This window comes from Serratia sp. J2, from assembly GCF_046269175.1.
In the GTDB taxonomy this organism is placed as follows: Bacteria; Pseudomonadota; Gammaproteobacteria; order Enterobacterales; family Enterobacteriaceae; genus Chania; species Chania fonticola_C.
Genome location: NZ_JBKABN010000005.1, coordinates 1 through 115343, shown reverse-complemented (window position 1 = coordinate 115343; position 115343 = coordinate 1). Strand labels below are relative to the sequence as shown.

General features: G+C 55.0%; 99 protein-coding genes (1 of these 99 running past the window's edge). 77 read left to right on the top strand and 22 right to left on the bottom strand.

Features of this window, described 5'->3' with window-relative positions; translation table 11 throughout:
* The 3 genes from ilvI to cra form a co-directional block, all read left to right on the top strand.
* Positions 1–597: the 3' end of an acetolactate synthase 3 large subunit gene (gene ilvI, locus ACKWMY_RS07375; protein WP_024527178.1), read on the top strand. It extends 1122 nt beyond the left edge of the window; the window shows 597 of its 1719 coding nt (coding positions 1123–1719); the start codon falls outside the window, past its left edge; it ends in the stop codon at positions 595–597.
* Positions 597–1091 carry an acetolactate synthase small subunit gene (gene ilvN / locus ACKWMY_RS07370; RefSeq protein WP_021179312.1) on the top strand — a complete coding sequence of 165 codons (495 nt, stop codon included), beginning with the start codon at positions 597–599 and terminating at the stop codon, positions 1089–1091. Before ilvI ends, ilvN begins: the two co-directional genes overlap by 1 nt.
* 281 nt (positions 1092–1372) lie before the next feature.
* Positions 1373–2377, top strand: a complete 1005-nt coding sequence (gene cra / locus ACKWMY_RS07365) for a catabolite repressor/activator (RefSeq protein WP_021179314.1) — start codon at positions 1373–1375, stop codon at positions 2375–2377.
* A 208-nt stretch (positions 2378–2585) separates the two neighbouring features.
* Here the strand turns inward: cra and ACKWMY_RS07360 are convergent, their stop codons facing one another.
* Complete coding sequence (locus tag ACKWMY_RS07360) at positions 2586–3053, bottom strand: L-alanine exporter AlaE (protein WP_074028481.1); 468 nt, start codon at positions 3051–3053, stop codon at positions 2586–2588.
* An 895-nt stretch (positions 3054–3948) separates the two neighbouring features.
* Here ACKWMY_RS07360 and mraZ point away from each other — a divergent pair.
* From mraZ to lpxC, 16 genes are all read left to right on the top strand, one after another.
* Positions 3949–4407, top strand: coding sequence for a division/cell wall cluster transcriptional repressor MraZ (gene mraZ, locus ACKWMY_RS07355; RefSeq protein WP_024483534.1), 459 nt, complete (start codon positions 3949–3951; stop codon positions 4405–4407).
* A gap of 2 nt (positions 4408–4409) precedes the next feature.
* On the top strand, positions 4410–5351 hold the full coding sequence (rsmH, locus tag ACKWMY_RS07350; RefSeq protein WP_024527176.1) for a 16S rRNA (cytosine(1402)-N(4))-methyltransferase RsmH: 942 nt from the start codon (positions 4410–4412) through the stop codon (positions 5349–5351).
* Entirely contained in the window at positions 5348–5668 is a 321-nt protein-coding gene (gene ftsL / locus ACKWMY_RS07345; RefSeq protein WP_021179318.1) for a cell division protein FtsL, read from the top strand. The genes rsmH and ftsL overlap by 4 nt, the downstream gene beginning before the upstream one ends.
* 42 nt (positions 5669–5710) lie before the next feature.
* On the top strand, positions 5711–7477 hold the full coding sequence (locus tag ACKWMY_RS07340; protein WP_024527175.1) for a peptidoglycan glycosyltransferase FtsI: 1767 nt from the start codon (positions 5711–5713) through the stop codon (positions 7475–7477).
* Entirely contained in the window at positions 7464–8951 is a 1488-nt protein-coding gene (gene murE / locus ACKWMY_RS07335; protein WP_074028483.1) for a UDP-N-acetylmuramoyl-L-alanyl-D-glutamate--2,6-diaminopimelate ligase, read from the top strand. The genes ACKWMY_RS07340 and murE overlap by 14 nt, the downstream gene beginning before the upstream one ends.
* Positions 8948–10309 (top strand): UDP-N-acetylmuramoyl-tripeptide--D-alanyl-D-alanine ligase, encoded by a 1362-nt coding sequence (gene murF / locus ACKWMY_RS07330; RefSeq protein ID WP_074028484.1) that lies wholly within the window; start codon positions 8948–8950, stop codon positions 10307–10309. Before murE ends, murF begins: the two co-directional genes overlap by 4 nt.
* The gene (gene mraY, locus ACKWMY_RS07325; RefSeq protein ID WP_024527172.1) at positions 10303–11385 is read left to right on the top strand and encodes a phospho-N-acetylmuramoyl-pentapeptide-transferase; all 1083 of its coding nucleotides are present in this window, start codon (positions 10303–10305) and stop codon (positions 11383–11385) included. The genes murF and mraY overlap by 7 nt, the downstream gene beginning before the upstream one ends.
* A gap of 2 nt (positions 11386–11387) precedes the next feature.
* Positions 11388–12707: a UDP-N-acetylmuramoyl-L-alanine--D-glutamate ligase gene (gene murD, locus ACKWMY_RS07320; RefSeq protein WP_074028485.1), complete on the top strand. Its 1320-nt coding sequence runs from the start codon at positions 11388–11390 to the stop codon at positions 12705–12707.
* Entirely contained in the window at positions 12704–13906 is a 1203-nt protein-coding gene (ftsW, locus tag ACKWMY_RS07315) for a cell division protein FtsW (RefSeq protein ID WP_024527170.1), read from the top strand. The genes murD and ftsW overlap by 4 nt, the downstream gene beginning before the upstream one ends.
* A 3-nt stretch (positions 13907–13909) precedes the next feature.
* Positions 13910–14974 (top strand): undecaprenyldiphospho-muramoylpentapeptide beta-N-acetylglucosaminyltransferase, encoded by a 1065-nt coding sequence (murG, locus tag ACKWMY_RS07310; protein WP_074028486.1) that lies wholly within the window; start codon positions 13910–13912, stop codon positions 14972–14974.
* Between the two features lie 54 nt (positions 14975–15028).
* Positions 15029–16504: a UDP-N-acetylmuramate--L-alanine ligase gene (gene murC / locus ACKWMY_RS07305; RefSeq protein ID WP_024527168.1), complete on the top strand. Its 1476-nt coding sequence runs from the start codon at positions 15029–15031 to the stop codon at positions 16502–16504.
* Positions 16497–17417: a D-alanine--D-alanine ligase gene (locus ACKWMY_RS07300; RefSeq protein WP_309046851.1), complete on the top strand. Its 921-nt coding sequence runs from the start codon at positions 16497–16499 to the stop codon at positions 17415–17417. The genes murC and ACKWMY_RS07300 overlap by 8 nt, the downstream gene beginning before the upstream one ends.
* Position 17418: 1 nt before the next feature.
* Positions 17419–18273 (top strand): cell division protein FtsQ, encoded by an 855-nt coding sequence (ftsQ, locus tag ACKWMY_RS07295; protein ID WP_024527167.1) that lies wholly within the window; start codon positions 17419–17421, stop codon positions 18271–18273.
* Entirely contained in the window at positions 18270–19526 is a 1257-nt protein-coding gene (ftsA, locus tag ACKWMY_RS07290) for a cell division protein FtsA (protein ID WP_024527166.1), read from the top strand. The genes ftsQ and ftsA overlap by 4 nt, the downstream gene beginning before the upstream one ends.
* 74 nt (positions 19527–19600) lie before the next feature.
* Positions 19601–20755, top strand: coding sequence for a cell division protein FtsZ (ftsZ, locus tag ACKWMY_RS07285; RefSeq protein WP_024483522.1), 1155 nt, complete (start codon positions 19601–19603; stop codon positions 20753–20755).
* Between the two features lie 103 nt (positions 20756–20858).
* The gene (lpxC, locus tag ACKWMY_RS07280) at positions 20859–21776 is read left to right on the top strand and encodes a UDP-3-O-acyl-N-acetylglucosamine deacetylase (protein ID WP_021179330.1); all 918 of its coding nucleotides are present in this window, start codon (positions 20859–20861) and stop codon (positions 21774–21776) included.
* A gap of 16 nt (positions 21777–21792) precedes the next feature.
* On the opposite strand, the gene ACKWMY_RS07275 is transcribed toward lpxC, so the two are convergent.
* The gene (locus ACKWMY_RS07275) at positions 21793–22320 is read right to left on the bottom strand and encodes a DUF721 domain-containing protein (protein ID WP_024527165.1); all 528 of its coding nucleotides are present in this window, start codon (positions 22318–22320) and stop codon (positions 21793–21795) included.
* A 26-nt stretch (positions 22321–22346) separates the two neighbouring features.
* Between ACKWMY_RS07275 and secM the strand changes: the two genes are divergently transcribed.
* The 3 genes from secM to mutT all read left to right on the top strand — a co-directional run bounded on the left by secM (position 22347) and on the right by mutT (position 26162).
* Positions 22347–22880 (top strand): secA translation cis-regulator SecM, encoded by a 534-nt coding sequence (gene secM, locus ACKWMY_RS07270; protein WP_024483520.1) that lies wholly within the window; start codon positions 22347–22349, stop codon positions 22878–22880.
* An 89-nt stretch (positions 22881–22969) separates the two neighbouring features.
* On the top strand, positions 22970–25681 hold the full coding sequence (secA, locus tag ACKWMY_RS07265; protein WP_024527164.1) for a preprotein translocase subunit SecA: 2712 nt from the start codon (positions 22970–22972) through the stop codon (positions 25679–25681).
* Positions 25682–25760: 79 nt separating this feature from the next.
* Positions 25761–26162 (top strand): 8-oxo-dGTP diphosphatase MutT, encoded by a 402-nt coding sequence (mutT, locus tag ACKWMY_RS07260; RefSeq protein WP_024527163.1) that lies wholly within the window; start codon positions 25761–25763, stop codon positions 26160–26162.
* Positions 26163–26202: 40 nt separating this feature from the next.
* On the opposite strand, the gene yacG is transcribed toward mutT, so the two are convergent.
* The 3 genes from yacG to coaE all read right to left on the bottom strand — a co-directional run bounded on the left by yacG (position 26203) and on the right by coaE (position 27930).
* Entirely contained in the window at positions 26203–26394 is a 192-nt protein-coding gene (gene yacG / locus ACKWMY_RS07255) for a DNA gyrase inhibitor YacG (RefSeq protein ID WP_024527162.1), read from the bottom strand.
* Positions 26395–26557: 163 nt separating this feature from the next.
* On the bottom strand, positions 26558–27310 hold the full coding sequence (gene zapD, locus ACKWMY_RS07250) for a cell division protein ZapD (protein ID WP_409486118.1): 753 nt from the start codon (positions 27308–27310) through the stop codon (positions 26558–26560).
* Complete coding sequence (coaE, locus tag ACKWMY_RS07245; protein ID WP_024527160.1) at positions 27307–27930, bottom strand: dephospho-CoA kinase; 624 nt, start codon at positions 27928–27930, stop codon at positions 27307–27309. Before coaE ends, zapD begins: the two co-directional genes overlap by 4 nt.
* 363 nt (positions 27931–28293) lie before the next feature.
* Here coaE and ACKWMY_RS07240 point away from each other — a divergent pair, with 363 nt between their 5' ends.
* On the top strand, positions 28294–29337 hold the full coding sequence (locus ACKWMY_RS07240; protein ID WP_021179338.1) for a GMP reductase: 1044 nt from the start codon (positions 28294–28296) through the stop codon (positions 29335–29337).
* Positions 29338–29398: 61 nt separating this feature from the next.
* Here the strand turns inward: ACKWMY_RS07240 and hofC are convergent, their stop codons facing one another.
* The 3 genes from hofC to ppdD are packed head-to-tail and all read right to left on the bottom strand — an operon-like array spanning position 29399 to position 32481.
* Positions 29399–30598: a protein transport protein HofC gene (hofC, locus tag ACKWMY_RS07235; RefSeq protein ID WP_409486117.1), complete on the bottom strand. Its 1200-nt coding sequence runs from the start codon at positions 30596–30598 to the stop codon at positions 29399–29401.
* Positions 30595–32031, bottom strand: a complete 1437-nt coding sequence (gene gspE, locus ACKWMY_RS07230; protein ID WP_409486116.1) for a type II secretion system protein GspE — start codon at positions 32029–32031, stop codon at positions 30595–30597. Before gspE ends, hofC begins: the two co-directional genes overlap by 4 nt.
* A 12-nt stretch (positions 32032–32043) precedes the next feature.
* A complete protein-coding gene (ppdD, locus tag ACKWMY_RS07225) occupies positions 32044–32481 on the bottom strand; it encodes a prepilin peptidase-dependent pilin (protein ID WP_409486115.1) in 438 nt (145 codons plus the stop codon).
* A gap of 607 nt (positions 32482–33088) precedes the next feature.
* Between ppdD and ACKWMY_RS07220 the strand changes: the two genes are divergently transcribed.
* The 21 genes from ACKWMY_RS07220 (at position 33089) to ACKWMY_RS07120 (ending at position 55165) form a co-directional block, all read left to right on the top strand.
* Positions 33089–33277 carry a DUF4762 domain-containing protein gene (locus ACKWMY_RS07220; protein ID WP_261445196.1) on the top strand — a complete coding sequence of 63 codons (189 nt, stop codon included), beginning with the start codon at positions 33089–33091 and terminating at the stop codon, positions 33275–33277.
* 265 nt (positions 33278–33542) lie between these two features.
* Positions 33543–34217, top strand: coding sequence for a DsbA family protein (locus ACKWMY_RS07215; protein ID WP_409486114.1), 675 nt, complete (start codon positions 33543–33545; stop codon positions 34215–34217).
* Entirely contained in the window at positions 34217–35164 is a 948-nt protein-coding gene (locus ACKWMY_RS07210) for an ABC transporter (protein ID WP_024527154.1), read from the top strand. The genes ACKWMY_RS07215 and ACKWMY_RS07210 overlap by 1 nt, the downstream gene beginning before the upstream one ends.
* A gap of 24 nt (positions 35165–35188) precedes the next feature.
* Positions 35189–37324, top strand: coding sequence for a peptidase domain-containing ABC transporter (locus ACKWMY_RS07205; RefSeq protein WP_024527153.1), 2136 nt, complete (start codon positions 35189–35191; stop codon positions 37322–37324).
* The gene (locus tag ACKWMY_RS07200; protein WP_309046854.1) at positions 37324–38484 is read left to right on the top strand and encodes an efflux RND transporter periplasmic adaptor subunit; all 1161 of its coding nucleotides are present in this window, start codon (positions 37324–37326) and stop codon (positions 38482–38484) included. Before ACKWMY_RS07205 ends, ACKWMY_RS07200 begins: the two co-directional genes overlap by 1 nt.
* Positions 38477–40432 carry an ABC transporter permease gene (locus ACKWMY_RS07195; RefSeq protein ID WP_074028511.1) on the top strand — a complete coding sequence of 652 codons (1956 nt, stop codon included), beginning with the start codon at positions 38477–38479 and terminating at the stop codon, positions 40430–40432. The genes ACKWMY_RS07200 and ACKWMY_RS07195 overlap by 8 nt, the downstream gene beginning before the upstream one ends.
* On the top strand, positions 40429–41823 hold the full coding sequence (locus ACKWMY_RS07190) for an efflux transporter outer membrane subunit (RefSeq protein ID WP_409486113.1): 1395 nt from the start codon (positions 40429–40431) through the stop codon (positions 41821–41823). The genes ACKWMY_RS07195 and ACKWMY_RS07190 overlap by 4 nt, the downstream gene beginning before the upstream one ends.
* Before the next feature lie 4 nt (positions 41824–41827).
* Complete coding sequence (locus tag ACKWMY_RS07185) at positions 41828–43078, top strand: beta-ketoacyl-[acyl-carrier-protein] synthase family protein (RefSeq protein WP_074028513.1); 1251 nt, start codon at positions 41828–41830, stop codon at positions 43076–43078.
* Complete coding sequence (locus ACKWMY_RS07180) at positions 43075–43884, top strand: MaoC/PaaZ C-terminal domain-containing protein (RefSeq protein WP_074028515.1); 810 nt, start codon at positions 43075–43077, stop codon at positions 43882–43884. Before ACKWMY_RS07185 ends, ACKWMY_RS07180 begins: the two co-directional genes overlap by 4 nt.
* Positions 43885–43900: 16 nt before the next feature.
* Complete coding sequence (locus ACKWMY_RS07175) at positions 43901–44149, top strand: acyl carrier protein (protein WP_409486112.1); 249 nt, start codon at positions 43901–43903, stop codon at positions 44147–44149.
* A 4-nt stretch (positions 44150–44153) separates the two neighbouring features.
* Positions 44154–44888, top strand: a complete 735-nt coding sequence (locus tag ACKWMY_RS07170) for an SDR family oxidoreductase (RefSeq protein WP_199063498.1) — start codon at positions 44154–44156, stop codon at positions 44886–44888.
* A gap of 352 nt (positions 44889–45240) precedes the next feature.
* Entirely contained in the window at positions 45241–45801 is a 561-nt protein-coding gene (locus ACKWMY_RS07165; RefSeq protein WP_024529774.1) for a tyrosine-type DNA invertase, read from the top strand.
* Positions 45802–46267: 466 nt separating this feature from the next.
* A complete protein-coding gene (locus tag ACKWMY_RS07160; RefSeq protein WP_065687068.1) occupies positions 46268–46816 on the top strand; it encodes a tyrosine-type DNA invertase in 549 nt (182 codons plus the stop codon).
* A gap of 500 nt (positions 46817–47316) precedes the next feature.
* Positions 47317–47850, top strand: coding sequence for a fimbrial protein (locus tag ACKWMY_RS07155; protein ID WP_065687067.1), 534 nt, complete (start codon positions 47317–47319; stop codon positions 47848–47850).
* Between the two features lie 93 nt (positions 47851–47943).
* On the top strand, positions 47944–48621 hold the full coding sequence (locus ACKWMY_RS07150; RefSeq protein ID WP_409486111.1) for a molecular chaperone: 678 nt from the start codon (positions 47944–47946) through the stop codon (positions 48619–48621).
* Between the two features lie 84 nt (positions 48622–48705).
* Positions 48706–51273: a fimbria/pilus outer membrane usher protein gene (locus tag ACKWMY_RS07145; protein WP_309046857.1), complete on the top strand. Its 2568-nt coding sequence runs from the start codon at positions 48706–48708 to the stop codon at positions 51271–51273.
* A gap of 6 nt (positions 51274–51279) precedes the next feature.
* Positions 51280–52308 carry a fimbrial protein gene (locus tag ACKWMY_RS07140; RefSeq protein ID WP_309046858.1) on the top strand — a complete coding sequence of 343 codons (1029 nt, stop codon included), beginning with the start codon at positions 51280–51282 and terminating at the stop codon, positions 52306–52308.
* A 71-nt stretch (positions 52309–52379) separates the two neighbouring features.
* Positions 52380–52907, top strand: coding sequence for a fimbrial protein (locus ACKWMY_RS07135; protein WP_409486110.1), 528 nt, complete (start codon positions 52380–52382; stop codon positions 52905–52907).
* A gap of 174 nt (positions 52908–53081) precedes the next feature.
* Positions 53082–53774 carry a response regulator transcription factor gene (locus ACKWMY_RS07130; RefSeq protein ID WP_080660661.1) on the top strand — a complete coding sequence of 231 codons (693 nt, stop codon included), beginning with the start codon at positions 53082–53084 and terminating at the stop codon, positions 53772–53774.
* A 9-nt stretch (positions 53775–53783) separates the two neighbouring features.
* Positions 53784–54485, top strand: a complete 702-nt coding sequence (locus ACKWMY_RS07125) for a response regulator transcription factor (RefSeq protein WP_199063591.1) — start codon at positions 53784–53786, stop codon at positions 54483–54485.
* Positions 54482–55165, top strand: a complete 684-nt coding sequence (locus ACKWMY_RS07120) for a helix-turn-helix transcriptional regulator (protein ID WP_409486109.1) — start codon at positions 54482–54484, stop codon at positions 55163–55165. Before ACKWMY_RS07125 ends, ACKWMY_RS07120 begins: the two co-directional genes overlap by 4 nt.
* A gap of 108 nt (positions 55166–55273) precedes the next feature.
* Here ACKWMY_RS07120 and nadC read toward each other — a convergent pair whose 3' ends face one another.
* Entirely contained in the window at positions 55274–56164 is an 891-nt protein-coding gene (gene nadC, locus ACKWMY_RS07115) for a carboxylating nicotinate-nucleotide diphosphorylase (RefSeq protein WP_409486108.1), read from the bottom strand.
* Positions 56165–56562: 398 nt separating this feature from the next.
* Between nadC and ACKWMY_RS07110 the strand changes: the two genes are divergently transcribed.
* A complete protein-coding gene (locus ACKWMY_RS07110) occupies positions 56563–56931 on the top strand; it encodes a hypothetical protein (protein WP_199063588.1) in 369 nt (122 codons plus the stop codon).
* Between the two features lie 355 nt (positions 56932–57286).
* On the top strand, positions 57287–58141 hold the full coding sequence (ampE, locus tag ACKWMY_RS07105) for a beta-lactamase regulator AmpE (RefSeq protein ID WP_309046860.1): 855 nt from the start codon (positions 57287–57289) through the stop codon (positions 58139–58141).
* Positions 58142–58178: 37 nt separating this feature from the next.
* Here the strand turns inward: ampE and hemL are convergent, their stop codons facing one another.
* On the bottom strand, positions 58179–59468 hold the full coding sequence (hemL, locus tag ACKWMY_RS07100) for a glutamate-1-semialdehyde 2,1-aminomutase (RefSeq protein ID WP_024483481.1): 1290 nt from the start codon (positions 59466–59468) through the stop codon (positions 58179–58181).
* 177 nt (positions 59469–59645) lie between these two features.
* On the opposite strand from hemL, the gene clcA reads away from it, so the two are divergent.
* A complete protein-coding gene (clcA, locus tag ACKWMY_RS07095) occupies positions 59646–61073 on the top strand; it encodes a H(+)/Cl(-) exchange transporter ClcA (RefSeq protein ID WP_409486107.1) in 1428 nt (475 codons plus the stop codon).
* Positions 61074–61162: 89 nt separating this feature from the next.
* Positions 61163–61507: an iron-sulfur cluster insertion protein ErpA gene (erpA, locus tag ACKWMY_RS07090; RefSeq protein ID WP_021179368.1), complete on the top strand. Its 345-nt coding sequence runs from the start codon at positions 61163–61165 to the stop codon at positions 61505–61507.
* Between the two features lie 55 nt (positions 61508–61562).
* Here the strand turns inward: erpA and ACKWMY_RS07085 are convergent, their stop codons facing one another.
* The 4 genes from ACKWMY_RS07085 to mtnN all read right to left on the bottom strand — a co-directional run bounded on the left by ACKWMY_RS07085 (position 61563) and on the right by mtnN (position 64144).
* Positions 61563–61799: a hypothetical protein gene (locus tag ACKWMY_RS07085; protein ID WP_199063584.1), complete on the bottom strand. Its 237-nt coding sequence runs from the start codon at positions 61797–61799 to the stop codon at positions 61563–61565.
* 224 nt (positions 61800–62023) lie between these two features.
* Positions 62024–62638, bottom strand: coding sequence for a TRIC cation channel family protein (locus tag ACKWMY_RS07080; protein WP_024483478.1), 615 nt, complete (start codon positions 62636–62638; stop codon positions 62024–62026).
* Complete coding sequence (btuF, locus tag ACKWMY_RS07075; protein WP_260524228.1) at positions 62635–63441, bottom strand: vitamin B12 ABC transporter substrate-binding protein BtuF; 807 nt, start codon at positions 63439–63441, stop codon at positions 62635–62637. Before btuF ends, ACKWMY_RS07080 begins: the two co-directional genes overlap by 4 nt.
* 1 nt (position 63442) lies before the next feature.
* A complete protein-coding gene (gene mtnN, locus ACKWMY_RS07070) occupies positions 63443–64144 on the bottom strand; it encodes a 5'-methylthioadenosine/S-adenosylhomocysteine nucleosidase (protein WP_065687057.1) in 702 nt (233 codons plus the stop codon).
* A 138-nt stretch (positions 64145–64282) separates the two neighbouring features.
* Here mtnN and dgt point away from each other — a divergent pair, with 138 nt between their 5' ends.
* The 3 genes from dgt to ACKWMY_RS07055 all read left to right on the top strand — a co-directional run bounded on the left by dgt (position 64283) and on the right by ACKWMY_RS07055 (position 68740).
* Positions 64283–65800, top strand: a complete 1518-nt coding sequence (gene dgt / locus ACKWMY_RS07065) for a dGTPase (protein WP_211136165.1) — start codon at positions 64283–64285, stop codon at positions 65798–65800.
* A gap of 198 nt (positions 65801–65998) precedes the next feature.
* Positions 65999–67405 (top strand): serine endoprotease DegP, encoded by a 1407-nt coding sequence (degP, locus tag ACKWMY_RS07060; RefSeq protein WP_211136174.1) that lies wholly within the window; start codon positions 65999–66001, stop codon positions 67403–67405.
* A gap of 180 nt (positions 67406–67585) precedes the next feature.
* Entirely contained in the window at positions 67586–68740 is a 1155-nt protein-coding gene (locus ACKWMY_RS07055) for a CdaR family transcriptional regulator (protein ID WP_074031844.1), read from the top strand.
* Positions 68741–68988: 248 nt separating this feature from the next.
* Here ACKWMY_RS07055 and garD read toward each other — a convergent pair whose 3' ends face one another.
* Positions 68989–70560 (bottom strand): galactarate dehydratase, encoded by a 1572-nt coding sequence (gene garD, locus ACKWMY_RS07050; RefSeq protein ID WP_074031843.1) that lies wholly within the window; start codon positions 70558–70560, stop codon positions 68989–68991.
* Positions 70561–71003: 443 nt separating this feature from the next.
* Here garD and ACKWMY_RS07045 point away from each other — a divergent pair, with 443 nt between their 5' ends.
* From ACKWMY_RS07045 to garR, 4 genes are read left to right on the top strand one after another with little or no spacing between them, the layout of a single operon-like run.
* Positions 71004–72362: an MFS transporter gene (locus tag ACKWMY_RS07045; protein WP_409486106.1), complete on the top strand. Its 1359-nt coding sequence runs from the start codon at positions 71004–71006 to the stop codon at positions 72360–72362.
* A 48-nt stretch (positions 72363–72410) separates the two neighbouring features.
* Positions 72411–73742 carry a glucarate dehydratase gene (gene gudD / locus ACKWMY_RS07040; protein WP_409486105.1) on the top strand — a complete coding sequence of 444 codons (1332 nt, stop codon included), beginning with the start codon at positions 72411–72413 and terminating at the stop codon, positions 73740–73742.
* Between the two features lie 13 nt (positions 73743–73755).
* Positions 73756–74529 (top strand): 2-dehydro-3-deoxyglucarate aldolase, encoded by a 774-nt coding sequence (garL, locus tag ACKWMY_RS07035; protein WP_409486104.1) that lies wholly within the window; start codon positions 73756–73758, stop codon positions 74527–74529.
* Between the two features lie 10 nt (positions 74530–74539).
* Positions 74540–75424 (top strand): 2-hydroxy-3-oxopropionate reductase, encoded by an 885-nt coding sequence (gene garR / locus ACKWMY_RS07030; RefSeq protein ID WP_261161909.1) that lies wholly within the window; start codon positions 74540–74542, stop codon positions 75422–75424.
* Between the two features lie 81 nt (positions 75425–75505).
* Here the strand turns inward: garR and barA are convergent, their stop codons facing one another.
* Positions 75506–78238: a two-component sensor histidine kinase BarA gene (gene barA, locus ACKWMY_RS07025; protein ID WP_409486103.1), complete on the bottom strand. Its 2733-nt coding sequence runs from the start codon at positions 78236–78238 to the stop codon at positions 75506–75508.
* A 67-nt stretch (positions 78239–78305) separates the two neighbouring features.
* Between barA and rlmD the strand changes: the two genes are divergently transcribed.
* From rlmD to ACKWMY_RS06960, 13 genes are all read left to right on the top strand, one after another.
* Complete coding sequence (gene rlmD / locus ACKWMY_RS07020; protein ID WP_199063150.1) at positions 78306–79643, top strand: 23S rRNA (uracil(1939)-C(5))-methyltransferase RlmD; 1338 nt, start codon at positions 78306–78308, stop codon at positions 79641–79643.
* A gap of 9 nt (positions 79644–79652) precedes the next feature.
* Complete coding sequence (gene relA / locus ACKWMY_RS07015) at positions 79653–81887, top strand: GTP diphosphokinase (RefSeq protein ID WP_074031837.1); 2235 nt, start codon at positions 79653–79655, stop codon at positions 81885–81887.
* Positions 81888–81946: 59 nt separating this feature from the next.
* On the top strand, positions 81947–82741 hold the full coding sequence (gene mazG, locus ACKWMY_RS07010) for a nucleoside triphosphate pyrophosphohydrolase (protein ID WP_409486102.1): 795 nt from the start codon (positions 81947–81949) through the stop codon (positions 82739–82741).
* A gap of 366 nt (positions 82742–83107) precedes the next feature.
* Positions 83108–84745, top strand: a complete 1638-nt coding sequence (gene pyrG, locus ACKWMY_RS07005) for a glutamine hydrolyzing CTP synthase (protein WP_024483442.1) — start codon at positions 83108–83110, stop codon at positions 84743–84745.
* Between the two features lie 80 nt (positions 84746–84825).
* A complete protein-coding gene (gene eno / locus ACKWMY_RS07000) occupies positions 84826–86121 on the top strand; it encodes a phosphopyruvate hydratase (protein ID WP_024529808.1) in 1296 nt (431 codons plus the stop codon).
* Between the two features lie 628 nt (positions 86122–86749).
* Complete coding sequence (locus ACKWMY_RS06995) at positions 86750–87283, top strand: fimbrial protein (RefSeq protein WP_024529809.1); 534 nt, start codon at positions 86750–86752, stop codon at positions 87281–87283.
* Positions 87284–87421: 138 nt separating this feature from the next.
* The gene (locus tag ACKWMY_RS06990; RefSeq protein ID WP_024529810.1) at positions 87422–88150 is read left to right on the top strand and encodes a molecular chaperone; all 729 of its coding nucleotides are present in this window, start codon (positions 87422–87424) and stop codon (positions 88148–88150) included.
* A gap of 20 nt (positions 88151–88170) precedes the next feature.
* Entirely contained in the window at positions 88171–90735 is a 2565-nt protein-coding gene (locus ACKWMY_RS06985; protein WP_409486101.1) for a fimbria/pilus outer membrane usher protein, read from the top strand.
* A 29-nt stretch (positions 90736–90764) separates the two neighbouring features.
* Complete coding sequence (locus ACKWMY_RS06980) at positions 90765–92102, top strand: fimbrial protein (RefSeq protein WP_037435196.1); 1338 nt, start codon at positions 90765–90767, stop codon at positions 92100–92102.
* Between the two features lie 4 nt (positions 92103–92106).
* Positions 92107–92850 (top strand): molecular chaperone, encoded by a 744-nt coding sequence (locus tag ACKWMY_RS06975; RefSeq protein ID WP_409486100.1) that lies wholly within the window; start codon positions 92107–92109, stop codon positions 92848–92850.
* Between the two features lie 165 nt (positions 92851–93015).
* Positions 93016–93738, top strand: coding sequence for a hypothetical protein (locus ACKWMY_RS06970; protein ID WP_409486099.1), 723 nt, complete (start codon positions 93016–93018; stop codon positions 93736–93738).
* A gap of 286 nt (positions 93739–94024) precedes the next feature.
* Positions 94025–95215, top strand: a complete 1191-nt coding sequence (locus ACKWMY_RS06965; protein WP_074031835.1) for an FAD/NAD(P)-binding oxidoreductase — start codon at positions 94025–94027, stop codon at positions 95213–95215.
* An 11-nt stretch (positions 95216–95226) separates the two neighbouring features.
* Positions 95227–95598 (top strand): hypothetical protein, encoded by a 372-nt coding sequence (locus tag ACKWMY_RS06960; RefSeq protein WP_409486098.1) that lies wholly within the window; start codon positions 95227–95229, stop codon positions 95596–95598.
* A 72-nt stretch (positions 95599–95670) separates the two neighbouring features.
* Here the strand turns inward: ACKWMY_RS06960 and ACKWMY_RS06955 are convergent, their stop codons facing one another.
* The 4 genes from ACKWMY_RS06955 to ACKWMY_RS06940 form a co-directional block, all read right to left on the bottom strand.
* Positions 95671–97065, bottom strand: a complete 1395-nt coding sequence (locus ACKWMY_RS06955; protein WP_309046867.1) for an amino acid permease — start codon at positions 97063–97065, stop codon at positions 95671–95673.
* A 140-nt stretch (positions 97066–97205) separates the two neighbouring features.
* A complete protein-coding gene (hutH, locus tag ACKWMY_RS06950; protein WP_024529818.1) occupies positions 97206–98741 on the bottom strand; it encodes a histidine ammonia-lyase in 1536 nt (511 codons plus the stop codon).
* Positions 98738–100429, bottom strand: a complete 1692-nt coding sequence (gene hutU, locus ACKWMY_RS06945; protein ID WP_024529819.1) for a urocanate hydratase — start codon at positions 100427–100429, stop codon at positions 98738–98740. The genes hutH and hutU overlap by 4 nt, the downstream gene beginning before the upstream one ends.
* Positions 100430–100826: 397 nt before the next feature.
* On the bottom strand, positions 100827–102164 hold the full coding sequence (locus ACKWMY_RS06940; RefSeq protein ID WP_409486097.1) for an MFS transporter: 1338 nt from the start codon (positions 102162–102164) through the stop codon (positions 100827–100829).
* A 319-nt stretch (positions 102165–102483) separates the two neighbouring features.
* Here ACKWMY_RS06940 and queE point away from each other — a divergent pair, with 319 nt between their 5' ends.
* Positions 102484–103155 carry a 7-carboxy-7-deazaguanine synthase QueE gene (queE, locus tag ACKWMY_RS06935; protein ID WP_024529821.1) on the top strand — a complete coding sequence of 224 codons (672 nt, stop codon included), beginning with the start codon at positions 102484–102486 and terminating at the stop codon, positions 103153–103155.
* A gap of 467 nt (positions 103156–103622) precedes the next feature.
* Here queE and queD read toward each other — a convergent pair whose 3' ends face one another.
* A complete protein-coding gene (gene queD, locus ACKWMY_RS06930; RefSeq protein ID WP_021179400.1) occupies positions 103623–103982 on the bottom strand; it encodes a 6-carboxytetrahydropterin synthase QueD in 360 nt (119 codons plus the stop codon).
* Positions 103983–104403: 421 nt separating this feature from the next.
* Between queD and cysJ the strand changes: the two genes are divergently transcribed.
* The 3 genes from cysJ (at position 104404) to cysH (ending at position 108781) form a co-directional block, all read left to right on the top strand.
* On the top strand, positions 104404–106206 hold the full coding sequence (gene cysJ / locus ACKWMY_RS06925; RefSeq protein WP_409486096.1) for an NADPH-dependent assimilatory sulfite reductase flavoprotein subunit: 1803 nt from the start codon (positions 104404–104406) through the stop codon (positions 106204–106206).
* Positions 106206–107921, top strand: a complete 1716-nt coding sequence (gene cysI / locus ACKWMY_RS06920) for an assimilatory sulfite reductase (NADPH) hemoprotein subunit (protein ID WP_074032408.1) — start codon at positions 106206–106208, stop codon at positions 107919–107921. The genes cysJ and cysI overlap by 1 nt, the downstream gene beginning before the upstream one ends.
* Positions 107922–108046: 125 nt before the next feature.
* Entirely contained in the window at positions 108047–108781 is a 735-nt protein-coding gene (cysH, locus tag ACKWMY_RS06915; protein ID WP_065687034.1) for a phosphoadenosine phosphosulfate reductase, read from the top strand.
* A 179-nt stretch (positions 108782–108960) separates the two neighbouring features.
* On the opposite strand, the gene ACKWMY_RS06910 is transcribed toward cysH, so the two are convergent.
* Entirely contained in the window at positions 108961–110043 is a 1083-nt protein-coding gene (locus ACKWMY_RS06910; RefSeq protein WP_409486095.1) for an aminopeptidase, read from the bottom strand.
* 328 nt (positions 110044–110371) lie between these two features.
* On the opposite strand from ACKWMY_RS06910, the gene cysG reads away from it, so the two are divergent.
* The 5 genes from cysG to ACKWMY_RS06885 all read left to right on the top strand — a co-directional run bounded on the left by cysG (position 110372) and on the right by ACKWMY_RS06885 (position 115189).
* Positions 110372–111802: a siroheme synthase CysG gene (gene cysG / locus ACKWMY_RS06905; RefSeq protein WP_074032404.1), complete on the top strand. Its 1431-nt coding sequence runs from the start codon at positions 110372–110374 to the stop codon at positions 111800–111802.
* A gap of 10 nt (positions 111803–111812) precedes the next feature.
* Positions 111813–112721, top strand: a complete 909-nt coding sequence (gene cysD, locus ACKWMY_RS06900; RefSeq protein ID WP_024485711.1) for a sulfate adenylyltransferase subunit CysD — start codon at positions 111813–111815, stop codon at positions 112719–112721.
* A gap of 12 nt (positions 112722–112733) precedes the next feature.
* Positions 112734–114164: a sulfate adenylyltransferase subunit CysN gene (gene cysN / locus ACKWMY_RS06895; protein WP_074032403.1), complete on the top strand. Its 1431-nt coding sequence runs from the start codon at positions 112734–112736 to the stop codon at positions 114162–114164.
* Entirely contained in the window at positions 114160–114783 is a 624-nt protein-coding gene (cysC, locus tag ACKWMY_RS06890; RefSeq protein WP_143182350.1) for an adenylyl-sulfate kinase, read from the top strand. The genes cysN and cysC overlap by 5 nt, the downstream gene beginning before the upstream one ends.
* A gap of 88 nt (positions 114784–114871) precedes the next feature.
* Positions 114872–115189, top strand: coding sequence for a DUF3561 family protein (locus ACKWMY_RS06885; RefSeq protein WP_074032400.1), 318 nt, complete (start codon positions 114872–114874; stop codon positions 115187–115189).
* Positions 115190–115343: the final 154 nt, after the last annotated feature.

Below are 115343 nucleotides of genomic sequence, written 5' to 3'. Positions count from 1 at the left end.
CAGGCGGTGATCGAAACGCTGCACCGCCTGACCAAAGGCGATGCCTATGTCACCTCCGACGTTGGCCAGCACCAGATGTTTGCCGCGCTGTATTATCCGTTCGATAAGCCGCGCCGTTGGATCAACTCGGGTGGTCTGGGCACCATGGGCTTTGGCTTACCAGCCGCCCTAGGGGTAAAACTGGCACTGCCAGACGAAACGGTGGTGTGCGTCACCGGTGACGGCAGCATTCAGATGAATATCCAGGAGCTGTCCACGGCTCTGCAGTACAATTTGCCGGTAGTGGTGGTTAACCTGAATAACCGCTACCTGGGCATGGTGAAGCAGTGGCAGGACATGATCTATTCTGGCCGCCATTCTCAGTCCTATATGGATTCCTTGCCGGACTTCGTCAAGCTGGCCGAGGCCTATGGCCATGTTGGCATCGCCATTCGTACCCCGGATGAGCTGGAAAGCAAGCTGGCGCAGGCGCTGGCTGAAAAAGAACGTCTGGTGTTTGTCGATGTGACCGTCGACGAGACCGAACATGTTTATCCAATGCAGATCCGCGGTGGAAGCATGGACGAAATGTGGCTAAGCAAAACGGAGAGAACCTGATGAAGCGCCGTATTTTATCGGTATTACTGGAAAACGAATCCGGTGCGTTGTCGCGCGTCGTCGGGCTGTTCTCTCAGCGTGGCTACAACATCGAAAGCCTGACGGTTGCTCCTACCGATGATCCAACCTTGTCACGCATGACGATCCAGACGGTGGGTGATGAAAAGGTACTGGAGCAGATAGAGAAGCAGTTGCATAAGCTGGTTGACGTTTTACGCGTCAGTGAGCTGGTGCAGGGGGCTCACGTTGAGCGTGAAATCATGTTGGTGAAGCTGCAGGCTAGTGGCTACGGGCGTGAAGAGGTGAAACGCAGCACGGATATCTTCCGTGGCCAGATTGTGGATGTCACCTCCTCGCTTTACACCGTGCAGTTGGCGGGGACCAGCGACAAGCTGGATGCCTTCCTCAACGCCGTACGTGAAGTGGCAGAAATCGTTGAAGTGGCCCGCTCGGGGATTGTTGGCGTGTCGCGTGGCGACAAGATTATGCGCTGATAGCGGGTTTTCTGCACTACATCAGGGGCGTGGCAGGTTTGCTGCGCCCTTTCTTTTTAATTTTTTGCCCATTTGCTGGCACCTTTGGGCGAAAGCGGTTGCTCGGCCGTGTTTTCTGCTGTTAGATCGCCATTACGGGTTGAATAACCATAGTGACTATCATGGTTACTCATTACCCTTCTGCTTTCGGTTCGCTGCATGTTTAGTCGTATATTGAAAGCGTGGGGTAAACAACGCCACACGATCCATTGTCATTTTGAGAGTCATTTAAAGGGGTTAACGTGAAACTGGATGAAATCGCGCGTCTCGCAGGCGTTTCGCGCACTACGGCCAGTTATGTCATCAACGGCAAGGCGAAGCAGTATCGTGTCAGCGATAAAACCGTCGAAAAAGTGATGGCCGTGGTCAGGGAGCACAATTATCACCCGAATGCCGTAGCGGCAGGGCTGCGTGCAGGCCGCACTCGTTCTATCGGCCTGGTGATCCCGGATCTGGAAAATACCAGCTATACCCGCATCGCCAACTACCTGGAGCGCCAGGCGCGTCAGCGTGGTTACCAACTGTTGATCGCCTGCTCGGAAGATCAGCCGGATAATGAAATGCGTTGCATTGAGCACCTGCTGCAACGCCAGGTTGATGCGATCATCGTCTCCACCGCGTTACCGCCGGAGCATCCTTTCTATCAACGCTGGGCTAACGATCCTTTCCCGATTATCGCGTTGGATCGCGCTCTGGATCGTGAACACTTTATCAGCGTGGTGGGTGCCGATCAGGAGGACGCCTTTGCCTTGGCACAGGAGTTACGCACTTTCCCCGCCAAGTCGGTGTTGTATCTGGGAGCTTTGCCTGAGCTTTCGGTCAGCTTCTTGCGTGAGCAGGGTTTCCGCCAGGCCTGGCAGGATGATGAGCGGCAAGTGGATTATCTGTATGCCAACAGCTATGAACGTGAAGCAGCGGGTGTGCTGTTTGCGGAATGGCTGAAAACCCATCCGATGCCACAGGCGCTGTTTACCACCTCGTTCTCGCTGTTGCAGGGCGTGATGGACGTAACGCTGAAACAGCGTGGGCGTTTACCGGCGGATCTGGCGATTGCCACCTTTGGTGATCATGAGCTATTGGATTTCCTGGAATGCCCGGTGCTTGCCGTGGCTCAGCGCCACCGTGATGTTGCCGAACGGGTGCTGGAGCTGGTGCTTGCCAGCCTGGATGAACCGCGCAAACCTAAACCGGGTATGACGCGCATTCGCCGTAACCTGTTCCGCCGTGGCAGCCTGAGCCGCAAATAATGCCCTCACCCTAACCCTCTCCCACAGGGAGAGGGACCGATCGAGTCACAATTTGACTACGCTATTCGTTCTGTACACCCGGTGACTGATTAACTCCTGTTCCTGATCACAGCTTCGTATCCGCTCTCCTTGGTGGAGTGGGTCTGAAACTATAGTGACTCACTTTGGTGCCGAGATTATCTCTTTAGCTCCAGCAGAGCAGGGGCTATCAGCTCCCTCTCCCTGTTGGAGAGGGTTGGGGGGAGGGGACCACGCGAAACAGCCTGCGGCAATATTCCAGAAAATAACCGTATACCACGCCCATCGCCATCGAGATCACCGCATTACTGGTCACCGCGGCCAGGATCTGTTGTCCATCGGCGCCCACGCTCCACAGAATGACGGCGTAAACCGGCGATTGGAAACTGACATAAGCCAACAGATCGGCCAGGTTACGCAGCAAAAACTGCCCGCATGGGCTGCGGCGTGCGGTGGCGATGAAGAAATCGCGGTAGCGGCCATAGGGCCAGGCGATCACGATATTGACGGGGATCGACACCAGTCTGGAGGAGAGTGATTGGCTAAAGCTCATGCCCGAAATCAGTATTTCAATCGCCATCCCGACGATAAAACAGTACACCACTAGCGCAAAAGTATCGGCGGCAGCGCTGCGCCATGGTGAAACGGCTCTAGACATGACACGATCCCTGAATTTATCGGTTAACATGTTGCTTATTAATGTTAATTAGGTGTTATTAACTGACCTTTAAGCATTTTTGTAGTGTACTTGACTACATGGAATGTTTTAAGTGGCTTAAAATTTTTATTTTTAACATTTGGCTGATTTTTATCCTGACAACAGGGGGAAAAGCTCGTAAAGCAGGAGTTTAAAATGGTGAATGAAAATATTGTTAATATAAACAATGCGTTATGATTGTCTGGTGGCGGCGAGATGACGGTTTTGCGGCTGATTCAGCGATAGGCGCACTAAATTTGCGCATATTCCTAAATGCGCAAAAAAATCCAGGTTAATTGTAAATAGGTGTTTTGAGAATAATCTTACCATTTTGATTTGAATCATAATTAACGGCTTAAGCCAGTGCTTCGCCATTTATTTTATCTTTGGGTTGTTCTTTGACGGAATAATTGAAGTAAAATAGCGCGCCGTTGGCAGCGAAATACTTGCTGAGTGTTATTAAGTCAAGGGTTTATGGCATTTCGCTGCTGGCAAGCGGCTTGTGGCCAAGCCTTGACCGACGCGGGATGCGGTGGGGGTATCCCCGCCGAGAGCGATGTTGAAAAGTGAGACCTGGATTGCAGAAGGACATAATGAGTTATTTAATCGTCAATTTGTGTTTATTTTAATCGCACTCTTTCCGCTTAGAAAATTCTCCTCTTTAATCATGATGTTAATTTATATTCATGCAATAAATAGAGTTCCTTTCGTGAGCCAGCCTCCAGAATATGCCTATAAATATTGCCAAACCGCTCTTGCTCTGGCTTGACAAGGTTTTCATACCCTCCGTAAACTCCCTTATGTGGGAATTTGTGGTGTAAAGTGGTGAAAAGGGTCACGAGGGGGTAGCTCAGGTATGTTTCGTGGGGCAACGATGGTCAACCTCGACAGTAAAGGACGGCTCGCCGTACCGACCCGTTATCGGGATTTACTGAATGAGGAATCGCAAGGCCAAATGGTTTGCACCATTGACCTCCATCAGCCCTGCCTGCTGCTTTATCCATTACCTCAATGGGAAATCATCGAGCAAAAGTTGTCCCGTCTGTCGAGCATGAATCCCGCCGAGCGCCGAGTCCAGCGCTTGCTGTTGGGCCATGCCAGCGAGTGTCAGATGGATAATGCCGGCCGGTTGCTGTTAGCCAATACGCTACGCCAACATGCCGGGCTTACTAAAGAAGTGATGCTGGTCGGGCAGTTCAACAAGTTTGAACTGTGGGATGAACAGACCTGGTATCAACAAGTCAAGGATGATATTGACGCGGAACAATCCACTCAGGAACCGTTGTCTGAGCGGCTACAGGACTTGTCACTATAAGCATGCTGGAAAATTATAAACATACGACCGTACTGTTGGATGAGGCCGTGAAGGGGCTCAATATTCGCAGTAACGGCATCTACATCGACGGTACTTTTGGTCGCGGTGGTCATTCTCGTCTGATCTTGTCCCAACTGGGGCCGGAAGGGCGCTTATTGGCTATCGATCGCGATCCGCAGGCAATTGCCGCAGCTCAATCTATTGCAGACCCACGTTTTACTATCATCCACGGCCCGTTTTCTGATTTGGCTGACTATGTGCAGCAACGGGAACTGGTAGGCAAGATCGACGGCGTGTTGCTCGACTTAGGTGTCTCTTCCCCGCAGCTGGATGACGCAGAACGCGGATTTTCCTTTATGCGTGACGGCCCGCTGGATATGCGTATGGATCCATCAAGCGGCCAATCTGCCGCCGAATGGTTGATGAAAGCGGAAGCCGACGATATTGCCTGGGTGCTGAAAACCTTCGGTGAAGAACGCTTCGCCAAACGCATCGCCCGCGCCATTGTGGAAAGAAACCAAGTAGAACCGATGACCCGCACCAAGGAACTGGCCGAGCTGATCGCCCATGCCAGCCCGTTCCGTGATAAGCATAAACACCCGGCAACCCGCAGTTTCCAGGCGATCCGTATCTACATCAACAGCGAGCTGGAAGAGATCGAACGCGCGCTGGACGGTGCATTAGCCGTGTTGGCACCAGAGGGCCGCCTGTCGATCATCAGCTTCCATTCGTTGGAAGACCGTATCGTCAAAAGCTTTATGCGCCACCACAGCCGTGGTGCCCAGGTTCCGGCAGGAATTCCGCTAACCGAAGCGCAGTTGCGTGAAATGGGTGGCCGCACGCTGAAAGCCTTGGGCAAAATGAAGCCTGGTGATGTTGAAGTGGCGGAAAATCCACGAGCGCGCAGTTCGGTGCTGCGTATTGCCGAGAGGATGCCTGCGTGATTGGTAATGAGCGCCACGGTTTAGTTGGCGTCATTGGTGGCGATCTGCTGCGTAACGCCAAGATCCCGCTGATTTTGATGATTGCCGCGCTGGTTTCCGCCGTGTTTGTGGTGACCACCGCGCACCGTACCCGCCTGCTGACCGCCGAGCGCGAACAGCTGGTGCTGGAGAGGGATGCGCTGGATATCGAATGGCGCAACCTGATCCTGGAAGAGAATGCCCTTGGCGATCACAGCCGCGTAGAGCGTATCGCCACCGAAAAACTGCAGATGCAACACGTTGATCCATCGCAGGAAATTATCATTGTCAAGCCATGAGTGGTTTAGCCGAAGTCACGATACGGAGCAAATAGCTAACGCATGAAAGCAGTACGTCCCGGTAAGAAGTTGAAACGCCAGGAAGATCAGGCCAGCTTTGTCAGCTGGCGTTTTGCGTTGCTGTGCGGCTGTATTCTGTTGGCGCTGGTTGGGCTGATGCTGCGTGTGGCTTATTTGCAGGTGATCAATCCAGATCGGTTGGTGAAAGAAGGCGACATGCGCTCGCTGCGTGTGCAGGCGGTGCCCACCGCGCGCGGCATGATTAGCGACCGCTCTGGCCGCCCGCTGGCGGTGAGCGTACCGGTGAACGCCGTGTGGGCCGATCCGAAAGAGTTGAACGAACGCGGGGGTATTACGCTGGATTCGCGCTGGAAAGCGCTGTCCGACGCGTTGCAAATTCCGCTCGATCAGCTCTCCAATCGTATTAATGCCAATCCGAAGGGGCGCTTTGTCTATCTGGCCCGGCAGGTTAACCCGGCGATTGGTGATTACATCCACAAGCTGAAATTGCCTGGCATCTACCTGCGCCAGGAATCGCGCCGCTACTACCCGTCTGGCCAGGTTACTTCTCATATCATCGGCGTGACCAACATTGACGGCGAAGGGATCGAAGGGGTCGAAAAGAGCTTTGATCGTTGGCTCACCGGTCAACCGGGCGAAAGAACCGTACGTAAAGACCGCTATGGCCGAGTGATCGAGGACATCTCCTCGGTAGACAGTCAGGCGGCGCACAATCTGGCACTGAGCATCGATGAACGCCTGCAGGCGCTGGTTTACCGTGAACTGAATAACGCAGTTGCCTTCAACAAGGCGGAGTCTGGTACCGCAGTGCTGGTGGACGTGAACACCGGAGAAGTGCTGGCGATGGCCAACAGCCCATCGTACAACCCGAACAATATGGCCGATACGCCGAAAGATACCATGCGTAACCGTGCCATCACCGATATTTTTGAACCTGGTTCTACCGTGAAGCCGATGGTGGTAATGACGGCGTTGCAGCGCGGCGTAGTGAAAGAAAATAGCGTGCTCAACACCATTCCTTACCGTATTAACGGCCATGAAATCAAAGACGTGGCGCGTTATTCGGAACTGACCATGACCGGGATCTTGCAGAAGTCGAGTAACGTCGGTGTTTCAAAGCTGGCGTTAGCGATGCCGTCCTCAGCGTTAGTAGATACTTACTCACGTTTTGGGCTGGGAAAAGCGACCAATTTGGGGTTGGTCGGAGAAAGCAGTGGCTTATACCCAAAAAAACAACGGTGGTCTGACATAGAGAGGGCCACCTTCTCTTTCGGCTATGGGCTAATGGTAACCCCGTTACAGTTAGCGCGAGTCTATGCCACGATTGGCAGCCTGGGCGTTTATCGTCCACTGTCGATCACCAGGGTTGACCCTCCGGTTGCCGGTGAACGCGTCTTCCCTGAGGCTACCGTGCGTACGGTAGTGCACATGATGGAAAGCGTCGCCTTGCCGGGCGGTGGTGGGGTGAAAGCCGCCATCAAGGGTTATCGTATCGCCATTAAAACCGGTACGGCCAAAAAGGTCGGCCCGGATGGTAAATACGTCAACCGATATATCGCTTATACCGCGGGGGTGGCGCCAGCAAGCCAGCCTCGTTTTGCTCTGGTGGTGGTCATCAACGATCCACAGGGTGGGAAATACTACGGTGGTGCGATTTCTGCGCCGGTGTTTGGTGCCATCATGGGGGGCGTGCTGCGGATCATGAACATTCAGCCAGATGCGCTGCCTACCGGTGACAAAAGCGAATTAGTGATTAATAACAAAGAGGGTTCAGGTGGCCGATCGTAATTTGCGCGATTTACTCGCTCCGTGGGTGCCAACGGCACCCGAGCGCGCGCTGCGGGAAATGATATTAGACAGCCGTATTGCGGCTGCCGGGGATCTGTTTGTCGCCGTAGTTGGCCATCAAACGGATGGACGCCGCTATATTCCGCAAGCAATCGCCCAAGGGGTTGCCGCCGTTATCGCTGAAGCGGAAGGCGAAGCTGAAGACGGTAAAATTTGCGAAATGCACGGTGTGCCGGTGATTTACCTGAGCCAACTTGGCCAGCGTCTGTCGGCGTTAGCCGGGCGTTTCTATCATCAGCCTGCCGAGCGTCTGCGCCTGATTGGCGTGACGGGGACCAACGGTAAAACCACCACCACACAACTGTTAGCCCAGTGGAGCCAATTGTTGGGCGAAACGGCCGCAGTAATGGGCACCGTGGGCAACGGTTTGTTAGACCAGGTTTGCCCAACGGAAAATACCACCGGATCTGCCGTCGACGTGCAGCACGTGCTTAACGATCTGGCGCAGCAAGGGGCTACCTTTGCCGCGATGGAAGTCTCCTCTCACGGTCTGGTGCAACATCGCGTGGCGGCTTTACCCTTTGCCGCAGCCGTATTCACCAACCTGAGCCGCGATCATCTGGATTACCACGGTGACATGGCCAGCTACGAAGCGGCCAAATGGTCACTGTTTGCCAGCCACGACGTTGGGCAGGCGATCATCAATGCCGACGATGAAGTCGGGCAGCGTTGGCTGGCCAAATTGCCAGACGCGGTCGCCGTCACCATGCATGACAATTTGCAGCCTGGCTGTCACGGCCGCTGGCTGAAAACCACTGCGGTGGACTATCACGATAACGGTGCCACCATCCACTTCAGCTCAAGCTGGGGCAACGGTGAGATCGAAAGCCGCCTGATGGGAGCATTCAACGTCAGTAACCTGATCATGGCTTTGGCGACGCTGCTGTCACTCGGTTATCCGTTTGAGACGTTGGTAAACACGGCCAATCAGCTACAGCCGGTCTGTGGTCGGATGGAAGTCTTCAATGCGCCAGGCAAGCCGACGGTGGTGGTGGATTATGCCCACACCCCGGATGCTCTGGAAAAAGCGCTGGAAGCCGCTCGCCTGCATTGCCAAGGGCAACTGTGGTGCGTGTTTGGCTGTGGTGGCGATCGTGATAGAGGTAAGCGCCCACTTATGGGTGGCATTGCCGAGCAGTTTGCCGACCGGGTGGTGGTAACGGATGACAATCCGCGCACCGAAGAACCGCAGGCCATCATCAAGGATATTCTGGCCGGGCTGCTGGATGCCGGGCATGTGCAGGTGATCCACGGGCGCGCCGAAGCCGTGACCAGCGCCATCATGCAGGCTAAAGAGCTGGATGTGGTACTGGTGGCGGGTAAAGGCCATGAGGATTACCAACTGGTGGGTAACCGTCGTCTGGATTACTCCGATCGCACCACCGTCGCACGTTTGCTGGGGGTGTTGGCATGATCCCGGTCTCGCTTCAGACGCTGGCGGCGGTATTGGATGCCGAGCTGATCGGCACCGACTGCATCATTACCGAAGTGACGAGGGATACTCGTCAGGTCACTGCGGGTTGCCTGTTTGTGGCCCTGAAAGGGGAGCGTTTCGATGCTCACGACTTTGCCGCCGATGCTGTCGCCGCTGGCGCAGGCGCTTTGCTGGTAAGTAAGCGCTTATTGGTGGAGGCCCCACAGCTGGTGGTGAAAGATACCAGTCTGGCACTGGGGCAGTTTGCGGCCTGGGTACGTCAGCAGGTGTCAGCCAAAGTGGTGGCGCTGACCGGTTCATCGGGCAAGACCTCGGTGAAAGAGATGACCGCGGCCATTTTACGTGAATGTGGCGAAGTGCTGCATACCGCCGGGAATTACAATAACGAGATCGGTGTGCCGCTAACGCTGCTGCGTTTAGAACCGCAGCATGATTTTGCGGTGATCGAACTGGGTGCCAACCATATCGGTGAGATTGCCTATACCACCGCCTTGGCGCAACCGCAGAGCGCGCTGGTGAATAATCTGGCTGCTGCCCATCTGGAAGGTTTTGGCTCACTGGCAGGCGTTGCGCAAGCCAAGGGCGAAATCTTTGCCGGTTTGCCGGCGGATGGCGTGGCGATCCTCAACGCCGATAGCAACGACTGGCCGCACTGGCAGGCGCAGTTACAGGGCAAGACAGTCTGGCGTTTTTCCCCCCAGGCTGCGCAAGCAGTAGATTTCTTTGCCAGCGATATCCAGGTTAAAGGGAGCGTAACTCACTTCACCCTGCACAGCCCGTTCGGCACGGTGGCAATCGAGTTGCCATTGCCAGGCCGCCATAACGTGGCCAATGCGTTGGCGGCTGCAGCACTGGCGATGTCGGTTGGCGCAACGCTGGCTGCTGTGAGTGCTGGCTTGCAACAGCTTCAGGCGGTGCCTGGGCGTTTGTTCCCGATCGCCTTGGCGCAAGGCAAGCTGTTGCTTGATGACAGCTATAACGCCAACGTCGGCTCTATGACGGCAGCAGCGCAGGTGCTGGCAGAAATGCCGGGTTATCGCGTGATGGTCGTTGGTGATATGGCCGAGTTGGGCGCAGAGGCCGAAGAGTGTCATCGTCAGGTGGGTGAAGCTGCCCGTCTGGCCGGTATTGATAAAGTCATCAGCGTGGGTGGGCTGAGCCAGGTATTGAGCTCCGCCTCCGGTAACGGTGAACATTATCAGGATAAAACAGCAGTGACCGCGCGCGTAGCGGAACTACTCTCAGCACATGCGGTAATTACCGTGTTAATCAAAGGTTCACGTAGTGCCGCAATGGAGCAGGTAGTACGCGCGTTACAGGAGAAAGCACCATGTTAGTTTGGCTGGCCGAGCATTTGGTCAAATATTACTCAGGCTTCAACGTCTTTTCCTACCTGACGTTCCGGGCCATTGTCAGCCTGCTGACCGCGCTGTTCCTTTCCCTGTGGATGGGGCCGAAGGTGATCAAACGCCTGCAGGAAATGTCCTTTGGTCAGGTAGTGCGTAACGACGGGCCAGAATCGCACTTTAGCAAGCGCGGCACGCCGACTATGGGCGGCATCATGATCCTGACCTCCATCACTATTTCTGTGCTGATGTGGGCCTATCCGTCCAACCCTTACGTGTGGTGCGTGCTGTTCGTGCTGGTGGGTTATGGCATCGTCGGCTTTGTTGATGATTATCGCAAAGTGGTGCGCAAAGATACTCGGGGGCTGATTGCCCGCTGGAAATATTTCTGGCAATCCGTGATTGCCCTGATTGTGGCCTTTGCCATGTATGCCGTAGGAAAAGACACGCCAGCCACCGAGCTGGTTGTGCCGTTCTTTAAGGACATCATGCCGCAGCTGGGCCTGCTGTATGTGCTGTTGGCGTACTTCGTGATTGTCGGCACCAGCAACGCGGTCAACCTGACCGATGGGCTGGATGGCCTGGCGATCATGCCAACCGTGTTCGTGGCGGCGGGCTTTGCGCTGGTGGCCTGGGCGACCGGTAACATGAACTTCGCCAACTACCTGCACATTCCGTATCTGCGTCATGCCGGTGAGTTGGTCATCGTCTGTACCGCGATCGTCGGAGCCGGTTTAGGCTTCTTGTGGTTTAACACCTATCCGGCTCAGGTGTTTATGGGTGACGTGGGTTCACTGGCACTGGGCGGCGCGTTGGGCACCATCGCCGTGCTGCTGCGCCAAGAGTTCTTGTTGGTGATTATGGGCGGCGTGTTCGTGGTTGAAACGTTGTCGGTGATCCTGCAGGTGGGATCGTTCAAGCTGCGCGGGCAACGTATTTTCCGCATGGCGCCGATCCACCATCACTATGAATTGAAAGGCTGGCCAGAACCACGGGTGATCGTGCGCTTCTGGATTATTTCGCTGATGCTGGTGCTGATTGGCCTGGCAACGCTGAAGGTGCGCTGATTATGGTGGATTATCAGGGTAGAAAAGTGGTCATCATCGGGTTGGGCCTCACCGGCCTGTCCTGCGTTGATTTCTTTACGACCCGTGGCGTGACGCCGCGGGTTATGGATACCCGTATTTCGCCACCGGGCCTGGATCAACTGCCCGATAGCGTTGAACGTCATCTGGGCTCCCTGAATCAGGAATGGTTGCTGTCTGCGGATTTGATTGTGGCTAGCCCTGGCATGGCATTAGCGACTCCGGCTTTGAGCGCTGCTGCCGATGCCGGGGTTGAGATCGTCGGTGACGTTGAGCTGTTCTGCCGTGAAGCCCAGGCACCAATCGTGGCGATCACCGGCTCCAACGGCAAGAGCACCGTCACCACGCTGGTGGGCGAAATGGCCAAGGCAGCCGGTTGGGGCGTGGGCGTTGGGGGCAATATCGGCCTGCCAGCGCTGAGTCTGCTACGCCAGGAGTGCCAACTGTACGTGCTGGAGCTGTCGAGCTTCCAATTGGAAACCACTTACAGCCTGCATGCCGCAGCGGCCACCATTTTGAATGTGACCGAAGATCATATGGATCGCTATCCATTTGGCCTGCAGCAATACCGTGCCGCCAAGTTACGCGTCTATGAAAATGCCGAAGTCTGCGTAGTGAATGCGGACGACGCGCTGACCATGCCGGTACGCGGTGCCGATGAGCGCTGTGTCAGCTTTGGTGCCGACGTGGGGGACTACCATCTCAACCGCCAGCAGGGTGAAATCTGGCTGCGGGTGAATGGTGAGAAAGTCCTCAATACCAGTGAGATGAAGCTCACCGGTCGCCATAACTTTACCAATGCGTTGGCGGCCCTGGCTCTGGCCGATGCCGTCAAGCTACCGCGTGCGTCCAGCCTGAAAGCGCTGACGACCTTTACCGGCCTGGAGCACCGTTTCCAACTGGTGTGGGAACACAATGGCGTGCGCTGGATTAATGATTCCAAAGCCACCAACGTCGGCAGCACCGAGGCGGCGCTGAACGGCCTGCAGGTTAAGGGTACGCTACATCTGCTGTTGGGCGGTGATGGCAAGTCTGCGGACTTCTCGCCGCTGGCGCGCTATCTGCAAGGTGACAACGTGCGTTTGTACTGTTTTGGCCGCGATGGCGCACAGCTGGCACAGCTGCGCCCAGAGGTCGCCACGCAAACAGAAACGATGGAGCAGGCGATGCAAGCCATTGCTCGCCAGGTGACATCTGGCGATATGGTGCTGTTGTCACCGGCCTGCGCCAGCCTGGATCAGTTCCGTAATTTTGAAGTGCGTGGCAACGAGTTTGCACGTCTGGCACAGGAGCTAGGCGGATGAGACTACGGGTGCCGACGTTTGGCCTGACCAACAAGCTGAAAGACTGGGTGATGGGATCGCGTGAAAGCGATACGAGCAGCATGGTGCTGTATGACCGTACCCTGCTGTGGCTGACCTTCGGTCTGGCGATTGTTGGTTTTGTGATGGTGACGTCGGCCTCAATGCCTATCGGCCAGCGCCTGGCAGAGGATCCGTTCCTGTTTGCCAAGCGTGATGCGCTTTACCTTGGCCTGGCGTTCGGCCTGTCGCTGGTGACGCTGCGTATCCCGATGGCCATTTGGCAGCGCTATAGCAACGTGATGCTGCTGTTATCGATAGTCTTGTTGCTGGTGGTGCTGGTGGTTGGCAGCTCGGTAAACGGGGCTTCGCGCTGGATTTCACTGGGCCCGTTGCGTATTCAGCCCGCTGAGTTATCCAAACTGTCGCTGTTTTGCTACCTGGCGAGCTATCTGGTGCGCAAGGTGGAGGAAGTCCGCAGCAACTTCTGGGGCTTCTGTAAGCCAATGGGCGTGATGGTGGTGTTGGCGGTGCTGCTGCTGGCCCAGCCGGATTTGGGGACGGTGGTGGTGCTGTTCATCACCACGCTGGCGATGTTGTTCCTGGCCGGGGCGAAGATGTGGCAGTTCCTGGCGATCATCGGTTCAGGGGTGTTTGCCGTAGTGCTGCTGATCATTGCGGAACCTTACCGTATGCGCCGTGTGACTTCGTTCTGGAACCCGTGGGCCGATCCGTTTGGCAGTGGCTACCAGCTAACCCAGTCGCTGATGGCGTTTGGCCGCGGCGAGTTCTGGGGACAAGGGCTGGGCAACTCGGTACAGAAACTCGAGTATTTACCCGAGGCGCATACCGACTTTATCTTCTCCATTTTGGGCGAAGAACTGGGCTATATCGGTGTGGTTTTGGCCCTGTTAATGGTATTCTTCGTCGCTTTTCGCGCCATGTCGATCGGCCGCAGGGCGTTGGAGATAGACCAGCGATTTTCTGGCTTTCTGGCGTGTTCGATCGGTGTCTGGTTCAGTTTCCAGGCGTTGGTGAACGTCGGTGCGGCAGCGGGAATGTTGCCAACCAAAGGCTTGACCTTGCCACTGATAAGCTACGGTGGTTCAAGTCTGTTAATTATGTCGACGGCGATCGTGCTGTTGCTGCGAATTGATTATGAAACGCGCCTGACCAAAGCGCAGGCGTTTGTGAAGAGGTAGCGGATGAGCGGTAAAGCTAAGCGTTTAATGGTGATGGCAGGCGGTACCGGTGGACACGTGTTTCCGGGGCTGGCGGTCGCGCATCATCTGATGGCGCAGGGCTGGCAGGTTCGCTGGCTCGGCACTGCAGACCGTATGGAAGCCGATCTGGTGCCAAAGCACGGGATCGAGATTGATTTTATCCGCATCTCCGGGTTGCGTGGCAAAGGGCTCAAAGCACAGTTGACCGCACCGGTGCGTATCTGGCAGGCGGTGCGTCAGGCTAAAGCGATTATGCGCAGTTATCAGCCGGACGTGGTGCTGGGGATGGGCGGTTACGTTTCTGGCCCTGGTGGCTTAGCTGCCTGGCAGTGTGGTATCCCGGTGGTGTTGCATGAGCAGAACGGCATTGCGGGCCTGACCAACCGCTGGCTCTCAAGGATCGCCAAGAAAGTGTTACAGGCGTTCCCTGGTGCGTTCCCGAATGCGGATGTTGTGGGCAACCCGGTGCGTACCGATGTGTTGGCGCTACCGCTGCCTGCCGAGCGACTGAACGGGCGTGAAGGGCCAATCCGCGTGCTGATTATCGGCGGTAGCCAAGGTGCGCGCGTGCTGAATCAGACAGTTCCTGAAGTCGCCGCGCTGCTGGGCGATAAAATAGTTCTCTGGCATCAGGTAGGTAAGGGTGCATTGCCAACGGTACTGCAAGACTACGAGAGGGTAGGGCAGACCGGGTACAAGGTGACCGAGTTTATTGATGATATGGCAGAGGCTTATGCCTGGGCTGATGTGGTGGTGTGTCGCTCTGGTGCGCTGACCGTCAGCGAGGTGGCGGCAGCGGGATTACCGGCCATTTTTGTGCCGTTCCAGCACAAAGATCGTCAGCAATACTGGAACGCACGTCCTCTGGAAGAGGCCGGTGCGGCCAAAATTATTGAACAACCGCAGTTTACTGCCGATGTCGTGGCGGAACTGCTGGCAAGCTGGGATCGCCCAACGCTGTTGAAGATGGCCGAAAAGGCCCGCGCGGTGGCGATCCCGGATGCAACAGAACGCGTGGCGGCAGAAATTATTCGTGCAGCCCTGTAAGGCCGTAGGGGTTACCCCTGTTGAGCTAAATCGAACCTGATAGATAGAGAAGTGATGAATACACAACAATTGGCGAAACTACGTACTTTCGTGCCTGAGATGCGACGCGTCCGGCACATCCACTTTGTTGGCATCGGTGGTGCCGGCATGGGTGGTATCGCCGAGGTGTTGGCCAACGAAGGTTATCAGATCAGCGGTTCCGACCTGGCGCCGAACCCGGTCACCCAGCAGTTGAGCGAGCTTGGGGCAACGATTTACTTCCATCACCGCCCGGAAAACGTGCTGGATGCCAGCGTGGTGGTGGTGTCGACCGCCATCCCGGCAGACAACCCGGAGATCGTCGCAGCCCGCGAGGCGCGCATTCCGGTGATCCAGCGAGCAGAAATGCTGGCCGAGCTGATGCGTTATCGCCATGGCATTGCCATCGCCGGTACGCACGGCAAAACCACTACCACGGCGATGGTGTCCAGCATTTACGCTGAAGCCGGTCTTGACCCAACGTTTGTTAACGGTGGGCTGGTGAAGGCGGCGGGTACCCACGCACGTTTGGGCTCTAGCCGTTACCTGATTGCGGAAGCGGATGAGAGCGACGCGTCGTTCCTGCATTTGCAACCGATGGTGGCGATTGTCACCAACATCGAAGCTGACCATATGGACACCTACCATGGCGACTTCGAGAATTTGAAGCAGACGTTTATCACCTTCCTGCATAACCTGCCGTTTTATGGTCGTGCGGTAATGTGCATTGACGATCCGGTCGTGCGTGAGTTGTTGCCGCGCGTGGGTCGCCATATCACCACCTACGGCTTTAGCGAGGATGCGGATGTGCGCATCGAGAGCTACAGCCAGATCGGGCCGCAGGGGCACTTTACCCTGAGCCGTCAGGATAAGCCGTTGATGACGGTGACCCTGAATGCGCCGGGCCGCCATAACGCCTTGAACGCGGCGGCGGCGGTTGCCGTGGCAACGGAAGAAGGCATTGCCGACGAAGCCATTCTGCGTGCGCTGGCCGGTTTCCAAGGGACGGGGCGTCGCTTCGATTTCCTGGGAGAATTCCCACTGGCGGCGGTGAACGAAAAACAGGGTAGTGCCATGTTGGTGGACGATTATGGTCACCACCCAACGGAAGTGGATGCCACCATCAAGGCCGCGCGTGCCGGCTGGCCAACCAAGCGGGTGGTGATGATCTTCCAGCCGCACCGCTATACCCGTACTCGCGATCTGTATGACGATTTCGCCAACGTGTTGTCGCAGGTTGACGTATTGCTGATGTTGGATGTCTATCCGGCGGGTGAAGCTCCAATCCCTGGCGCTGATAGCCGAAGCCTGTGCCGCACTATTCGCAATCGCGGCAAACTGGATCCGATTCTGGTGTCCGATGCGGATACCGTGCCAACGCTGTTGGCGCAGCTGTTGCAAGGGGATGACCTGGTGCTGGTGCAAGGGGCCGGTAATGTCGGTAAAATCGCGCGCCGACTGGCTGAACTAAAACTGCAACCACAGATCAAAGAGGAGGATCATCATGGCTGATAAAGTCGCCGTATTGCTGGGTGGTACCTCCGCAGAACGTGAAGTTTCACTGCAATCTGGCGCGGCCGTGCTGGCCGGGTTGCGAGAAGCGGGCATTGATGCACATGGCATCGACACTCGTGACTTCCCTGTCACCGAGTTGAAAGCGCAGGGGTTCACCAAAGTGTTCATCGCGCTGCACGGGCGTGGTGGTGAAGATGGTACATTGCAAGGCCTGCTGGAGTTTTTGCAGTTGCCTTATACCGGCAGCGGCGTGATGGCCTCGGCGCTGACCATGGATAAATGGCGCAGCAAAATGGTGTGGCAGTCGATGGGGTTGCCAGTGGCGCCTTACGTGGCGCTGAGCCGCCGCCAGTATCTGGGCGACGATCGGCAAAGCCAACTGGCTGCCATTGAAGCTCTGGGATTACCGTTGATTGTAAAGCCAAGCCGTGAAGGTTCCAGCGTTGGCATGAGCAAAGTGACCGAACGCGCAGCCCTGGAAGGGGCGTTGGAAGAAGCTTTCCGTCATGATGAGGATGTGCTGATAGAGAAATGGCTCAGCGGTCCGGAATACACCGTGGCGATCCTGGGTGACAAGGTGCTGCCTTCCATCCGTATTCAGCCTGCTGGCGTGTTTTACGATTACCAGGCCAAATATATTTCCGACGATACGCAGTATTTTTGCCCGAGTGGCCTGGATGCACAGCAGGAAGCCGCTATGGCTGCGCTGGCACTGCGGGCTTACCGGGGCCTGGATTGTAGTGGCTGGGGGCGTGTTGATGTCATGCAAGACAGCGATGGCAGCTTCTATCTGCTGGAGGCGAACACCTCGCCGGGCATGACCAGCCACAGTCTGGTCCCGATGGCGGCCCGGCAGTCTGGATTAACTTTCTCGCAGCTGGTTGCGGGAATTCTGGCGTTGGCTGACTGAGATGTCGCAAGCGGCTCTGAATGCACGCGATCGCGAGGCGGATAACGGCCCACGCCGTAGCAATGGCACCCAGCTGGCAGGGATGATTTTCCTGCTGATGGTGTTAGGCACTATCCTGTGGTGCGGCTGGGTAGTGGTGGGTTGGATGCAAGATGCCAGCCGTCTGCCGCTCTCAAGGCTGGTGTTGACCGGTGAGCGTCATTTCACCACTAACGACGATGTTCGCCAGGCGATCTTGGCTTTGGGAGCACCGGGCACCTTTATGACGCAGGATGTGGACATCATCCAGCAGCAGATCGAACGTCTGCCGTGGATCAAACAGGCCAGCGTACGTAAACAGTGGCCGGATGAGCTGAAAATCCACCTGGTGGAGTATGTCCCGGTGGCGCATTGGAATGATTTGCACATGGTTGATGCCGAGGGCAAGTCGTTCAGCATTCCGGCGCAGCGTTTGGGCAATCAGAAATTACCCTTGCTCTATGGTCCGGAAGGCAGCGAACAGGATGTTCTGGAAGGTTACCGCGCGATGAACGGCGTGCTGGCAGCCAACAAGTATCAGCTTAAGATGGCGTCCATGACAGCCCGGCATTCGTGGCAGTTGGCTTTGGATAACGATGTTCGGCTGGAACTGGGACGTGACGATCGCATGGGTCGTTTGCAACGTTTCATCGGGCTTTATCCGGTGCTGTTGCAGCAGGCGCAGGCGGAAAACAAGCGCGTCAGCTATGTCGATTTACGCTATGACTCCGGTGCCTCAGTCGGCTGGGCTCCGGCGTTTATCGACCCGCAGGCAGCCGCAGGCGATCGGCCAAACAGTAATCAGCAACAGAATCAGGCACAGGCAAAACAACAATGATCAAGTCGACGGACAGAAAACTGGTAGTTGGACTGGAGATCGGTACCGCAAAAGTCTCCGCATTGGTGGGGGAAGTTTTGCCCGATGGCATGGTCAACATTATCGGGGTGGGTAGTTGCCCGTCTCGCGGTATGGATAAGGGTGGCGTTAACGATCTGGAATCGGTAGTCAAGTGCGTACAGCGCGCTATCGATCAGGCCGAACTGATGGCGGATTGTCAGATTTCTTCGGTTTACCTGGCCTTGTCGGGTAAGCATATCAGCTGTCAGAACGAGATCGGGATGGTGCCGATCTCCGAAGAGGAAGTGACGCAGGAAGACGTGGAAAACGTGGTGCATACCGCCAAGTCGGTACGTGTGCGTGACGAACACCGCATCCTGCACGTCATTCCTCAGGAATACGCCATCGACTATCAGGAAGGCATCAAAAACCCGGTTGGTTTATCCGGCGTGCGTATGCAGGCCAAGGTGCACCTGATCACCTGCCATAACGATATGGCCAAGAACATTGTCAAAGCAGTGGAACGTTGTGGTCTGAAAGTGGACCAACTGATTTTCGCCGGTCTGGCCGCCAGTTATGCGGTGCTGACCGAAGATGAGCGCGAGCTCGGCGTCTGTGTGGTAGATATCGGCGGAGGCACCATGGATATGGCGGTGTATACCGGCGGTGCTCTGCGCCACACCAAAGTGATCCCTTACGCCGGGAACGTGGTCACCAGCGATATCGCCTACGCCTTCGGCACGCCGCCGACCGACGCGGAAGCGATTAAAGTTCGACACGGTTGTGCATTAGGGGCGATTGTTAGCAAGGATGAAAGTGTAGAGGTACCAAGCGTGGGGGGAAGGCCTCCTCGGAGTCTGCAAAGACAGACATTGGCTGAAGTGATTGAACCACGCTATACCGAACTGTTGAATCTGGTTAACGATGAAATATTGCAATTGCAGGAGCAACTGCGTCAGCAAGGGGTGAAGCATCATCTGGCAGCGGGTATTGTGCTGACCGGCGGTGCCGCCCAGATTGATGGCCTGGCAGCCTGTGCGCAACGGGTATTTCATACCCAGGTACGCATCGGCCAACCCTTGAACATCACGGGGCTGACGGATTACGCGCAAGAGCCTTACTATTCTACAGCGGTCGGGCTACTGCACTATGGAAAAGAGTCTCACCTGAGCGGTGAGGCAGAAGTAGAAAAACGCGCCTCGGTGGGCAATTGGTTTAAACGCATCAATAGCTGGCTGAGAAAAGAGTTTTAATGTTTAGACAAAGAGATCATGCTGAGTAATCTTTTTATGATCTCGCAGCGACAGGCACAAAACGGAGAGAAACTATGTTTGAACCAATGGAACTAACCAATGACGCGGTGATTAAAGTCATCGGCGTCGGCGGTGGCGGTGGCAACGCCGTTGAACACATGGTGCGCGAGCGCATCGAAGGTGTTGAATTCTTCGCCGTTAATACAGACGCTCAGGCGCTGCGTAAAACGGCAGTTGGCCAAACCATCCAGATTGGTAGCGGTATTACCAAAGGTCTGGGTGCAGGCGCGAACCCGGAAGTGGGTCGTAATTCAGCGGAAGAAGACCGTGAAGCCCTGCGCGCCGCTCTGGAAGGTGCAGACATGGTCTTCATCGCGGCCGGCATGGGTGGCGGTACCGGTACCGGTGCTGCGCCAGTGGTGGCAGAAGTCGCAAAAGATCTGGGTATTCTGACCGTGGCCGTAGTGACCAAGCCTTTCAACTTTGAAGGCAAGAAGCGCATGGCATTCGCGGAGCAGGGTATCGCCGAGCTGTCCAAGCACGTGGACTCACTGATCACCATCCCGAACGACAAGTTGCTGAAAGTTCTGGGCCGTGGCATTTCTCTGCTGGACGCGTTCGGCGCGGCCAACGACGTGCTGAAAGGCGCGGTGCAGGGTATTGCCGAACTGATCACCCGTCCAGGCCTGATGAACGTCGACTTTGCTGACGTGCGCACCGTGATGTCCGAAATGGGCTACGCGATGATGGGTTCTGGCGTTGCCTGTGGCGAAGACCGTGCCGAAGAAGCGGCAGAAATGGCGATCTCCAGCCCACTGCTGGAAGATATCGACCTGTCCGGCGCCCGTGGCGTGCTGGTCAACATCACCGCTGGCTTCGACCTGCGTCTGGATGAGTTCGAAACCGTGGGTAACACCATTCGTGCTTTCGCTTCCGACAATGCGACCGTGGTAATCGGTACCTCGCTGGATCCGGAAATGAACGACGAACTGCGCGTGACCGTAGTTGCGACCGGTATCGGTATGGACAAACGTCCTGAAATCACTCTGGTAACCAATAAACAGGCCAGCCAGCCAGTGATGGATCACCGCTACCAGCAGCATGGTATGTCACCGCTGCAGCAGGAAGTGAAACCTGCCGCCAAGGTGGTGAACGACCAGAGCGCGCAACCAAACAAAGAGCCTGATTATCTTGATATCCCGGCCTTCCTGCGTAAGCAGGCAGACTAGGAATAAGCTGATAATTTGGAATCTCCGCTCTTTGTGCTAAACTGTCCCGCCGGCCTTGCTGTATGCTGGGCTGGTTGGATTGATAACATTGCGAGATAAAACGATGATCAAACAAAGGACATTAAAACGTATTGTTCAGGCGACTGGTGTCGGTTTACATACCGGCAAGAAAGTCACGCTGACAATGCGCCCAGCGTCGGCTAATACCGGGGTCATCTATCGTCGCACTGACTTGAATCCACCGGTTGATTTCCCGGCTGATGCCAAATCCGTGCGTGATACCATGCTCTGTACTTGCCTGGTGAATGAGTCAGACGTGCGTATTTCCACCGTTGAGCATCTTAATGCTGCGTTGGCGGGCTTGGGTATCGACAACATCATTATTGAAGTTGACGCTGCCGAAATCCCGATCATGGACGGTAGTGCCAGCCCGTTTGTCTATCTGTTGCTGGATGCCGGCATCGAAGAGCTGAACTCGGCGAAGAAATTCCTGCGTCTGAAAGACACCGTACGCGTTGAAGATGGCGACAAGTGGGCAGAGCTGTCCCCGCATAACGGGTTCCGCCTGGACTTCACCATCGACTTCAACCACCCGGCGATTGATGCCAGTACCCAACGTTATCGTCTGGATTTCTCAGCCGATTCGTTCGTACGCCAAATCAGCCGTGCGCGTACCTTCGGTTTCATGCGTGATATCGAATATCTGCAGTCCCGTGGCCTGGCCCTGGGCGGCAGCTTCGATTGCGCGATTGTGGTGGATGACTATCGTGTCCTCAACGAAGACGGCCTGCGCTTCGAAGACGAATTCGTACGCCACAAAATGCTGGATGCCATCGGCGATCTGTTCATGTGCGGCCATAACATCATTGGCGCGTTCACCGCGTACAAATCAGGCCATGCGCTGAACAACAAACTGCTGCAAGCCGTGCTGGCGAAGCAGGAAGCTTGGGAATTCGTGACATTCCAGGATGAAGCCGAAATGCCGTTGGCATTCAAGGCTCCGTCAACCGTACTGGCCTAAGCTGCCAAGACGTTAATTACTTATCACGACCGGTCGCGTTGGCTCTCTCTCCTGCCAACGCGGCCAGTCGTTCTAATATCTTGCGTAATTTTTCTGGGCTCTGCGCCGCCAATCCCCGTAATGCATCTGCACTTTCCAAGCTCAAATGACGCATCGGCACCTCCGCTTGCTGGCCATTTTCCGTAGTTTTGCCGAGGTTTTGTACCTGGCTGCTGCCTTTTGCCATCAACGAAGGATTAATCCTGATGTCGATTGATGACAAAGATGGTAGAATTTGCGCTCGTAGTGCGGATAGCAGACTGGGTTGTTCATAGCGTAAGCGCATCATCCAACTGGCGTTAGCGGTTTCCAGCACTAAAATACCCTGTCTGAAGTTGGCGACACGGCACCAAGGGTGCAACTGAGCGGGCAATAACCCCTTCACGGCACGATTGAGTTTCAGTAGCGCGGTAGCGCGTTGCTGAACGTTATGCAGCGGTCCTTTCTCTGTTGCAGACGCGTCGTCAAACAGGATATCTAATAATTGTGGACGGCTATCGCGCATAATGGGCTCCGGCGGATAATAAACACGTGATCGGTATTCTAAATCGTTGGCGACAATTTGGCAGACGTTATTTCTGGCCTCATCTCCTGTTGGGGATGGTAGCGGCTACGCTTGGCGTACCGCAAAATCTGTCCGGCACCGTCGATCAAAGCGCATTACCGAGCACCTCGTCCAGTCTTAACCGGCAAAATTCCGTCAGTCACGCCTTTAACAGCCTGGCGTTACTGCAAGAAGTGCATCGTCGCCCAACGTTTAACGTTGATTACTGGCACCAGCATGCGCTTCGAACCGTCATCCGTCACCTCTCTTTTGCTCTGGCACCTCAGGCTGTCTATGCCCGGGTGCAGGAAGCGGAGACCGTTGCGGTTGAACCCCCATTACAGGTGGCTCAGCTTGCCCTGCTCTCCACGCTCAATGCGCTACTGACGCACGAGCCAAAACCACCGACCATCATTCGTGATACCCATCACCCTATCGTTCCTTCTTTGGCGCAGCATCAGGCCGGGCTATGGCTCGCTCAGGTGCAAGGTATTCGCGCCGGGCCTGCAGCCCTCGGCTAATCTTTGCCCTCAGGGCAGCAAAAAAACAAACAACACAACAGCTTGTTGACGGCCATTATGGTGTCGTCGCGTAAGAGATATAAAGAATCATGTTAATCAAACTATTGACCAAAGTTTTTGGTAGCAGCAACGATCGTACCCTGCGCCGCATGCGCAAAGCGGTTGAGATGATCAACCGTATGGAACCAGACATGGAAAAACTGTCTGATAGCGAACTGCAGGCCAAGACCGATGAGTTCCGCGCGCGTCTGAAAAAGGGCGAAGTGCTGGAAAGCCTGATCCCGGAAGCCTTCGCCGTAGTGCGTGAGGCCAGTAAGCGAGTTTTCGGCATGCGTCACTTCGACGTGCAGCTGCTGGGCGGGATGGTGCTCAACGACCGCTGTATCGCCGAGATGCGTACCGGTGAAGGTAAAACCCTGACTGCAACCCTGCCTGCCTATCTGAACGCCCTGAGCGGCCGTGGCGTGCACGTGGTTACCGTCAACGACTACCTGGCACAGCGTGACGCCGAAAACAACCGTCCGCTGTTCGAGTTCCTGGGGTTGAGCGTGGGTATCAACCTGCCTGGCATGCCTGCTCCGGCCAAGCGTGAAGCCTATGCCGCAGATATTACTTACGGGACCAACAACGAATACGGCTTTGACTACCTGCGTGACAACATGGCGTTCAGCCCGGAAGAGCGCGTACAGCGTAAGCTGCACTATGCGCTGGTGGATGAGGTTGACTCCATCCTGATCGACGAAGCGCGTACGCCGCTGATCATCTCCGGCCCGGCCGAAGACAGCTCAGAAATGTATAAGCGCGTTAACAAGCTTATCCCACAGTTGATCCGTCAGGAAAAAGAAGACTCCGACACCTTCCAGGGTGAAGGGCACTTCTCGGTCGATGAAAAAGCGCGCCAGGTTCACCTGACCGAACGCGGCCTGATCATGATCGAAGAGATGCTGATGGAAGCGGGCATCATGGATGAAGGCGAATCGCTGTATTCACCAACCAACATCATGCTGATGCACCACGTCACCGCTGCGCTGCGTGCCCACGTGCTGTTCACCCGCGACGTTGACTATATTGTAAAAGACGGTGAAGTCATTATCGTTGACGAACACACCGGCCGTACCATGCAGGGCCGCCGCTGGTCCGATGGTCTGCACCAGGCGGTAGAGGCCAAAGAAGGCGTAGAGATCCAGAACGAAAACCAGACGCTGGCTTCGATCACTTTCCAGAACTACTTCCGTCTCTACGAGAAACTGGCCGGGATGACCGGTACGGCGGACACCGAAGCCTTCGAATTCAGCTCCATCTACAAGCTCGATACCATCGTGGTGCCGACCAACCGCCCAATGATCCGTAAAGATATGCCGGATCTGGTCTACATGACCGAGAAAGAGAAGATCGCGGCGATCATCGAAGATATCCGTGAGCGTACCGCCAACGGCCAGCCGGTGCTGGTGGGGACCATCTCGATCGAGAAATCGGAAGTGGTTTCCCGTGAGCTGACCAAGGCAGGGATCGAACACAAGGTTCTGAACGCCAAATTCCACGCCATGGAAGCGGATATTGTGGCCAATGCGGGTCAGACTGCCGCAGTAACCATCGCCACCAACATGGCCGGTCGTGGTACCGATATCGTATTGGGCGGCAGTTGGCAGAGTGAAATCTCCCATCTGGAAGAACCGACCGAAGAGCAGATTGCCGAAATCAAAGCAGCCTGGAAAATTCGTCACGACGCCGTACTGGCCGCCGGTGGCTTGCACATTATCGGTACCGAACGTCACGAATCACGCCGTATCGACAACCAGCTGCGTGGCCGTTCCGGCCGTCAGGGTGATGCCGGTTCTTCCCGCTTCTACCTGTCAATGGAAGATGCGCTGATGCGTATTTTCGCCTCGGATCGTGTTTCTGGCATGATGCGTAAACTGGGTATGAAGGATGGCGAAGCTATCGAGCACCCGTGGGTTACCAAAGCCATTGCCAATGCGCAACGCAAGGTTGAAAGCCGTAACTTCGATATTCGTAAGCAATTGCTGGAATATGATGACGTGGCCAACGACCAGCGTCGTGCGATCTATAGCCAGCGTAACGAATTGCTCGACGTGTCCGACGTGAGCGAAACCATCAACAGCATCCGTGAAGACGTATTCAAAACCACCATCGACAGCTACATTCCGCCGCAGTCGCTGGAAGAGATGTGGGACGTTCAAGGGCTGGAAGAACGCCTGAAAAACGACTTCGATCTGGATATGCCAATCGCCGAGTGGCTGGATAAAGAACCTGAGCTGCACGAAGAAACGCTGCGTGAGCGTATCATGGCGAAGGCGAAGGAAGATTACCTGCGCAAAGAAGAGGTTGTTGGTGCGGAAATGATGCGCAACTTCGAGAAAGGCGTGATGCTGCAGACGCTGGATTCCCTGTGGAAAGAGCACCTGGCGGCGATGGATTACCTGCGTCAGGGTATCCACCTGCGTGGCTATGCGCAAAAAGATCCGAAGCAGGAATACAAGCGTGAGTCCTTCAACATGTTTGCTACCATGCTGGAATCGCTGAAATATGAAGTGATCAGCGTGTTGAGCAAGGTTCAGGTACGCATGCCGGAAGAGGTTGAAGCCCTGGAGCTGCAGCGTCGTGAAGAAGCCGAGCGTCTGGCACGCCAGCAACAGCTGAGCCACCAGGAAGAAAATGCCCTGGCGGTCACCGATCCGAACGCTCCGGCAGTCGCCGAACGCAAAGTAGGGCGTAACGATCCTTGCCCATGCGGTTCCGGTAAGAAATACAAGCAGTGCCACGGCCGCCTGCAAAAATAAGCCGAGTGCAGTGAACAGTTAATGGTAAGGGCTCAGCATGCTGAGCCCTTTTTTTAAGTGGTAACATCTGGAGGATGCGATGAAGCACCTGAACATCGCCGTAGGGATCATCCGTAACCCGCAGCAGGAAATCTTCATCACACGCCGAGCTGCGGATTCGCACATGGCCGGATTTTGGGAATTCCCTGGCGGCAAGATTGAGCAGGGCGAAACGCCAGAGCAGGCATTGGGCCGCGAATTGCTGGAAGAAACCGGGATCCACACCAATCAGGCACGGCTACTGGAGGTGCTGGAGCACCGCTTCACCGATCGGATCGTGACGCTGAATTTCTATCTGGTAGAGGATTGGAAGGGCGAGCCCTATGGTCGTGAAGGCCAGCCGATGCGCTGGGTGAAACAGGCCGACCTGCGTGAGGAAGAATTCCCCGAAGCCAACGTCAGTATCATCAAACTGTTGGTGGCGCAGGCCAGTGCCGCGTAGTGCATTTTAGGCCTGGGCTACCAGGCCTAATAACACCACTTTAAAGATCCTTATCCTCTTCACTCCACTCTTCGCTTTCATTCAGCTCATTATTGCTGGGAATGCGTTTCTCTTCATCGGCCCATTCACCGAGATCGATCAACTGGCAGCGTTTGCAGCAGAACGGGCGATACGGGCTGACTTCACCCCAAACCACGCCTTTGCCACAGGTTGGGCATTTTACTACGGTCATATTCATTCCTTTCTCCCTCATACCCGTCGCCTTTCAAGCTGCAGCGTTGTTACCTGCACTCACTCACCCCAGTCACTTACAAAAGTAAGCTCCTGGGGATGAGTGAGCTTGGTGCCTAGCTGCAACTTGAAATTCTTAGGGTATAAAAGGTTAATTTCATATGCTAGCAACAGGCCAGCTCAAAGGTCAAGCGCTCTGGCACCAGGCCGTTTTCGCTGTCTAACGGCAGGAAACGGATGGCATAGCGCGTCTTGTGGCCGGAAATCTGCGGGTAAAGCTGGTAAGCCAGGTTAATACGCAAGCGTAACAGATCTGCCCCTTCGGCGTTATCCTGGAAGAAGCCGTTGAGGCTGATCTGATTGCGAAACGGCCCGGCCTGGCGCACCAGATCCAACACGATGGTCAGCGCCTGATTCAAGGGGTCGAGGGTTTGCAACCAGTCTGCCACATCGGCATCACGTTCATGCTGCGCTACGTGCATCCACATATGCAGCGTAGGTAAATCAAAGCTGCAACAACCGCCAGGGATGCTCAGACGTTGGCGAACCAGGCTAATCAGCCGGTCTTCACGCAGCGCCTGGCCCATACGCGGGGCAGACATCAGCGCAGAGGCACAGCCTTTCAACTGGCTGCGTAGCTGATTGACCACCGAGATATCGACACCGGGCAATTCTGCCCACTGCATTAGTTTCTGCTGCTGGCGTTCCAGCTCTTTGAGCAGTTCGGTACGTACTTCGCCACGTTCCAATACGTCCAGCAGGTCCGCAACGGTACGGAAAAAGGTCAGGGCGATAGCGGTTTCGCTCAGCGCTCTTTGGCCATGCAGTTGCTGTAATAAAAACTCGATCCGCAGCCAGGTGCGCATTTTTTCATTTAACGGGTGTTCAAAGAGAACGGTCGGGGAAGCGTCACTCATTCGGTGTGATCCTGTCGGGTCGCTGAGGTTGCCAGCTCAAGATAGTGTTGATGCAATGCGGCGACATGGGATTCAATTCCTTGTGCGCTACCGCTATTGTCAATTACGTCATCCGCCACGGCCAGACGTTGTTCGCGCGTGGCCTGTGCAGACAGAATATTCAGCGCCTGCTGACGGCTGATGCCATCGCGGGCCATGGTTCTGGCTAATTGTGTTTCGCTGTCGACATCCACCACTAAAACGCGGTCGGCACGATCCTGCAGGCCGTTTTCTACCAGCAAGGGGACTACCCATAGTACGTAACAACTCTGGGCGTTGGCTAGTTGGCGCTGCGTTTCCCGCTGGATCTGCGGGTGCAGCAACTGGTTTAGCCAGCGTTTTTCGTCGGGATCGCTGAAGATCCTCTGACGCAAAGCCGCACGGTTGAGGGATCCGTCCGCCAGCAACATTTCATTACCAAAATGTGCCGCAATGGCGTCCAATGCCGGGGTTCCAGGCTCAACAACCTGGCGAGCAATGATATCCGCATCCACAATGGCCACGCCAAAACGTGCAAAGGCGTTGGCAACGGTGGACTTGCCGCTGCCGATACCGCCGGTTAATGCCACTAGGTAGGCCATGGTCAAAAGGGATCCTGATATTCACTAAAAATTATAAACGAATCATAAAGCGATCGCGCAGAAGTGCAAGCGGGTGCGTTTGACTTGCCCTGCGGTTGGCGTTTTGAGAGGGATAATTTGAACGGCAGCATCGAGAAAATGAGGCGGCAATCACATTGGGATGTCACAGGTAAATTTGTGGGATTGTACCGTAAATAAAGGCGAAATCGCAGTCTTGCCGAGCGATTATTAGTGCGTATGATAACACCACTGGAACTGGCAATAACAATACCCGCCGCCTTTCAAGGTAAAACTTGAAATTCATAGGGTAGTGGTTCGAAATCCCCTTGCGATCCGTCGCCAAAAACCAGGAAATCATAAGTCATGCGTATTGAAGAAGATTTGAAGTTAGGCTTTAAAGATGTGTTGATCCGCCCAAAGCGTTCCACGCTGAAAAGCCGCTCGGAAGTTGAACTGGAGCGCCAGTTTACCTTCAAACATTCAGGTTACAACTGGTCCGGTGTGCCGATTATTGCCGCCAATATGGATACGGTTGGCACCTTCCGCATGGCCGAGGCCCTGGCAACCTTCGACGTTCTTACCGCCGTTCATAAACACTACACCGTTGAGCAATGGGCCGAGTTTGTTCAGCGCTCGTCCGACTCCGTGTTGCGTCATGTGATGGTGTCTACCGGCACTTCTGAAGCCGACTTCGTCAAGATGAAGCAGATCCTGGCACTTTCCCCGGCGCTGAAATTTATCTGCATCGACGTGGCCAACGGCTACTCCGAACACTTTGTTGCCTTCCTGAAAAAAGCCCGTGAAGCTTGTCCTAGCCATGTGATCTGCGCGGGGAACGTGGTTACCGGTGAAATGGTGGAAGAGCTGGTGCTGTCCGGTGCCGACATCGTCAAGGTCGGGATTGGTCCTGGTTCGGTCTGTACCACCCGTGTGAAAACCGGCGTGGGCTATCCGCAGCTTTCTGCGGTGATCGAATGTGCCGATGCCGCACACGGCCTGGGTGGGCAGATTGTCAGCGATGGCGGTTGTTCTGTTCCGGGTGATGTGGCGAAAGCCTTCGGCGGCGGCGCAGACTTTGTCATGCTGGGCGGGATGTTGGCCGGGCACGACGAATGTGAAGGCACCGTGGTGGAAGAGAACGGTGAGAAGTTCATGCTGTTCTACGGTATGAGCTCAGAGTCTGCCATGAAACGCCATGTGGGCGGTGTAGCCGGCTACCGTGCTGCGGAAGGTAAAACCGTCAAGCTGCCGCTGCGTGGTGAAGTCGAGTTTACCGTGCGCGATATCCTCGGTGGTCTGCGTTCTGCCTGTACTTATGTGGGCGCAGAACGTCTGAAAGAGCTGACCAAACGCACCACCTTTATCCGCGTGGCGGAGCAGGAAAACCGCGTTTTCGGCAGCAAGTAATTGCCTGACCTTGTACGGGCACAACATGTGCCCGTATCACACAGCGCGAAAATAGAGAGCATTACCCCAATACATTCCCCAATTGGAATATCGGCAAATACATCGCGATCACCAACGTCCCCACAATCCCGCCAACCACTATCATCAGCAACGGCTCCAGCGTTTGCGCCAGCGTATCGGCGAGTTCATAGGTTTGTTGTTCGTGCCAGACTGCCAGCTTGTCCAACAGAATATCCAACGTGCCGGACTCTTCCCCCACCCGCACTAATTGCTGGCACAAAGAAGGAAACAGCGGCTGTTGAGCTAGTGCGCTGTGGAAGGGATACCCTTGAGAGAGCTGCTGTTCGATCGCCGTCAGCGCCTGGCAATAAAACACAATATTCACCGATAGCTTCGCGGCGCTTAGCCCTGTCACCAGCGTCAATCCGGCCTGCTGTGTCATGGCCAGAATACGGAACACCTGGCTCAGGCAATTGCCCTTGACCAATGAGGCAATCAACGGGATACGTAGCAGCATCGCTTGCTCACGTTGTTGCCAATCTGCTAACGGATGCAACCTGCGCCAATAAAATCCTGTCAGCCCAGCCACCGCGAGCAACAGATAAGGCCCGGTAGCGATCAATGCGCCGGACAGTGTCAGCAGCCCTTGGGTAAACCAGGGCAACGGGGCATCGAATGATTGATAAATCTTGGCAAACTCTGGCAGCACCATCACTAACATCAGAATGGTGACTGAAATGGCCACCAGGCAGATAAACAGCGGGTAGCGCAGCGCCTTCAGCACTTTTTTCTGTAGCCTTTGCTGGGCTTCTTGTTGCTGTGCCAACTGTAGGCAACACCGATCCAGATTACCCGTCAATTCGCCGATGGCGATCAGTTGGCGGTAGATTAGGGGGAATACGCGATGTTGTTCTGCAATCACTTCGGAAAAGGGCTGCCCCATCGCCACGCTGTTGCTGATTTCTAACAACAGACAGCGCCAGGCTGCCGACTGATGTTCCTGAGCCAGCAACTGTAGGCTATTGACCAGCGGTAACCCGGCTTGCAACAAGGTAGCCAACTGGCGGGTGAATTGGATCATCGGCTCGCCACGCCATTGACGTGTAGAGACCCGCTTCCCCGCCCCCAGTTGGTAAGGCTGTAATCCTTGCTCCAGCAAATGCTGATAGACCTGATTTTTCCCCTCTGCCAGCAACTCGCCATGGCGAATTCCACCTTGACTGTCGATGGCTTGCCAAGCAAACAGACGGCGAGTTTTCATGGCGTGCTCTCACCCTGTGCTGTCACTCCGACCACGCGGTACAGTTCCTCCAGCGAGGTTATCCCCTGGGCGACCAACTCCAGGCCCGCTTGCAGCAGTGTTGTTTGACCCTGCTGCTGTGCGATATCGGCCAATTGGATCACCGAGGCATTTTGCATCAGGGCATGTTGGATTTCGGGCGTGATCTTCAGCAGTTCGTAAACGCCGATCCGGCCGTAATAACCGCCAAAGCAGTGCTCACAGCCGGCCGCACGCCACGGGATCAGGGGTTCCGGCCAAATGGTGGCCGGGAAGTGCAGGATCTCAACTTGTGGATAGCGGCAATGGGGGCACAAACGCCGCACCAGGCGTTGGGCGATCACCAGTTTCAGGCAGGCCGCCAGCAGGTAACCGGGAATGCCCATTTGGGTCAGGCGGGTCAGCGTTTCGCAGGTGGAATTGGTATGCAGGGTCGATAGCACCAAATGCCCGGTTTGTGCCGCCTTGACGGCAATTTCTGCCGTTTCTTTATCGCGGATCTCGCCGATCATGATGACATCTGGATCCTGGCGCAGCAGAGCCCGTAACACGCGAGCGAAGTCCAGATCGGTTTTGCTGTTGATCTGCGTCTGGTTAATACCGAACACTGGGATCTCGATAGGATCTTCAACGCTGCACAGGTTGCTCTGTGCATCGTTCAACTGACGTAACCCGCTGTACAGCGTCACGGTTTTACCGCTGCCGGTCGGGCCGGTCACCAGGATCATGCCTTGCGGATTGCAGAGGGCATTGGCATACCACCCAAGTGCTTCCAGGCTCATACCAAGCTGCTCGAGCGGCAGCTCCTGGCGATCGGTTTGCAGGATCCTCAGTACCACCTTTTCCCCATGCAGCGTGGGTAAGGTGGATATCCGCATTGAGAAACTGGCATTATCCAGCTGCACGCTGAGTTGGCCGTCCTGTGGCAGGCGGCGCTCGGCGATATCCAGTTGCCCCATGATCTTCAACCTGGCAGTGATCCTGGCCGCCAGCGAAAAGGGGGGAGAGGCAATTGCCTGCAGCACTCCGTCAATCCTTAGCCTGACGCGGAATCGTTGCTGATAAGGTTCAAAATGCACGTCAGAGGCACGCCGTTGAATGGCGCTACGCAGCGTTCGGTTAATAAATTGCACCACCGGCGTGTCGCTATCGTCGTTAAGCGAAGGGGGCCGCTCCTCGGTATTTTCCGGCGGTGGAACCAGAGCGAGGGATTGCCGCTGGTTCTGCGCCTGTTCCAACCGGGCAACGGGCCATTGCTCAATCCCCACGCTTTTGCCGGTGGCGAAACGCAGAGCGCTCACCAGTGCCGCAGGGATTTCACCATGCAGGGCGATAGTCAGCCGCTGCTCGTCTTCGCTGAGTGCCAGTGCCTGATAGCGCTGGCACAGCGCGTGGATTTCATCACTGATTTCCATGCCGCCCCTCCTTTACTGCGCTGCATCATCAAAACGGAAAACTTCCTGGCAGGTTTCCTGCAGGCTGGTGTTACTACTGCTGCATTGGCGTGTCCAGCGCATGGGGCCGGTGGAGTCCATTGTGGGAGCCAGCGTCACCGTCAGGCCTTGCAGGCTCTGTGTGCCGATCAGGTTGATGGTTCCCCCGGTGACCTTGATACTGCTGACGTAACGTGTTGTCGCCCCAACAGGGATCCCTTTGCTGCCCGCATCGCAGCCTGATGGGCCACCGCCTTCCAATGCGCACAATTCAACCGCCATTTTGTACGGCACCATGGCCTGCAACATATCGGTCATGGCGGCCTTCTGGATATAGCGCTGATAGGCAGGAATGCCAATGGCGCTGAGGATGGCGACGATGGCAATCACCACCATTAATTCGATCAGGGTAAAACCGCGTTGTGTTTCCATCTGTTGTTTCCTCTGTGTCATCAGGAGGCAACGTTAAAATGACCAACAGCGGGTGGCGAGGGTGGAATGTGGATTATGCGTGGCTGTTCCACCGCAATACGTCCGTGTTACGCGGCGTTGAAAAACAATGCGTAGTGCTTCACAACCGTGAGGAGATGATGCCTTTTTGATTATACCCCATCGGCTAGGGCCGTTGACTGAGTTGGGGTACGTCCATTTTTTCTCTAAAATTTCCCACTCATGGAATGTGATTATTCTTATCGAATAAGAATGATCCTGTATTTGGCTTTTTTAACCAATGCGATAAATCTAGGGGTTGGTTCTGATTTTATGGGTAATCACCCTTTTTTTATAAGAATAATCCTTCATCAATAATTCCGTAATATAATTCTTATATAATATTCATCAATAAAAATACCATTGATCTGTTTTAGAGTTCACGGTATCTTTGCCCTCGCCGTAACAAAGAAGTTAATAAATATCATATATTCTGCGCTTTAATAAAGGCATGGGTTATCGTGCCTTTATATTGAGCGTAGATTTGTTCTATCGTTGATGATAGACATAACTAGGGCTATTTATTTCACTTTTATATAAGGATGATGTTGTGAAAAAATTAAACGTTTCTGAAGCTAGCACAATCGTTGGCGGCACTTGCACAACCTGTAGCGTTGAGTATGTAAACCTGACTCCAACCACTTGTAATGCTGTTACCACTTGTGTAGACAAAGATGGCAAAGTTGTTAGCGTTGACAGCAAGCCAGTTGCGCTGAGCAGCTGCCCTGCGCAGCCATAATGTAAACGTTGGTTTCCTGTCTGACAGGAACTAATGCCAGTGCTGGTGCGGTAGGGTTTATCGCATCAGCCTGTTTGATTCTCGTGCATTTTTAATGGACAGGGATGTGACTGCTGCAAGGATTATTGCAGCCTGCCTGACTAAAACAATCAATATCCCTCCGTTATTAAGTGCTAATCGATTTACCCTTATACATAAAGGTTTGTGATTATTCACACGCAACCTTGAAAGATTTTGGGTATATGTAATTTAGGACGTAGCGCTCATGTTCAAGAAGCCCTTTTATCTTTTCGCCTATACCCTTTTGGTTATTATTATATCTTCGCTGATCACTACGGCTTATTTCCACTATTTTGTGCTGAATCAGAATGCCGGTCCTGAACAACAGACTCTGACTATGGTCAGCGAGAGCGATGTTAAAACCAGCCCGATAAACACGGATAATACGATTGTCGAGATCTTCTCTTACGGTTGCCACTATTGCGCCTTGAACGAAGAGAATGTTGCCAAGATGGAAGCGCGGATGCCAGCCGGGACTCAACTGGTCCGTGTGCATATCGCCAACCTGAACAATGATGGCCTGGCGAGCTTTGCCCCGTTGTTTGCCACCCTGACGGTGATGGGCATTGAACCACAGCACCGTGAGAGCGCTTATAACGCCATTATCAAAGACAAAATCGATCTGAGTAATCCAGTCAATCGCGATAAATGGTTAACGAAAAACGGTATCGAACTTGATGCCTATAACAAGGCCAGCCAGACACCGCAGGTGGCAGAGCTACTGGACTATATGACCAAAGTATCCGGGCATTACAAAATCAGGGCGACCCCAACGTTTATCGTCAACAAAAAGTGGATGGCCGTGCAGGATCGCGATTTCCCTGAGTTTGCCGATCATCTGCTGTCACTGTTACAGCATGACAAACCGCTGGAGCAATAATGCGTTTATTTGCCGTGTGGGTGTATCTGGCGTGGAGAGAGGCGCTCACAACCCTGGCACGCGGTTCGTTGCCCTTGCGCAGAGCATACGGCAAGACGGTTTGTTGGCTGCTGCGCCACGGCAACTACCGTTGGTTCCTTGGGCTGGCGGCACTGAGCCGCTGGCTGCGATTAAATGACCGGGGCGATCGTCGGCGTGCCTTTGTGGCCGAGGCGAATAAGCAATCCCTGCTCGGGGCCGACTACCAAGGGAATTTTGCCCGCACCAGTCAGCGCCGCCGTTTACTGGAGCTGGCCGCAACCTATGGTCAGAGCCCTCAGGTCGCAGCCCAACTGGCTCGCTGCCAGGCAGAGCTTAATGCGGTCGTCGAGCCTTTGCATCAGGCAGGGCACCCAGTGGTGCTGGCACCGCTGCATATGCTCTCTGACGTGCTGGCCGGTATGGTCGGTGCCGGGGTATTTCCGGGACAGGCAACGGCGATTGTCTCCGTGAGCGTGGAGGTGTATCACGCCAGGGCGCGGGAATTAGGGGGCGTTAACCTGTCCTATTGCTCGATCCATGATGATAACCGAGAAATTGCTGGCAATCTGATGGGCGCGATTATGGAAGCGGCCGATCATCAACGCAATATCATGATTTTCCCGGATATCTCGCCGGATTACACCGTCAATACCAATACGGCGCAAACGGCAAAGCTCAGTTGCCGTCTGTTTGATCGCCCGGCCAATTTGCACAGCGGCGTGATCCGCATTGCCCGAGCGCTGTCGGCGCAGGTGGTGTTTTATTACCTGTATTACGACAAAGAGATAAAAATCCACATTGAACCGCCGATGCCGGCGCGCAGTGTGAAAGCCAGGCTACCGGAAATTGTTGAGAGTTCGATCGTCCGGCACCCTGAGGACTGGCTGTTATGGCACGCACATTCGTTATTTTTTATCAATGAATAAACCGGAAATTGAAGAAGTCAGATCATGGAAAAGATAATCCCGACGCTGGTCTTTCAAGGCGAAACTAACGAATGTGGGCTGGCCTGCATCGCCATGATGGCGGAAACCCAGGGGATTGATGTCTCGCTGGAAAGCCTGCGTGAACGCTATCCGGCCTCGCAGCATGGCACCTCGCTGGCCAGGCTGTGCGATATCATGGGCGAAATGGCGATGCCCGCTTATCCCGTGGCTTTTGAGCATGACGAACTGGCAGAACTGCCGCTGCCCGCCATTTTGCATTATGGCGCCAGCCATTACGTGGTGCTGGCCTACCGTAAAGGCAACCATGTCTGCGTGATGAATCCGGGCATTGGTCAGCAACTGTTGCCGATTGATGCGCTGAAACTGGATATCAGCGGCTATGCGCTGGTGCTGGACAATGAAACCCAGCCCGATCCGCAGGCGCTGGCCAACGTGCAGCGCAGTAAACGCTTTCGCATGTTCGACACCATGAGTCTGAAAGAAACGGCACGTATCCCCGGCATTTACCGATTGATGATACTGGCGTTTCTGATCTCGTTAACCCTGTTTATCATGCCGACGATGGTCAGTAGCGCCATCAACCAGGTCTTTTCTTCTGCGGGAAAAACAGATTTCCCCTATTTTTACTTCCTGCTGGCGTTTGTCGTTTCGACCACGCTGGCCTTCGGCGTGCGCTGGATCACCGAGCGATTTATTAAACGTTTCGTGGTGGTCAACAGCGTGGCCGGTTTCTCGCGCTTGCTCAGTAATTCACTGAATTTCTTTGATAAACGTGCACCAGGTGACGTCTTTAGCCGTTTTGCCAGTTGGCAGATGGCCTCGGGCATTAAAATCGAGCTGGATAACGGCCTGCGTACCGACTGGATCATCGGTGCCATCGCGCTAGCGGTGATGTGCTATATGAGCCCGCTGCTGGCCATGGTGTCTGGCATCAGTGTCACCCTGATGGGGCTGGTTAGCGTCTGGGCCATCTATCGTGACCGCTATTTTACCCAGCAAATGCAGGTCAAAACGGCCGATCAGAGCGACTTTATCCTTGAGAGCATTCAAGGGTTCGCTACCATCAAGTCCGCTGGGCTCGATAGCCAGCGCAAGGGCCTGTTTGCCAAATATGCCCTGGCGCTGTTTACCTGCCGCCAGCAGCAGAGAATGTACGAGCAGGTCAAAAGCAGCCTGTATCAGCTGATCGGCAGCCTGGAGATGGTGCTGTTTATGTTCCTGGCGCTGCCGTTGTTGAAAAACGAAACTATCACGCTCGGGGAGTTCTTTGCCTATAGCTTTGTGCGTGAAATCTTCACCTCTTACATCACCAAAATTTTCTATTCCATTCTGCAAAAGAATCAGCTGAATGTGATTGATACCCGCGCCCGGGATCTGTTTCCGTCACGTTCTGCACCGGCGTTAGGCAATGATGCGGTCCCTGCGCCCATCCCGTCGTTCACCTCGCAACTGCGTTATAACCATATCGCCTTTGCCTATGACGCCCAGCAACCGGTGCTGCACGATCTTTCGCTGTCGCTCAGGCCGGGGCAAAGCATTGCCATTGTCGGTGAATCTGGCGCGGGTAAAAGCACCTTGCTGAAGGTGATGACCGGCCTGATGCCACCACAGCAAGGGGACGTAATGGTGGATGGTCAGCCGCTCGATTATCAGCAGGTGCACGCGCTGTTCTTCCTGCAAAGCCAGGAGGACATCTTGTTCAATGCCACGGTGTTGGAAAACATCACGCTGTTTGATGAGAACTTTAATGAGCAAAAGCATCGGCAGATTGAGCGTTCGCTGGAGGGGCTGAATCTTGCCCCGGTGATCGAGAAATTGCCGGGCGGCCTGAATGCCCTGATCCGTGAAAGCCATGCAGGGCTGTCTCAGGGGCAACGTCAACGCCTGTTGCTGGCACGTGCCATGTACAGCGATCGTCCGGTGCTGGTGTTGGATGAACCCACGGCCAACCTGGATGAGGAAACGGCGCATCAGGTGATGACCACCTTGCTGGCACATTGTCGCGAGCGGCATAAAACGTTGATCACCGTAACGCACAGCGAAAGCGTATTACCGATGTTTGATCGGGTGTTCCGCGTGAGCAATGGCCATGTGGCCAGCGTCGAAACACTACCGACACTGACTACGGCGGTGTGCTGATGAAGCTGAAACGGCTTGGCATAACCAAACGCTGGCTGGTGCCGATGGCCTTGCTGTGTTTGGTGGCGGTGGGTGCGATCGTCTGGTACGTCACTGTACCCACACAGGAAAATGCCTATGACACCGAAGAGATCACCCGTGGCGATATCGAAAAAACCGTGCTGGCCACCGGCATTCTTAAACCGGCACTGCAGGTTAGCGTTGGTGCCCAGGTTAACGGGCAATTGCAAAAGCTGTATGTGAAGCAGGGCGATCGTGTCACCCGCGGGCAGTTGCTGGCGGAAATCGATCCGACCTTGCAACAGAACGCACTGCGTAAATCGGAGGCGGCCCTGCAAAGCGCCGAAGCGCAAAAGCAAGTCACCCAGGCAACGCTCAAACAGTATCAACAGGAGCTGAAGCGTCAGCAAAAGCTGGATCGTGATGGTTCAGGGGTGAAAAGCGAATTGGAAAAGGCACAGGCGCAGTTCCAAACCCAGCTTGCCCAGTTGAAGGTCAACGACGCGCAGATCGTCCAGGCGCAGATGGAACTGGAAACGGCCAAGGCCAATCTGGGCTTTACCCGCATCGTTGCGCCGATCGACGGTGAAGTGCTGGGTATTGTGACCAAGGAAGGGCAGACCATCGTGTCGTCACAAACCGTCCCGACCATTCTGGTGCTGGCGGATGTGGATACCATGACGGTACACACCCGTATTTCGGAGACCGATATCCTGAAGGTGCGCGTGGGGCAACCGCTGTGGTTTTACGTGGTGGCCGATCCAAAACAGCGCTACGAAAGCGTGATGGGCTCTATCCAGGAAGCCCCCAATGAGGCTTTGCAGGAAGACAACGCATCAAGTTCCTCCAATCAGCAGGCTTCGGCGGTGTATTACAGCGGCGTATTTGCTATCGCCAACAGTAAGCGCCTGTTGCGTACTTCGATGACCGCCCAGGTATTTATCATTACCGAGCAGGCGAAGAACGCCCTGCGTGTCCCGGTGGCCGCCTTTGGTGAACAACAGGGTAAAGATCGTTATCAGGTACAGGTGATGAACGGTAAACAGCTTGAGTCACGCTGGGTGCGCATCGGCCTGAACGACCGCCAGTTTGCCGAAGTCAAAGAAGGGCTGAAAGAGGGCGACCGCGTGGTATTGGCGGGGAGCGCTAGCAATGGTTAAGCCATCTTCGGCGTTGATCTCACTGAGCGGTATCTCCCGGCATTTTGTTTCTGGGTTGCAGACCGTAGCGGTACTGAAAAATGTCTCCCTCTCCATCCAACCGGGCGAGATGGTGGCGATCGTTGGTGCGTCCGGCTCGGGGAAATCCACGTTGATGAACATCATCGGCTGCCTGGATAAACCCACCGAAGGTGAGATGCAGATCAAAGGTATCTCCACCCAACTCGCCAGCAGTGAGCAGTTGGCCGAGTTACGCAGCCAGTACATCGGGTTTATCTTCCAGCGTTATCATCTGATGCCTTATCTGAGCGCCAGCGAAAACGTCGCCATTCCTGCCCTGTATACCGCGATGCCTGCGGCGGAACGCCAGACGCGGGCCGAATACCTGCTGACCCGGCTTGGGTTGCAACAGCGGATGAACTACAAACCCGCGCAGCTCTCCGGCGGGCAACAGCAGCGCGTCAGTATTGCCCGCGCGTTGATGAACGGGGCGGAAATTATTCTGGCCGATGAACCGACCGGTGCGCTCGATCGTGCCAGTGGCCAGGAGTTGATGGAAATCCTGCACTCCCTGCATCGCTCGGGGCACACCATCATTATCGTCACCCACGATCGGGATGTCGCCAACCAGGCGCAGCGTATTATTGAAATCAGCGACGGTGAAATTATTGCCGATAGGCGCAATGAAGCGGTCGCGCCACAGAAAACCCGGCCCGTATTGCCGGTGGTCGCTGCCACAGGACGCATGCCGTTTTGGCAGAGCGTACAAGAGGCGATCAAGATGGCCTGGCGTGCGCTGATGGGGCACCGTGCCAGAGCCTTCCTGTCGATGTTGGGCATCATTATCGGTGTCTCTTCCGTGGTGTCGTCAATGGCGGTGGGTGAGGGCGCACGGCAAAATATTCTTAGGGAGATCGGTCAACTGGGCAACAGCACGTTGGAAATCCGCCCTGGTGAGGGGAGAGGGAAAGTACGGCCTGACTTTGCCCGTGCACTGAAGGTCTCTGATGTAGAACTGTTGGCTCGCCAGCAGTATGTTGACAGCGTGTCGCCAGTCGTCAGCAAAACCGTGGCTGCGGTGCGCGGTGGTAAAGAGGTGATGGTGGCGATTTCCGGCATCAGCAATGCCTATTTCCGCGTGCAGGGCCTGCATTTTATCTCTGGTAACGGTTTTACCCAGCGCGATCTGGACGAGCGGGAACCGGTGGTGATTATTGACCCGGAATTACGCGATACGCTGTTTGAAACGGATGAAACACCAGAAGGGGAAATCATCCAGCTTGGCGGTACGCCTTACCGGGTGATCGGCATTGCCGAGCGTAAAGGCGGCAAATTCAGCGGCATGATGCTGGGTGCCTGGATGCCCTATACCGCGCTGCTGGAGCGCATGTCCGGCGATATGCCGATCGAGTCCATGACCTTGCGTGTACGTGACGGGCTTTCACCGCATGAAGTACAGGGGCGCGTGGAAAAATTATTAGAACAGGCTCATGGCCAGCGTGACTTTTACACCCAGACCAACGATCAGATGACGCAGGCCATCCGCAAGGCATCGGACTCCATGAATCTGCTGATCACCGCCATTGCCGGGATTTCACTGCTGGTGGGTGGGGTTGGCGTGATGAACATCATGCTGGTGTCGGTCACCGAGCGTACCCACGAGATCGGTATCCGTCTTTCGGTCGGCGCGCGGCCTGCGGACATCATGCGCCAGTTTCTGATTGAGGCAATGGTGATTTGCTCGCTGGGCGGGCTGATCGGCATTATTGGCTCCGGGTTGGCCGGGGTGATCTTCTCGTGGGTAACCAAAGAGTTCACCATGATCTTTACCTGGCCACCGTTGGTACTTGCCTGCGGGTTCTCTGCACTGATCGGCCTGGGCTTTGGCTTTTTCCCGGCGCGCAATGCGGCACGTCTTCATCCAACGGAGGCGCTGGCGCGCGAATGATGAACAACAAACTTTCTCTGGTGATGCTGTTGCCCCTGCTGCTGAGCGGCTGTGGCTCGTTGACGAAAAGCGATTATCAGCGGCCAATGCTGTCGGTGCCCGCTGAGTGGCGAGTGCAGGATACCGGTTCTGGCTATCTGCAACACACTGACCACTGGTGGGATAACTTCGAGGATCCACAGCTCTCGATGCTGATCGGACGCGCGCTGACCAGCAACAACGATCTGGCCATCGCGGGCATACAGCTCCAGCAGGCCCGATTGGCAGCCGGGTTAACCGATACCAATTTAACGCCTGATGTTTCAGTTACGGGTAGCGCCAACAACAGCAAAAATCTGCGGAATAATACTACTCCGACGGAGTCTTACAGCACGACGTTGTCGCTGAGCTATGAGCTGGATCTGTGGGGTAAATTGGCCCGAGCCAGGGAGCAGTCGCAGTGGCAGGTTGAAGCCACGGAGCAGGATCGGCAAAACACCGCGCTGACGCTCATCGGCAATACGGCACAGTATTATTGGCAGATCGCCAACCTTAACCAGAAGATAAAACAGCAGCAAGCGGGTCTGGAAATCAGTCAGCAGACGCTGGCTCTGGTTCAGTCACGCTATGCTTCCGGTGCCGCTGGGCAGCTCGATCTGTTACAGGCGAAACAGTCGTTGCTCAATCGTGAAAATGCCTATCGCACGCTGCAACAGCAGCGGGAAGAGAACCGTAATGCGCTGGCGATCCTGTTTAACCGTTCGCCTACCGATCGTCAGGCAGAACGCAGCTCGCTGGACATCAATCAGGATGTGCCAATTGCCAAAGTGCTGCCGGTTGAAGTCATTGCCCGTCGCCCAGACGTGAAGGCGGCGGAAGGGCGTCTGCGCGCAGCTCTGGCAGGGTCGGACGTGCAGCGTTTGAGCTTCTACCCATCGCTGTCACTGGCGGCCTCACTCGGTTCTGCCAGCAGCATTTTCTCTCAATGGTTCAGCGATCCGGTCAGGACGCTGGGAGCCAACGCTGCGTTGCCGTTTGTGCAATGGAACACGGTGCAATTGACCATTGAGAAGTCGGATTTGGACGTCAAACAGGCGGCGATCGTCTTTCGTAGCCAGGTCTACAACGCGCTTGCCGATGTGGATAACGCCATGTCGCAACGCCTTAGCTATCAGCAGCAAAAAATCAATCAGCAACAGAATCTGCAGCTTAGCCAGCAGCGCCTGGTATTGGCCAGAAGCCAGTACCAGGCGGGGGCCGTCTCTTTCCAGAGCCTACTAGATGCTGAGGACGATCTGCTGACCATCGAAACCAATTTGTCAGATCTGCAGTACAACTACCTCAATGCCACTATGAAACTGTGGTTGGCATTGGGCGGCGGTGTGGAAAAAGACAGTGATATAACAGGATGAGATCATGAATAAAGATGCTTTGTCACGTCGCGTGGTGGTTACAGGTTTTGGTGCGGTCACGCCATTGGGGATGAATGCCGAGCAGAGCTGGGCGGCGATTATGGATTATCAGTTGGGCTACCGCTATTTCGATCGGTCTGCCGTGGGGATCCAGTCACGTTTCTTCGGGGTGATCGACGATGAACCCAGCCTGAAGGGAGTCCCTGCTGCGATCCGTCGCCGTCTGCCACGTTTTGCCCGCCTGGCGTTGGGGGCGGCCCGCGAAGCAATGGAGATGGCCTTCCATGGGGAGAGCCCGGCGGCCTATTACGATCTGCTGGAGTGCGGCACCATCATCGGTAGCGGATGGGCGGGTCAGGATGAAACCCACATTAATTACGAAGGTTATCTACGCACGGGGTTGGGTTCACCCTTTGGCTGTTTCCTGTCCATGCCGAATGCCGCGACGGCCGCCTGTAGCCTGTTCTGGGGCCTGCGCGGCTATCAGAATAGCCCGATTGCGGCCTGTGCGACCGGAACGATCGCCATTGGCGATGCGTTTGAGGTGATCCGCAGTGGCCGTGCCTCGATGATGCTGGCCGGGGCAGGTGAGTCGTTGTGTACCGATGCTGCCGTGTGGAACATCGATATCCTGCGCGCCTTGGCGAGTGAGCAGGATGATGCCAGCAAGGCCTGCTGCCCGTTCAGCCTCGATCGCAACGGCTTTGTCCTTTCCGAAGGCGCTGCCGTGTTGTGCCTGGAAGAGCGCGAAGCCGCGATGGCGCGTGGGGCAACCATCCTGGGGGAAATCAAGGGCTACGGCAATTACTCCGATGCCTTCGACTTTACCGCCCCGGCGGAAGACAAGATTGCCCGGGTGAAAACCATCCAGCACGCCTTGCGGCAGGCCGGGGTGACGGCGGAGGAGATTGACTATATCAATGCACACGGCACCTCTACGCCCCTCAACGATCTGAATGAAACCCAGGCGATCAAGCTGGCCTTCGGCGAGGCGGCCTACAGCACGCCGCTTTCCAGCACCAAGTCTTACTCCGGGCATCTGATTGCGGCGGCCGGCAGCTTTGAATCCATCATCTGTCTGCAAGCGTTGCAGCACCAACTGATGCCCGCCACCTGTCACCTGAAAAATGCCGATCCGGAGTGCGATCTGGACTACATCAGCGAAGGGCATCGCCCGGCACGGCTACAGAACATCTTGAATCTGAGCTTTGGTTTCGGCGGCGCTAACGCGGCCTTGGTTATCGGGCGGGCATGAGCATGATCCTCAACTACACCTTGCGCGATGCCGAGGAGTGGGCCGCCTTTTCCGGCGACTACAACCCGATCCACTTTGATCTGCAGCACGTGCGCAAAATGGGGGCCGACCAGCTAAGCGTCCATGGGATGCGTGCGATGCTGGACATGAAACGTCATCTGAGTGCGGTGTTGCTTGCGACTCCGCTGGAGCATGACTTTTATGTTTTCAGCACCCGCATGCGCCGGCCGGTGCTGTGCCAGACGCCGTATCACTTGCAGATTGTGGGCAATGGCAAGCAGATCACCGGCAAGATGCTGGACAGTGTCACGCAGGAAAGCTGTTTCAACAGCAAACTGGCTCCGGCTCAGTCGTTAGAGCTGGTAGCTTCTGAGTATGAGCATGCGCTGACCGTTAACGAGGTGATGGCTCTCAGCCAGCGGTTCCCGGGGCAGGCATCGGAGGCCACTCAGGCGTGGAGTTTCTTTGACGCCCTGCTGTTCCAATTGCTGGTGAAATCCCCGGAAACCTTGGCGGCGCTGACGACGGCGCTGCCGGAACTGCAGGTTGCTACGCTGATTGAGGTGTTTGCTCAGATCCCGGTGGTACAGACGCACCATGAGACCCACTTCAGCGCCCGATTATTCAACCCCGAAACGCTATTTGAACCCGAAGATCGGCTCTACTACCGCATTCAGCCGATGCTGGTTATCGGGGACCGAAGCAGCGGATTTGTGTTACGCGCGGTGATCGAGGCCAGAACGCAGCGGCAGCCTCTGCTCGTCACCTCGGTGACCTTAAAAACATGGCCATTGGCCGACAATTAACCACAGGGATATAACCATGGAAAACTACCAACAGGTTTACGACACCGTTACGGAAATGATTTGTGATGCCAAAGATCTCGAGATGGCCGATCTGGCGCCAGAGATGCCCCTGCAGCAGTTGAAGCTGGACAGCCTGGACTATGTGGAGCTGATGGTATTGGCCAAACGCGAGTTCGGAGTCACGCTCAACGCCGAAATGTTCATCAATCAGCCGAATATGACGCTGGGTGAATTCTGTCAAAGCCTGGCCGACGCGCAAAAATAACCCTATGACTAAACAATGGGTATTAGTGACTGGCGGTAGCCGGGGGATTGGCCGAGCATTGGTGGAAGAACTGGCCAAGCAATGGAACGTGGTGTTCACCTGCCGTCACGCTCAGTCAGCCAGCACGGCGGTGATTGAAGCCTGCTCGGGTTTGCCGGGTTGGGTGGAAAGCTGCGTTTGTGACGGCAGTGACGAGCAGGCGGTGAACGTTGTGGCTCCGCCGTTGCTGGCACGCCTCGGTGCACCTTTTGCGGTGATCCATAACGCCGGGATCACGTTGGATGATTTGCATATCCAGCAAACCGGTGAGCGCTGGCGGCAGGTGATCGACACCAACCTGAACGCCATCTTCTACTGGAACCACCACCTGCTGCCCGCCATGATGGCGCAGGGGGAGGGGGCGATGGTGCTGATGTCTTCGGTGACGGGCATCAAGGGCAATACCGGACAAACGGCCTATGGGGCCAGTAAGGCGGCGATGATCGGCATGGGGAAATCTCTGGCGCTGGAAGTGGCCCGTTTTGGTATCCGTGTGAACTGCCTGTTGCCCGGGATTATCGAAAGCGAGATGACGCAGGCCATTCCGCCGGAGGCGCTGAAGGCGCTGCGCAAGCAAATTCCTCTGCGCCGCCTGGGCAAAGCCAGCGAAGTGGCGCGTACCACCGCGTTTCTCATCGGTGATGACAGCCGTTATATGACGGGCCAAAGCCTGATCCTTGACGGGGGTTTGACCGTCTAAGGTAAGTCTGATTTACTCTTCTATTGGGGTATCTCTGCATACCCCAAGTACTTTCGATAACCCCCTATTGCCTCACCTCAGAGCATCCACGATCTCCCCCTCTTTCTATCAAATGGTGAGTCTAGCTTACGATCTGCGCGGTTAAATAAAGCACCATTGTTAAAATTGACTGTTCAAAAAACAGACTGTTCCACACGTTATTACCACGGGGTGAAATGAATAAATGGCACTAAATCCGCTGAAATTCGATTTATTCCACAAAGTTATGCTGAGCATCAGGTTGTAGCTTGACCAGAATTTTCTTATGTCGTTAAATCCAATATCTGGAAAAACGTGTATAGGGAAATACCGCATGTCGGCTAACACCAATCGTAAGTTTTTGAGCATGGATGAAGTACAGCGTTTACTTGATGCAATTCCTGATCATAAGAATACCGTCCGCGATAAATGTATGTTGCTGGTTTGCTTCATTCATGGATTGCGCGTCTCCGAACTCTGTAATCTGCGCCTGCAGGATCTGGATTTACTCAGCAAAAAATTGTATGTCAATCGCCTGAAAAATGGTTTTTCCGTCCAACATCCGATCCAGCCGCGTGAGCACTCTGCACTGGTCAGTTGGCTGGCCCTGCGCCCGCAATATCTTGAAGCAGACAGTGATTTTCTGTTTCTATCACGCCAGGGGGGACGACTTTCTCGCCAGCAGATGCATCGCCTGTTCCGCGAGTATGGTGAACTTGCTGGACTGAATGTCCCCGTGCATCCGCATATGTTACGCCACGCGTGTGGTTATGCACTGGCTGATGGCGGCATTGATACTCGCTTAATCCAAGATTATCTGGGCCATAAAAATATTCAGAATACGGTAATTTACACGGCCAGTAACGCGGGGCGTTTTCGCTCGATTAGAATATAATTCAAATCTGCTTGAAAAACAGTTTATTTAATTCATCTATAATGGTTAGACTCATCCAATCTTGGTTGGGTTTAACATTAGATATATAACTACCCCTAATTTATTATGCGCTCATGGATAAGGAGTTCATGAAGGCATAATATATAAATACAATATTGGCTACTGCGCTCATTATTGATAAGGTATTTCATTGCATTGTGATTGAATTGTTTTTTCGGATTCATCTCTCACTTAAGAAAGAATAATCCTTTAATTTATAGGGTATTGGCTTTTCTATGGCGTTTCTTTTTTTTTGTCGGATATCCTTAGCAATTCCATGGCTGTTGTCTTTTTTCCTCTCCGCTATACTGATCTGGGATAGGTTGAAGCTGTAGCAACCCTTGCATCAGCGATCCTATGAATCTTGTAGGTATGTAAAAGGATGAATAGCCCTGCACATTTTTTAGTAAAGTCACAGTGAGGCACTATGAATAATCGCAAGCATCTGACTCCTTCCGAAGTTGCGCGTCTGCTAGGAGCTACTCAGCATGGTAAACACGCTGAACGCGATTACTGTTTGATTTGGATGTGTTTTATCCACGGATGTCGCGTCAGTGAGATCAACCGCTGGCGCCTTTCCGATATCGATTTGGAGGGCAAAAGCATTTATATCCACCGCCTGAAAAACGGCTTTTCCACCATTCATCCTTTATATGCCAAAGAACATAAAGCGTTACGCGCCTGGTTAAAGGTCAGACGCACTTATCGAGGTGCCGACAGCGACTGGTTATTTCTTTCCGAGAAGGGAAACCATCTCTCCCGCCAGCGTATCTACTGGTTAATGCGTAATTATAGCGAGTTGGCTGGTCTGGAGGTTAACGCTCATCCTCACATGCTGCGACATGGTTGTGGATTCGCGCTGGCAGACCGCGGGATAGATACTCGGTTGATTCAGGATTTTCTTGGGCATAAGAATATTCAGCACACCGTACTTTATACGGCCAGCAATGCGCGGAGATTTAAAGAAGTCTGGTAAACAAAATGTAATAATTTAATTCACCCGGTACACTTTGAACTAAACTGTCACGCACTCTAAGGATTATCTTTTTGCGAGTCAACAAATTTGTTATGGCAACATTCCTAATTTTTAAATAATGTTTAATATCAATGTGTTAAATTGATTTCTGGACAACTATTCATCATTGCGCTCTCCCCCATTAGTGGCTGTTCAAGCCCACTACTGATAGGTCTAAAAAATCCCCCTCGGCACTGTAGATAGCCTTAACGTTTCATGTTTGTTCGTTAATTGTTCACTGGTTGAAGTTTAATGCTGGTGGCTAGGAAATTTCAGCATAAATAATTGGACGGTACACTTTAGTTCAAAATGACTCGTCGGTTAGATAAGGCTTAACGGCTTGATGGGTTATTTAACGGGAGAGGTTCTCGCTTGGAGCTAAATAAACAGGGAACGACATAAGGCTATGTCAAATAATTTTGCTATGCACATGGGTGCATTACATTAAAGGAAAGTGTTGTATGAAAAAGAATCTGATTGCTGTTGCCGTATTGGCCTCCTCTGTGTTTGCCGTTACCGCTGCTGCCGCTGCTGATGGTCAAGTGGATTTCGTAGGTAAAATCACCGATGACGCTTGTGTTGTGACTAACAACCCAGGCAGCCCACTGCAAGTGAATCTGGGTGAAGTCGCTACCACTTCTTTCAACGTGGGTGGCGTTCCGACTGCGGGTGTTAAATCTTCTGCAACCAATTTCACCATCAAATTGACAGGTTGCCCGGCTGCGGCAACTCAAGCTTCGGTCAAATTTGACGGTATCGCTGTGTCTGGTGACAACACCGTTCTGGCACTGACTGCTGGTGGCGCAACAGGTGTTGGTATTCAGCTGAGCGATGACGCTAACGCTGTAGTTCCATTGTTTACCGCATCTAAATCATATCCACTGGTTGTGGGTAATAACGATCTGAACTTCGTTGCACGTTATATCTCTACCTCCTCCACCATCACTTCTGGTGTTGCGAACTCCACCGCTAGCTTCACCCTTAACTACAACTAAGACTTTACCAATTCGACGTAGAGATTAGTTGTTCTGATTTCAGGCCAGCGGCAGTTGAGCTGGCCTTTATGTCTCATTTCACGGGGTGTTTGTATGAAATTTATTCCTGCCACAGTGCTGACGAGCTTGCTGATGATGAGCTGTGTTGCTCAGGCCGGTGTGATTGTGGGCGGTACGCGTCTGATTTATGAAGGCGGTAAAAAGGAGTCTTCACTGAGCGTCAGTAACCCGGACAAGGGGCCGTACCTCATCCAGACCTGGGTAGAGACCACCGCAGGTGGCGCTGAGAAAGCCCCCTTTGTGGTGACCCCGCCGCTGTTCCGCCTGGATGGCGACCAGAAAAACGTCCTGCGCGTGGTGCGTGCAGGGGGCAATCTGTCCTCCGATAAAGAATCGTTGTATTGGATGAACATCAAGTCCATCCCCGCAGCCAGCAAAGCTGAAGTCCGCAATACGCTGCAAATTGCAGTGAAAACGCGCATCAAGCTGATTTACCGCCCGCAGGGCATCAAAGGCACGCCGGAGCAAGTCACAGAGAAACTGACCTGGCAACGCAGTGGTAATAACCTGCAGGTGACCAACCCGACGCCGTTTTATATGAATTTCTATGAAGTGAAGGTTGCAGGCAAGAAATTGAGCGATGTGACCTATGTGGCTCCGATGAGTACGACAAGCTTTGCACTGCCAACCGGAGTGAGCGGCGGCCCGCTCAGTTGGAAAATTATCAATGACTACGGGGCGGTAAGTAAAGAGCAACTCGCGTCGTTATAGCGTTCAGAGAGCAGGGATCCCCACAGGCTGTGGGGCACAGGACACAGGGGGTAGTTTCACCCTGTAGGCAATGGAGTCAAACGGATGAATAATTATAAAAGCCAGGCCGGGCACTCGCCGCGCGTCAGTAGGCTGGCGTATTTGATCGCTGCCCAGCTGGCATTGATGGGTACCCTATCCTTTAGCGTACAGGCGCGTGACTATTTTAACCCTGCACTGCTGCAAATGGATAACCCAAACCAGGGGGCGACAGATTTAACCGTTTTTGAAGAAGGCATAGGTCAGGCACCAGGCACCTATCGGGTCGATATCTATCTCAATAACGAACAGCAGGACACACGGGATGTGACGTTCAGTATGCAAAAAGGGGCTGATGGCAAAGAGCATCTGCAACCTTGTCTGAGCGTAGAGCAACTCAATGCCTTGGGGGTGAAAACCGATTTATTCCCAGGGCTCGGTGATGCCAAGTCACAATGCGCCAACATCAGTGCCATTCCCCAAGCCAGCGCCAAGTTCCGTTTCAGCGAACAGCAATTGCTGATCAGTATTCCTCAGGCAGCCCTCTCACAGAAAGCACGTGGTTACGTTCCTGAAAGCCAGTGGGATCAAGGTATCCCGGCATTGCTGCTCAACTACAGCATGAGCGGTGCCAACACTTATGCACGTAATGGTAATAGCCAAGACAGCAACAGCCAGTACGTCAACCTGCGGCCAGGTGTCAACCTCGGGGCGTGGCGGTTGCGTAATTACACGACCTGGAGCCGAAGCAGTGACGGCCAGGATAAATGGGACACTATCTATACCTATGCCCAGCGTGACATTATCGCGCTGAAAAGTCAGATGACGCTGGGGGATAGCAGTTCGCCTTCGGACGTGTTCGACAGCGTACCGTTCCGTGGTGGGCAGTTGGCCTCGGACGACGAAATGATACCGGACAGCCTGAAGGGTTATGCGCCAATGGTACGGGGTATTGCACGAACCAATGCGCAGGTGATTATCCGCCAGAACGGCTACGTGATTTACCAGACCTACGTGGCTCCAGGTGCGTTTGAAATCAACGATATGTTCCCTACCGGGGGCAGCGGTGACCTGCTGGTGACCATTAAGGAAGCCGACGGTAGCCAACAGCAGATAGTGGTGCCGTTTGCCTCGCTGCCCGTGCTGCAGCGTCAAGGTCGTTTGAAGTACTCGGTCACCAGTGGGCAGTACCGTTCTTATGACAACAGCATAGACAAGACCCTGTTTAGCCAGGGTACAGCGATTTATGGTCTGTCCAATGGCTTTACTGCCTACGGCGGTGGCCAGTTTGCCAGTAAGTACCAGTCTGTGGCCTTGGGGCTAGGCAAGAACATGGGTGACATCGGTGCCATATCGGCAGACGTGACCCAGGCATGGTCTACGATGCAAGACCAACCTAAAACCGATGGCCAATCATGGCGAGTTCGTTACAGCAAGAACCTCGTACAGACGGGTACCAACTTCTCGATTGCCGGATACCGTTACTCAACCGCGGGCTACTACAGTTTGCAGGAAGTATTGGACACCTACCGTGACGGTAGTAGTTACCGGCTCACCGACCGCAAGCGCAACCGCAGCGAGTTGACCATCAGCCAGAACCTGGGAGATGCGGCGGGAACCCTGTCATTAAACTGGGTCAGCGAAGATTACTGGAACAGCGATCGTACCTTACGCTCGATTGGTGCCGGCTATAACAACAGCTGGAACGGTATCAGCTACGGGTTGAGCTACAGCTATAACGAAAACTCGACGGCCAGTGGCAACAGCAGTGGCGCCGTTTATGACCGCGATCAGATCTTTGCGCTTAACGTCAGCATACCGCTGGATCGTTGGTTGAGCAGGACTTATGCCAGCTACAACCTGAACACCAGCCAGAAGGGGTCCACCAACAACTCCGTCGGCCTGAACGGCACGGCGTTAGCGGACAACAACCTGAGTTGGGGCGTACAGCAAAGCTATGGCAACAAGGGCATCGGCAACGGCGGCAACCTGAATGCCGACTATCGCGGTACCTATGGGGAAGTGTTAGCGGGTTATGCCTACGATCGCAACAGTCAACGACTGAACTACGGCCTGCAGGGCGGCGTTATAGCGCACCAGGACGGGGTGACCTTCGGCCAGCCGTTGGGGGAAACCATTGCGCTGGTGAAAGCACCAGGAGCCGGTGGCACGGGAGTTAACAACCAGACCGGGGTTAAAACCGACTGGCGTGGCTATGCCATCGTGCCGTACGTCAGCCCTTATCGCAAAAATCAGGTGCAGTTGAATACCGAAACTATGGCGGATGACGTTGAGGTGGAGTTGACCTCTCAGAACGTGGTGCCAACCCGTGGTGCTGTAGTTCGAGCCAACTTCCAGGCCAACGTGGGCCAGCGAATACTGATGACGCTGTTACGCCAGGGGGGCGCACCGGTACCGTTCGGTGCCACGGTGAGCGATCCGGCACAGCAAACAGCACAGGGCTTTATCGTCGGGGACGGTGGCCAGGTTTATCTGACCGGGATGGCAGACAGCGGCAGCCTGAATGTGAAGTGGGGCAGCGGTTCAGACCAACAGTGTCAGGTGAGTTACTCACTGACAAAACAGACAACGGAAAGTGCTGGCATTCAGATGCTGAATGCGCAGTGCCGGTAAGGAACGATGATGAAGTTAATCAGGTTAGTTAAATTAACATTGGGCGGCCTGCTGTGCCTGTTTTCCGTATCAAGCTTTGCTGCAACCGGGTGGTGTACCACGGTAACCGGCACGAAGATATATAACTTCCCCTTTGTCAAACAGTACGACAATCCAGCGGACAACAAGGCTGGCATGTATTTTCATCAAACCTACCAGTGGAATTTAGCTGCGAATTACGCTGCCAACTGTGATTGTACCGCCTCAGCCAACACCTTCTATAAGGCAGTGGTACCGGGCAATCTGACAGCTACGCGGGACTTTGATGGATTACATTTTTATTCAATAAATAAATATCTGGAAGTGGCAACTGAATTATATGTTGGAGGGAACCTGAAGGAATGGGTTGCCACCCCATTCCCTAACGTGGACAATCTATTTCCCAGTGCCTGTTCGGGTGTGACGAACTGGATATCCGGCGCTAATGGCTATGTGTCTTTATACTTTACCCGGCCATTTGTGGGGCAGGTCGTCATCCCAAGCACTAAGATCCTGGACCTTTATGGCACAAAAGTCAGTGGATCCTATGGCGGGATGCCGATGTCGTCTGTCTATATGAGCGGATCGGTAACGGTACCACAATCTTGTGAAATTAATGCCGGGCAGGTCATTAATGTCAAGTTTGGCAATATCATGTCAAATGACATCAAGAATCCCGGTGAAATTGCCAATGGGTTTACCCCCAAAGTCGTTGATATGACGCTGGCCTGTAACAATATTTCTAACGGTGTTGTCGTCAGCTTATCCTTTAGTGGTGAGCCATCGGGGGGGGACCCAACCGCATTGAAGACGGACAATAATGATATCGGGGTTCGGGTACGTGACGCGAACGGTAATATCGTGCCGCCGGTCAATGGAAATCTGCCTGTCACCTTCGACTATTCTTCACAAACTGGGACCAGCTCTATGAGTCTGGCACCGATGAACGTGACTGGCAATCCCCCGGCGATAGGGCAGTTTAATGCTGTGGCCACCATTAATGCCGAAATTAATTAAGTTTTTTTAACTCAAGGAAATCAGGCAGGAATTCCCTGCCTGAATACAGACGGGAACAGTAAGGAAACCTCATGAAAAAACAAACTCAACGTACGCTACTGGCCTTATTGGTTTTGGGGGCCGGTGTTAATCAGGTAGTGGCGGCTCCAACTCAAGTTAATATTACCGGCGTTGTGGTCGCTTCGCCCTGCACGGTAGATACCACCAACTCAGATTTGAACGTCAATCTGGGGACCAACATTCAGGCGACCAGCCTGTCGACGGCGGGAAATACTTCTACACCGGTGCCCTTCAAGCTGGTAGTGAAGGACTGTCCGACGACAACCAGCAAAGTTACCGCATCATTTAGCGGCACGACGGACGCTGCGGCTGGCGGGCGCTATGCGACGACCAGCGGTACGGGTATGGCAGGTAACGTGGCGGTAGAAGTTAAACAGGATGCGGCTCCGAATGCCCTGCAAAACCCAGGATCTACCATGGATATGACGGTGGTAGGAAACTCGGCAACATTTGCATTGAGAGCCAGTGCTTATGCCAAAGGGACGGTTACGCCGGGTAATATCGCTGCGGTAATGTCAGTCGATTTTACCTATAACTGATGAGCAAGGTCAGTTCGCTCAGGGGATAAAACGCGATCGAGTTTGACGGCCGGCGTTGGTTTCCCTGGCCGCTGTGTGTATTGGCGTAGCAAGCTTTAACATCGGCACCCAAGTCTATTTTGGGTGCCAGCACCTATCAGGACAAGCTGAGTCATTAATAACGGAACTATTATCATGATGACATCAACCGTATGGAACAACACACCCCTACCGAAAATGCAGACGGCATGCCGCATCGACCGGGTATTGCTCATGGACGCTTGCCCGATAACGCGTGCCGGGATCTGCTCTGCATTCCAGCCACCACAGTTTCAGGTCATGGATTGTGTGCACGTAGAAAAGGTGTGCGATCTGCCAGTGGCGATGCAGCAAGGCAAGGTGGATGTGGTGATCACCGAACTGTGTGGCGAAGGTGAGTCGGTATTGGAGGGGCTGCGAATGATTAGCCATTTACGCCAGTACTGGGCACGGGTGCCGCTTATCGTCGCCACCTCTTTGCAGGAGCCGCACCTGCTTGCACAGTTGAGAACGTTGAGGGTCAGCGGTATCTACCTTAAACAGGATCCCCTGTCATCACTGACACAAGGCGTTCTCTGCGCGATGGCGGGGTTGTCCAGTCTTAGCCCGTCAGCGGTGAACCTGATTGGCAATGGCGCGCCGTCATTGTCGCTAACCGGACGTGAGATGGACGTACTGGAGTGCCTGTTTGCTGGCAGAACCGTGACCGACACGGCGCGGGTGCTAGCTCGGGATGTGCGCACCATCAGCACCCATAAACGCCGTGCCATGATTAAGCTCGGCTTCCATAGTGATAGCGATCTCTATACACGTGGAGATTATCTGGCGCGTAATGGATTACTGATCTAGGAGTCGCTCATGAATACGCCTTTATCGGTTGTCAAACTGGCCGTTGTTGCCCCTATCCCCTTGCTTCAGGCAGGGATGGCACATTTTATTCAGAACCTTGATCCCCCTATGCATCTGGTGGTGATGGTCTCTTCGCTTGAGCAATTGCTGGCGCAATGGGCGCCGCCACAAATTGACCTGTTGGCGGTGGTGCTCAGTGGCTCGCCGCAGGAGATTGCCCGCGACACGCAACAGTTGCTGATGCTCTCTGAACGTGCGCCCGCGCTGCGTATCGTGGTGTGCACCTATTGCCGGGACATTGCGTTGTTGACGCGTTTGAATCTCCGGCCGCACATCAGCCTGCTTGCCCGCCAGGAGTCGCAGGAGCAGACTCGCCGTGATATGGCACAGGCGTTGACCGGTGCCAAGGTTTGTAGCCCCAGTATGGCAATGTACCTGCTGCACAGTGCCACTCCTGCGCAAGTGCAGGACAGTTTGGTGGTGTTGACGCAGGCGGAACATAAGGTACTGGAGTACTTGCAGCAGGGAATGAGCGTTTCTGACGTGGCTGATTTACTGCATCGCAGTGTCAAAACCATCAGCGCACATAAGTGCAATAGCATGCGCAAGTTGGGGGTTCGCAATGATGCGGAACTGTTCCAGCATTTACGCAGTCAGGTCACCGACACGCCCTACAGCACGCCAAACTCCCCCTGGTATGTAACGACATGATTAACCAGAAGCGGTACCGGGTGGCAGTAGTTTCACCGTGCCGTTTCTTTCAGGCTGGGATCTGGGCATTGCTCAACACCCACTCGCTATCGCGAGTCTGGCACTGCCAGAAAGCCGCTGAAGCACAATGGTATCTGGATGCACAGCCGGTGGATGTGCTGGTTATGTCATTGCACGTTGGGCAACAGACAGACTTATTGCTAGCCTTGCGCTTTATTCAGCAGGTGCGTATCTCTTTTCCCGGCGTTGCGCTGATGGCTATTCTGGATGACCCCATTCCTTATCTGGTGACTCGGTTGCGCCGTCTGGGGGTGAGACATATCGTGGATCTGGGGCAACCGTTAGTCTTATGGCATGCGCAATTGCGTCAGATTCTGTTGGGGGAGGATAGCCGGGCTGGCTGCACTTTACCGGGGTGTGATGAGGAAACGTTGTCTATGGGTGAGCGGCAGGTGGTCGAGTACCTGATACAGGGGATGACTCCCGCCGAAATTGCCACGCTGACGAGGCGCAGTATCAAAACTATCTCCACACAGAAGGGAATAGCCATGCACAAGCTGGGGATCCGCCACTATGCCCAACTGATCGCGGTACAAAGCATCTTTACCGACAGTTGGCTGCCCCATGATGGAGTCCAGATGGTCGGGGAGCTGACCCCAAGCCTTTGGTATTATTGCTGAGTTTATCAACGTGTTCGCTTAAATCCGCATTGGTAGGTAGGGAGATGCTGTGTGAGTGGCTCTCACATAAGGAACAACGCCCCAGGAAGAGGCGTTGCCAATAATAGATCAGTTAAAACGCATTGACAGATCGAGCGCGGTAACGTGTTTGGTCAACGCCCCGACAGAGATATAATCCACTCCGGTTTCGGCAAACTCGCGCAGGGTTTGATCGGTGACGTTGCCGGAAACTTCCAACTGCGTGCGTCCCTGGGCCAGGGCAACGGCATCACGCATCATCTCGACGCTGAAATTATCCAGCATGACAATATCGGCACCGGCATCCAGCGCTTGTTGCAGCTCATCCAGCGATTCTACTTCCACTTCTACCGGCACGTCGGCGTGCAGCCAGAAGGCTTTCTCTACCGCGTTTTTGATCGAGCCAGAAGCAATGATGTGGTTTTCCTTGATCAGGAAAGCATCCGAAAGGCCCAGGCGGTGATTGCTGCCACCGCCGCACAGCACGGCATATTTCAGCGCGGTGCGCAGGCCGGGCAGTGTCTTGCGGGTATCCAGCAGCCGGGTTTGTGTGCCTTGCAGCAACGCTACATAGCGGCTTACCGCCGTGGCTACGCCGGAGAGCGTTTGCACGAAGTTCAGCGCGGTACGTTCGCCCGTCAGCAATATACGCGCCGGGCCGCTCAGGCGGCATAGCGACTGGTTGGGCACCAGTTTATCGCCATCTTCCACCAACCACTCGATCTTCACTTGCCCACCCAGTTGGATAAACACCTCTTCCAACCAGCGGCGGCCACAGAAGACGCCGGGTTCACGAGTGATCACCGTGGCTTTGGCCTGTTTATTTGCGGGTAGCAGTTGCGCGGTGATATCGCGCTCGGCATCCACGGTTCCCCCTAGATCTTCGCTCAGCGCCTGGGCGACGGTGGCAGGGACATCATTGGCAATACGTTCGAGAAGCGCGGTACGGCGGCTGTCGGCACTGTAGCGACGGGTCGGCATGGCAAACTCCGGAAATGGACGATAGGTCGGTGGATCCACATGCTACTCTGTTTTATAGCCCCGTGCCAGTCGCTAGTTCTACGTAATATCAATAGGTTAGTGATGCTGTAATCCCCCTCACCCTAACCCTCTCCCACAGGGAGAGGGGACTGAATGTGCCACAATTTTACTCCCACATCTGACCTTAACACGGGCGCGACATGCAGCGCCCCTACGGCGTGCCACCTTAGCCATGCTGCAAGTTGTGCTACCGCCAACACAACCGCATTGAATATCTCAACCTTCCATTATTTGGCATACTGTTTATCCAGACAGTGTTCTGTTGGATAAATAAAATCATCAATAGAATTTTGCAATAACTTATAACTTACACCACAGGTGTATTACGAGGATTTAATATGAAAAAGCTACCGTTAAATGTTCTCTATCGACTGTATAAAGCAGAAGTTGGCGATACCATTGATAATACTTATGTTCGTCTAACAGGCGGTTGGATGACCAACGATCGGCGTAGTGTCGATAATAATGGGTTGCTCCAGATAGGTCCTATCTATCAGTTCGCATTTAAGGATTTATCCGATGGGCAATACTATCAGGCAAGTCAAGGTGCCACAGAAGTGATCGTTCCCGATTCCAACGGTTACTCTGTGGTAAGGTATAAAGAGCCATTCAGTGATCCCTCGAATCAACCTCATACCGTGTATACTTGCCAATACTCAGCAATTAGAGTGAGCGTGGCTGAATATACGGAAGCTTTGCAGCCTTAATATTATTGCAGGCCAATGGTGACGAACGTGTTTTTTAACCTATAACGTTTTCATCATAGGGTAATCAGGCCTATATTCAGTATTAATAAAATACTGGATATAGGTCATTCACCGCGTTATTTTAGGACTACGTTTGGGCAACTGAAAATAGTGTCCGTCAAGATGATTTTTTGTACTGACTGACATCAACAGGCCACGACTGCCGGGTACCGTGCTTGATGTGGCAGTACAGGAAACTAATCCATTTATTATCAATGCATTAAATTCACTTCTCGGAAACATGCTACTCTGCTGCTGGCACTCGTACCACCGCAAGCATTATGCTGGGGAACAGACAGAAGGAGAGGATTAGCTAATGACGCTGTTTACGCTGTTACTGGTTTTGGCGTGGGAACGCCTGTTTAAACTGGGTGAGCATTGGCAGTTGGATCATCGTTTAGAAGTGGTGTTTCAGCGGCTGCATCGGTTTTCTTTGGCACAAACGTTGGCAATGACCCTGGTCTGGATGTTTATCGTCTGGGGCATCCTGTGGCTGGCCCAGGGCCTGTTCTTCGGCGTTGTGGCGCTACTGCTGTGGATTGTGATTGGTCTGCTGTGCGTTGGGGCCGGGATCACACGCAAACATTATCGGGCCTATTTGCAGGCCGCGCGGCAGGGCGATACCCACGCCAGCGATCAGATGGCGGAAGAGCTGGCGCTGATCCACGGTTTACCGGTGGAATGCAGCGCAGAAGAACGTCTGCGTGAGCTGCAAAACGCGCTGCTGTGGATTAACTATCGCTACTATCTGGCACCGCTGTTCTGGTTTGCGGTGTGCGGGCCATATGGGCCGCTCGCTCTGGCAGGCTATGCTTTTCTACGGGCCTACCAAACCTGGCTGGCACGGCATCTTTCACCGCTGCAACGCTCGCAAACGGGGATCGACTTCCTGCTGCATGTGTTGGACTGGATCCCGGTTCGTCTGGCTGGGGTAGCGTATGCGCTGATTGGGCATGGTGAAAGGGCGCTGCCTGCGTGGTTTGCTTCGCTGGGGGATCGTCATACTCCGCAGTATCAGGTGTTGACGCGTTTGGCGCAGTTCTCTTTGGCCCGTGAACCGCATATGGACCCGGTTCAAACGCCGCGCGCCGCGGTAACGTTAGCGCGTAAAGTGACCCTGATTGTGGTGGTGGTCGTGGCGATATTGACGATTTACGGTACCTTGCTCTGAAGGTAACGGCGGGCACCGAGTGGCGCCCGCCAGAAGATTACAGCTTGGCGAAGCAGCGGCGTGCAGCATCGACGGTGCGCTGTATATCTTCGTCGCTGTGTGCGACAGACATAAAGCCAGCCTCGAATGCCGACGGGGCAAGATAAACTCCCTCATCCAACATCAGATGGAAGAAGCGCTTGAAGCGCTCGACATCGCAACCCATCACGTCCTGATAGCAGGTGACCGTTGGCGCATCGGTAAAGAACAACCCGAACATGCCGCCTACATGGTTCACGACAAACGGTATGTTCTCTGCCTTGGCCGCCGCCAATAGGCCTTCTGCCAGCTTGTTGGTCAGTTCGGTCAAGGTCTGGTGAATGCCAACCTGGGAAACCTCGGTCAGGCAGGCGAAACCGGCGGCCATGGCAATCGGGTTGCCAGACAGCGTACCAGCCTGATACACCGGCCCGGTAGGTGCCAGAGCGGCCATCACTTCACGGCGGCCACCGAAGGCTCCCACCGGCATACCGCCACCGATAATTTTGCCCAGGCAGGTCAGGTCTGGTACCACATCGTAATAAGACTGAGCACCGGCCAGCGCGACGCGGAAACCGGTCATCACTTCATCAATGATCAACAGCGCGCCATACTTGTCACACAGGGCGCGAAGCCCCGGCAGGAAGTCTGGCAGCGGTGGAATGCAGTTCATGTTGCCTGCCACCGGCTCAACGATGATACAGGCGATCTCTGAAGGGTACTGCTCGAATGCGGTACGCACGGAGTCGAGATCGTTATAGGTACAGGTTAGCGTGTGCTTGGCGAAGTCTGCCGGCACGCCCGGTGAGTTCGGCTGCCCCAGCGTCAGTGCGCCGGAACCGGCTTTCACCAGCAGGCAGTCGGCGTGGCCGTGGTAGCAGCCTTCAAACTTGATGATCTTGTCGCGGTTGGTATAGCCACGCGCCAGACGAATGGCGCTCATGGTGGCTTCGGTACCGGAGTTCACCATACGTACCATATCCATGGTTGGCACCAGATTGGTCACCAACTCGGCCATTTTCACTTCCATCTCGGTAGGCGCGCCGAAGCTCAGGCCGCGCTGTGCCGCCTCGATCACCGCATTGCGGATCGCCGGATGGTTATGGCCCAGTACCATCGGGCCCCAGGAACCGACATAATCGATATAGGCTTTACCATCGGCATCAAACAGATAGGCACCGTCGGCACGTTCGATAAACAGCGGGGTACCGCCTACACCGGTGAATGCACGCACTGGGGAGTTGACTCCGCCTGGGATCAGCTGTTGCGCCTGGGCGTACAGACTTTCGGACTTACTGTGTAAGCTCATAAACCGGCTCCTGGGTTTGCTTTTGAATGATTTGACCGCGCTATTCTAGTGGAGAGTACGGAGTTATGAAACGATCATAGACCGATACCTATTTTGAGGGGGCGGTAAGACAGCGACTGAGCTAGAATAGCTTACATCGCTATTAGTCTGATTTTTCAATTCAATAATGAACTCACTATGACTGAATTACAGCAACAGCCTCCTGCGGCTTCAGGCGTGCGCCTGACTCGCAACCATAGAGTCCGTCAGTTTATTCGCCAGGATAAAACGCCGGTTGCCATCCTGATCATGGCGGCGGTGGTAGGGACATTGGCGGGATTGTTGGGCGTCGCCTTTGATAAAGCGGTGGAGTGGGTGCAACAGCAACGGCTGTCGGGCCTGGCCTCTGTCGCCAACTCCTGGTTCCTGGTGTGGCCGCTGGCGTTTATTTTGTCTGCCATGCTGGCCGCTTTTGGCTTTTATCTGGTCAAACGTTTTGCGCCAGAGGCGGGTGGTTCAGGGATCCCAGAGATTGAAGGGGCGCTGGAAGAGTTACGCCCGGTGCGCTGGTGGCGGGTGATCCCGGTGAAATTTATCGGCGGTATGGGGACGCTCGGCGCTGGCATGGTGCTAGGGCGTGAAGGGCCGACGGTACAGATGGGGGCTAATGCTGGGCGAATGGTGCTGGATATTTTCCGTATGCGCAGTGCGGAAGCGCGCCACTCCATGCTGGCTACCGGTGCCGCAGCCGGTCTCTCCGCCGCGTTTAACGCCCCTCTGGCAGGGATCTTGTTCGTTATTGAAGAGATGCGGCCGCAGTTTCGTTACAACCTGATTTCCATCAAGGCGGTGTTTATCGGCGTGATTATGTCGAGCATTGTCTTTCGCATTTTTAATGGTGAAAGTCCGCTGATCGAGGTGGGTAAACTCGCTTCGGCACCGCTCAATACGCTGTGGTTGTACCTGGTGTTGGGGACGGTGTTTGGCGCGGTAGGGGTGATGTTTAACGCACTGGTGTTTCGTACGCAGGATATGTTTGCCCGTTTCCATGGTGGCAAGATGAGCAAGTTCCTGCTGATTGGTGCTCTGCTAGGGGGCGCTTGTGGCGTGCTTGGGCTGATCGAGCCAGCAGCCGCGGGTGGCGGTTCGTCCTTGATCCCGATCGCGGCGGCGGGTAACTACAGCGTTGGCATGCTGTTGTTTATCTTTATCGCACGGGTGATCACCACGGTGCTCTGCTTCGGTTCAGGCGCACCGGGCGGTATTTTTGCACCGATGCTCGCTCTGGGGACGCTGCTAGGCACCGCTTTTGGCCTTTTGGGCGCTCACCTGTTCCCAGAGTATGGGCTTGAGGCTGGCACCTTTGCTATTGCGGGCATGGGAGCGTTGTTTGCCGCGACCGTGCGTGCGCCGTTAACCGGTATTGTGCTGGTATTGGAAATGACCGATAACTATCAGCTGATTTTACCGATGATTATCACCTGCCTCGGCGCGACCCTGGTGGCGCAGTTTCTGGGCGGTAAGCCATTGTATTCCGCCATTTTAGCCCGCACCTTACAAAGGCAGCAGCAGGAATTGGCCGAGAAAACAGGTAAAGAAAATACAACAAATGCGGTGAATACTTGAACGCAACACTCAGGTATTAGATAATCAGCACCATTAATCAGGTTACCGTCGTCGTCGCCTGATGTGAAACACTGTTGGGAGTAACGAGTATGAGTGATGAAACAGCACTGCCCCTGCAATTTACCGAGGCAGCAGCAAGCAAGGTGAAATTCCTGATTGCTGACGAAGAGAATCCAAACCTGAAGTTGCGGGTTTACATTACCGGTGGCGGCTGCAGTGGATTCCAGTACGGCTTCACGTTTGATGACAAGATCAACGACGGCGATATGACCATCGAGAAACAGGGCGTTGCGCTGGTGGTTGATCCGATGAGCCTGCAATATCTGGTTGGCGGCGCGGTGGATTACACCGAAGGGTTGGAAGGTTCACGCTTTATCGTGACTAACCCGAATGCCAAAACCACCTGTGGCTGCGGTTCTTCATTCAGTATCTGATCCGCCGCCGTTAAAAAAACCCGCCTGCCTGTACGGTGCGCGGGTTTTTTTGTGCCTACCATTCCACGGTGATCAGTTCACTTTCCCGATCGTCTACTACCCGTTTGCTGTGGCTCATCTTCGGCTGCAAGACTGTGCCATTGCCACATTCCACCTGCGGCGTGTTGTCAGTCGTGGTTACGCTGCAGGTGGGCACAATCGTCAGGCTGATACCCATCTTGCCGCTGGTGTTTTCGGCCAGCACACTGCTGCTCAACAACAGTGTGCTGGCGATCAAAAGATTTTTCTTCATGCGTAAACTCAAAACAATACCTATCCGCAGGCCACAGCAATAGGACCTATCGGCAAAAGTGAACGGAACTTAACGGCGCGGGATAATTTTTAACGAAGAGTTAACCAGGTGATTACATTATTCAAGCGCATTTTATTAGCGCAAAATAATAGCACATTGCGTATATAGTAGTCGAATATACTGCTTGGCAGTAAAGCCTCCGCCGAAGCTGGCGGAGGCAAGAATTACTGTTCGAGGATAAAGGCCGGTAGTTTCAGATGCCAACGAATGGCGGCCAGGCGGATGCCCAGCGTGATGATCATTCCCAGCATCATGGCATGCTGTAGCGGCATGCCAAAGGTGTAGAACGCTGTGACGTGCACCGTGCCACCAACGATGCAGGCTGTGGCGTAGACTTCGGTTCGCAGGATCATCGGGATCTCGCGGGCCAGCACGTCGCGGATAATCCCGCCGCCGACGCCGGTGATCACTCCCATGCAGACGGCCACCAGCGGCCCACTGCCAGCGGCGAACGCCTTATTGACGCCGATCCCCACGAACACCGCCAGCCCGATGGCATCCAGCACCGGCAGGATCCATTTCGGTAAGCGACGCGGCTGGCGCACCAGCAGCAGCGTCAGCACGCAGGTGATCATCGCCACCACCAGATCGGTGGGATCCTTTACCCAGAATACCGGGCCGTTGGCGAGCGCCATATCACGGATCGTCCCGCCGCCGACCGCGGTCACTACCCCCAGTACCAATACGCCAAAGGGATCCATCCGTAATTTGCCCGCCAGCAACACGCCGGAAATGGCAAACACCGCCGTACCAAGAATATCCAGCCAAAATACCATCAATGGATCTCCGCCAATTGACCGCATAGTGATTGTGCCGCCAGCATAATGCGTGGCCCGGCACGGTTAAACCAATCTTCCTCAAGGGCAATCACCGGCACGTCCAGCTGCGGGCCCCAGAAGGCTTTCACATTGGCGATCTGCTGGGCATTTCCGCTTATGACGATGGCCTGTGGTTTACGCACCAGCACCTGCTCACGGCTTACCTGCGGCCAAGGCACGGGGCTATCGGCAAAGATATTCTCTGCGCCGCACAAGGCCAGCACCTGGCTTTGCAACGTGGCCGCCGAACTGGTGAACAGCGGTTGGGTGCCAAACTGTAACAGCACTGGCCTTGGCGAATTGCTGGCATAGCGCGTTTTCAGCTCCTCTACCTGTTGGCGGAGGCTGGCAGCGGCCTGATGTGCCTGTTCTGGGTGAGGGCTGTACTGCGCCAACGCATCCAGCGATTGGGCGATCTCGTCAATATTCTTGGCATCTGCATAAAAAATCGGGATGCCGAAGGAGGCGAGCTGATCCAATACCCGCTGGGGATTACCGCCACGCCAGGCGAGAACCAGATCGGGTTTCAACGCCAGGATCCGTTCCAGGTTGATCCCTTGCCAGGAGGCGACCTGTTCCAGCTGCCTGGCGGCAGGGGGATAATCGGAGTAAGCGCTGACGGCCAGCAGGGTATCCCCCATACCGGCCGCGTAGGCAAGCTCCGTGGTGCTCGGTGCCAGGCTGATCACCCGTTGGGCGGCGCTGGCAGGCAGCAGCATCCCCAGGATCAGCCAGCTTAGCAGGGCGCACAGACGCAGCTTCACATTAACCGCGCTTGGCCAGGGCTTGCAGCATGGCATTGACCATCAGCGAGGACTGCTTGGCGGCCACTGCCAGGAACTCGTCGAAGCTCATATGGGATTCACTGTCGGCGACGTCGGAAATCGCGCGTACCACCACGAATGGTGTGCCGAACTGATGGCAAACGTGGCCAACGGCGGCGGCTTCCATCTCAACGGCGGCAACGGTTGGGAAGGTGCTGCGGATGCGGGCCAGAGGCTCGGCACCGTTAATGAAGGCGTCACCGCTGCAAATCAGGCCGCGTACCGCGTTCAGGTTAAGCTGTTTGATGCAGTTTTCCGCTAGCTCGATCAACGCGGGATCGGCAACGAACGCTGGTGGGCAACCGGCCATCTGGCCCGGTTCATAGCCAAAGGCGGTCACGTCGGCATCGTGGTAGCGCACTTCTTCAGATACCACGATATCGCCCACGTTCAGCGTAGCGGCCAGGCCACCGGCGGAGCCGGTATTGATCACCACATCGGGTTGGCACTGTTCCAGCAGCAGGGTGGTACCCAGAGCCGCTGCCACTTTGCCGATGCCTGATTTGAGCAGGGCGACTTCCACACCGTTGATTTGGCCGGTATAGATCTCACAACCCGCACGTTGCAGGGTCTGGCGGTTCGCAATTTGCTCGCGCAGCAGGGTAACTTCTTCTTCCATTGCGCCGATGATGCCTACTTTCATAAATAATACTCGCTGATAGGGTATGGAAATTGCGCCATAGTCTATCATGGCTCTGTGAGAGAGATAATCCGCAATACCGTTGCATCCGCCGCCGGGAATTGTTATCACGGAGGGAATGCGCAACGGGAGGAGAAACAGATGTCCGGGATCGACTTTAAGCAGAAGATCAGCTTTCAGCGGCCTTTTAGCAAGCCGATTGAAGCCGAAGAAGAGTACGACATCATTCGCCAGTTCGAGAGCGATCGCGGTCGCATTGTCAATTCTGCGGCGATACGTCGTTTGCAGCAGAAAACGCAGGTGTTTCCGCTGGAGCGTAACGCGGCGGTACGCAGCCGTCTGACCCACTCGATGGAAGTGCAGCAGGTGGGGCGGCATATTGCCAAAGAGATCCTCAACCGCTTCAAACAGGAAAAGCGTATTGATGCGCTCGGCCTGAGCAAGCTGCTCGATCCTTTCGAGAGCATTGTCGAAATGGCCTGCCTGATGCACGACATAGGTAATCCGCCGTTTGGCCATTTCGGCGAATCTGCCATCAACGACTGGTTCCGCCAGCGGCTCGATCCCGCCAGCTGTGGCAGTGAACCGGGTAGCCACGATCGTTGCCAGGTAGAGGTGTTACGCCTGCATGAAGGGGAGAGCGACCTTAACCGGCTGCGCAGCCGTATTCGCCACGACCTCAGCCATTTTGAGGGCAATGCTCAGGCGATCCGTCTGGTCTACACGTTGCTGAAATTGAACCTGACCTATGCCCAGGTAGGCTGCATCCTGAAATATACCCGCCCGGCCTATTGGGCAAGCGATATTCCCGCCAGCCACAGCTATCTGATGAAGAAGCCGGGGTTTTATCTGGCGGAAGAAGCCTTTGTCGATCGCTTGCGGCGCGAATTACATATGGGAGAGTTCGATCGTTTCCCTCTCACCTATATTATGGAAGCCGCCGATGATATTTCTTATTGCGTGGCCGATCTGGAAGACGCGGTAGAAAAGAACATCTTTACCGTGGAGCAGCTGTATCAGCATTTAACCCAGGAATGGGGCGAGATTGCTCCGGGGGATCTGTTTGATAAGACCGTTGCCAGTGCGTTCCGTAAAATTGAGCGCAGCGGAGCGCGCCGCAGTTCAGAAGATCAGTTCTTTATGTACCTGCGGGTATTTACCGTTGCCAAATTGGTTCCCCATGCGGCCCAGCGGTTTATCGATAACCTGGACGCGGTGTATCACGGCCACTTTAACGGAGCCTTGTTGGAGGATGCCAGCCCGGCTTGCCGCCTGCTCGCTATCTTCAAGAATGTTGCGTTCAAGCACGTGTTTAACCACCCGGAAGTGGAGCAGTTGGAACTACAGGGTTACCGGGTGATCAACGGCCTGCTGGACATTTATAGCCCGCTGCTGGCCATGTCGCTGGCCGATTTCAGCCAGTTGGTACGGGAAGACAGCCACCGGGCGTTCCCGATTGAAACGCGGCTGTTTCACAAGCTTTCCACCAAACACCGCCTGGCCTATGTCGAGGCGGTGGAAGGTTTGCAGCATCTTTCGGCCGAGCAGCAGGCTATTCGGGAATATTATTTCCGGGCGCGGTTGTTACAGGATTATATCAGCGGCATGACCGACCTTTATGCCTATGATGAATATCGTCGTTTAATGGCGGCGGAATAAATTCATGAGATAATTCTCGCTTATTTTAGCGAGATAACTCTCAGGCTGGAACATTATTTCGAGTTTTGTAAAGACCGACAATATTTGTTTACTATTAGCCGACCCCAGCATGGGAACTTCAGCTAATCAGCAGGCTCTTACTAAGCACCAAGACCCGGTATTCCTTTTGAACGACTTTTAAGAGACACACAGATGAAGATGAAAAAAACAGCACTGGTTTTAAGCGCCCTGGCTTTGAGTATTGGTTTGGCAATGGGTCCGGTAACTACCGCCAACGCCGCAGAAACGGCTTCTGCCTCTACTAGCGCCCAACCGTTGCCAAGCCTGGCACCGATGTTGGAAAAAGTGATGCCTTCAGTGGTAAGCATTAACGTGGAAGGAAGTGCCACGGTGGATGCGAAAACGGTACAGCAAATGTCGCCGTTCTGCCAGGATGGTTCACCCTTCCAGGGGTCTCCAATGTGCCAAGGTGGCGCACCGGGTGGGCCAACTACCCAGGAAGCCTTTAAAGCACTGGGTTCCGGCGTCATCATCGATGCAGCCAAAGGCTATGTGGTCACCAACAACCACGTGGTAGACAATGCCAGCAAGATCACGGTGCAATTGAGCGATGGTCGTCGTTTTGAAGCCAAGGTGATCGGTAAGGATCCGCGTTCTGATATTGCGTTGATCCAGCTGAAAGACGCCAAAAACCTGTCGGCGATCAAAATGGCCGATTCCGAGCAGCTGCGCGTGGGGGATTATACCGTGGCGATCGGTAACCCGTATGGCCTGGGTGAAACCGTGACCTCCGGGATCGTTTCTGCCTTGGGGCGTAGCGGTTTGAACATTGAAAACTACGAAAACTTTATCCAGACCGATGCGGCGATCAACCGGGGTAACTCCGGCGGTGCGTTGGTTAACCTGAACGGTGAGCTGGTTGGCATTAACACCGCGATCCTGGCGCCGGACGGCGGCAACATCGGTATCGGCTTCGCAATCCCAAGCAACATGGTGAAAAACCTGACCTCGCAAATGGTGGAATATGGCCAGGTGAAACGCGGTGAGTTGGGCATTATGGGGACCGAGCTGAACTCCGAGCTGGCGCAAGCGATGAAAGTGGACGCCCAGCGTGGCGCATTCGTCAGCCAGGTTGTGCCGAAATCCTCTGCTGCCAAGGCTGGTATCAAGGCCGGTGACGTGATTGTCACCATGAACGGTAAAGCCATCTCCAGCTTTGCGTCGTTCCGTGCCGAGATCGGCAGCTTGCCGGTGGGCACCAAGATGGCCTTGGGCATTATCCGCGACGGTAAGCCGGTGACCATTGACGTAACGCTTGAGCAAAGTAGCCAGGAGCAGGTTGATTCCAGCAATATTTACACCGGTATTGAAGGTGCAGAACTGAGCAACAGCACCGACAAAGTGAAAGGTGTGAAGGTTGAGAAAGTGAAACCAGGGAGTGCCGCTGCACGCATCGGCCTGAAAAAAGGCGACGTGATCATGGGTGTGAACCAGCAGCCGATCAACAACCTGGGTGAGCTGCGTAAGGTGCTCGACAGCAAGCCTTCGGTGCTGGCACTGAACATCCAACGTGGCGACTCGACGCTGTATCTGCTGATGCAGTAATAGCTATCCCGTTGTTCTACAAAGGCACGCTGCGGCGTGCCTTTTTTTATGACTAAAAACTGTGAGTTTGAGCACAAACTCGTGCCCGGCTAAAACGCATTTGGGCATCTGCACAATGTGCCCGCAGAGGCTCGTCGGTATGCTGAATGTTGGTTTATCATCCGACGGGGATAAGACGCAATGGCGGAGTATCATCTTGATGCCAAGCTAGCCAGGGAAATTGTCGCTCGCACCATGAAGATTATTGATAGCAATATCAACGTGATGGACGACCGGGGCCGGATTATTGGCAGTGGCGACCCTGAGCGGCTGGGGGAACTGCATGAAGGGGCATTGCTGGTGTTATCGCAGGCCAGAGTGGTCGCTATCGACGATGCGGTTGCTCGCCATTTGCACGGCGTCCGGCCCGGCATTAATCTGCCGTTGCACGTTGACGGGAGTATCGTTGGGGTCATCGGCTTGACCGGCGATCCGGTACAACTGCGGCAGTACGGTGAACTGGTTTGCATGACCGCTGAAATGATGCTGGAGCAGGCGCGTTTGTTGAGTTTGTTGGCACAGGACAGCCGCTTTCGTGAAGAGTTTGTGTTGAACCTGATCCGTACAGAGGAGCTGTCGCCGGCCTTGATGGAATGGGCGCACCGCCTGGGGATAGATCCCAACCAACCCCGCGTAGCGGCGGTAGTGGAGGTGGATAGCGGCCAGTTGGGGGTCGACAGCGCAATGGCCGAGTTGCAGCAGTTACAGGAACTGCTGATACTACCCGAACGTGACAACCTGATTGCCATTGTTTCTCTCAGTGAGATGGTAGTACTTAAACCGGCGCTGAATCACCACGGGCGCTGGGATGCTGAGGCCCATCGGCGGCGGGTGGAGAATCTGCTGGTGCGGATCAATGAAAGCAGCCGTTTGCGAGTGCGTATCGCGCTCGGTAACTATTTCATTGGCCCAGGCAGCCTGGTGCGTTCCTACCGCACTGCGCGTACCACCATGGCCGTTGGCAAGCAGCGCATGCCTGAGCGGTGGGCCTACTATTATCAGGATCTGATGCTACCGGTGTTGCTGGGCAGCCTGCGTAGCGGTTGGCAGGCGGATGAGCTGGCTCGGCCGTTGGAGCGTTTGAAGGCCATGGACGGAAATGGGTTGTTATTGCGTACCTTAAATGCCTGGTTCTTGAATAATGTGCAGCCCACCGCGACCGCCAAGGCACTCTATATTCACCGCAATACGCTGGAATATCGTCTCAATCGCATTTCCGAACTGACCGGTTTGAACCTGGCTAATTTCGATGCTCGCCTGTTGCTGTATGTGGGGTTACAGCTGGATGAAGACTAGCCTAGCTGTACGCAATAGCGTTGCTGGTGGGAGTCATACAGAACGCCGACACGCCGTGAACCCGTCCATGGGGGCTCGCAATCGCGCATCCGTGCGCTCAACGGTCGGCTAACCTGCATGACTCCCGCCAGCCTCAAGCTTCAGTGTCGCGGTATTTACACCCCAGCTAATACGGAGTCGGGAGGCTAAATAGTTGCACGTTCGGCTCCCTCTCCCTGGGGAGAGGGTTAGGGTGAGGGGCGTTGCACTCAAGTAACCGGTGCCGGGTTAAATACCGCCAACGCGTTGAACAAACCCCATCGATCTGACCAGGTTTGCTTGCGGCCGCTGGCGATATCCAGGATCAGTTCAAACAGTTGCCAACCCACCTGCTCAATGCTCGCCTCCCCGGTGGCGATAGTTCCGGCGTTGATATCGATCAGATCGTGCCAGCGTTCAGCCAGCGCGCTGCGCGTTGCCATTTTGATCACTGGCACGGCAGTCAGGCCGTAAGGGGTTCCCCGGCCGGTAGTGAACACTTGCACCGTAATGCCGGAAGCCAACTGCTGCGTGCCGCAAACAAAGTCGCTGGCGGGGGTGGCGGCATAAATCAGCCCACGCTTGCTGGGGCGTTGACCAGGGGAGAGCACTTCGACAATCGCGCTACTGCCAGATTTGGCTATTGAGCCTAATGCCTTTTCCACCACGTTAGCCAAACCGCCTTTCTTATTGCCGGGTGAAGGGTTGGCGCTGCGATCGGTTTGCCCTTGGTTGAGGTAGTCGTCATACCACGCCATCTCCTCCAGTAAGCGCTTGCCAACGTGTTGATCGGCGACCCGTGGGGTTAACAGGTGGATGGCATCACGTACTTCGGTAACTTCAGAAAACATCACGGTTGCCCCGCAGCGTACCAGCAGGTCGGAAGCAAAACCCACCGCCGGGTTGGCCGTCACCCCGGAAAAGGCATCGCTACCACCACATTGCATCCCCACCACCAGCTCTGAGGCTGGCACGGTTTCCCGCTGGCGACGGTTCAGGCGTTGCAGGTGCTGCTCTGCAACGGCCAGAATATCGGCCACCATGGCCTGGAACCCAACGTGCTTCCCATCTTGCAGGCGCACAATCCGGCTTTCATCCACGGTAATGGGTTGGACATCTGGGGTGCCCTGCAGCAGGCGTTCCGGCTGCAACTTCTCGCAGCCGAGCCCTACCACCATCACTTCGCCGCCAAAGTTCGGGTTGAGCGCCAGATTGTGCAGGGTGCGGATAGGGACTACCGCTGCGGGAGCGTTGATGGCGACGCCGCAGCCATAGAGATGATTCAGCCCCACCACGCCGTCGACGTTGGGGTATTTCGCCAGCAGGTCGCGCTCAATGATTTTCACCACATAATCCACCACACCGGCCACGCAGTGCACGCTGGTGGTGATAGCCAACAGGTTCTTGCTGCCAACGCTGCCGTCGGCATTACGGTAGCCTTCAAAGGTATAACCTTCCAGGGGCGGTAATGCCTGGGGCACATTGTTGGCGAGTGGCAGGCTGGCCAACTCGGGCGCCGGGGGAAGCAGCACCAGCGATTCATCAATCCAGCTGCCTCGGCGAATATCCCGTGTGGCAAAGCCAATCACTTCGCCATAGCGCAAAATAGTGCCGTCTTGAGGAATATCTTGCAGCGCAACTTTATGCCCTTGGGGAATAGACTCCAATAATGTCAGACCGCAAGGGAAGCTTGCTCCTTTAGGCAGCCCATGGTCATTAACCACAATGGCGACATTATCTTGCCGATGAACCTGAATATAGCGCGGTAATGCTGTAATACTGCCAACTGCATATTCGGACATAGTGAAACCTCACGTACTCTGATTTATGTACGCCGTGGGTAATAATCGAAAGACTGGCTCAGCAAAAAGCATAACATTCGCTATTGTGCCGGGCATTATGCAAATGACCTAGATTTGGCGTTTTCTAGAGGTCAATCTTTGGCATTGTGCTAATCCGTTGTGAGATAGCTCACGCAACCGTGGGATCCGTGAGCCAGCCCGTGCCCGATTGGGCATACGCCATAAATAAGCCGCCATATTAGCCCTGTTATTGGGTTATTTGCCCGATGAGTCCAGACAGCCGGTTCCCTATACTTTTCTCCACCAAGCGTTAATGCGTTTAAAAATTGCCGATGCCGTATTAATCGAACTGCTCAAAAAAGGCTGCAATTTAATTTAAACCTTTCGTTCTGAGATATTTTTAGCGGTTTTTCAGGATGAATATAGTAATGCAGGAGAGCACCATGTCTACTATCAGCGCTGCCAACAGTGCCATCAAGCGAACCAATAAACGTTACTGGATCGTGGTGATGCTGTTTATCGTCACCTCATTTAACTATGGCGATCGAGCCACGCTTTCCATTGCCGGTACCGCAATGGCTCAGGATATTGGCCTCGATCCGGTTGGAATGGGCTATATCTTTTCGGCGTTTTCCTGGGCCTATGTGATTGGCCAGATCCCCGGTGGCTGGTTATTGGATCGCTTCGGCTCCAAGCGGGTCTACTTCTGGAGCATCTTCATCTGGTCGCTATTTACCTTACTGCAAGGCTTCGTAGATATCTTCAGCGGTTTTGGCATCGTGATAGCGCTGTTCGCCCTGCGCTTCCTGGTCGGCCTGGCAGAAGCACCGTCATTCCCCGGAAACAGCCGGATTGTCGCCGCCTGGTTCCCTGCCCATGAACGTGGCACGGCGGTATCGATCTTCAACTCGGCCCAATACTTTGCCACGGTGATCTTCGCACCGATCATGGGCTGGCTGACGCATGCGGTCGGTTGGTCGCACGTGTTCTTCTTTATGGGCGGGCTGGGCATCATCCTGAGCTTTGTCTGGCTTAAGGTGCTGCACGATCCCAAAGAGCACCCCAGCATCAACCAGGCCGAATTGGACTATATCGAAGCCGGCGGTGCCTTGATCAATATGGACCAGAAGCAGGCCACGCAGGTGAAGATCAAAGGTGAGAAGTGGTTCCAGATCAAACAGCTGCTGCAATCGCGCATGATGATTGGGGTCTATATCGGCCAGTACTGCATCAACGCACTGACCTATTTCTTTATCACCTGGTTCCCGGTGTATCTGGTGCAGGCGCGGGGCATGTCGATCCTCAAGGCCGGCTTTGTCGCCTCGGTTCCTGCCATTTGTGGTTTTGTCGGTGGGGTGCTCGGCGGCGTGATTTCCGACTACCTGATGCGCCGTACCCAGTCGCTGACCTTCGCCCGTAAAACGCCGATCGTGCTGGGCATGCTGTTGTCGATGTCGATGATCTTCTGCAACTACGTTGAAACCGAGTGGATGGTGGTGGGCATCATGGCCGCCGCGTTCTTCGGTAAGGGACTGGGCGCGCTGGGGTGGGCAGTGATGGCAGATACCGCCCCCAAAGAGATCAGCGGCCTGAGCGGTGGCCTGTTCAATATGTTCGGCAATATCTCCGGCATCGTCACGCCGATCGCTATCGGCTACATCATTGGTACCACCGGATCGTTTAACGGCGCGTTGGTCTACGTCGGGATCCATGCGCTGTTGGCGGTGGCCAGCTACCTGTTCATCGTGGGGGATATCAAGCGTATCGAACTGAAACCGATGGCGAAGGCCAGCAGGCAATGACACGGCGGCAAGTTTGGTAATTGAACCCAAAATTTTGAGGACATCTCTATGACTACAGCACCAAAGATTACTGCCATGCAGGTTGTACCGGTGGCCGGTTACGACAGCATGCTGCTCAATCTCAGCGGCGCTCACGCCCCATTCTTCACCCGTAATATCGTGATCTTGCAGGATAACGCCGGTAATACTGGGTTAGGGGAGATCCCTGGAGGCGAGAAAATCCGCCAGACCCTGGAAGAGGCTCAGTCTCTGGTGATTGGCAAAACCCTCGGGGAATACAAGAACGTGATGAACCGGGTGCGTGAACGCTTTGCCGATCGGGATGCCAGCGGGCGCGGCCTGCAAACCTTCGATTTACGTACCACCATCCACGTGGTGACCGGCATTGAAGCGGCGATGCTGGACCTGCTGGGGCAGTTCCTTGATGTGCCGGTAGCCGCCCTGTTGGGGGATGGGCAGCAGCGTGACTCGGTGGAAATGCTCGGTTATCTGTTTTATATCGGCGATCGCAACAAAACGCCGCTGCCTTACCAGAGCCAGCCGAGTGAAGCCTGCGACTGGTATCGCCTGCGTCATGAACAAGCGCTGACGCCGCAAAGCATAGTGCGCCTGGCGGAGGCGGCTTTTGACAAGTATGGCTTCAACGATTTCAAGCTAAAGGGCGGCGTATTGGCGGGCAGCGAAGAGGCCGAGGCCGTCACGGCGCTGGCGCAGCGTTTTCCTCAGGCGCGCATTACGCTCGATCCCAACGGTGCCTGGTCGCTGAAGGAAGCGATCACACTCGGCAAACAGCTGCGTAACGTGCTGGCCTATGCCGAAGATCCTTGTGGGGCAGAGCAGGGCTTCTCTGGGCGGGAAGTGATGGCCGAGTTCCGCCGCGCCACTGGCCTGCCTACCGCGACCAACATGATTGCCACGGACTGGCGGCAGATGGGGCATACGTTGCAGTTGCAGTCGGTAGATATCCCATTGGCGGATCCTCATTTCTGGACCATGCAGGGATCGGTGCGCGTTGCGCAGATGTGCCATGAGTTCGGCCTGACCTGGGGCTCACACTCCAATAACCACTTCGATATCTCGCTGGCGATGTTCACCCATGTGGCCGCAGCGGCACCGGGCAACATTGCGGCGATCGACACCCATTGGATCTGGCAGGAGGGCAACCAACGGCTGACGCGGGAACCGCTGCAGATTATCGGTGGCCGCGTTCAGGTTCCACAACGGCCAGGATTAGGGATCGAGCTGGATCGGGATCGTTTAATGCAGGGTCATGAGCTTTACCAGAAACACGGTCTTGGGGGTCGCGACGATGCGCAGGGTATGCAGTACCTGATCCCTGGTTGGATCTTTGATAACAAACGCCCGTGCCTGGTGCGCTAGTAGAGGATAAATCATGAATAGTTGCCATAACCCTTTTCGCCAATCGTTGCTCGAAGGTGAAACTCTGATCGGCTGCTGGTCCGCGCTTGCCAACCCGATCTCCACCGAAGTCTTGGGGCTGGCCGGTTTCGACTGGCTGGTGCTGGATGGCGAGCATGCGCCGAATGATATTGGCACTTTCGTGCCGCAACTGATGGCGCTGAAGGGCAGTCCTAGCGCCGCAGTGGTACGCCCGCCTTGCAACGAACCGGTGATTATCAAACGCTTGCTGGATATCGGTTTTTACAACTTTCTGATCCCGTTTGTGGAAAGTGCTGAGCAGGCACAGTTGGCGGTAGCGTCGACCCGTTATCCCCCGGCGGGGATCCGTGGGGTCTCTGTGTCGCACCGCAGCAACGGTTATGGCACCGTGCCGGACTATTTCGCCCAGATCAACCAGCAGATAGCGGTGATGGTACAGATCGAAAGCCAACAGGGGGTCGATAACCTGGACGCGATAGCTGGCGTTGAGGGCGTTGACGGCATCTTTGTCGGGCCGGGGGATCTTTCCGCCGCTTTGGGGTATCTCGGCCAGCCAAATCACCCGGAGGTGCAGGCGGTGATCCGTCACATTTTCGAGCGTGCCAGCGCGCACGGTAAAGCTAGCGGCATCTTGGCACCGGCGGAGGCTGATGCTCGCCGTTATCTGGAATGGGGAGCCAGGTTCGTGGCCGTCGGCAGCGATCTTGGCGTATTCCGCACGGCCACGCAGGCTTTGTGCGATCGGTTTAAACAGGGTGTTGAATAAGGAGAGCGGGATGAAAATTGGCTTTATTGGTTTGGGAATTATGGGGAAACCCATGAGCAAAAACCTGCTGCAGGCGGGTTATTCGCTGGTGGTGATGGATCGCAATGCCCAAGCGGTGGCTGAACTGGCCGCACTGGGTGCCGATGTTGCCGCCACGCCAAAGGAGGTGGCCGCACTGAGTGATATCGTGATCACCATGCTGCCCAACTCGCCGCAGGTGCGGGAGGTGGCATTGGGAGAAAATGGCCTGATTGAGGGGGCCAAGGCAGGCTCCGTGCTGATCGACATGAGCTCTATTGCTCCATTGGCAAGCCGTGAAATCAGCGAAGCACTGGCTGCCAAACAGATTGCCATGCTGGATGCTCCGGTGAGCGGCGGTGAGCCTAAAGCGATAGATGCCACATTGTCGGTGATGGTGGGCGGCGATAAAGAGGTGTTTGATCGCTGTTTTGACGTGATGAAAACCATGGCCGGTTCGGTGGTGCACACCGGTGATATTGGCGCTGGCAACGTCACCAAGCTGGCGAATCAGGTGATCGTGGCGCTGAATATAGCGGCCATGTCAGAGGCGCTGGTGCTGGCCACCAAGGCCGGGGTGAACCCAGATCTGGTTTTCCAGGCAATCCGTGGCGGGCTGGCGGGCAGCACGGTGTTGGAAGCCAAGGCTCCGATGGTGATGGATCGCAATTTCAAACCGGGTTTCCGCATTGACTTGCACATCAAGGATCTGGCCAACGCGCTGGATACCTCCCATAGCGTGGGGGCACAGCTTCCGCTTACTGCTGCGGTGATGGAAATGATGCAGGCACTGCGCGCCGATGGTCTGGGCAATGCCGATCACAGCGCACTGGCGTGTTATTACGAAAAGTTGGCCAAGGCAGAAGTCACCCGATAAGGACAGCGAGCTGGCGGAACGCTGGTTAACCCCTCACGCCAACCCTCTCCCACAGGAGGGTTAGCGTGAGGGGCATCAGGCTTACCCCAACTGGAACTTCGCTTCCGTCTCCACCAGCTCAATCTCATCCAACAGCTCCAACCATTCCGGTTCTAAATCACCGTTGCTCACACCCTGACGCAGTTGCTGCTCAAGATAGAAACACAGTTGCTTAAGGCGCGGAACGCCACTGTAGCTGCAACTGCCGTGCAGCTTGTGGATCAGATCGAGAATGGTGTCGTCCTCTTCTCCTTCCAGCACGGCTTTTACCCGATCGCTGACCTGTGGCAGGAACTCGATCAGCATCTGTAACAGATCGCGTGCCAGATCCTCTTTATTGGCGGCTTGGCGTAATGCCAACGGCCAATCCAGCGATAACGGTGGTTCAGCCGGGCCACGCGGCGGGGCTGCCTCAGGTTCAAGTTCGACGGTGTGATATCGTGAGAGCACCCGTGTCAGCATGGCTTCGTCAATCGGCTTGGCCAGATAGTCATCCATGCCAGCCTGTAACAGGTGTTCGCGCTCGCCGCTCACCGCATGGGCGGTAACCGCGACGATCGGTGTGGAGTTGTGATGCGGCATCTGGTGGATCAGCTCACTGGCGCGGATGCCGTCAATGTTCGGCATCTGAATATCCATCAGGATCATATCCAGCACGTTATCACGTGCCAGCACGATGGCCTCCTCACCGCTTTCGCACAGCAGCGTTTTTTCTACCTGTTCGGCCAGCAAGGCACCGATCAGCTTCAGGTTGGCCGGGTTATCATCGACTGCCATCACCGTCAGCGGTAAGCGTTTATGTACCTTTGGTGCATTCTGACGCAGTGGGGCCTCCAGACGCAGTAACGGATACAGGCGATTACTGCTGATCGGTTTGGTCAAGCAACCGATAGCGCCCAGCTTTTTCATTTCTTCGGCATCGATCTGCGACTGGCTAGGCACTGCCAGGATCACTCGATCGGCAAGGCTCAGTGACTCCAGCAGCTTGTCTCGATGCTGGCCGATACCGTCCCGATAAGGGATCGGTACGCCTGCCAGCAGGAAGTCATAATGATTTTTCGGCAATTGCCCCAGAGTTGGCGAATGGGTCACCACCAGATGGGTGGCGCTCAACATATTCAGCGTGGCCTGGGCCGCGGTTGGGTTGGCTTCGATATAGGCCAGGGTTTTACCGCGCAGATCTGGCAGGCTCGGTGGCAACGACAACATGCCTTCGTTGAGATCGATGGTGATGTGGAACCAGAAGGTTGAGCCGCGATTGAGCTGACTGTGGAAGTTGATATCGCCGCCCATCTCTTTCACCAGTTTCTGGGTGATCACCAGGCCCAGACCGGTACCGCCGTGGCGGCGCGAAATGCTGGCATCGGCCTGGCGGAAGGCCTGGAACAGCTGCGATTGCTGGCGTTCAGAAATCCCGATGCCGGTATCGTGGATCTGCACCTCCAGCTCCACTTGGCGTTCCAACTGGTTGCGTAGCTCGACGCGGATATCGATATTGCCGGTTTCGGTAAACTTCACCGCATTGCCGAGCAGATTGGTGATCACTTGCTGTAGCCGCAGTGAATCGCCAATCACCTGCTCTGGCACATCGTTTTGCACATCCAGGGTCAACTCCAGCCCTTTGTCGTGTGCGCTAGGGGCCAGCAATACCAGCACCTCATCCAGCGTTTCACGCAGCGAGAACGGAATGTGTTCCAGGATCAGCTTGCCAGCCTCCAGCTTGGAGAAGTCCAGCACGTCGTTGATGATGGTCAGCAGGTTGTTGGCCGAGCGTTCGATCGTTTGCAGATAGTCGGTCTGGGTGGCGCTCAGGTCGGTTTTCAGCGTCTGGCGGGTAAAGCCGATCACCCCATTGAGCGGGGTACGCAGCTCATGAGACATATTGGCCAGGAATTCCGATTTGATACGGGCGGCTTCCTGCGCGCGCTTCTTCGCAAGATCCAGCTCGACGTTCTGGATTTCCATTTGTTCCAGCGTTTCACGCAGATCGGAGGTGGCCTGGTCGATGTTCTGCTGCATCTCCTCGTGATAGGCGGTCAGCGACATTGCCATCGAGTTGATGCCGTTTTTCAGCATTTGCAGCTCGCCGAGCATAAAGCCTTCCACCCGGCTATCCAACTGGCCGCGGCGGATACGGTCGACGGTGTTGACCATATTGCGGATTGGGCCGGTGACGTCGCGCATCAGACGGTAGGCAAACAGAATGGCAATACACATACACAACAGCAGCAGCAGGGTAGAAACAAACACCTCTTTATATTGCTGTAGGCGCACCGATTGCAGATCCAGCTCGATCGCCACATAGCCGAGATTGCTGTCAGGATGTGCCTCCTCGTTGGTGCTTTCATCCGGAAACTGTGACTCCGACAGGATTGGCGTGCGCAGGATCAGTGAATCGCCGCGCCGGGTCAGCATCATGTCGGTGGGCATTGGCACACCTTTGGGCAATTGCAACTGGGTATAATTGTGATGATAGTTGGAGGTGACAAACAGGTTGTTCTGCGCGTCAAACACGGTGATCGCCCGGACGATATCCGAATGGCGGCGATGCAGCAGACTGACCAGTTGCCGGACCGACTCACGGCTGCGGAAGGTCATGCCATATTCGCTGGCGACGGCCAGAGGTTCGATGATGCTGGCACCGGCATCGACCAATTGCTCCTGCAGCTCGTTGTAGCGGTGCACTACAAAGAAGGTGCTGAGCAGCAGACCGATCAATAAAGTCGGTGCCAGGATCAGGATCATCATGCGCGCGCGCAAGCTGTATTTGGTCATGGGATTCCAATGTGGGAGAATTGGAGGCTAATCTTAAGCTGAATTAACCAACACACAATCAATAATTATGGCGCAATTCTACTCTCCGAAACGCCGCGTGACGACCCGGCAAGCTTCACAAATATTCACGGTAACGGTAACGGACCTCGATCCATTTGGCCAGGGAGTGGCGCGCCATGAAGGCAAAGCGGTATTTGTCCCCGGCGTTTTGCCGGGTGAACAGGCCGAAATCCAGTTGACGCAGGACAAACGACAGTTCGCCAAAGGTAAGCTCAGGCGACTGTTGAATTGCAGCATACAACGTGTTGAGCCGCGCTGCCCACACTTTGGTGTGTGTGGAGGTTGCCAACAGCAACATGTCTCCGAAGAGCTGCAACAGCAAAGCAAGGCGGCAGCGTTGGGGCGGTTGATCTGCCGTGAAACCGGGGTGACGCCGCAACAGGAACCGGTGATTGCCGGGCCACAATATGGCTACCGTCGGCGTGCACGGCTGGGATTACAGTGGCAACCCCAGCAGCACCGTTTGCTGATGGGGTTTCACCAGGCCGCCTCGTCCGATCTGGTGGCGGTGAAGCAGTGCCCGGTATTGGCACCGGAGCTGGAACGGCTGCTGGTGCCGTTGTATCAATGCCTGAACGGCTTGCAGGCCGTGCAGCGTCTGGGCCATGCGGAGCTGGTGTTGGCGGATAACGGACCGGTGCTGGTGTTGCGCCACCTGGATGCGCTCAAGCAGGGCGATCGTCAGGCTTTGCAGCAGTTTGCCCAGCAAAATGGCACCGCCGTTTATTTGGCACCGGATAGCGATCGGCTGGAAAAACTGTGCGGGGAAGCGCCGTATTATCAGGTTGACGGGCTACGCTTAGACTTCAATCCGCGCGATTTTATTCAGGTAAATGATGCGGTAAATCAGCAAATGGTGGCTCAGGCCCTTGAATGGCTCGAGATTGAGCCCAATGATCGCATATTGGATCTGTTTTGTGGCATGGGCAACTTTACCCTGCCGCTGGCCAAGCGGGCCAAGGCGGTGGTCGGGATTGAAGGTGTTGCCACGCTGGTAGCGAATGGGCAATATAATGCCGATAGGAATAGGCTCAGTAATGTCTCCTTTTTCCATGAAAATCTGGAAGATGACGTTGCGCGACAACCATGGGCAGCACAGGGATTTGATAAGGTGATGCTGGATCCAGCCCGCGCAGGTGCGGCTGGAGTGATGTCACATATTGTAAAACTGGCGCCAGAGCGCGTGGTGTATATATCCTGTAACCCCACGACGTTGGCACGCGACAGCAAAGTGTTGCTGGACGCCGGTTATCGTCTTGCGCGTGTGCGAATGTTGGATATGTTCCCGCACACGGGGCATCTTGAATCCATGGCGCTGTTTATCCACGGGTCGCGGAAAAAGTAGGGAGAAGTTATGGTCGCGGTAAGAACTGCACATCTGAATACGGCGGGTGAATTCGCGCTTGATGACTGGATAGCCAGCCTGGGGTTGCCCAACCCGCAGTCAGGTGAGCGATTGGCCGCAACCTGGCGTTACTGTGAACAGCAGACGAAAGACCATCCTGACGCGCCGTTGCTGCTATGGCGTGGCCTGGAAATGGTGGAGATCCTCTCGACCCTCAGCATGGATAACGACAGTATGCGCGCTGCGCTGCTGTTCCCGCTGGTGGACGCGGCGATCGTTCCTGAAGCCACCCTGACCGAAGAGTTCGGTGCCGGCATTACCTCCCTGGTGCACGGCGTACGCGATATGGACGCCATCCGCCAACTGAAAGCCACCCACAACGACTCGATGGGCTCCGAGCAGGTCGATAACGTGCGCCGCATGCTGCTGGCGATGGTGGAAGATTTCCGCTGCGTGGTGATCAAGCTGGCAGAGCGCATTGCCCACCTGCGTGAAGTGAAGGATGCGCCGGAAGACGAACGCGTGCTGGCGGCCAAAGAGTGTTCCAATATTTACGCCCCGCTGGCTAACCGCCTGGGGATCGGCCAGTTGAAGTGGGAACTGGAAGATTTCTGTTTCCGCTATCTGCATCCCGATGAATACAAACGCATTGCCAAGCTGCTGCATGAACGGCGTATCGATCGCGAGCAGTTTATTGATGACTTTGTGGCTTCATTGCATAGCGCGATGGAAATCGAAGGCATCAAGGCGGAGATTTATGGCCGCCCGAAACACATTTACAGCATCTGGCGCAAGATGCAGAAGAAATCGCTGGCGTTCGACGAGTTGTTCGACGTGCGTGCGGTGCGCGTAGTGGTGGAGCGCCTGCAGGATTGCTATGCGGCATTGGGCATCGTCCATACCCATTTCCGCCATCTGCCGGATGAGTTTGACGACTACGTCGCCAACCCGAAACCGAACGGCTATCAGTCGATCCATACCGTGGTGCTCGGGCCGCGTGGCAAAACGCTGGAGATCCAGATCCGCACCCGCCAGATGCACGAAGATGCCGAACTGGGCGTCGCCGCACACTGGAAATACAAAGAAGGCGCGGTGGTTACGGCGCGTTCCGGCTATGAAGAACGCATTGCCTGGCTGCGTAAGCTGATTGCCTGGCAGGAAGAGATGGCGGACTCGGGCGAAATGCTCGACGAAGTGCGCAGCCAGGTGTTCGACGATCGCGTCTACGTGTTTACGCCGAAGGGGGACGTGGTGGATCTGCCAGCCGGCTCCACGCCGCTGGACTTTGCTTACCATATCCACAGCGACGTCGGCCACCGTTGTATCGGTGCCAAGATTGGCGGCCGTATCGTGCCGTTTACCTACCAGTTGCAGATGGGCGATCAGATTGAAATCATCACCCAGAAGCAACCGAACCCCAGCCGCGACTGGCTGAACCCTAACCTGGGCTATGTTACCACCAGCCGTGGGCGCTCCAAGATCCACAACTGGTTCCGCAAGCAGGATCGCGATAAAAACATCCTGGCCGGGCGGCAGATGCTGGACAACGAGCTGGAACACCTCGGTATCAGCCTGCGGGAAGCCGAAAAGCTGCTGATCCCACGTTATAACGTCAACTCGTTGGATGAAGTGTTGGCGGGCATTGGCGGCGGCGATATCCGTCTCAACCAGATGGTCAACTTCCTGCAGGGCAAGCTCAACAAGCCTAGCGCCGAGGAGCAGGATCGCGAAGCGTTACGCCAACTGACCCAGCAGAAAGCCCCGGCAACCTCAGCCCGCAGCAAAGATAATGGCCGTGTGGTGGTCGAAGGCGTCGGCAATCTGATGCACCACATTGCCCGCTGCTGCCAGCCGATCCCGGGTGACGACATTGTCGGCTTTATCACCCAGGGGCGCGGGATCTCGATCCACCGTGCGGATTGCGATCAACTGGCGGAGCTACAGTCTCACGCGCCGGAACGTATCGTGGATGCGGTCTGGGGGGAAAGCTACTCCAGCGGTTATTCGCTGGTGGTGCGCGTCGTGGCCAACGATCGCAGCGGTTTGCTGCGAGATATCACCACTATCCTGGCCAACGAGAAGGTCAACGTATTGGGTGTCGCCAGCCGCAGCGACACCAAAAAGCAGCTGGCCACCATCGATATGGACATCGAAATCTATAACCAGGTGGTGCTGGGGCGCGTGCTGGCCAAACTCAATCAACTGCCCGACGTCATCGATGCCAAACGCCTGCACGGCGCTTGATTTTTCTTTTTTGCTTAAGGGCTCAGCATGCTGGGCCCTTAATTATTCAGAGACTCAACATGACCCAATCAACACCACTGCAACGCCTGCTAACCATTATGAAAACCCTGCGCGATCCGCAGGTGGGTTGCCCGTGGGATCGTAAGCAGACCTTCGCCACCATCGCGCCTTACACCCTGGAGGAAACTTACGAAGTGCTGGACGCCATTGAGCGCCAGGACTATGCCGAGCTGCGTGATGAACTGGGCGATCTGCTGTTCCAGGTGGTGTTTTATGCCCAGATGGGGCAGGAACAGGGGCTGTTTGACTTCGACCAGGTGTGCAACGCCATCAGCGACAAGCTGGAACGCCGTCACCCGCATATCTTCGGCGAGGCAGAGGCAGCAGACAGCGCGGCGGTTTCCGCTCGCTGGGAGCAGTTGAAGGCCGGTGAACGGGCAGATAAAGCGCTGCACTCGGCGCTGGATGATATTCCCAACGCCTTACCGGCGCTGATGAAGGCTCATAAAATCCAAAAGCGCTGTGCCGCGGTCGGCTTCGACTGGAACACCTTGGGGCCGGTCGTAGGCAAAGTGTATGAAGAGCTGGATGAAGTGATGCACGAAGCTCAGCAAGCGGTGGTGGACGAGCAGAAGCTGGAAGAGGAAATTGGCGATCTGCTGTTTGCCACGGTCAATCTTTCTCGCCATCTGGGGCATAAAGCGGAAAAGGCGTTGCAGGTGGCCAACCGCAAGTTTGAACGCCGCTTCCGCCAAGTGGAGGACATCGTGCAAAGCCGCGGTCTGACAATGCAGGAAGCCACATTGGAGCAGATGGAAGAGGCCTGGCAGCAGGTAAAACGCCTGGAAAACTAATTGCTCATCGCGTTGTCCTAACTGTGTCGCTTGTTTGATCGGCGACAATATTTACCCAAGCTGAAACGGTTAAGCTCAGGGTTGTGGATTGCTGAATCTGGTTTAACCGGCAGAAAAGCTCAACAAACTGAAATCTAAGGTGTTTTATTGCATCCAAAGTCGGTTTGTACGCAGTTTTTTACGCTAACTTATTGTTTCTAAAAGGCTCTGAAACAGGGACCGAATGATTAAACCGGGATGAACTCACGAGGGTGGTTGAGATGATGGCAGGTAAAACGATCGTTTGTAGGTCAAGAGAGGTTCGGGTATACTACTTTCCCGTCTTGGTTCTTCCATCGTCTTTAAACCTAAACTCTCAGGTTCAGCATGACAACTAACTATATTTTTGTAACCGGCGGGGTCGTATCCTCTCTGGGTAAAGGCATTGCCGCAGCCTCCTTGGCGGCTATTCTTGAAGCCCGTGGCCTCAACGTTACCATCATGAAACTGGACCCGTACATCAACGTGGATCCGGGCACCATGAGCCCGATTCAGCATGGGGAAGTTTTCGTCACCGAAGACGGGGCAGAAACCGATCTGGATCTGGGTCACTACGAGCGCTTCATCCGTACCAAAATGACGCGTCGTAACAACTTCACCACCGGGCGTATCTACTCCGATGTGCTGCGCAAAGAGCGCCGTGGCGACTACTTGGGTGCCACCGTACAGGTGATCCCACACATCACCAACGCCATTAAAGAACGCATTATCGAAGGCGGCGAAGGCCACGATGTGGTGCTGGTCGAGATCGGCGGCACCGTCGGCGATATCGAATCCCTGCCGTTCCTGGAAGCCATTCGTCAGATGGCCGTCGAAGTGGGCCGTGAGCACACTCTGTACATGCATTTGACGCTGGTGCCATATCTGGCTGCCGCGGGTGAAGTGAAAACCAAACCTACCCAGCATTCGGTAAAAGAGCTGCTTTCCATCGGTATTCAGCCAGATGTGCTGATCTGCCGTTCCGATCGCGCAGTTCCTGCTAATGAACGCGCAAAAATCGCTCTTTTCTGTAACGTACCGGAAAAAGCGGTTATCTCCCTGAAAGACGTTGATTCCATTTATAAAATCCCAGGCCTCTTGAAATCTCAGGGCTTGGATGATTATATTTGTAAACGATTCAGCCTGACACCACCGGAAGCCAATCTGGGTGAGTGGGAGCAGGTGATCTACGAAGAAGCCAATCCAGGCGGCGAAGTGACCATCGGGATGGTCGGCAAATATGTCGAACTGCCAGATGCTTACAAGTCGGTGATCGAAGCGCTCAAACACGGCGGGCTGAAAAACCGTCTGACCGTCAACATCAAGCTGATCGATTCGCAGGATGTTGAAACCCGCGGCGTTGAAGTGCTGAAAGATCTGGATGCAATCCTGATCCCTGGCGGCTTTGGCTACCGTGGCGTGGAAGGCAAGGTGATGACCGCACGCTACGCGCGTGAAAACAAAATTCCTTATCTGGGCATTTGCCTGGGTATGCAGGTGGCGTTGATGGAGTTTGCGCGCAACGTAGCGGGTATGGAAAATGCTAACTCCACCGAATTTGTGCCAGACTGTAAGTACCCGGTTGTCGCATTGATCACCGAGTGGCGTGACGAAGACGGCAACGTCGAAGTCCGTACCGAAGAAAGCGATCTGGGCGGCACGATGCGCGTCGGTGGCCAGCAATGCCACCTGACCGACAACAGCCTGGTGCGCAAGATGTACGGCGAGCCAACCATCGTGGAACGTCACCGTCACCGTTACGAAGTCAACAACATGCTGTTGAAGCCGATCGAAGCCGCGGGTATGCGTGTAGCGGGTCGTTCTGCGGATAACAAGCTGGTTGAGATTATTGAATTACCTGATCATCCGTGGTTTGTGGCCTGTCAGTTCCATCCGGAATTTACGTCGACGCCGCGTGATGGACATCCGTTGTTCGCTGGCTTTGTCAAGGCGGCTGGTGAGCATCAGAAGCGTCAGGTGAAATAAGAGTTTTAGTAAGCAACGCGCGGCCAAAACCGCGCGTTGTTTGTCTGGAGTTTTAGTTTAACTTGTCTGAGGAAAACCTAATGTCCAAAATCATTAAAGTCATCGGTCGTGAAATCATCGACTCACGCGGCAACCCAACTGTTGAAGCCGAAGTTCATCTGGAAGGCGGTTTCGTCGGTCTGGCTGCAGCGCCGTCAGGTGCTTCTACCGGTTCCCGTGAAGCACTGGAACTGCGTGACGGTGACAAGTCTCGTTTCCTGGGTAAAGGCGTACTGAAAGCCGTTGCCGCAGTAAATGGCCCAATCGCTCAGGCGGTTGTGGGTAAAGATGCCAAAGACCAGGCTAACATCGACAAGATCATGATCGAGTTGGACGGTACCGAGAACAAATCCCAGTTTGGTGCTAACGCCATCCTGGCTGTCTCTCTGGCTGCTGCCAAGGCCGCCGCTGCCTCTAAAGGTATGCCGCTGTATGAGCACATCGCTGAACTGAACGGCACTCCAGGCAAATTCTCTATGCCATTGCCTATGATGAACATCATCAACGGTGGTGAGCACGCAGACAACAACGTCGACATTCAAGAATTCATGATCCAGCCTGTTGGCGCTAAAACCCTGAAAGAAGCCGTGCGTATGGGTTCTGAAGTGTTCCACACCCTGGCTAAAGTGCTGAAGTCTAAAGGCATGGGCACTTCTGTTGGTGACGAAGGTGGCTACGCGCCAAACCTGGGTTCTAACGCCGAAGCGCTGGCTGTTATCGCTGAAGCGGTAAAAGCGGCAGGTTATGAGCTGGGTAAAGACATTACTCTGGCTATGGACTGTGCAGCGTCTGAATTCTACAAAGACGGCAAATATGTTCTGGCCGGCGAAGGCAACAAAGCCTTCACTTCTGAAGAGTTCACTCACTTCCTGGAAGACCTGACCAAGCAATACCCAATTGTGTCTATCGAAGACGGCCTGGACGAATCTGACTGGGATGGTTTCGCATACCAGACCAAAGTGCTGGGCGACAAAATCCAGCTGGTGGGCGACGACCTGTTCGTGACCAACACCAAGATCCTGAAAGAAGGCATCGAGAAGGGCATCGCTAACTCCATCCTGATCAAATTCAACCAGATCGGTTCTCTGACCGAAACTCTGGCTGCAATCAAGATGGCGAAAGACGCAGGTTACACTGCGGTGATCTCTCACCGTTCAGGTGAAACCGAAGATGCTACCATCGCTGACTTGGCGGTAGGTACTGCGGCTGGCCAGATCAAAACCGGCTCTATGAGCCGTTCTGACCGCGTTGCTAAATACAACCAACTGATCCGTATCGAAGAAGCGCTGGGCAACCGCGCGCCGTTCAATGGCCTGAAAGAAGTTAAAGGTCAGTAATATTACGGTTTGATTCGTTACCGAATCAGTAAGCAAACGGAGAGTGCCGTAAAGGTACTCTCCGTTTTTTTATGCCTGCGTGAAATAGATTTACCCCTCTGCAACCTGGGCGAAATAATGGGGTTGAGATTTTACTTAGGCTTAAAAAATTATTTCTGCGCTAATTGTCCTGTTTTTTTGGGAGTATTTTTCTGCCTGATGACGCAAGTTTTGACATCAGTCTGGTCACTTAATAATCAATAATGGCCAGGTAATGATATTAAATTATTAAAATGTTAGGAATAATCCTAACTTCAGGTAATACCCCTAAAAAGACCTATATGTTTCAAAATGTTTCATATGATAACAAAATAATTCTTTTGTGTTTTTAACTTATTGATATTTATTGGGTTAATTTTTCAATAATGCCGATTTAATAAGTGTTACCAAATGTAAGTTCAATCTATTATCTACGATTGCTACGAAAAAATAGTTGTTAAGAAAAATCTTGGTTTGCTAGAATAATCTCACATGTCCACAGGGCGTCTGAGAAAGACAGTGTGACATGTCTATTTTTAGTGAGTTTAAGCCAGTAAATAATTACTGCCAGGACTGCTTTATTGGAAAAAGTAAATTAAAAGGATTTCTTATGAAAATCAAAATGATCTCTCTCGCTTTAATTGCATTCTCTAGCGCCTCCATGGCAGATTCAGCCAATACAGTGCAATTCAAGGGTGAAGTTAGTACCCAAACCTGCTCGGTTAATATTAACGGCAATGAAGCCAACCCTGTGGTGTTACTGCAGACGGTTGCGGCCAGCTCGCTCGCTACCAAAGGTGCTACCGCTGGGGAAACGACCTTTACCGTTAACGTAACCGGTTGTACTACCGCGGCCAGCGACACCTCCATCAAAACGGTGTTTGTGGGGAATAACACGACCACCAATGGCAATCTGGGTAACACCGGTGATGCAACCAAGGTTTCTATTCAACTGCTGGATAGCGATGCCACCACGCCATTGAGCTTTGCTACGGGTTCAACGGCCACCACCAGCGCAATGACGCTGGCAACCGGCGCGACATCAACGTCGCAAGAACTGGTTGCCCGTTATTATGCCGAAGAGGCTGGGGTGACTGCAGGTTCAGTGATCGCCACTGCACAATATGCGATTACGTATAAATAACACTCTGCCGCTCTAGGTTGTTTCCGCCACCGGGCTCAAGCCTGATGGTAGGAAATAACCTGTTATCCATAATAACGCCAGCACTGTCCGAAACCTTAAGGGGTGCTGGGTTATTAGTCTTGTTGACTGGTCTCTCTTATGGCGTATACCACACGTACCTTTTCTTGTTGGGCGGCATTGCTGTTCAGCCTGACATTGCTGATTGTCGATAGCGCAGCTGCCAGCGTCACCATGCTGGGCAACCGGGTGATCTACCCCGCTCAGGCGCGCGAAAAGACGCTGCAGTTTACCAACGATGATGCTGCCCCGGCGCTGATCCAGGTCTGGCTTGATATCGATAATGACAAGTCGACGCCGGAAACGGCCGATGCCCCTTTTATCGCATCGCCACAGATTTTCCGGATGAATGCCCATAGCGGGCAAATGGTAAGGCTGATGTACACCGGGAAAGGCTTACCGACTGACCGCGAATCCCTGTTTCACCTTAACTTCCTCCAGGTGCCAGCCGTCAAACAAAGCGAAACGGATAAAAACAAGTTGGTGCTGTTGGTCAGCAATCGGCTGAAGGTGTTCTATCGGCCCGAAGGGCTGCCGGGAGAGGGTAATCAGGCAGGCAAACAGTTGCGTATCCAGCGTAATGGCAATGCACTCCAGGTCAGTAATCCTACGCCTTATTACGTCAGCATCAGCTATGCCAAAAGCGGCAATAAAAACCTGCATATTGAACCGGCCGATATGATCGCGCCTTTTTCGCAGGTGAGTTGGCCGCTAGGTTCGGCGTTCCCTAAAGGGAAACTGAAAGTGGTGCTCGGCGTTATGAATGACTATGGGGTAGAGGTTCCCGTAACGCTAGAGACGCTGCACTAAAAAAGGACAGGGAGGTCCTGATGCCGTTAAAAAACTATCCCACATTTCCGTCTCTGCTATCAACGTGCTGCCGCTGTGGCCTCTTTTTGTTCTCTCTGGGCTGGATCTCCCTGGCACAAGGCGCAACGGACGACTACGCCTTCGACGCCGATTTACTGCGTGGCAGCGTTTTCAGCAGCACGCAACTCGAACAGTTCAACCAACAGGATCTGGTAACGCCGGGCAACTATGAGGTTGAGCTGTTTACCAACGGTGTATTTGTTGAACGCAGCCAAATCCGCTTTGTTCTGGGCGACGATCGCCGCGTATTGCCGTGTTTTGAGCAGCAACAACTGGAGCGCCTTGGCCTGAAGGAAGTGCCAGCGGTGCCTGCAGAAGGCTGCCTGCAACCTGGACGCGATCTTAAAGACATTCAGGTTCAGGCCGATATGTCACAACTAAGATTGGATCTCAGCATTCCACAGAGTTTGCTGAACCATAAACCCCGTGGCAGCGTCAGCCCTGGCAGCCTGAGCAGCGGTGAATCGATGGCGTTTTTCAACTACAACGTTAACCAATATCACGTCAACTACCGCCAGGGGCAGACCAAGGACCTCAACTCCACCTTCGCCAACCTGAATGGGGGTTTTAACCTGGGGCTATGGCGTTACCGTCAGCAATCCAACTTCCGCTTTGATAATGAGTTTGGCAGCCATTGGGATACCAGCCGCCGCTATGTTCAGAGGGCGGTACTGCCGTTACGCAGTGAGGTTTTGCTGGGGGAAGGCTTTACCGACGGCCATTTCTTCGCTGGGCTGGGGTTTCGCGGCGTCCGGATGACGTCGGACGATCGTATGCTGCCGGACTCGCTGCGAGGCTATGCTCCCGTGGTGCGCGGTATTGCCAACAGTAACGCCAGAGTGACCGTCTTTCAGGGTAAAAGCCAACTGTATGAAACCACGGTGGCCCCAGGTCCCTTTGCGATTGACGATCTGTTTGCCACCAACTTCTCCGGTGACCTGACGGTGGTGGTGACAGAGGCCGATGGTAGCGTCAGCACCTTCACCGTGCCATTCTCTGCCGTTCCCCAATCCATGCGCCCCGGATCCTCACGCTATTCGGCGACTCTGGGGCGATCGCGCTTTATCGGCGATAACGACCTGTTCAGTGAATTGACCTGGCAGTATGGTTTGAGCAACTCGGTGACGTTTAACGCGGGTAACCAGTTGGCTGATGGCTATCAGGCTTTGATGCTGGGTGGGGTCTACAGTAACTCACTGGGGGCTTTTGGCCTGGATAGCACTTTTTCCCATGCCAGCCTGCCGGAAGGCACAACCTCGGGTTGGATGCTGCACCTCTCCTATAGCAAAAGCTTTACCCCAACGGATACCACGCTTTCCATCGCCGGGTATCGTTACTCCACCGAAGGGTTTCGTGATTTGAGCGATGTGCTCGGCGTACGTCAGGCAGACAGCAGTGGACACAGCTGGCAATCCGATTCCTATCGCCAGCAGTCGCGCTTTGAAGTTGCCGTCAATCAGGGGATTGGCTCATTGGGTAACCTGACGCTGTCAGGCTCTACCCAGGATTACCGCGATGGGCGCGGCCGGGATAATCAGCTACAGTTGGGTTGGGGCAAGGTGTTTGGCAACGGCGTCGCGTTGAACCTTTCGGTGACGCGTACCCGTAGCCTGAACGGCAACAACAGCGCCTATTACGACGGCAGCCAGCCCTATGTGAATACCAATGATTTCGCGAGTACCAATACCTCGCAAACCGTTAGTTCGCTCTCGGTTTCCTTTCCTCTTGGTCGCTCTTCTTCTGCGCCAACGGCATCGTTGTTCTCTAACCATAGTCAGGGGCAGGGAGGGAGCTATCAGGCGGCGATCTCGGGCAACGTGGGGGAGACGCAGCAGGTCGGTTATGGGATTAATTTCACTACCGACGATAATAACCATAACAGCATCTGGGGGGGTAACCTGCAAACCCGCCTGCCTTATGCCAGTGCTACCGGCTCGGTTTCAGCATCCAGCCAATATTGGCAGGGATCGGCTGCGCTGCAGGGGGCTGTGGTTGCCCATCGCGGTGGGGTCACGCTTGGGCCTTATGTTGGAGATACCTTTGCCCTGATTGATGCTCCTGGTGCGCGTGGTGCGCAAGTGATGGATGGGCAGGGCGCTCGTGTCGATCGTTTCGGCTATGCGCTGGTTCCTTCGCTGGTGCCCTATCATTTCAATACTGTGGCTCTGAATCCGCAGGGGATGAGCAGCAAGGCAGAATTGGAAGATGGGCAACAGCGTGTGGCACCTTTCGCAGGAGCCACGGTGCGAGTGCACTTCAAGACGATACGGGGTCAGGCTGTGCTGATCAAAGTTCAGCGGGCGGATGGCAGTATAATCCCGATGGGTACCTCGGTCTTTGATGAGAACAATAACGATGTTGGCATGGTTGGCCAGGCTAATCAGATCTATCTGCGCAGTGATAAACCGCAAGGGAAATTGACCTTACGCTGGGGAGAAGGGGCGACTGAACGATGCAGTCTGCCCTATAAATTACCCCCGGCAAGCGATGAGCCGCTCCTGCTGCTGAAGGCGACATGCCGCTGATTCACCGATTATTCACCGGAGGTTATTCCATGAAGTTATTTTCACTGCTACGGTTGGCGCTGTTGGGGAGCCTACTTGCTGGGATCAGCTTACCAGCGGCGGCAAGATGTACCCGTGTTTCGCCAGCCATCGACTCCGGTTGCGACGCCTGTGGCGTCGGTGTCGGCCTGGGGCGTATCAACCTGACCAGCACTTACCTGCAGCCCGTAGGCACGCCGCTGGGCAGTAGCGTGTTTGATTTCACCTCCGGCGTCCGTTACCCGGATCCGAACAAAGTCTTGTATCAGTGCGATACCAGTGACGTCGGGCAGATTTTTGAAGTGTTTGCCACCAACGGTGATGACCGGGTAGGGGGCTATTATGATTTAGGGGCGGTGGACGGCAACCCCAATTATTATGCCACCTACTTTCCCTATGTCGGCATTCGGCTAACCCATCTGGATTCGGGCAAGGTATTTACCCGTTACTGGCAGGCAACGCCGATCACCCGCTACGCCACGGTGGGTGACAAGATCCAGATCCGGGTCAAGGATTTCAGCCCCATCCGGGCAGATCTGATCCGCATCAGTTCGCTCCCTGGCCGTGGTGCCAGTAACTACTGTGGTTACAGTGCGTCTAATCCGCTGAGTGGCATGGCTTCAACCACCGGTAATTCGAACTATACTTGCATCCAGCCTAATGGCTATGTGACCTTCCAAGGGCCCGGTATTGCGTCTGATCCTATCGGTAGCGATTCTGCCACCAACTATTCGACCTGGGGTACTGGGCGTTGGAACGCGATGGGGATGGGAACGTCGCCGATTTCTTCCCTTTCTTATACCGCCACCTGTGTGGCACGCAACGTCACGCCGCTGGTGATCCTGCCAACGCTTTCCGTCGGCCAACTAACCGCAGGGCGAACTTCTCAGGCCCAGTTCACCATCAATATTGAATGTGATAATGCAGCCGTTTCGGGGATTAGCACCAATCGTACCGCCCTGGGCCTGCAAGTCCCTTATGCCAGCTTTGCTCTGGCGCAACAGCTTGGCCTGGTCAACGCCAGCGGTGGCGTAAGCTATCTGCTTTCTGACGGTTATGGCACGGACAGCAGTGTAGCGACCGGCGTGGGAATTGCGCTTTCCAACAGCAGCAACGGTACGCCTATGAACTTTGTCGGCTGGGCTCGTTGTAGTGCTGGCCAGTGCCCGCAGGGTAACAATGCGGGGTGGTACCCTGTTCTTGATGGCGCAAGCAACGGGGGCAGCACCGCGACGGGGTATACCCATTACACCACGCAGTTGACAGCCACATTATCACGCTTGCCGGGCCAGACCGTTACGGCGGGTAAGGTTGATGCCAAGGCTTACGTTTGGGTTAAGGTACAATAAGATCATGAAGAAAATCGTCTGTACGTTACTGCTGCTCGGTGGTTTGTTACCCACAATGCTGGCTCAGGCCGGTATTATTGCCTCCGCGACGCGAGTGATTTTTCGCGAGGGCGATAATGAAAAAAGCTTGATGCTCCTCAATACCAACGACTACCCGATCGTGGTACAAACCTGGGTAGACGATGGGGATGTCAATGCGGCCCCCGAACAATCAACAGCGCCTTTTGTCAGCTTGCCTGCGGTATTTAGCATGCAGCCCAAGACCATGAAAGGGCTGAGGCTGATTTATAACCAGCAGTCACTGCCAACGGATAGGGAATCGGTCTTCTGGATTAATCTGTACGAAATCCCACCGACGCGCCCGGTGATCCCCCCGCTACAGCCTAGCGTGACTATGGCGATGAACACCCAGATGAAGATATTCTATCGGCCCAAGGCGGTGGTCGCGGCCGAGAAGGATGCGCCTAAGCCGGTGTTCACCCTGAAAAAGGAAGATAATCATTACGTCTTGCAGTGCGATAACCCGTCGCCGGTTTATCTCTCTTTTTCCCGTCTTGCGCTGCGCATTGGCCAGCAGGATTATCCGGTGCAACAAGAGAGCGATATGATGACGCCGCCTTACGGCAGTAAGCAGTATCGGATTAATGATATTGTTCAATCAGGGGCTATCTCTTCAGCGATGGTCAACGCTGCCATTATCGATGATCAGGGGAATGCGGTCGATCAGCAATATACCGTACGGAAATAACAGTCCGCACCTTGCAGCTAAATTGAGAATAAGATGATACCCAATAAACATCAGATCGAACTTGAATTGGCACAACGAGCCAGCAAGATAAGAAGCTCGGGGCGGTTCCATCAGGCGATAATTAAACATGGCGTGATGATAGATGAAACCTATAGGAATCATCCCATGTTCTATAAAATCATCTTTCGTAACAGCCGCTTTATTATCTGTTCGACTCTGCTGGCCATCTATTACAACCAAAGCGAAGCAGCCCTGAAGGATGTCAAAGCCTTTTTTAAAGGCAAAGATATTATCAGCGAGAACGCGTTGGATTCGTTTCTGTTCTTCCTGCGCGTTGGGCGCTGGCTAGAGGTCAAGAAGGACGATCAAGACCGGCGCACGCTGTTGTTTAGGCCTACCCCGAATGCCCTGCGCCAAACCCATGAGCTGGTTTCCTCAATGGCGTTGCCCTATCAAACGTTAGCCCCCGAGATCCCGGTTGCCGACCTGCTGGATCAGAGCTGGTTTTTACCTGCATTCTTCAAGGTTTACGGCCAACTGATGATACAGGAGATCTATCTGAACGATCTGGTACCACAGGCCGCATTGTTTATTACTAAAGATGCGGGCCATATGGTGTTGCTGATGCTATTTATGGAAAGTATCCGCCACAATTCCCACATGCTGTTTTTGTCCTCGGCGGAGATCGCCAAGTTTAGCTCGGTGTCCCGTACGCATATCAATCGGATCCTGCTGGCGGCGGAAAAATCGGGCTTGCTTACCACCAAAAATAACGTGCTGATTGAGTTAAATAGCTCGTTTATTGAGATGGCAGAGCGCTATTTTAGCCTGTATATGGCGATGGTGGGGTATAGCCTGGATGGGGCATGTCAGCAGCATAATAACTAGATCTGCCAAGAAAACCAGGACAGTGATATAGCTGCAATATGCAATTTATAGCATTCAACTAATGATCGTGTTATTTATTTCAATACCCATAACGCCATGATTTTATTGGTGTAATAAAAATCCTATTTTTATATTCTTTTTTGTTATGTCTTATAGCTGTGAGCTACTAGACTCTTAGTTCTATCAGAGAAATATCTGCTCCCCCTCGATTAAATACCTTAAATAGAGCCGGTGGAATAATGCCATTGGCTATCGTACTTTGTTGCATACAGGCTGAGAGGTTGGAATGCGAAGTAGGATAATTATTGTAGGTGGTGGTACGGGAGGTACCATACTTGCCAATCTATTGGCCGCCAAGTTACACCGGGAGGTTATCAATAATCAGGTTGAAATCATGATGATTTCTGACTCAGCGGTACATTATTACAAACCCGCGTTTATGTATGTCGCCTTTAATGCTTTTTTCAAACAAGAACTGACCAGGCCACAGCAAAGCCTATTACGGCCAGAGATACAGTTTATTGTTGATAAGGTTGAACAATTCGATTTATCCCAGCGTTGTATTTATACCCGCAGTGGCAATCAATATCACTACGACTTTTTAGTCTTTGCCACAGGCTGCGTACCCTGGCCTGAACAAATTGAAGGATTGGCCCAGGCGGGCGATCACTTTTACCAATATCAGGCGGCTCGCCAGTTGGCGCAAAAGCTGGCCACTATTGAGAAAGGGCGCATTTTTATCACGGTGTCGTTCCCGCAAACGCCCAACGTACCGCACCAATGTGGTATTGCCCCGATAGAAACCACCCTGATGCTGGATGACTACTTGCGGCGGCGCGGGGTGCGTAACAAGGTTGAAATTGTTTATACCTACCCGACCATTTCACAGCTCCTGCGTAACTGCCTGTTCCTGCAACGCCCCACCGGCGAGGCTCTGCCCAGCATTTTTGCGGCCCGCGATATCAAGCATCAGCGCGGTTTTACCCTGAGCAAAGTGGACAGCGAACGGCGCATTGCCTATTCCACCGAGGGCGACGAACAACCCTTCGACATCCTGATGGCTACCCCGCCGATCCGTGCGGTGGAAGCGGTGCGCAACACCGGGTTGAGCGATATCGATAACGGCGAAGGCTGGCTCCCTACCGATCACCAGACGTTGCAGGTTTATGGACAGCAGGGCGTTTATGTGATTGGCGATACCGTCGATCTGCCGGTCAGCAAGGCGGGCGGTTCCTGCCATAACCAGGCCCCGGTGATTGCCGACAATATCGTCGCGGAACTGCGCTTAGGCCAGCCCCATACCCATTACGACGGCAAGGTACAGGCCATCGCCCAAATGGGACTACAGGCCGGTATGCCGTTGGTTTACGACTATCGCCATGACGTGATCCCCACACCTGCCACTAAGCTGGGCGGCATGCTGCGCAACGGGTTTAACCGTGGCCTGTACTGGGCCACCGTACGCGGACTGATTTGAACGGAGGAAATATGGACTCATCGCAAGCACAGCCGTTAGATGCCCTGTTGGCCAAGCTCGATCCACTGCTGGCGACTGGCAGGCTGGATAACGTGGTCGATCTGCTGTCGTTGCTGTCTGACATAACGGATATTGCGGACAACGCGCTGGTGGAAAAACTGGCCGGAGTGTTCGAAGGCGTGGTCGCTGCAGGTTGGGAGGGAGGCATGGCGCTGAAGATGGCGCATAGCGAGCTGCAATTAAACACTTCGCCCGCCAACTACCGTTCGCTTTATGCGCTGCTGCGCCAGCCGGACACGCTATTGGGATTGATGCTGGTATTGCGCACGTTGCAAATCATCGGCCAGCGTTTGCGAACCTCCGCGTTGCCAGCAGAAAGCTGACGGCAACTCTTGGGCGAGTAAACCTGCCGCAGCAGCCACCAGCCTCATGAATCGAGGCTGGTGGGCTGGTTTTTAGTGGCTTTCAGTTGAGATTACGGCAGGGGTTTCCCCACCTTTTTTGCGTACCCACAGCGTATAAGCCAGCGTCAGGAAGGCTACCCAGACTAGCCCGACATACAGCGCGATACGGCTTTCCTCGAAGTATCCGAGCAGGCCGATCACGAACACCATAAACGCCGTTGCCAATGCAGGAGCTACTGGCCACCAAGGTACTGGGAAGCTCAGTTTGGCCACTTCATCTTTAGTGAGCGTGCGGCGCATGGCGATCTGCGACAGCAGGATCATCAGCCACACCCACACCGTGGCAAAGGTGGCGATGGAGGCAATGATGATAAAGATCTGTTTGGGCATCAGATAGTTGAGCACTACGGCCAGCAGCAGGGCAATGGACATCACCAACACCGTCATCCAAGGTACGCCGTTACCGGTCAGCTTGGTGAAGGCCTTAGGTGCTTGCCCATCTTGCGCCATGCCGTACATCATGCGGCCAGCGCCGAAGATGTCGCTGTTGATTGCGGAGATGGCGGCGGTGATCACCACTACGTTCAACACGTTAGCCGCCGAGCTGATGCCCATATGGCTGAAAATCTCGACAAACGGGCTACCGTTCTGGCCGATGCTGTTCCACGGATAGATAGACATCAATACCAGCAGGGTCAGCACGTAGAACAGCAGGATACGGACCGGCACGGCGTTGATCGCCTTGGGCAGTACCTTGGCGGGATCTTTGGCTTCGCTGGCGGTGATACCGATAATTTCAATCCCGCCGAAGGCAAACATCACCACCGCCAGGGAGGCAATAACGCCACCGATGCCGTTAGGCATAAAGCCGCCGTGTTGCCACAGATTGCTGAAGCCGGTCGCTTGCTGCGTGACACCGAAGCCGAACAACATCACGGCGGCCCCACCAATGATCATCGCCACGATGGCGGCAACTTTGACCAGCGACAGCCAGAACTCCATCTCGCCAAACACTTTGACGCTGCACAGGTTAAGCGCGCCGATAAACAGAATGATGCTCAGCACCCAGACCCATTGCGCGACATCCGGGAACCATAGCCCCATATAGATGCCGAAGGCCGTTACGTCGGCCAGGGCCACGATCACCATTTCAAAGGTATAAGTCCAACCGGTGAGGAAGCCCGCCAGCGGGCCGAGGTAATGGCTGGCATAGTGGCCGAACGAGCCGGAGACGGGCTGATGCACCGCCATCTCCCCCAAGGCACGCATTACCATAAATACCGCCGCGCCACCCACCAGATAGGCAAGCAGTACGGCCGGGCCAGCCAGTTGAATAGCGCCAGCGGAACCATAGAACAGACCGGTACCGATGGCCGAACCCAGGGCCATAAAGCGGATATGTCGCGCGTTCAGGCCACGCCGGAGCTGGGGTTTCTCATTACGCATGTTGCTTCTCCGTTTTAATCATATTGTTGTCGGACAGGCAGCGCTATCCGCACAGGGGGAACGAACCCCGGCGGGATAGAGGACGAATTGTGCAGGGTAATAGGCCGTGCCCCAGACTGACGGAGCACGGCCTAAAGGCGTTACGCCTGGCTAGGTAACAAAGTGGCTGGGATCAGCGCGGTCAGATGGCCTGCTGCCAACAGTTGGCTGGCTGCTTCGATATCGGGGGCGAAGAACCGATCCTTATCGTAGTAGGCGACATGCTCGCGCAGCAGATGCCGAGCCTGCTCCAGCCCTGCGGTGGTTTGCAGACCGTTACGCAGATCCAGCCCCTGACAGGCCGCTAGCCATTCTACAGCCAGAATGCCGCGGACGTTATCCGCCATTTCCCACAGGCGGCGGCCCGCTGCCGGTGCCATCGAGACATGGTCTTCCTGGTTGGCCGAGGTTGGGATACTGTCAACGCTGGCCGGGTGTGCCAGTGCCTTGTTCTCGCTGGTCAGCGCGGCGGCGGTGACCTGGGCAATCATAAAGCCGGAGTTCACCCCGCCGTTATCCACCAGGAACGGTGGCAACTGCGACATGTGTTTATCCATCATCAGTGAAATACGGCGCTCGGAGAGTGAACCGATTTCGGCAAACGCCAGCGCCAGGTTATCGGCAGCCATGGCTACCGGTTCGGCGTGGAAGTTGCCACCGGACAGCACATCGCCCTGTTCGGCAAACACCAGCGGGTTATCGGAAACGGCGTTGGCCTCAATCTCCAGCACTTCTGCGGCCTGGCGGATCTGCGTCAGGCAGGCACCCATCACCTGCGGTTGGCAGCGCAGGGAGTAAGGATCCTGCACTTTTTCGCAGTTGGCGTGTGAGTCTGACACGGCGCTACGTGCGCCAAGCAGGTGGCGATAAGCGGCGGCGGCGTCGATCTGCCCACGCTGGCCACGTACTTCGTGAATGCGTGGATCGAACGGGCTACGAGATCCCAGTGCGGCTTCCACGGTCAGGCTGCCGGTTACGGTGGCGGCAGCAAACAGATCTTCAGCATCAAACAGGCCACGCAGCGCAAAGGCGGCGGAAACCTGGGTGCCGTTCAGCAGTGCCAAGCCTTCTTTGGCTGCCAGCGTTAACGGTTTCAGACCCGCTTTGGCCAGTGCCTCGGTAGCCGGTAACCACTCGCCCTGATAGCGGGCTTTACCTTCACCCAACAACACCAGACTCATGTGTGCCAGTGGGGCCAGATCGCCTGAAGCACCAACGGAGCCTTTCAGCGGGATATGCGGATACACTTCGGCATTCACCAGCGCCATCAGCGCCTGGATCACCTCCAGACGGATGCCGGAGAAACCACGCGACAGGCTGTTGATTTTGAGCACCATAATCAGGCGCACCAGGCTGTCATCCGTAGGCGCACCTACACCGGCCGCATGTGACAGCACGATGGAACGTTGCAGGTTCTCCAAATCTTCGCGGGCGATACGGGTGGAGGCCAGCAGGCCAAACCCGGTATTGATGCCGTAAGTGGTACGGTTCTCTTCCACAATGCGCTCCACGCAGGCCACGCTTTGCTGGATCGCGCCGTAGGCGTTGTCGTCCAGCGTCAGGGTGACCGGGTGCTGATAAACCTGGCGCAGTTCGGCAAGCGTCAGCTTACCTGGGCGGATAGTCAGAGCGTTCATGCTTTTTCTCCCTGAGTAGCGGCAACCATTGGCAGGTTCAGACCTTGCTCGCGGGCGCAGTCGATGGCGATCTCGTAACCCGCATCGGCATGGCGCATGACGCCGGTGGCCGGATCGTTATGCAGCACGCGGGCGATACGCTCGGCGGCTTCATCGGTGCCGTCACAGACGATCACCATGCCAGAGTGTTGGGAGAAGCCCATGCCGACGCCGCCGCCGTGGTGCAGAGACACCCAGGTGGCACCGCTGGCGGTGTTGAGCAGGGCGTTCAGCAGCGGCCAGTCGGATACGGCATCAGAGCCGTCTTTCATTGATTCGGTTTCACGGTTCGGGCTGGCAACTGAGCCGGAATCCAGGTGGTCACGGCCAATGACGATTGGAGCAGAAAGTTCGCCGCGGCGTACCATCTCGTTAAACGCCAGGCCCAACTTGGCACGCTGGCCCAGGCCGACCCAGCAGATACGGGCTGGCAGACCCTGGAAGCTGATGCGCTCACGCGCCATATCCAACCAGCGGTGCAGGTGCTCATCGTCTGGGATCAGCTCTTTGACCATGGCGTCGGTCTTGTAGATATCCTGCGGATCGCCAGACAGCGCAGCCCAACGGAACGGACCGACGCCACGGCAGAACAGTGGGCGAATATAGGCAGGCACAAAGCCCGGGAAGTCAAAGGCGTTATCAACGCCCATCTCTTTGGCCATCTGGCGGATGTTGTTGCCGTAGTCGAAGGTAGGTACGCCCATTTTCTGGAACGCCAGCATGGCTTCTACGTGTTCGGCCATCGACTGTTTGGCAGCCTTCACCACTACCGCAGGTTCGGTTTGTGCGCGGCGGCGATACTCTTCCCAGTTCCAGCCTTTTGGCAGGTAACCGTTGAGCGGATCGTGGGCGCTGGTCTGGTCGGTGACCATGTCCGGGCGTACGCCGCGCTTGACCAGCTCCGGCAGGATTTCTGCCGCGTTGCCACACAGGGCAATCGAGATGGCTTTGCCTTCGGCGCAGTATTTTTTCAGGCGCGCCAGTGCGTCATCCAGATCGGTGGCCTGCTCATCGACATAGCGGGTTTTCAGGCGGAAATCGATGCGGCTCTGCTGGCATTCGATATTAAGTGAACTGGCTCCAGCCAAAGTGGCGGCCAGTGGTTGTGCGCCACCCATACCACCTAGACCGGCGGTCAGCACCCAGCGGCCTTTCAGGCTGCCGTCGTAATGCTGGCGGCCAGCTTCGACGAAGGTCTCGTAAGTGCCTTGTACGATGCCCTGGCTACCGATGTAGATCCAGCTGCCAGCGGTCATCTGGCCATACATCGCCAGGCCCTTGGCATCCAGTTCGTTAAAGTGTTCCCAGGTTGCCCAGTGAGGCACCAGGTTGGAGTTGGCAATCAGCACGCGCGGGGCGTTACTGTGCGTTTTGAACACGCCGACCGGCTTGCCGGACTGCACCAGCAAGGTTTCGTCGTCTTCCAAAGTCTTGAGGGTGGCAACAATCTTGTCGTAACAGTCCCAATCACGGGCTGCGCGGCCGATACCGCCATAAACGACCAGTTCGTGTGGATTTTCAGCCACTTCAGGATCGAGGTTGTTCATCAGCATGCGCAGCGGCGCTTCGGTCAGCCAGCTTTTGGCGTTTAATTGTGTGCCGCGGGGCGCGCGAATATCAACATGGCGAACTTTGTTATTTGCAGTCACAGCTAGTTCCTCAAACAGTATCGGTACAAATCTCATCTTATGACGGCAACTCACAGGCCATAACAATGAGTGGGGTTTATTAACATATACTTGTATGTACAAGCATATGCAACAGCGGTGACAATTTGAGAAAAATGGCATAAGCAAATGTTATTTGTATTTAAAATCATGTGATTACATCCATTTTTTGTATTGAGTCCATTAGCCGAACGTGGCAAAACAGTGAGCTACTCTACAAAAATGAATTAAAATAGTGTCATTTTTGAGCGACAAATCACAATAATTTTACATATAGATTACAACTAAGCGGGAGCGATAAAAAAAACGTATTACGGGCGGGGAGGAGGCAAGGATGCGTAGGGCGCTGCATACAGCGCCCATTAATATAATCAATAGGTTAGATGGCCGTTTGCAGTGTACTCGGACGCGTCATTTTAAATACCGTGGCCAGGCTGGCTAACAGAGCCGGAATAGCCAGGAACATTAAAATACTCTGTACCTGCCAATCCATCGCCAGTAGGTGAGCGGCCATCATGGTGCCAGCCACGCCACCAAAGCGGCCAATGCCCTGCATCCAGGCAATACCGGTAGCGCGGCTGTGCGTTGGGTAGTAGGTGGCAGCCAGGGTTTGCAGGCCGGATTGCGCGCCGTTCATGGTGATGCCCATCAGGAAGATAAAGGCGCCGAGCAGCACGATCTGACTATCCTCGGTGGCCATCGCCACAATCAGCAGGGCGCTGATGGCAAAGCCGGTGGAAACCACCTTGTGGGCATTCCAGCGGTCCATCAACCAGCCGGCCATCAGGATCCCCAGCGTTCCGCCGAAGGTGAACAGCGACGTCAGGATCGCCGACTGCTCAAGCTGATATCCCAGCCCTTGCATCAACAGCGGCATCCAGCTCAGCAATACGTAGTAGATCACCAACCCCATAAAGTAGGTGAGCCACAGCATCAGTGTCCCCACCAGGTAGGGGCGGCTGAACAGCAGGCCGACGCTGGTCTTCGACAGGGCCAGCTTGTCTTCATACAGGTAGAAACGGGTGATATGGCTGATGTTGTGGCTGATAAAGCGTTGGGCAATCTGTTTGATTTTAGCGGCATCCTGACCACGGTTAACCATGTATTTCACCGATTCCGGCAGCAGCAGGATCAACAGCACGGTGAGCAATAGCGGGGCAATGGCCCCCAGCAGCAACACGCTGTGCCAGCCGTAAGCAGGGATCAGCCAGGAAGAGATGGCGCCACCGCCTGCCGCTCCCAGCGGAAAGCCGCAGTACATGGTGTTAATGGCCAGCGATCGGCAGCGCTGCGGAGCATATTCGGAGATCAGCGTAATGGCGTTTGGCATGGCGGCACCCAGCCCAAGCCCGGTGAGGAAGCGCCACAGCGTCAGGCTATTGAGTGAACCCGCGTAGGCAGTGGCCAGGCTGGAAAGGCCAAAGAACAGGCAGGAGAACACCAGCACCCGTTTGCGGCCAACGCGGTCAGAAATCGGCCCGGCAACCAGGGCTCCCAACGAAAGGCCAAGCAGCGCCGCGCTTAATACCGGCCCCAGATCCTGTTTCACTATCCCCCAGTCTTTGGCCACCGAAGGAGCGATATAGCCCATCGCCGCCGTATCGTAACCGTCAATTGCCAGGATCAGGAAACCCAGGATGATCAGGGTCCAGTGAAACAGCGAAAATTTACTGTCGTCGATAGCCTGCTGAATATTCAACTCGGTGGAATGGGCCATAGTTTCCTTTAACGCAGATGTGATGTTGATGGAGGGTCGGAACTGCGCCCGACTTGTGCCTGCCTGTCTATACATCTGCGTCACAGGCGCTTTTATGTCAAATATTTTTGTTTTAAATGTTAATTTTATGTTTGTTTTGAGCGGTGGATAACATTGGTGGTTGGCGTTAAGTCTGCAATAAACGTCACCCATTAGCGGGTTAACCGGAGAAAGCTGCTGGGCACCGTCGAACGGACAAAATTTAATACACTTTTCCAGGTTTGGTCGCCCGGTCGGGATCTGCGATAATGCGTCTTTACCTAGACAGATTGAGAAAGCGATGCAGTACCCGATTAATGAGATGTTCCAGACTTTGCAGGGCGAAGGCTATTTCACCGGCGTTCCGGCCATTTTTATTCGCCTACAGGGTTGCCCGGTGGGATGCAGCTGGTGCGATACCAAACACACTTGGGAAAAGGACGCCGATCGGGAAGTGGATATGCAACGCATCCTGGTGAAAACTGCCGAGAGTGATGCCTGGGGGAGCGCCAGTGCAGAACAGTTGCTGGAGGTAGTCGAACAGCAGGGCTATACCGCACGCCATATCGTGATCACCGGCGGTGAGCCGTGCATCTACGATCTGATCCCGTTGACCAGGCTGTTCGAGAATGCAGGCTTCGGTTGCCAGATCGAAACCAGCGGCACCCATGAAGTCCTCTGTTCCCCCAATACCTGGGTGACCGTTTCACCCAAAGTGAATATGCGCGGTGGTTTGAAGGTAGTAGAGCAGGCGCTGATGCGGGCCGATGAGATCAAGCATCCGGTGGGGCGTGAACGTGATATTGAGGCATTGGATGAGCTGCTGGCAACGTTGCACGACGAAAAACACCGCATTATCGCTTTGCAGCCGATCAGCCAGAAAGAAGAGGCGACGCGGTTGTGTATTGAAACCTGCATTGCCCGCAACTGGCGGCTTTCGATGCAGACGCATAAGTATTTGAATATCGCTTAAGACCTGCCCCTCACCCCAACCCTCTCCCACAGGGAGAGGGAGCTGATAGCCCCTGCTCTGTTGTGAGAAGAGAGATAATCTCAGCAACCCGGATCATTCCTTCAACCGCTGGTGCTGATGATACATCATGACACTATCAGCTTAACTCGATCGGTTCCCTTCAACCGCTGGTGCTGATGATGCATCACTGTACTTTCAGCTTAACTCGATGGGTTCCCTTCAACCGCTGGTGCTGATGATGCATCACTGTACTTTCAGCTTAACTCGATGGGTTCCCTTCAACCGCTGGTGCTGATGATACATCATGACACTATCAGCTTAACTCGATGGGTTCCCTTCAACCGCTGGTGCTGATGATACATCACTACACTATCAGCTTAACTCGATCGGTTCCCTCTCCTTGGGGAGAGGGTTAGGGTGAGGGAGATCGCACTGGAGCCAATCGCCCCACCCCGAGCCTTGCCCTGTTAACCTTTATATACGCAGCCTGCTGTACAGGTCTCTTTGACCATCACTGCCGACAATTCTGGCAGCTGCGGTTTCAACTGCTGCCAGATCCAGGCGGCGAGCACTTCGCTGGTCGGGTTCTCCAAGCCAGGAATATCGTTCAGATTATAGTGATCCAGGCGCTGCCAAATCGGCTTGAAAGCGGCCTTCAGCTCGGCAAAATCCATCACCCAACCGGTGTGGGCGTCCACTTCCCCGGTCACTTCAATACGCACCATAAACGAATGCCCGTGCAGGCGGCCGCATTTATGGCCCTCCGGTACGTTTGGCAGATGGTGTGCGGCTTCAAACTGAAAATCTTTAAATAGCGTGGTTGCCATTATTACGGCCTCATTGACTCAAAAACCGCCGAATACTAACGGAAAGCGGCCCTGGTTACTATCTTTTGGGCTGCTTCAGGGGAGATCCAGGGGGGGCAGCATGTAGCGCTGCTGGCATTTTTTTATTTGGGCGGGATTGAGCCCATCGGAGGCGGTTATCAGCCTTAAATGCGATTCATTCAAACTTTGAAAAAATTAATCATTAAATATCAATTAATTAAAAATAAACATCTAACGATTTAGCCACTATCCCTTACCAGGAAAACTGCTTAGTCGTTTTGGTTATTAATTATTGCTATCCCTTATTTAATCGTTGCAATTACGCTCGGTAACCTTACAAACTCTCCTGGTCTTTTCAGGACATTACACAACAACCATTACAGCGACTGACACTGGCTAAGCATAGGATATCCGTACCGCGATGACGACTCAGGTTCCTCCAACATCTTTGCTCCCGCTGACCCCCGAACAGCTCTCGAGTTTGCAGGCCGTCATTGGCGGGTACTCCCCAACGCAGCTGGCGTGGCTCTCTGGTTACTTCTGGGGCAGGGTTAATCAGCAGCCGGAAATCGTGGCTTCAGTACCGGTTGCAGCGGCCCCTGCGGCCAGCATCACCCTGATTTCTGCTTCCCAGACCGGTAACGCACGCCGTCTGGCCGAACAGCTACGCGACGATCTGCTGGCGGCGAAGCTGAGCGTCACCCTGGTGAATGCCGGTGACTATAAGTTCAAGCAAATCGCCCAGGAGCGCCTGTTGGTGGTGATTGCCTCCACCCAAGGGGAAGGGGAGCCAGCGGAAGAAGCGGTGGCGCTGCACAAATTCCTGCATTCGAAAAAAGCCCCCAAACTCAATGAAACCGCCTTTGCGGTGTTTGGCCTGGGGGATAGCTCTTATGAGAATTTCTGCCAGTCCGGCAAAGACTTTGATGGCAAGCTGGCCGAGCTGGGGGCCGAGCGCCTGGTGGAGCGCATCGATGCGGATGTGGATTATCAGGAACTGGCTATCGCCTGGCGTAAGCAGGTGGTGGAAGTCCTGAAGGCTCGAGCGCCAGCGGAAAACAGCGCTCCGGCGGCATTGGCCAGCGGTGCTGTCGATCAACTGGACAGCAGCCCCTACAGCAAAGAACAGCCGCTGACCGCGCAATTGGCGACCAAGCAAAAGATCACTGGCCGTGCTTCCGATAAAGACGTGCGCCATATTGAAATCGATTTAGGCGATTCCGGCCTGCGTTATCAACCGGGCGATGCGTTGGGCGTATGGTTTGATAACGATCCGGCGCTGGTGGATGAGCTGGTACAACTGCTGTGGCTGAAAGGTGACGAACCGGTCGAGGTTGAGGGGCAAACCCTGCCACTGCGTGAAGCTTTGCGTAGCCACTTTGAACTGACGCAGAACACCACACCGATCGTGGAAAAATATGCCGGACTATCGCGGGACGAAAAGCTGATTGGCCTGCTGGCTGACAAGCCTAAACTGCAACACTACGCCCATAACACTCCAATTGTGGACATGGTACGCCAGGCTCCGGCCGACCTGAACGCAGAGCAGTTACTCAGCCTGCTGCGCCCGCTGACGCCGCGTCTGTACTCCATCGCCTCCTCTCAGGCAGATAATGAAAACGAAGTGCACATCACCGTTGGCGTGGTGCGTTACGACATTGATGGCCGCAGCCGTGCCGGTGGGGCTTCCAGCTTCCTGGCCGATCGTCTGGAAGAAGAAGGCGAACTGCGGGTGTTTATCGAACATAATGACAACTTCCGCTTGCCTGCCAACCCGGAAACGCCGGTGATCATGATCGGCCCTGGTACCGGTATTGCCCCATTCCGCGCCTTTATGCAGCAGCGTGAAGCGGAAGGTGCCGGGGGTAAGAACTGGCTGTTCTTTGGCAACCCGCACTTTACCGAAGATTTCCTGTACCAGGTCGAATGGCAGCGCTATGTGAAAGAGGGCTTGCTGACCCGTATCGATCTGGCCTGGTCACGGGATCAGCAACATAAGGTTTATGTGCAGGACAAGCTGCGCGAGCAAGGTGCGGAAATCTGGAACTGGATCCAGCAGGGCGCGCACATCTATGTCTGTGGCGATGCCAACCGCATGGCGAAAGACGTTGAAAACACATTGTTAGCACTGGTGGCCGAGCACGGTGGCATGGATACCGAGCTGGCAGACGAATTCTTAAGCGAGCTGCGCCTTGAGCGCCGTTATCAGCGAGACGTTTACTAATGAGTGATAAACACCCTGGGCCTCTGGTGGTTGAAGGCAAACTGGCCGATGCCGAGCGTCTGAAGAAAGAGAGTAACTTCCTGCGCGGAACCATTGCCGAAGATTTACAAGACGGTCTGACTGGCGGTTTTACCGGCGATAACTTCTTGCTGATCCGTTTCCACGGCATGTACCAGCAGGACGATCGCGATATTCGCGCCGAACGTGCCGAACAAAAACTCGAGCCACGCCACGCCATGATGCTGCGCTGCCGCCTGCCGGGCGGGATTATTTCCCCGCAACAGTGGCTGGGGATCGACAAATTTGCCGCAGAAAGTACGCTGTACGGCAGCATCCGTATCACCAACCGGCAGACGTTCCAGTTCCATGGCATCGTCAAAGGCAACGTGAAACCGGTGCACCAGTTGTTGAACCGTCTGGGGCTGGATGCGCTGGCGACGGCTAACGACGTGAACCGTAACGTACTTTGCACCTCGAATCCGGTGGAGTCGGAGCTGCATCAGGAAGCGTACGAATGGGCGAAGAAAATTTCCGAGCACCTGCTGCCGCGTACTCGTGCCTATGCTGAAGTGTGGCTGGATAAAGAAAAAGTCGCGACTACGGACGAAGAGCCGATCCTGGGCGCTACTTACCTGCCGCGCAAGTTTAAAACCACGGTGGTGATCCCGCCGCAGAACGATGTGGATCTGCATGCCAACGACATGAACTTTGTGGCGATTGCCGAACACGGCAAGCTGGTGGGCTTTAACCTGCTGGTGGGTGGTGGCCTGTCTATCGAACATGGCAACAAGAAGACCTATGCGCGTACGGCGAGTGAGTTTGGCTATATTCCGCTGGAACACACGCTGGCCGTCGCTGAAGCGGTGGTGACCACTCAGCGTGACTGGGGCAACCGAACAGACCGTAAGAACGCCAAAACCAAATATACGCTGGAACGGGTGGGGGTTGATACCTTCCGCGCCGAAGTAGAAAAGCGGGCAGGCATCACCTTTGCGCCGGTGCGTCCGTACGAGTTTACTGGCCGTGGCGATCGCATCGGCTGGGTCAAAGGGGTTGATAATCACTGGCACCTGACGTTGTTTATTGAAAACGGTCGCCTGCTGGATTATCCAGGCCGCCCACTGAAAACCGGCGTGGCCGAGATCGCCAAGATCCATCGGGGCGATTTCCGACTGACAGCCAACCAGAACCTGATCGTGGCCGGTGTACCGGAAAGCGAAAAGGCGAAGATTGAAGCCCTGGCGCGCCAGCATGGCCTGATCGACGACGGCATCAGCGAGCAGCGCAAGAACTCGATGGCCTGCGTGTCCTATCCAACCTGCCCACTGGCGATGGCGGAGGCCGAGCGCTTCCTGCCGGAGTTTGTGACCAAGGTAGAAGGCATCATGCATCGACATGGTGTGGGCGATGAGCACGTGGTACTGCGTATCACCGGCTGCCCGAACGGCTGTGGCCGAGCGCTGCTGGCGGAGATTGGCCTGGTCGGTAAAGCGATTGGCCGTTACAACCTGCATTTGGGCGGTAACCGTGAAGGGACGCGTATTCCGCGCATGTATCGGGAAAATATTAACGAAGAAGAGATTTTGCAGACCATTGACCAACTGGTAGGGCGTTGGGCAACAGAACGCACCGCTGGCGAAGGCTTTGGCGATTTCACCGTGCGTACCGGGATTATCCGGCCGGTGGTGGATCCTGCGCAAGATTTCTGGGAATAACCTTGCTGGCTTTCCTCACTCTTTGTGCAGCAGCTAAGTTTGTGCACCTTACTGTCCCCTCTCCCTGTGGGAGAGGGTTAGGGTTAGGGTGAGGGGCCACATCAACACTTTCAGGAGATCGCATCATGGCTGAATTGGATCTGGCGGCGCTGAACGCGCTACCGAAGTCCGGGCAGGCGCTGGCACTGGCGGTCGTCAACGGCCAGTTGGAACAGCTTTCGGCACAGGAGAGGGTTGCCTGGGCGCTGGAACATCTGCCGGGGGAGTTTGTGCTTTCCTCTAGCTTTGGTATTCAGGCGGCGGTGTGCCTGCATCTGGTCACGCGCATCAAGCCGGATATCCCGGTGATCCTGACCGATACGGGCTATCTGTTCCCGGAAACCTACCAGTTTATCGACCAACTGGCCGACAAGCTGAACCTGAACCTGCAGGTGTTCCGCGCCGAGCATTCGCCAGCCTGGCAAGAGGCGCGCTACGGCAAGCTGTGGGAGCAGGGCGTTGAGGGCATTGAGCGGTACAACCAAATCAACAAAGTTGAACCGATGAACCGCGCGCTGGAAACGCTAGGTGCGCAAACCTGGTTTGCCGGCCTGCGCCGTGAGCAATCGGGCAGCCGAGCCAATCTGCCGGTGCTGGCGGTGCAACGCGGGGTGTTCAAGATCCTGCCGATCATCGACTGGGATAACCGCCAGATTTACCACTATCTCACCGAGCATGGCCTGAGCTACCACCCGCTGTGGGATCAGGGCTACCTGTCGGTCGGCGATACCCACACCACCCGTAAATGGGAGGAAGGCATGAGCGAGGAAGAGACCCGCTTCTTCGGCCTGAAGCGCGAGTGTGGTCTGCACGAAGGTTGATGTCCCTAACCCTCTCCCACAGGGAGAGGGAGCTGACAGTCACTGCTCTGTTGGGAGAAAGAAGTTCACTCTTAGCTGAGGCGAGTTACTCGGTGTTCATAATGAATCACTCACTTTCAGCCTGACTCGATCGGTCCCTCTCCCTGTGGGAGAGGATTAGGGTGAGGGGCTGTAACGTACTACTTCTTCTTTTTCTTCTTCTGCTCTGGAGCAGGATGCGCCTGCACCCATTCTTTTACCAACGGTAACAGGATCCGCACGCTGTCGCGGCTGCGTTTGTCGATCCGCCCAGGCAGGTGGGTTTCCAGATATTGCAGATTGTCGTATTGGGGGCGATGCCAGGTAATGCCCTGCGGGAAGCTGGGGCTGACAGCACGCTGCTGATAGCCGTCCTTATCCCCCAGCGACCAGTTGGTGGCTTCTACCGCCATCACCGGAATTTTGGCGTTATCGAAGACAATCTGATCGGAACAGCAACCGGTGCCGGTTGGAAAACCTTTGCTGCCTAGGTTGATGGCCGCTTCAATGCCATAACGGTGGGCGATGCTCAGCGCACGATCGCGGGATCTGGCCACCACTTCCGGCTCGGTGTTACGCCCGGAATGGAAATAGAGGCGATCGCCGGTGATCAGGCTGTCGAGGTTAATCACCAGCAGCGTGTTGTTACGCTCTTCCTGCGTCATTCGGCCAAGGTAGTTTTTAGCGCCTACTGACTTTAGTTCTTCACCACTCATGGCTACAAAGCGCAGGCTATAGGTGGTGGGGATATTTTTCAGCCGATTAGCCAACTCCAGCATCACACCCACGCCGGAGGCATTGTCATCGACCCCCTGTAGCGTCAGGCCACCGAGATTATTATCTACCTCATCATCGCTAAGCGGGGTATAGGTATCGAAGTGCGCCATGATGATGACCTGTTGGGGCCGCTCACCCTTTTTGGTGGCAATCACCGAGGTGACGCTGATCTTGCGCCAGTTTTCACTGGTATCTTTGTTAGTGTAAAGATAACGGGCGTCAAAGGTGCGGGTATCAGCCGGGTAGCCCATCTCGGTAAACTGCTGTTTCAGGTAATCTGCGGCCAGTAATTCTGCCGGGCTGCCCGCCATGCGGCCGGGGAAGTAGGTAGCGATATGGCGGATCTGTTTAGCGGCGAACTGGCCCATCGGGGCTTCTTTTACGGGTTTGGTAGCGGCCGAAACGCTTACAGCACTGCCGAGAGCGACTAGCAACAGCCCTGCTCTCAGGCACAAGCGGGAAAACATACCGAAAAATCCTTCTCTGACAGCGGTGATGCCGATTATTTTTGCGATGTTCAGTATGGGACGCTACGGGCGATAAGACAATTTCTTCGCGTCCTATTTTTGTCTGAGATAGCGGCTGCTATCCATGTCTGGGGGAACATGTTTGACCATAGGGCAACATCAAGCAACCCTGTTAACCCACACCTGTAACCTCAATACGTACAGCGAGTTAGGCGCACTGCCAACAGCCTTATTCCTTTTAAGAACATCTCATGCCTTTTCGTCATTTCAGGGGGCAAATCGCACGCCGTATAGTCACCCTATCAATCTGTTATATGAAAAGGCCGTTGTGGACTATCTACCAATATTTGCCGACCTGAAACAACGCCCGGTGCTGGTGGTTGGCGGCGGCGAAGTGGCTGCACGCAAAGTTGACCTCCTGCTACGCGCAGGGGCCGAAGTGCGGATCGTGGCGCAGGCGCTCTTAGCGGAGCTGGAGCACCAACACCAGCAAGGGCGCGTTGAGTGGCTGGGGCAGAACTTTGTGCCGCAGCAGTTAGACGACGTCTTTCTGGTAATTGCCGCTACCGACGATAGCGCGCTGAACGCCGAGGTGTATGCCGAAGCGGATAAACGCCGCGTGTTGGCCAACGTGGTGGATGACCAACCGCGCTGCTCCTTTATCTTCCCGTCGATTATCGATCGTTCACCGTTGGTGGTGGCCGTGTCATCTAGCGGCCAGGCACCGGTATTGGCGCGGATGTTACGTGAGAAGCTGGAGGCGTTGTTGCCCGCCAGCCTGGGGCAGATGGCAGAACTGGCCGGAGGGTTACGTGGCAAAGTGAAGCAACGGCTGGTTTCCATCGGGGCCAGACGCCGTTTCTGGGAGAAAACCTTCAATGGCCGTTTCGCGACTTTGGTGGCGAATGGTCAGACGGATCAGGCGCAGCAGCAGTTGGAACAGGATTTAACGGCTTTTGCGCAGGGTAATGAGGGGGCGCAAGGTGAGATCGCACTGGTCGGGGCAGGTCCGGGCGATGTCGGTTTGTTAACCCTACGCGGGCTGCAGGTGATGCAGCAGGCTGACGTGGTGCTTTACGACCACCTGGTGAGCGAAGAGACGCTGGATTTGGTGCGTCGCGACGCCGAGCGTATCTGCGTGGGCAAACGCGCGGGCGCGCACTCGGTGATCCAGGAAGAGACCAATCGGTTGCTGGTGGAATTGGCGCAGCAGGGCAAACGGGTAGTGCGGTTAAAAGGCGGCGATCCCTTTATCTTTGGCCGGGGTGGCGAAGAGTTACAGGTGGCCGCCGCTGCCGGGATCCCCTTCCAGGTGGTGCCGGGCGTAACCGCTGCCGCAGGGGCTACGGCCTATGCAGGTATTCCGCTAACGCACCGCGATCACGCCCAAAGCGTGACCTTTATTACCGGCCATTGCCGTGACGATGACGACGGCTTGGATTGGCCCGCTTTGGCGCGGGCGCGTCAGACGTTGGCGATCTACATGGGCACCATGAAGGCGGCGGATATCAGCCGCAACCTGATCGCCCATGGTCGCGATGCGGATACGCCAGTCGCAGTGATCAGCCGGGGCACGCGGGCCGATCAACAGGTGCAGACTGGCACCTTGCAACAGCTGGAACAATTAACTCGGCAGGCCCCGTTACCGGCGCTGCTGGTGATCGGTGAAGTGGTGGAATTACATCATCAAATCGCCTGGTTTGGGCATCAATCGCAGACGGCAGTGGCAGCGCGCCCGGCCGTCGTGAATTTGGCTTAAAGGATCTGTTATGGACCAAAAACGACTCACTCATTTGCGGCAATTGGAGGCGGAGAGCATCCATATCATCCGTGAAGTGGCCGCCGAATTCGGCAATCCGGTGATGCTCTATTCCATCGGTAAAGACTCCTCGGTGATGCTGCATCTGGCACGCAAGGCGTTCTACCCGGGCACGCTGCCGTTCCCACTGCTGCATGTGGATACCGGCTGGAAATTCAACGAAATGTACCAATTCCGCGATCGTACCGCCAAAGAGTACGGTTTCGAGCTGCTGATCCATAAAAACCCGGAAGGGGTGGCGATGGGGATTAACCCGTTTGTCCACGGCAGCGCCAAGCATACCGATATCATGAAAACCGAAGGGCTCAAGCAGGCGCTGAACAAATACGGCTTTGATGCTGCTTTCGGTGGCGCACGCCGTGACGAAGAGAAATCCCGCGCCAAAGAGCGTATCTACTCTTTCCGCGATCGCTTCCACCGTTGGGATCCGAAAAACCAGCGTCCAGAGCTGTGGCACAACTATAACGGCCAGATCAACAAGGGCGAAAGCATCCGCGTGTTCCCGCTGTCGAACTGGACCGAGCTGGATATCTGGCAATATATCTTCCTGGAGAAGATCGACATCGTTCCGCTCTACCTGGCCAAACCACGTCCGGTGGTGGAACGCGACGGCATGCTGATGATGGTGGATGACGATCGTATCGATCTGCAACCGGGTGAGGTGATCAGCCAGCGTATGGTGCGGTTCCGTACCCTCGGCTGCTGGCCGTTGACCGGCGCGGTGGATTCTTCTGCGCAGACGTTGCCGGAGATCATCGAGGAAATGCTGGTTTCCACCACCAGCGAACGTCAGGGCCGCATGATCGACCGCGATCAGTCCGGTTCGATGGAGCTGAAAAAGCGCCAAGGGTATTTCTAAGGAGCCGCCGGAATGAACAACGTTATTGCACAACAAATCGCCGAACAGGGCGGGGTAGAAGCCTACCTGCACGCGCAGCAGCACAAGAGCCTGCTACGCTTCCTGACCTGCGGCAGCGTGGACGACGGCAAAAGTACCCTGATTGGCCGCTTGCTGCACGATACCCGCCAGATCTACGAAGATCAGCTCTCAACCTTGCATACCGACAGCAAACGCATCGGCACCCAAGGGGAGAAGCTCGATCTGGCCTTGCTGGTGGATGGCCTGCAGGCAGAACGTGAGCAGGGCATTACCATCGACGTGGCCTACCGCTATTTTTCGACCGAAAAGCGCAAATTCATCATCGCCGATACGCCGGGGCACGAGCAGTACACCCGCAATATGGCTACCGGTGCTTCGACCTGTGACTTGGCGATCCTGCTGATCGATGCGCGCAAGGGCGTGCTGGACCAGACCCGTCGCCACAGCTTCATTGCTACATTGCTCGGCATTCGCCATCTGGTGGTGGCGGTGAACAAAATGGACCTGGTGGATTACAGCCAGGCGGTGTTTGAACAGTTCAAACAGGACTACCTGACCTTCGCCGAGCAGTTGCCCAACGACCTGGAGATTAAATTCGTCCCGTTGTCGGCACTGGACGGGGACAACGTCGCTACCCAGAGCACACAGATGCCTTGGTACAGCGGCCCGACGCTGCTGGAAGTGTTGGAAAGCGTGGATGTGATCAGCGAGCGTGAACATCAGCCGCTGCGTTTCCCGGTACAATACGTCAACCGCCCGAATCTCGATTTCCGCGGTTATGCCGGTACGTTGTCTGCCGGTGTGGTCCGCGTGGGCCAGCGCATCAAGGTGCTGCCGTCTGGCGTTGAATCCTCCGTGGCGCGTATCGTGACCTTTGATGGCGATCTGCAGGAGGCGGGGCCGGGTGAAGCGATCACGCTGGTGCTGAAAGACGAAGTCGATATCAGCCGGGGCGACCTGCTGGTGGATGCCAGCGAAACCTTACAGGCCACGCAAAGTGCCTTGGCAGACGTGGTATGGATGGCAGAACAGCCGCTGTTGCCGGGCCAAAGCTACGACATCAAGGTAGCCGGGAAGAAAACCCGCGCCCGCGTTGAGAGCATTCGCCATCAGGTGGAGATTAACTCGCTGTCGCAGCATCAGGCCGATGTGTTGCCTTTGAACGGCATTGGGCTGGTGGAGCTGACCTTCGACGAACCGCTGGTGCTGGACAGCTATCAACAGAATCATGATACCGGCGGCCTGATCTTTATCGATCGTTTGACTAACGTCACGGTTGGCGCGGGGTTGATCCGCGAAGCCTTGCAGCAGGATAATCTGGCAGCGGTGGGCAATTTCAGCGCCTTTGAACTGGAGTTGAATGCCTTGGTACGCAAGCATTTCCCACACTGGGGTGCGCGTGACCTGCTGAAGGGGAATTAACGTGGCCGAGGCTGAGTTAGCGAAAGACGACAACGTCGTGTGGCACCCGCATGCGGTAACGCGTGCGGAGCGTGAAGCCGCGAACGATCATCAGGGCGTGGTGCTGTGGTTTACCGGCCTGTCTGGTTCGGGGAAATCGACCGTGGCCGGGGCATTGGAACAGGCGTTGCACCAGTTGGGGGTCAGCACCTATCTGCTGGATGGCGACAATGTGCGCCACGGCCTGTGCCGCGACTTGGGGTTCTCCGACGACGATCGGCGTGAGAACATCCGCCGGGTGGGTGAAGTGGCGAAACTGATGGTGGATGCCGGGCTGGTGGTGTTGACGGCATTTATCTCACCGCACCGTGCTGAACGGCAGATGGTGCGGGAAATGTTGGCAGAGGGGCAGTTTATCGAAGTGTTTGTCGACACCCCGCTGGCGATTTGTGAGGCTCGCGATCCGAAAGGATTGTACAAAAAGGCCCGCGCTGGTGAACTGCGTAATTTCACCGGTATCGACTCGGTGTATGAAGCGCCGGAACGGCCGGATATCCGGCTTAATGGTGAACAATTGGTAACAAATTTGACCGCGCAATTGTTAGACCTGCTGCGTGGTCAGGCTATTATCAAACCCTGAATTCGCAAAAAGCGCGTGGCGTGATCCAGCCACGCGCTTTTTACTCTAGTAAGTCGCCGCAGAGCGAGCCAATAGACCAGGGAACGCTATGCAAAATGCCACGCCACTAGTGATTGATAGCCAACTCGAGCCAGAGGAACCCTCATATTCGTTTTTGGGCGGTACCAGCGGCTTTGTCTTCTATTGGTTGGCGTTTACCGTGCCTTTTCTGGTTTACGGCTCTAACACCTTGTTTTTCCTTCTCTATACCTGGCCATTTTTCCTGGCTTTGATGCCAGCTTCCGTGCTGCTGGGTATCGTCTTCAGCGTGGTGCTGCGCGGGCGTTTGTTCCTCACACTGCTGCTGACTGGTATCACCGTCATTTGTCTGTTCTGGCTGGTGTTCAGCTTTCTGAGCGGTTGGTAATCCAGACGCCCTCACCCTAGCCCTCTCCCCCAGGAGAGGGGACAGAACGTGCCACAGATTGAGTTTGTGCCTATCTAGACCCCGAATCAGCTCAAAGCGAAAGATTGGCTTAGGTTCCTGCCGCTTGCACTGGGCCAACTCCCTCTCCCTCAGG

Excerpts from the sequence above, each read along its gene's own strand:
- ACKWMY_RS06960 (WP_409486098.1), top strand. The coding sequence starts at position 95,227 with ATGGACTCATCGCAAGCACAGCCGTTAGATGCCCTGTTGGCCAAGCTC.
- cysJ (WP_409486096.1), top strand. The coding sequence starts at position 104,404 with ATGACGACTCAGGTTCCTCCAACATCTTTGCTCCCGCTGACCCCCGAA.
- ACKWMY_RS07340 (WP_024527175.1), top strand. The coding sequence starts at position 5,711 with ATGAAAGCAGTACGTCCCGGTAAGAAGTTGAAACGCCAGGAAGATCAG.
- ACKWMY_RS07185 (WP_074028513.1), top strand. The coding sequence starts at position 41,828 with ATGAATAAAGATGCTTTGTCACGTCGCGTGGTGGTTACAGGTTTTGGT.
- rsmH (WP_024527176.1), top strand. The coding sequence starts at position 4,410 with ATGCTGGAAAATTATAAACATACGACCGTACTGTTGGATGAGGCCGTG.
- ACKWMY_RS07175 (WP_409486112.1), top strand. The coding sequence starts at position 43,901 with ATGGAAAACTACCAACAGGTTTACGACACCGTTACGGAAATGATTTGT.
- ACKWMY_RS07155 (WP_065687067.1), top strand. The coding sequence starts at position 47,317 with ATGAAAAAGAATCTGATTGCTGTTGCCGTATTGGCCTCCTCTGTGTTT.
- zapD (WP_409486118.1), bottom strand. The coding sequence starts at position 27,310 with ATGAGTGACGCTTCCCCGACCGTTCTCTTTGAACACCCGTTAAATGAA.
- ACKWMY_RS07130 (WP_080660661.1), top strand. The coding sequence starts at position 53,082 with ATGATGACATCAACCGTATGGAACAACACACCCCTACCGAAAATGCAG.
- ACKWMY_RS07085 (WP_199063584.1), bottom strand. The coding sequence starts at position 61,799 with ATGAAGAAAAATCTTTTGATCGCCAGCACACTGTTGTTGAGCAGCAGT.
- ACKWMY_RS06975 (WP_409486100.1), top strand. The coding sequence starts at position 92,107 with ATGAAGAAAATCGTCTGTACGTTACTGCTGCTCGGTGGTTTGTTACCC.
- mraZ (WP_024483534.1), top strand. The coding sequence starts at position 3,949 with ATGTTTCGTGGGGCAACGATGGTCAACCTCGACAGTAAAGGACGGCTC.
- ftsZ (WP_024483522.1), top strand. The coding sequence starts at position 19,601 with ATGTTTGAACCAATGGAACTAACCAATGACGCGGTGATTAAAGTCATC.
- eno (WP_024529808.1), top strand. The coding sequence starts at position 84,826 with ATGTCCAAAATCATTAAAGTCATCGGTCGTGAAATCATCGACTCACGC.
- ACKWMY_RS07110 (WP_199063588.1), top strand. The coding sequence starts at position 56,563 with ATGAAAAAGCTACCGTTAAATGTTCTCTATCGACTGTATAAAGCAGAA.
- hutH (WP_024529818.1), bottom strand. The coding sequence starts at position 98,741 with ATGAACGCTCTGACTATCCGCCCAGGTAAGCTGACGCTTGCCGAACTG.
- hofC (WP_409486117.1), bottom strand. The coding sequence starts at position 30,598 with ATGAAAACTCGCCGTCTGTTTGCTTGGCAAGCCATCGACAGTCAAGGT.
- ACKWMY_RS07210 (WP_024527154.1), top strand. The coding sequence starts at position 34,217 with ATGCGTTTATTTGCCGTGTGGGTGTATCTGGCGTGGAGAGAGGCGCTC.
- degP (WP_211136174.1), top strand. The coding sequence starts at position 65,999 with ATGAAAAAAACAGCACTGGTTTTAAGCGCCCTGGCTTTGAGTATTGGT.
- ACKWMY_RS07150 (WP_409486111.1), top strand. The coding sequence starts at position 47,944 with ATGAAATTTATTCCTGCCACAGTGCTGACGAGCTTGCTGATGATGAGC.
- ACKWMY_RS07200 (WP_309046854.1), top strand. The coding sequence starts at position 37,324 with ATGAAGCTGAAACGGCTTGGCATAACCAAACGCTGGCTGGTGCCGATG.
- ACKWMY_RS06990 (WP_024529810.1), top strand. The coding sequence starts at position 87,422 with ATGGCGTATACCACACGTACCTTTTCTTGTTGGGCGGCATTGCTGTTC.
- ACKWMY_RS07195 (WP_074028511.1), top strand. The coding sequence starts at position 38,477 with ATGGTTAAGCCATCTTCGGCGTTGATCTCACTGAGCGGTATCTCCCGG.
- ACKWMY_RS06995 (WP_024529809.1), top strand. The coding sequence starts at position 86,750 with ATGAAAATCAAAATGATCTCTCTCGCTTTAATTGCATTCTCTAGCGCC.
- murG (WP_074028486.1), top strand. The coding sequence starts at position 13,910 with ATGAGCGGTAAAGCTAAGCGTTTAATGGTGATGGCAGGCGGTACCGGT.
- murD (WP_074028485.1), top strand. The coding sequence starts at position 11,388 with ATGGTGGATTATCAGGGTAGAAAAGTGGTCATCATCGGGTTGGGCCTC.
- ilvN (WP_021179312.1), top strand. The coding sequence starts at position 597 with ATGAAGCGCCGTATTTTATCGGTATTACTGGAAAACGAATCCGGTGCG.
- cysD (WP_024485711.1), top strand. The coding sequence starts at position 111,813 with ATGGACCAAAAACGACTCACTCATTTGCGGCAATTGGAGGCGGAGAGC.
- ACKWMY_RS07145 (WP_309046857.1), top strand. The coding sequence starts at position 48,706 with ATGAATAATTATAAAAGCCAGGCCGGGCACTCGCCGCGCGTCAGTAGG.
- ACKWMY_RS07045 (WP_409486106.1), top strand. The coding sequence starts at position 71,004 with ATGTCTACTATCAGCGCTGCCAACAGTGCCATCAAGCGAACCAATAAA.
- ACKWMY_RS06970 (WP_409486099.1), top strand. The coding sequence starts at position 93,016 with ATGTTCTATAAAATCATCTTTCGTAACAGCCGCTTTATTATCTGTTCG.
- cysI (WP_074032408.1), top strand. The coding sequence starts at position 106,206 with ATGAGTGATAAACACCCTGGGCCTCTGGTGGTTGAAGGCAAACTGGCC.
- ACKWMY_RS06965 (WP_074031835.1), top strand. The coding sequence starts at position 94,025 with ATGCGAAGTAGGATAATTATTGTAGGTGGTGGTACGGGAGGTACCATA.
- ACKWMY_RS07170 (WP_199063498.1), top strand. The coding sequence starts at position 44,154 with ATGACTAAACAATGGGTATTAGTGACTGGCGGTAGCCGGGGGATTGGC.
- hemL (WP_024483481.1), bottom strand. The coding sequence starts at position 59,468 with ATGAGCTTACACAGTAAGTCCGAAAGTCTGTACGCCCAGGCGCAACAG.
- queE (WP_024529821.1), top strand. The coding sequence starts at position 102,484 with ATGCAGTACCCGATTAATGAGATGTTCCAGACTTTGCAGGGCGAAGGC.
- ACKWMY_RS07240 (WP_021179338.1), top strand. The coding sequence starts at position 28,294 with ATGCGTATTGAAGAAGATTTGAAGTTAGGCTTTAAAGATGTGTTGATC.
- ACKWMY_RS07120 (WP_409486109.1), top strand. The coding sequence starts at position 54,482 with ATGATTAACCAGAAGCGGTACCGGGTGGCAGTAGTTTCACCGTGCCGT.
- gudD (WP_409486105.1), top strand. The coding sequence starts at position 72,411 with ATGACTACAGCACCAAAGATTACTGCCATGCAGGTTGTACCGGTGGCC.
- mutT (WP_024527163.1), top strand. The coding sequence starts at position 25,761 with ATGAAGCACCTGAACATCGCCGTAGGGATCATCCGTAACCCGCAGCAG.
- gspE (WP_409486116.1), bottom strand. The coding sequence starts at position 32,031 with ATGGAAATCAGTGATGAAATCCACGCGCTGTGCCAGCGCTATCAGGCA.
- rlmD (WP_199063150.1), top strand. The coding sequence starts at position 78,306 with ATGGCGCAATTCTACTCTCCGAAACGCCGCGTGACGACCCGGCAAGCT.
- queD (WP_021179400.1), bottom strand. The coding sequence starts at position 103,982 with ATGGCAACCACGCTATTTAAAGATTTTCAGTTTGAAGCCGCACACCAT.
- yacG (WP_024527162.1), bottom strand. The coding sequence starts at position 26,394 with ATGACCGTAGTAAAATGCCCAACCTGTGGCAAAGGCGTGGTTTGGGGT.
- lpxC (WP_021179330.1), top strand. The coding sequence starts at position 20,859 with ATGATCAAACAAAGGACATTAAAACGTATTGTTCAGGCGACTGGTGTC.
- ACKWMY_RS06985 (WP_409486101.1), top strand. The coding sequence starts at position 88,171 with ATGCCGTTAAAAAACTATCCCACATTTCCGTCTCTGCTATCAACGTGC.
- murF (WP_074028484.1), top strand. The coding sequence starts at position 8,948 with ATGATCCCGGTCTCGCTTCAGACGCTGGCGGCGGTATTGGATGCCGAG.
- ACKWMY_RS07275 (WP_024527165.1), bottom strand. The coding sequence starts at position 22,320 with ATGCGCGATAGCCGTCCACAATTATTAGATATCCTGTTTGACGACGCG.
- ACKWMY_RS07190 (WP_409486113.1), top strand. The coding sequence starts at position 40,429 with ATGATGAACAACAAACTTTCTCTGGTGATGCTGTTGCCCCTGCTGCTG.
- ACKWMY_RS07165 (WP_024529774.1), top strand. The coding sequence starts at position 45,241 with ATGTCGGCTAACACCAATCGTAAGTTTTTGAGCATGGATGAAGTACAG.
- pyrG (WP_024483442.1), top strand. The coding sequence starts at position 83,108 with ATGACAACTAACTATATTTTTGTAACCGGCGGGGTCGTATCCTCTCTG.
- ACKWMY_RS07160 (WP_065687068.1), top strand. The coding sequence starts at position 46,268 with ATGAATAATCGCAAGCATCTGACTCCTTCCGAAGTTGCGCGTCTGCTA.
- coaE (WP_024527160.1), bottom strand. The coding sequence starts at position 27,930 with ATGGCCTACCTAGTGGCATTAACCGGCGGTATCGGCAGCGGCAAGTCC.
- ftsW (WP_024527170.1), top strand. The coding sequence starts at position 12,704 with ATGAGACTACGGGTGCCGACGTTTGGCCTGACCAACAAGCTGAAAGAC.
- ACKWMY_RS07205 (WP_024527153.1), top strand. The coding sequence starts at position 35,189 with ATGGAAAAGATAATCCCGACGCTGGTCTTTCAAGGCGAAACTAACGAA.
- ftsA (WP_024527166.1), top strand. The coding sequence starts at position 18,270 with ATGATCAAGTCGACGGACAGAAAACTGGTAGTTGGACTGGAGATCGGT.
- relA (WP_074031837.1), top strand. The coding sequence starts at position 79,653 with ATGGTCGCGGTAAGAACTGCACATCTGAATACGGCGGGTGAATTCGCG.
- ACKWMY_RS06910 (WP_409486095.1), bottom strand. The coding sequence starts at position 110,043 with ATGTTTTCCCGCTTGTGCCTGAGAGCAGGGCTGTTGCTAGTCGCTCTC.
- ACKWMY_RS07135 (WP_409486110.1), top strand. The coding sequence starts at position 52,380 with ATGAAAAAACAAACTCAACGTACGCTACTGGCCTTATTGGTTTTGGGG.
- ACKWMY_RS06940 (WP_409486097.1), bottom strand. The coding sequence starts at position 102,164 with ATGGCCCATTCCACCGAGTTGAATATTCAGCAGGCTATCGACGACAGT.
- mtnN (WP_065687057.1), bottom strand. The coding sequence starts at position 64,144 with ATGAAAGTAGGCATCATCGGCGCAATGGAAGAAGAAGTTACCCTGCTG.
- ACKWMY_RS07055 (WP_074031844.1), top strand. The coding sequence starts at position 67,586 with ATGGCGGAGTATCATCTTGATGCCAAGCTAGCCAGGGAAATTGTCGCT.
- ppdD (WP_409486115.1), bottom strand. The coding sequence starts at position 32,481 with ATGGAAACACAACGCGGTTTTACCCTGATCGAATTAATGGTGGTGATT.
- ACKWMY_RS06885 (WP_074032400.1), top strand. The coding sequence starts at position 114,872 with ATGCAAAATGCCACGCCACTAGTGATTGATAGCCAACTCGAGCCAGAG.
- clcA (WP_409486107.1), top strand. The coding sequence starts at position 59,646 with ATGACTGAATTACAGCAACAGCCTCCTGCGGCTTCAGGCGTGCGCCTG.
- dgt (WP_211136165.1), top strand. The coding sequence starts at position 64,283 with ATGTCCGGGATCGACTTTAAGCAGAAGATCAGCTTTCAGCGGCCTTTT.
- ACKWMY_RS07180 (WP_074028515.1), top strand. The coding sequence starts at position 43,075 with ATGAGCATGATCCTCAACTACACCTTGCGCGATGCCGAGGAGTGGGCC.
- nadC (WP_409486108.1), bottom strand. The coding sequence starts at position 56,164 with ATGCCGACCCGTCGCTACAGTGCCGACAGCCGCCGTACCGCGCTTCTC.
- barA (WP_409486103.1), bottom strand. The coding sequence starts at position 78,238 with ATGACCAAATACAGCTTGCGCGCGCGCATGATGATCCTGATCCTGGCA.
- ACKWMY_RS06955 (WP_309046867.1), bottom strand. The coding sequence starts at position 97,065 with ATGCGTAATGAGAAACCCCAGCTCCGGCGTGGCCTGAACGCGCGACAT.
- mazG (WP_409486102.1), top strand. The coding sequence starts at position 81,947 with ATGACCCAATCAACACCACTGCAACGCCTGCTAACCATTATGAAAACC.
- ACKWMY_RS07360 (WP_074028481.1), bottom strand. The coding sequence starts at position 3,053 with ATGTCTAGAGCCGTTTCACCATGGCGCAGCGCTGCCGCCGATACTTTT.
- garL (WP_409486104.1), top strand. The coding sequence starts at position 73,756 with ATGAATAGTTGCCATAACCCTTTTCGCCAATCGTTGCTCGAAGGTGAA.
- cysH (WP_065687034.1), top strand. The coding sequence starts at position 108,047 with ATGGCTGAATTGGATCTGGCGGCGCTGAACGCGCTACCGAAGTCCGGG.
- ftsQ (WP_024527167.1), top strand. The coding sequence starts at position 17,419 with ATGTCGCAAGCGGCTCTGAATGCACGCGATCGCGAGGCGGATAACGGC.
- mraY (WP_024527172.1), top strand. The coding sequence starts at position 10,303 with ATGTTAGTTTGGCTGGCCGAGCATTTGGTCAAATATTACTCAGGCTTC.
- ACKWMY_RS06980 (WP_037435196.1), top strand. The coding sequence starts at position 90,765 with ATGAAGTTATTTTCACTGCTACGGTTGGCGCTGTTGGGGAGCCTACTT.
- garD (WP_074031843.1), bottom strand. The coding sequence starts at position 70,560 with ATGTCCGAATATGCAGTTGGCAGTATTACAGCATTACCGCGCTATATT.
- cysN (WP_074032403.1), top strand. The coding sequence starts at position 112,734 with ATGAACAACGTTATTGCACAACAAATCGCCGAACAGGGCGGGGTAGAA.
- erpA (WP_021179368.1), top strand. The coding sequence starts at position 61,163 with ATGAGTGATGAAACAGCACTGCCCCTGCAATTTACCGAGGCAGCAGCA.
- murC (WP_024527168.1), top strand. The coding sequence starts at position 15,029 with ATGAATACACAACAATTGGCGAAACTACGTACTTTCGTGCCTGAGATG.
- ACKWMY_RS07300 (WP_309046851.1), top strand. The coding sequence starts at position 16,497 with ATGGCTGATAAAGTCGCCGTATTGCTGGGTGGTACCTCCGCAGAACGT.
- ACKWMY_RS07215 (WP_409486114.1), top strand. The coding sequence starts at position 33,543 with ATGTTCAAGAAGCCCTTTTATCTTTTCGCCTATACCCTTTTGGTTATT.
- ACKWMY_RS07140 (WP_309046858.1), top strand. The coding sequence starts at position 51,280 with ATGATGAAGTTAATCAGGTTAGTTAAATTAACATTGGGCGGCCTGCTG.
- ACKWMY_RS07125 (WP_199063591.1), top strand. The coding sequence starts at position 53,784 with ATGAATACGCCTTTATCGGTTGTCAAACTGGCCGTTGTTGCCCCTATC.
- secA (WP_024527164.1), top strand. The coding sequence starts at position 22,970 with ATGTTAATCAAACTATTGACCAAAGTTTTTGGTAGCAGCAACGATCGT.
- garR (WP_261161909.1), top strand. The coding sequence starts at position 74,540 with ATGAAAATTGGCTTTATTGGTTTGGGAATTATGGGGAAACCCATGAGC.
- ampE (WP_309046860.1), top strand. The coding sequence starts at position 57,287 with ATGACGCTGTTTACGCTGTTACTGGTTTTGGCGTGGGAACGCCTGTTT.